At 39.9% G+C, this 115343-nt stretch carries 99 protein-coding genes, 1 tRNA gene and 1 pseudogene (2 of these 101 cut by a window edge); 42 read left to right on the top strand and 59 right to left on the bottom strand.

Annotated elements, in window-relative coordinates; genetic code table 11:
• Positions 1 to 196: the 5' portion of a PAS domain-containing protein gene (locus NMK36_RS22150; RefSeq protein WP_072718431.1), read on the bottom strand. Its footprint begins 2684 nt before the window's first position; the window shows 196 of its 2880 coding nt (coding positions 1-196); the start codon lies at positions 194 to 196; its stop codon lies beyond the left edge, outside the window.
• Between the two features lie 205 nt (positions 197 to 401).
• A complete protein-coding gene (locus NMK36_RS22145) occupies positions 402 to 1871 on the bottom strand; it encodes a leucyl aminopeptidase (protein WP_254174627.1) in 1470 nt (489 codons plus the stop codon).
• A gap of 124 nt (positions 1872 to 1995) precedes the next feature.
• Between NMK36_RS22145 and NMK36_RS22140 the strand changes: the two genes are divergently transcribed.
• The gene (locus NMK36_RS22140) at positions 1996 to 3030 is read left to right on the top strand and encodes a histone deacetylase family protein (RefSeq protein WP_254174626.1); all 1035 of its coding nucleotides are present in this window, start codon (positions 1996 to 1998) and stop codon (positions 3028 to 3030) included.
• 59 nt (positions 3031 to 3089) lie between these two features.
• On the opposite strand, the gene NMK36_RS22135 is transcribed toward NMK36_RS22140, so the two are convergent.
• Entirely contained in the window at positions 3090 to 4169 is a 1080-nt protein-coding gene (locus NMK36_RS22135) for a tocopherol cyclase family protein (RefSeq protein WP_254174625.1), read from the bottom strand.
• Between the two features lie 251 nt (positions 4170 to 4420).
• Here NMK36_RS22135 and NMK36_RS22130 point away from each other — a divergent pair, with 251 nt between their 5' ends.
• Positions 4421 to 5005, top strand: a complete 585-nt coding sequence (locus NMK36_RS22130; RefSeq protein ID WP_072718435.1) for an Npun_F5749 family FMN-dependent PPOX-type flavoprotein — start codon at positions 4421 to 4423, stop codon at positions 5003 to 5005.
• Between the two features lie 42 nt (positions 5006 to 5047).
• On the opposite strand, the gene NMK36_RS22125 is transcribed toward NMK36_RS22130, so the two are convergent.
• Positions 5048 to 5434, bottom strand: a complete 387-nt coding sequence (locus NMK36_RS22125; RefSeq protein ID WP_072718436.1) for a hypothetical protein — start codon at positions 5432 to 5434, stop codon at positions 5048 to 5050.
• Positions 5435 to 5595: 161 nt separating this feature from the next.
• Positions 5596 to 6999, bottom strand: coding sequence for a protein adenylyltransferase SelO (locus NMK36_RS22120; RefSeq protein WP_254174624.1), 1404 nt, complete (start codon positions 6997 to 6999; stop codon positions 5596 to 5598).
• 180 nt (positions 7000 to 7179) lie between these two features.
• Here NMK36_RS22120 and NMK36_RS22115 point away from each other — a divergent pair, with 180 nt between their 5' ends.
• Positions 7180 to 7656 carry an ankyrin repeat domain-containing protein gene (locus tag NMK36_RS22115; protein ID WP_254174623.1) on the top strand — a complete coding sequence of 159 codons (477 nt, stop codon included), beginning with the start codon at positions 7180 to 7182 and terminating at the stop codon, positions 7654 to 7656.
• Positions 7657 to 7712: 56 nt separating this feature from the next.
• Here the strand turns inward: NMK36_RS22115 and NMK36_RS22110 are convergent, their stop codons facing one another.
• The 5 genes from NMK36_RS22110 to rpsT all read right to left on the bottom strand — a co-directional run bounded on the left by NMK36_RS22110 (position 7713) and on the right by rpsT (position 18810).
• Entirely contained in the window at positions 7713 to 11729 is a 4017-nt protein-coding gene (locus NMK36_RS22110; protein WP_438822831.1) for a DNA-directed RNA polymerase subunit beta', read from the bottom strand.
• A 230-nt stretch (positions 11730 to 11959) separates the two neighbouring features.
• Positions 11960 to 13858: a DNA-directed RNA polymerase subunit gamma gene (locus NMK36_RS22105; RefSeq protein WP_072718440.1), complete on the bottom strand. Its 1899-nt coding sequence runs from the start codon at positions 13856 to 13858 to the stop codon at positions 11960 to 11962.
• Positions 13859 to 14035: 177 nt separating this feature from the next.
• On the bottom strand, positions 14036 to 17353 hold the full coding sequence (gene rpoB, locus NMK36_RS22100) for a DNA-directed RNA polymerase subunit beta (RefSeq protein WP_072718441.1): 3318 nt from the start codon (positions 17351 to 17353) through the stop codon (positions 14036 to 14038).
• A 207-nt stretch (positions 17354 to 17560) separates the two neighbouring features.
• Positions 17561 to 18340: a TatD family hydrolase gene (locus NMK36_RS22095; RefSeq protein ID WP_072718442.1), complete on the bottom strand. Its 780-nt coding sequence runs from the start codon at positions 18338 to 18340 to the stop codon at positions 17561 to 17563.
• Positions 18341 to 18513: 173 nt separating this feature from the next.
• A complete protein-coding gene (rpsT, locus tag NMK36_RS22090; protein ID WP_072718443.1) occupies positions 18514 to 18810 on the bottom strand; it encodes a 30S ribosomal protein S20 in 297 nt (98 codons plus the stop codon).
• A 352-nt stretch (positions 18811 to 19162) separates the two neighbouring features.
• Between rpsT and hisD the strand changes: the two genes are divergently transcribed.
• Together hisD and NMK36_RS22080 are read left to right on the top strand one after the other, a co-directional pair.
• Positions 19163 to 20458, top strand: a complete 1296-nt coding sequence (gene hisD, locus NMK36_RS22085) for a histidinol dehydrogenase (protein WP_072718732.1) — start codon at positions 19163 to 19165, stop codon at positions 20456 to 20458.
• Positions 20459 to 20579: 121 nt separating this feature from the next.
• Complete coding sequence (locus tag NMK36_RS22080; RefSeq protein WP_072718444.1) at positions 20580 to 21011, top strand: universal stress protein; 432 nt, start codon at positions 20580 to 20582, stop codon at positions 21009 to 21011.
• A gap of 85 nt (positions 21012 to 21096) precedes the next feature.
• On the opposite strand, the gene NMK36_RS22075 is transcribed toward NMK36_RS22080, so the two are convergent.
• Entirely contained in the window at positions 21097 to 23166 is a 2070-nt protein-coding gene (locus NMK36_RS22075; protein WP_072718445.1) for a thioredoxin domain-containing protein, read from the bottom strand.
• Between the two features lie 215 nt (positions 23167 to 23381).
• On the opposite strand from NMK36_RS22075, the gene NMK36_RS22070 reads away from it, so the two are divergent.
• The 3 genes from NMK36_RS22070 (at position 23382) to NMK36_RS22060 (ending at position 26058) form a co-directional block, all read left to right on the top strand.
• Positions 23382 to 24947: a PQQ-binding-like beta-propeller repeat protein gene (locus NMK36_RS22070; RefSeq protein ID WP_072718446.1), complete on the top strand. Its 1566-nt coding sequence runs from the start codon at positions 23382 to 23384 to the stop codon at positions 24945 to 24947.
• Between the two features lie 225 nt (positions 24948 to 25172).
• Positions 25173 to 25670: a 2TM domain-containing protein gene (locus tag NMK36_RS22065; protein WP_072718447.1), complete on the top strand. Its 498-nt coding sequence runs from the start codon at positions 25173 to 25175 to the stop codon at positions 25668 to 25670.
• 238 nt (positions 25671 to 25908) lie between these two features.
• Entirely contained in the window at positions 25909 to 26058 is a 150-nt protein-coding gene (locus tag NMK36_RS22060; protein ID WP_186440316.1) for a hypothetical protein, read from the top strand.
• A gap of 100 nt (positions 26059 to 26158) precedes the next feature.
• Here NMK36_RS22060 and NMK36_RS22055 read toward each other — a convergent pair whose 3' ends face one another.
• On the bottom strand, positions 26159 to 26845 hold the full coding sequence (locus NMK36_RS22055; RefSeq protein WP_072718448.1) for a diacylglycerol/polyprenol kinase family protein: 687 nt from the start codon (positions 26843 to 26845) through the stop codon (positions 26159 to 26161).
• 314 nt (positions 26846 to 27159) lie between these two features.
• Positions 27160 to 28494, bottom strand: a complete 1335-nt coding sequence (locus tag NMK36_RS22050) for an IS701 family transposase (protein WP_072718077.1) — start codon at positions 28492 to 28494, stop codon at positions 27160 to 27162.
• A gap of 172 nt (positions 28495 to 28666) precedes the next feature.
• On the opposite strand from NMK36_RS22050, the gene NMK36_RS28860 reads away from it, so the two are divergent.
• From NMK36_RS28860 to NMK36_RS22040, 3 genes are read left to right on the top strand one after another with little or no spacing between them, the layout of a single operon-like run.
• Entirely contained in the window at positions 28667 to 28789 is a 123-nt protein-coding gene (locus tag NMK36_RS28860) for a hypothetical protein (RefSeq protein WP_281250319.1), read from the top strand.
• Positions 28759 to 28974 carry a type II toxin-antitoxin system HigB family toxin gene (locus NMK36_RS22045; protein WP_245824223.1) on the top strand — a complete coding sequence of 72 codons (216 nt, stop codon included), beginning with the start codon at positions 28759 to 28761 and terminating at the stop codon, positions 28972 to 28974. Before NMK36_RS28860 ends, NMK36_RS22045 begins: the two co-directional genes overlap by 31 nt.
• Positions 28958 to 29377: a helix-turn-helix domain-containing protein gene (locus NMK36_RS22040; RefSeq protein ID WP_072718733.1), complete on the top strand. Its 420-nt coding sequence runs from the start codon at positions 28958 to 28960 to the stop codon at positions 29375 to 29377. The genes NMK36_RS22045 and NMK36_RS22040 overlap by 17 nt, the downstream gene beginning before the upstream one ends.
• Before the next feature lie 264 nt (positions 29378 to 29641).
• Here NMK36_RS22040 and NMK36_RS22035 read toward each other — a convergent pair whose 3' ends face one another.
• On the bottom strand, positions 29642 to 29785 hold the full coding sequence (locus NMK36_RS22035; protein ID WP_186440317.1) for a hypothetical protein: 144 nt from the start codon (positions 29783 to 29785) through the stop codon (positions 29642 to 29644).
• Between the two features lie 63 nt (positions 29786 to 29848).
• Between NMK36_RS22035 and NMK36_RS22030 the strand changes: the two genes are divergently transcribed.
• The 6 genes from NMK36_RS22030 to NMK36_RS22005 all read left to right on the top strand — a co-directional run bounded on the left by NMK36_RS22030 (position 29849) and on the right by NMK36_RS22005 (position 36731).
• Positions 29849 to 30232 (top strand): helix-turn-helix domain-containing protein, encoded by a 384-nt coding sequence (locus NMK36_RS22030; RefSeq protein ID WP_072718450.1) that lies wholly within the window; start codon positions 29849 to 29851, stop codon positions 30230 to 30232.
• Positions 30233 to 30237: 5 nt separating this feature from the next.
• On the top strand, positions 30238 to 30441 hold the full coding sequence (locus NMK36_RS22025) for a transposase family protein (protein WP_367997219.1): 204 nt from the start codon (positions 30238 to 30240) through the stop codon (positions 30439 to 30441).
• Between the two features lie 253 nt (positions 30442 to 30694).
• Positions 30695 to 31153, top strand: a complete 459-nt coding sequence (locus tag NMK36_RS22020; protein WP_072722819.1) for a phosphate-starvation-inducible PsiE family protein — start codon at positions 30695 to 30697, stop codon at positions 31151 to 31153.
• A gap of 218 nt (positions 31154 to 31371) precedes the next feature.
• Positions 31372 to 34983 carry a Yip1 family protein gene (locus NMK36_RS22015; RefSeq protein WP_254174622.1) on the top strand — a complete coding sequence of 1204 codons (3612 nt, stop codon included), beginning with the start codon at positions 31372 to 31374 and terminating at the stop codon, positions 34981 to 34983.
• Between the two features lie 195 nt (positions 34984 to 35178).
• Positions 35179 to 36261, top strand: a complete 1083-nt coding sequence (locus NMK36_RS22010) for a DUF3474 domain-containing protein (protein WP_072718452.1) — start codon at positions 35179 to 35181, stop codon at positions 36259 to 36261.
• A gap of 119 nt (positions 36262 to 36380) precedes the next feature.
• Positions 36381 to 36731 carry a hypothetical protein gene (locus NMK36_RS22005; RefSeq protein WP_072718453.1) on the top strand — a complete coding sequence of 117 codons (351 nt, stop codon included), beginning with the start codon at positions 36381 to 36383 and terminating at the stop codon, positions 36729 to 36731.
• Between the two features lie 190 nt (positions 36732 to 36921).
• On the opposite strand, the gene NMK36_RS22000 is transcribed toward NMK36_RS22005, so the two are convergent.
• Both NMK36_RS22000 and NMK36_RS21995 read right to left on the bottom strand, forming a co-directional pair.
• Positions 36922 to 37635 carry a hypothetical protein gene (locus NMK36_RS22000; protein ID WP_254174621.1) on the bottom strand — a complete coding sequence of 238 codons (714 nt, stop codon included), beginning with the start codon at positions 37633 to 37635 and terminating at the stop codon, positions 36922 to 36924.
• A gap of 38 nt (positions 37636 to 37673) precedes the next feature.
• Positions 37674 to 41240, bottom strand: a complete 3567-nt coding sequence (locus tag NMK36_RS21995; RefSeq protein ID WP_254174620.1) for an AAA-like domain-containing protein — start codon at positions 41238 to 41240, stop codon at positions 37674 to 37676.
• A 127-nt stretch (positions 41241 to 41367) separates the two neighbouring features.
• On the opposite strand from NMK36_RS21995, the gene NMK36_RS21990 reads away from it, so the two are divergent.
• Positions 41368 to 42231, top strand: a complete 864-nt coding sequence (locus NMK36_RS21990; RefSeq protein ID WP_254174619.1) for an amino acid ABC transporter substrate-binding protein — start codon at positions 41368 to 41370, stop codon at positions 42229 to 42231.
• 212 nt (positions 42232 to 42443) lie between these two features.
• Here NMK36_RS21990 and NMK36_RS21985 read toward each other — a convergent pair whose 3' ends face one another.
• From NMK36_RS21985 to NMK36_RS21970, 4 genes are read right to left on the bottom strand one after another with little or no spacing between them, the layout of a single operon-like run.
• A complete protein-coding gene (locus NMK36_RS21985; protein ID WP_072718456.1) occupies positions 42444 to 42779 on the bottom strand; it encodes a DUF3082 domain-containing protein in 336 nt (111 codons plus the stop codon).
• A gap of 3 nt (positions 42780 to 42782) precedes the next feature.
• The gene (gene ispE, locus NMK36_RS21980; RefSeq protein WP_072718457.1) at positions 42783 to 43730 is read right to left on the bottom strand and encodes a 4-(cytidine 5'-diphospho)-2-C-methyl-D-erythritol kinase; all 948 of its coding nucleotides are present in this window, start codon (positions 43728 to 43730) and stop codon (positions 42783 to 42785) included.
• Between the two features lie 57 nt (positions 43731 to 43787).
• Positions 43788 to 44627: a 16S rRNA (adenine(1518)-N(6)/adenine(1519)-N(6))-dimethyltransferase RsmA gene (gene rsmA, locus NMK36_RS21975; RefSeq protein WP_254175217.1), complete on the bottom strand. Its 840-nt coding sequence runs from the start codon at positions 44625 to 44627 to the stop codon at positions 43788 to 43790.
• A 7-nt stretch (positions 44628 to 44634) separates the two neighbouring features.
• The gene (locus tag NMK36_RS21970) at positions 44635 to 45018 is read right to left on the bottom strand and encodes a nuclear transport factor 2 family protein (protein ID WP_254174618.1); all 384 of its coding nucleotides are present in this window, start codon (positions 45016 to 45018) and stop codon (positions 44635 to 44637) included.
• Between the two features lie 186 nt (positions 45019 to 45204).
• On the opposite strand from NMK36_RS21970, the gene NMK36_RS21965 reads away from it, so the two are divergent.
• From NMK36_RS21965 to NMK36_RS21945, 5 genes are all read left to right on the top strand, one after another.
• The gene (locus NMK36_RS21965) at positions 45205 to 46314 is read left to right on the top strand and encodes a tetratricopeptide repeat protein (protein WP_254174617.1); all 1110 of its coding nucleotides are present in this window, start codon (positions 45205 to 45207) and stop codon (positions 46312 to 46314) included.
• Positions 46315 to 46554: 240 nt separating this feature from the next.
• Positions 46555 to 46884 carry a DUF433 domain-containing protein gene (locus NMK36_RS21960; protein WP_072718459.1) on the top strand — a complete coding sequence of 110 codons (330 nt, stop codon included), beginning with the start codon at positions 46555 to 46557 and terminating at the stop codon, positions 46882 to 46884.
• Positions 46884 to 47264 (top strand): DUF5615 family PIN-like protein, encoded by a 381-nt coding sequence (locus NMK36_RS21955; RefSeq protein WP_072718460.1) that lies wholly within the window; start codon positions 46884 to 46886, stop codon positions 47262 to 47264. The genes NMK36_RS21960 and NMK36_RS21955 overlap by 1 nt, the downstream gene beginning before the upstream one ends.
• 407 nt (positions 47265 to 47671) lie before the next feature.
• On the top strand, positions 47672 to 48289 hold the full coding sequence (locus NMK36_RS21950) for a L,D-transpeptidase (RefSeq protein WP_072718461.1): 618 nt from the start codon (positions 47672 to 47674) through the stop codon (positions 48287 to 48289).
• A gap of 149 nt (positions 48290 to 48438) precedes the next feature.
• Positions 48439 to 48987, top strand: a complete 549-nt coding sequence (locus NMK36_RS21945; protein WP_139295003.1) for a hypothetical protein — start codon at positions 48439 to 48441, stop codon at positions 48985 to 48987.
• A 62-nt stretch (positions 48988 to 49049) separates the two neighbouring features.
• Here the strand turns inward: NMK36_RS21945 and NMK36_RS21940 are convergent, their stop codons facing one another.
• The 5 genes from NMK36_RS21940 to NMK36_RS21920 all read right to left on the bottom strand — a co-directional run bounded on the left by NMK36_RS21940 (position 49050) and on the right by NMK36_RS21920 (position 54523).
• Entirely contained in the window at positions 49050 to 50168 is a 1119-nt protein-coding gene (locus NMK36_RS21940) for a site-2 protease family protein (protein WP_072718463.1), read from the bottom strand.
• A gap of 247 nt (positions 50169 to 50415) precedes the next feature.
• Complete coding sequence (locus NMK36_RS21935; protein ID WP_072718464.1) at positions 50416 to 51402, bottom strand: NAD-dependent epimerase; 987 nt, start codon at positions 51400 to 51402, stop codon at positions 50416 to 50418.
• 4 nt (positions 51403 to 51406) lie between these two features.
• Positions 51407 to 52696 (bottom strand): nucleotide sugar dehydrogenase, encoded by a 1290-nt coding sequence (locus NMK36_RS21930; RefSeq protein ID WP_254174616.1) that lies wholly within the window; start codon positions 52694 to 52696, stop codon positions 51407 to 51409.
• Positions 52697 to 52725: 29 nt separating this feature from the next.
• Positions 52726 to 53550, bottom strand: coding sequence for a polysaccharide deacetylase family protein (locus NMK36_RS21925; protein WP_254174615.1), 825 nt, complete (start codon positions 53548 to 53550; stop codon positions 52726 to 52728).
• A 52-nt stretch (positions 53551 to 53602) separates the two neighbouring features.
• Positions 53603 to 54523, bottom strand: a complete 921-nt coding sequence (locus NMK36_RS21920; RefSeq protein ID WP_254174614.1) for a glycosyltransferase family 2 protein — start codon at positions 54521 to 54523, stop codon at positions 53603 to 53605.
• Between the two features lie 97 nt (positions 54524 to 54620).
• Between NMK36_RS21920 and NMK36_RS21915 the strand changes: the two genes are divergently transcribed.
• From NMK36_RS21915 to groL, 7 genes and pseudogenes are all read left to right on the top strand, one after another.
• Positions 54621 to 56327: a hypothetical protein gene (locus NMK36_RS21915; protein WP_254174613.1), complete on the top strand. Its 1707-nt coding sequence runs from the start codon at positions 54621 to 54623 to the stop codon at positions 56325 to 56327.
• A gap of 104 nt (positions 56328 to 56431) precedes the next feature.
• The gene (locus tag NMK36_RS21910; protein ID WP_254174612.1) at positions 56432 to 58963 is read left to right on the top strand and encodes a CHAT domain-containing protein; all 2532 of its coding nucleotides are present in this window, start codon (positions 56432 to 56434) and stop codon (positions 58961 to 58963) included.
• A gap of 129 nt (positions 58964 to 59092) precedes the next feature.
• Positions 59093 to 59884, top strand: coding sequence for a DUF928 domain-containing protein (locus tag NMK36_RS21905; protein WP_072718469.1), 792 nt, complete (start codon positions 59093 to 59095; stop codon positions 59882 to 59884).
• Positions 59885 to 59915: 31 nt separating this feature from the next.
• Positions 59916 to 60257 (top strand): CHASE2 domain-containing protein, encoded by a 342-nt coding sequence (locus NMK36_RS21900; RefSeq protein WP_254174611.1) that lies wholly within the window; start codon positions 59916 to 59918, stop codon positions 60255 to 60257.
• Positions 60203 to 60451: pseudogene (locus tag NMK36_RS29035) on the top strand (CHASE2 domain-containing protein); the annotation flags it as partial. The gene NMK36_RS21900 and the pseudogene NMK36_RS29035, both read left to right, overlap by 55 nt.
• Before the next feature lie 33 nt (positions 60452 to 60484).
• The gene (locus tag NMK36_RS21890) at positions 60485 to 61402 is read left to right on the top strand and encodes an adenylate/guanylate cyclase domain-containing protein (protein ID WP_254174610.1); all 918 of its coding nucleotides are present in this window, start codon (positions 60485 to 60487) and stop codon (positions 61400 to 61402) included.
• Between the two features lie 319 nt (positions 61403 to 61721).
• Positions 61722 to 63395, top strand: a complete 1674-nt coding sequence (gene groL, locus NMK36_RS21885; protein WP_072718471.1) for a chaperonin GroEL — start codon at positions 61722 to 61724, stop codon at positions 63393 to 63395.
• 455 nt (positions 63396 to 63850) lie between these two features.
• On the opposite strand, the gene NMK36_RS21880 is transcribed toward groL, so the two are convergent.
• The 3 genes from NMK36_RS21880 to NMK36_RS21870 form a co-directional block, all read right to left on the bottom strand.
• Entirely contained in the window at positions 63851 to 65206 is a 1356-nt protein-coding gene (locus NMK36_RS21880) for a DUF3370 domain-containing protein (protein WP_072718738.1), read from the bottom strand.
• Between the two features lie 122 nt (positions 65207 to 65328).
• A tRNA-Asn gene (locus tag NMK36_RS21875) sits at positions 65329 to 65400 on the bottom strand.
• A 121-nt stretch (positions 65401 to 65521) separates the two neighbouring features.
• Complete coding sequence (locus NMK36_RS21870; RefSeq protein ID WP_254174609.1) at positions 65522 to 66070, bottom strand: NYN domain-containing protein; 549 nt, start codon at positions 66068 to 66070, stop codon at positions 65522 to 65524.
• Between the two features lie 182 nt (positions 66071 to 66252).
• Between NMK36_RS21870 and NMK36_RS21865 the strand changes: the two genes are divergently transcribed.
• Positions 66253 to 67104 (top strand): alpha/beta fold hydrolase, encoded by an 852-nt coding sequence (locus tag NMK36_RS21865; RefSeq protein ID WP_072718473.1) that lies wholly within the window; start codon positions 66253 to 66255, stop codon positions 67102 to 67104.
• A 38-nt stretch (positions 67105 to 67142) separates the two neighbouring features.
• Here the strand turns inward: NMK36_RS21865 and NMK36_RS21860 are convergent, their stop codons facing one another.
• Positions 67143 to 67631, bottom strand: a complete 489-nt coding sequence (locus tag NMK36_RS21860; protein WP_072718739.1) for a GNAT family N-acetyltransferase — start codon at positions 67629 to 67631, stop codon at positions 67143 to 67145.
• A 300-nt stretch (positions 67632 to 67931) separates the two neighbouring features.
• On the opposite strand from NMK36_RS21860, the gene pheS reads away from it, so the two are divergent.
• From pheS to NMK36_RS21845, 3 genes are all read left to right on the top strand, one after another.
• The gene (pheS, locus tag NMK36_RS21855; protein WP_072718474.1) at positions 67932 to 68933 is read left to right on the top strand and encodes a phenylalanine--tRNA ligase subunit alpha; all 1002 of its coding nucleotides are present in this window, start codon (positions 67932 to 67934) and stop codon (positions 68931 to 68933) included.
• Between the two features lie 39 nt (positions 68934 to 68972).
• Positions 68973 to 69620 (top strand): SH3 domain-containing protein, encoded by a 648-nt coding sequence (locus NMK36_RS21850; protein WP_072718475.1) that lies wholly within the window; start codon positions 68973 to 68975, stop codon positions 69618 to 69620.
• A 325-nt stretch (positions 69621 to 69945) separates the two neighbouring features.
• Positions 69946 to 70524, top strand: coding sequence for a hypothetical protein (locus tag NMK36_RS21845; protein ID WP_254174608.1), 579 nt, complete (start codon positions 69946 to 69948; stop codon positions 70522 to 70524).
• A gap of 3 nt (positions 70525 to 70527) precedes the next feature.
• Here the strand turns inward: NMK36_RS21845 and NMK36_RS21840 are convergent, their stop codons facing one another.
• Positions 70528 to 71790, bottom strand: coding sequence for a bifunctional folylpolyglutamate synthase/dihydrofolate synthase (locus NMK36_RS21840; RefSeq protein ID WP_254174607.1), 1263 nt, complete (start codon positions 71788 to 71790; stop codon positions 70528 to 70530).
• 114 nt (positions 71791 to 71904) lie between these two features.
• On the opposite strand from NMK36_RS21840, the gene NMK36_RS21835 reads away from it, so the two are divergent.
• On the top strand, positions 71905 to 74565 hold the full coding sequence (locus tag NMK36_RS21835) for a putative bifunctional diguanylate cyclase/phosphodiesterase (protein ID WP_254174606.1): 2661 nt from the start codon (positions 71905 to 71907) through the stop codon (positions 74563 to 74565).
• A gap of 63 nt (positions 74566 to 74628) precedes the next feature.
• Here NMK36_RS21835 and NMK36_RS21830 read toward each other — a convergent pair whose 3' ends face one another.
• From NMK36_RS21830 to NMK36_RS21810, 5 genes are all read right to left on the bottom strand, one after another.
• Entirely contained in the window at positions 74629 to 75051 is a 423-nt protein-coding gene (locus NMK36_RS21830; protein WP_254174605.1) for a type II toxin-antitoxin system VapC family toxin, read from the bottom strand.
• A gap of 3 nt (positions 75052 to 75054) precedes the next feature.
• Complete coding sequence (locus NMK36_RS21825; protein WP_254174604.1) at positions 75055 to 75306, bottom strand: DUF2281 domain-containing protein; 252 nt, start codon at positions 75304 to 75306, stop codon at positions 75055 to 75057.
• 781 nt (positions 75307 to 76087) lie between these two features.
• Positions 76088 to 76426 (bottom strand): type II toxin-antitoxin system HicB family antitoxin, encoded by a 339-nt coding sequence (locus NMK36_RS21820; RefSeq protein ID WP_254174603.1) that lies wholly within the window; start codon positions 76424 to 76426, stop codon positions 76088 to 76090.
• 138 nt (positions 76427 to 76564) lie between these two features.
• Positions 76565 to 76825 (bottom strand): type II toxin-antitoxin system HicA family toxin, encoded by a 261-nt coding sequence (locus NMK36_RS21815; RefSeq protein WP_254174602.1) that lies wholly within the window; start codon positions 76823 to 76825, stop codon positions 76565 to 76567.
• A gap of 143 nt (positions 76826 to 76968) precedes the next feature.
• A complete protein-coding gene (locus NMK36_RS21810) occupies positions 76969 to 77748 on the bottom strand; it encodes a hypothetical protein (protein ID WP_254174601.1) in 780 nt (259 codons plus the stop codon).
• A 203-nt stretch (positions 77749 to 77951) separates the two neighbouring features.
• Between NMK36_RS21810 and NMK36_RS21805 the strand changes: the two genes are divergently transcribed.
• Positions 77952 to 79064, top strand: a complete 1113-nt coding sequence (locus NMK36_RS21805; RefSeq protein WP_254172743.1) for an IS630 family transposase — start codon at positions 77952 to 77954, stop codon at positions 79062 to 79064.
• On the opposite strand, the gene NMK36_RS21800 is transcribed toward NMK36_RS21805, so the two are convergent.
• The 4 genes from NMK36_RS21800 to NMK36_RS21785 all read right to left on the bottom strand — a co-directional run bounded on the left by NMK36_RS21800 (position 79061) and on the right by NMK36_RS21785 (position 84113).
• Positions 79061 to 80953, bottom strand: a complete 1893-nt coding sequence (locus NMK36_RS21800) for a hypothetical protein (RefSeq protein WP_254174600.1) — start codon at positions 80951 to 80953, stop codon at positions 79061 to 79063. The two genes, NMK36_RS21805 and NMK36_RS21800, sit on opposite strands and share 4 nt — an antisense overlap.
• Before the next feature lie 321 nt (positions 80954 to 81274).
• Positions 81275 to 81973, bottom strand: coding sequence for a haloacid dehalogenase type II (locus tag NMK36_RS21795; protein ID WP_072718483.1), 699 nt, complete (start codon positions 81971 to 81973; stop codon positions 81275 to 81277).
• A 76-nt stretch (positions 81974 to 82049) separates the two neighbouring features.
• Positions 82050 to 83348 (bottom strand): TldD/PmbA family protein, encoded by a 1299-nt coding sequence (locus tag NMK36_RS21790; protein ID WP_254174599.1) that lies wholly within the window; start codon positions 83346 to 83348, stop codon positions 82050 to 82052.
• Positions 83349 to 83447: 99 nt separating this feature from the next.
• Positions 83448 to 84113, bottom strand: a complete 666-nt coding sequence (locus tag NMK36_RS21785) for a lysophospholipid acyltransferase family protein (RefSeq protein WP_254174598.1) — start codon at positions 84111 to 84113, stop codon at positions 83448 to 83450.
• 381 nt (positions 84114 to 84494) lie between these two features.
• Here NMK36_RS21785 and metG point away from each other — a divergent pair, with 381 nt between their 5' ends.
• From metG to lptC, 3 genes are all read left to right on the top strand, one after another.
• Positions 84495 to 86102, top strand: a complete 1608-nt coding sequence (gene metG, locus NMK36_RS21780; protein WP_254174597.1) for a methionine--tRNA ligase — start codon at positions 84495 to 84497, stop codon at positions 86100 to 86102.
• 107 nt (positions 86103 to 86209) lie between these two features.
• Positions 86210 to 86824 (top strand): LabA-like NYN domain-containing protein, encoded by a 615-nt coding sequence (locus tag NMK36_RS21775; protein WP_072718487.1) that lies wholly within the window; start codon positions 86210 to 86212, stop codon positions 86822 to 86824.
• Between the two features lie 169 nt (positions 86825 to 86993).
• Positions 86994 to 88121 (top strand): LPS export ABC transporter periplasmic protein LptC, encoded by a 1128-nt coding sequence (gene lptC, locus NMK36_RS21770; protein WP_072718488.1) that lies wholly within the window; start codon positions 86994 to 86996, stop codon positions 88119 to 88121.
• A 25-nt stretch (positions 88122 to 88146) separates the two neighbouring features.
• Here the strand turns inward: lptC and NMK36_RS21765 are convergent, their stop codons facing one another.
• Together NMK36_RS21765 and NMK36_RS21760 are read right to left on the bottom strand one after the other, a co-directional pair.
• Positions 88147 to 88848, bottom strand: coding sequence for a helix-hairpin-helix domain-containing protein (locus tag NMK36_RS21765; protein ID WP_072718489.1), 702 nt, complete (start codon positions 88846 to 88848; stop codon positions 88147 to 88149).
• Between the two features lie 24 nt (positions 88849 to 88872).
• On the bottom strand, positions 88873 to 89220 hold the full coding sequence (locus NMK36_RS21760) for an NINE protein (protein ID WP_072718490.1): 348 nt from the start codon (positions 89218 to 89220) through the stop codon (positions 88873 to 88875).
• A 685-nt stretch (positions 89221 to 89905) separates the two neighbouring features.
• On the opposite strand from NMK36_RS21760, the gene NMK36_RS21755 reads away from it, so the two are divergent.
• Entirely contained in the window at positions 89906 to 90103 is a 198-nt protein-coding gene (locus NMK36_RS21755) for an NblA/ycf18 family protein (protein WP_072718492.1), read from the top strand.
• 174 nt (positions 90104 to 90277) lie between these two features.
• On the opposite strand, the gene NMK36_RS21750 is transcribed toward NMK36_RS21755, so the two are convergent.
• The 15 genes from NMK36_RS21750 to NMK36_RS21680 form a co-directional block, all read right to left on the bottom strand.
• Complete coding sequence (locus NMK36_RS21750; RefSeq protein WP_186440320.1) at positions 90278 to 90730, bottom strand: hypothetical protein; 453 nt, start codon at positions 90728 to 90730, stop codon at positions 90278 to 90280.
• 106 nt (positions 90731 to 90836) lie between these two features.
• Complete coding sequence (locus NMK36_RS21745; protein WP_222425225.1) at positions 90837 to 91985, bottom strand: anhydro-N-acetylmuramic acid kinase; 1149 nt, start codon at positions 91983 to 91985, stop codon at positions 90837 to 90839.
• A gap of 13 nt (positions 91986 to 91998) precedes the next feature.
• Positions 91999 to 92739 (bottom strand): PP2C family protein-serine/threonine phosphatase, encoded by a 741-nt coding sequence (locus NMK36_RS21740; protein WP_072718495.1) that lies wholly within the window; start codon positions 92737 to 92739, stop codon positions 91999 to 92001.
• 133 nt (positions 92740 to 92872) lie between these two features.
• On the bottom strand, positions 92873 to 94585 hold the full coding sequence (locus NMK36_RS21735) for an ABC1 kinase family protein (protein ID WP_245824224.1): 1713 nt from the start codon (positions 94583 to 94585) through the stop codon (positions 92873 to 92875).
• Positions 94586 to 94686: 101 nt separating this feature from the next.
• Positions 94687 to 95016 (bottom strand): DUF6825 family protein, encoded by a 330-nt coding sequence (locus NMK36_RS21730; RefSeq protein ID WP_072718496.1) that lies wholly within the window; start codon positions 95014 to 95016, stop codon positions 94687 to 94689.
• A 99-nt stretch (positions 95017 to 95115) separates the two neighbouring features.
• A complete protein-coding gene (gene ltrA, locus NMK36_RS21725) occupies positions 95116 to 96849 on the bottom strand; it encodes a group II intron reverse transcriptase/maturase (RefSeq protein WP_254173905.1) in 1734 nt (577 codons plus the stop codon).
• Between the two features lie 921 nt (positions 96850 to 97770).
• Complete coding sequence (locus tag NMK36_RS21720) at positions 97771 to 99417, bottom strand: hypothetical protein (protein ID WP_254174596.1); 1647 nt, start codon at positions 99415 to 99417, stop codon at positions 97771 to 97773.
• Between the two features lie 674 nt (positions 99418 to 100091).
• Entirely contained in the window at positions 100092 to 100790 is a 699-nt protein-coding gene (locus NMK36_RS21715; RefSeq protein WP_254174595.1) for a Uma2 family endonuclease, read from the bottom strand.
• A gap of 138 nt (positions 100791 to 100928) precedes the next feature.
• Entirely contained in the window at positions 100929 to 101900 is a 972-nt protein-coding gene (gene rimK, locus NMK36_RS21710) for a 30S ribosomal protein S6--L-glutamate ligase (RefSeq protein WP_083579938.1), read from the bottom strand.
• Positions 101901 to 101936: 36 nt separating this feature from the next.
• On the bottom strand, positions 101937 to 102389 hold the full coding sequence (locus NMK36_RS21705) for an ATP-dependent zinc protease family protein (protein WP_072718499.1): 453 nt from the start codon (positions 102387 to 102389) through the stop codon (positions 101937 to 101939).
• 76 nt (positions 102390 to 102465) lie between these two features.
• Complete coding sequence (locus tag NMK36_RS21700) at positions 102466 to 102774, bottom strand: 2Fe-2S iron-sulfur cluster-binding protein (protein WP_072718500.1); 309 nt, start codon at positions 102772 to 102774, stop codon at positions 102466 to 102468.
• Positions 102775 to 102876: 102 nt separating this feature from the next.
• Complete coding sequence (locus tag NMK36_RS21695) at positions 102877 to 105252, bottom strand: TolC family protein (RefSeq protein ID WP_139295005.1); 2376 nt, start codon at positions 105250 to 105252, stop codon at positions 102877 to 102879.
• 120 nt (positions 105253 to 105372) lie between these two features.
• Entirely contained in the window at positions 105373 to 105798 is a 426-nt protein-coding gene (locus NMK36_RS21690; RefSeq protein ID WP_072718501.1) for a DUF4278 domain-containing protein, read from the bottom strand.
• 188 nt (positions 105799 to 105986) lie between these two features.
• Positions 105987 to 106331 carry a BON domain-containing protein gene (locus NMK36_RS21685; protein ID WP_072718502.1) on the bottom strand — a complete coding sequence of 115 codons (345 nt, stop codon included), beginning with the start codon at positions 106329 to 106331 and terminating at the stop codon, positions 105987 to 105989.
• Between the two features lie 41 nt (positions 106332 to 106372).
• Complete coding sequence (locus tag NMK36_RS21680; protein WP_072718503.1) at positions 106373 to 107824, bottom strand: serine/threonine protein kinase; 1452 nt, start codon at positions 107822 to 107824, stop codon at positions 106373 to 106375.
• Between the two features lie 206 nt (positions 107825 to 108030).
• On the opposite strand from NMK36_RS21680, the gene NMK36_RS21675 reads away from it, so the two are divergent.
• Both NMK36_RS21675 and NMK36_RS21670 read left to right on the top strand, forming a co-directional pair.
• Positions 108031 to 109368 (top strand): ABC transporter ATP-binding protein, encoded by a 1338-nt coding sequence (locus NMK36_RS21675; RefSeq protein ID WP_072718504.1) that lies wholly within the window; start codon positions 108031 to 108033, stop codon positions 109366 to 109368.
• A 5-nt stretch (positions 109369 to 109373) separates the two neighbouring features.
• Positions 109374 to 111101 carry an ABC transporter permease gene (locus NMK36_RS21670; RefSeq protein WP_072718505.1) on the top strand — a complete coding sequence of 576 codons (1728 nt, stop codon included), beginning with the start codon at positions 109374 to 109376 and terminating at the stop codon, positions 111099 to 111101.
• Positions 111102 to 111199: 98 nt separating this feature from the next.
• On the opposite strand, the gene NMK36_RS21665 is transcribed toward NMK36_RS21670, so the two are convergent.
• The 3 genes from NMK36_RS21665 to NMK36_RS21655 form a co-directional block, all read right to left on the bottom strand.
• The gene (locus NMK36_RS21665) at positions 111200 to 111460 is read right to left on the bottom strand and encodes a DUF1830 domain-containing protein (protein WP_072718506.1); all 261 of its coding nucleotides are present in this window, start codon (positions 111458 to 111460) and stop codon (positions 111200 to 111202) included.
• Between the two features lie 310 nt (positions 111461 to 111770).
• Positions 111771 to 115019 (bottom strand): efflux RND transporter permease subunit, encoded by a 3249-nt coding sequence (locus NMK36_RS21660; RefSeq protein ID WP_254174594.1) that lies wholly within the window; start codon positions 115017 to 115019, stop codon positions 111771 to 111773.
• 63 nt (positions 115020 to 115082) lie between these two features.
• Positions 115083 to 115343, bottom strand: the 3' portion of a protein-coding gene (locus NMK36_RS21655; RefSeq protein WP_254174593.1) for an efflux RND transporter periplasmic adaptor subunit. Its footprint extends 1335 nt past the window's final position; only the last 261 of its 1596 coding nucleotides appear in the window; its start codon lies beyond the right edge, outside the window; it ends in the stop codon at positions 115083 to 115085.

Raw genomic sequence — 115343 nt, 5'->3', positions numbered from 1 at the left:
TAGAGGATTGTAAGGGAATATTACTGATGGCATTGGGATAACAGAGGGGTGCAAATCCCTCTAAAATAATGGTATTTTCAAAAAAGGCTTTAAAAAATTCAAACATTCGCTTTAAATTGCCGATGATTTTAGAGAGGGCAATAGCAGAGTTAATAGACTTTTTGGAGAAAAAGCCCTGATCTTGATTGTGTACCACCCTGAATCTGCGGACTCTGTTATTCTGGCTTTATTGTAAGAAATTATTTAACGTTACTCTACAAATTAATACAAGTTGTTATACTTTTATGGAGTTATTTAAAGTTTTCTATCATTTTATCTCAATTTATCCACCTAAATCCCCCTTAAAGAGGGAGACTTAGAAGGGTGATTCCCCAAAAAAAAGGGGGGGTTCAGGAGATGATCTAATTTAAGACCCAGTTGACTAACATTCGCACGCCATAACCTGTTGCTCCGGCAGTATTATAACCGTTGTCTTTCTCCGTCCAAACCGGGCCAGCGACATCTAAATGAGCCCAGGGGGTTTTTTCCACAAATTGTTTCAGGAATAAGGCGGCTGTGATCGAACCCCCAGCCCTTGGCCCGGTATTTTTCATGTCGGCGTGCATGGCTTTTAACCCTTCAAAATATTTCTCTTCTAAGGGCATTCGCCAAAGTTTTTCGCCGGATGTTTTGGCGGCGGTTTCTAACTCTTGAGCTAACCCATCATCAGGACTCCATAACCCCGCAATATCATCCCCTAACGCAATAATACAAGCGCCTGTTAAGGTGGCTAAATCAATCATGGCATCCACCCCTAATTTGTCTGCAAAAACCAGGGCATCCGCTAAGGTTAATCGTCCTTCTGCATCGGTATTATTAACTTCAATAGTTTTACCATTAGAAGCTTTGAGAAAATCTCCAGGGTGCATGGCGTGACCACTAATCATATTTTCGGTCACGGCGCTAATAAAATGCACTTCCACATCGGGTTTTAATTGACCAATCACTTTAGCTGCGCCAAAGGTAGCTGCCGCTCCTCCCATATCCATTTTCATCATTTCAATACCACTGCCACTCACTTTCAGATTCAACCCTCCAGAATCAAAGGTTAATCCTTTACCAATAATGGCTAATTTGCGGCGGGGCGTTCCTGTAGGACGGTAGATTAAATGAATAAATTTAGGCGGTAAATCCGAAGCTTGGGCAACCCCTAAAAAAGCTCCCATTCCTAATTTTTCACAGTCTTCTTTTTCCAGAATCTTGAGTTCAAACCCGTAGGTTTCAGCGAGATTTTTTGCCATATCTGCCATTGTAATCGGGTTAATTTCGTTAGCAGGAGCAGCGACTAATTCCCGTGCTAAAATGACACCGGAACAGATATTTTGAGCGCGAGTAATGGCGGCTTCAGTTCCCGGTAAACTCAATAATTCAATTTGTTCAATTCCATGCCCTTTTTGATCGGGGTCTGATTTAAAACGGGTATCTTGATGTAAGGCTAATTCAATGCCTTCTGTTATGGCTTGGGTGCTCGCATCAGCGCTTTCACAAACGGGTAAACTCACGCCAACCGTTTTACATTTCAGGGATTTTGCCGCCTTAGCAAGGGATGCCCCCGCCCGACGCAAGGTTTCTAAGTTTAAGGTGTCTGACTTCCCTAAACCCACGATAATCACTTTGCGAATCGGGCTATTTCCACCGACGCGAGTGGAGATACTGCTATCCGGTTTACCCTTAAATTCAGTCTCCTCAATTAATTCTTTTAAAGTTCCAGCGAGTTTTTCATCTAACTGGGCTAACTCGCCTGTTAATTCGATGTTTTCTTCAAATATACCAACGGCCAGAACATCGCCTGACCAATCCAAGGGGGATGTGTTCGTTGCTATAAATTGCATTCTCGTTTTTTGTCTTGATTTGACTTGACTATAAAAAACTATAAACCTTTTTTGGCTGTCAAGGTTCAAGAACGATTCAAAAACATTAATTTTATAATCAATTTAATCTAATCAAGATCAAAGAATGAACCGACTTTTTACTTACCTATACCCTCAAGCGTTTTTCACTTCCAAGCCAATTCAGGAAATTGCTTTTGAAACGTTTTCTCTTCCTTACTACAACCAAGTTCGACATACCCTTGCACAATCCCTTCGCGACTACCCAGTTTTATCCTTGAGAAAAGCACAAGTTGTTGATTATCTCAGGGTTCATACCCATCATTATCTACGAAAGTTAGCTCTCAAAGCGCGTGATCAACCCTTAGACGAGATCAGTCTATCCTTACCTGAATTAAGTATTGAATGCCGAGGATTGGAATACGCGATACCGGGTTATCTTTATGGCTTAGGAGGAATGTTAGAAGCCATTGACCAAATGAAACGAGGAATTGTTGAGCGTGCCTATTGTTTTAGTATGGTGGGTCATCATGCTCATCCAGATTGGGGACATGGTTATTGTCTTCTTAATCCTCTGGCTGCTGCAACTCGATATGCTCAACTTCAGGGATTTGCCAAAATACTAATCATTGATTGGGATATTCATCATGGAGATGGAACTCAGGCAATTTTTAGTCATGATCCCAGTGTTTATTGTATTAGTATTCACAATGCTGTCGATCTTTATATGGCGAAAGCTTCCGATTTGAAAGTGGGAACAACGGATGCTGCTCAAGTCGTTGGACACTGTAATATTCCGATTATTCCTGCATCTTTTCCCATTGAAGTTTTACAAGAAGAAGGGATTACAGGAACGTTTTATTATGGTTATGAAAGTCTGAATGAGTTTCAAAAAGCGTTGGAAAAAATGCCTTGGCAACCGAATCTAATTGCTATTTTTTCCGGTTATGATTCCCATCAAGAAGATTGTGGTGCAAGTACGACAGGTTGGACAAATGATGACTTCTGTAAACTGACTCAAATTACGCTAGATTTTGCCAATAAACATGAATGTCCAGTTCTGTCCTGTCATGGGGGTGGCTATAATTTACCCGTCACCGTTTCAGCCGCACTTTCTCATCTCAAAACATTAGCAACTTACGTTGGACGTGCGGTTATTTAAAGTTATTAGTATTGTTTTTAGGATTTTCTAGCAAGATGGGCTTTACCCATCCTACGAGCTTATTGTTTCCAGGTTTCGTGCCAGATTTTTCCCCCCACTTCCACACCACACAGGTCGCTGGTGGCTTCCAAAATCATACGGTTTTTAGCTGTTAATTGCAAGTGAATTTTTCCGTGCATGGTATCTCGACAGCGAAAGATTAATCCTTGTTCTGTTGGTGCTCTTAATAACGTTCCAGGGTGATCCGTTGTTGCGATTAATGACACTTCATACTGTTCATTTTTAGCATTCATCACCCATTTTCCCCAAGGTTCAATTTCCCAATGTACCTCGGAATTCCAAGGCACAAATTCATAAAATTTGCCTTGATAATGAATCCCGACCAAAGCAACGGATTCAGACCACCATAACACCCCCCGTTGTCCACCTCCTGCGGTTAAGGCTAAATCCGGTTCTCCATCAAAACTATTACAATTGACCCAAAACCATTGTTTCGGAAAACTACCTCCCCAATTTTTTTCGCTGTAAGCGGGAGCCTTTTCAAACTCATAAATTCTCCCATTCCAATTAATCCAACCTGTTGCTAAACCATGAGCCATTAAAATTTGCCATCCGGGTTCAAAAATTTGTAAAAAAGATAACCATCCGGCCGTTGATTGTTGGGGTTGATTAGGATTTCCCCATCCATAAATCGGTTGAATTTGATATTGCCAATGACAAAATTGATTTGTAGCGGGCTCAGATAATTTTCCTTGATGAAAGGTGGCGGTTCCTTGATAGCCTTGGTGAATATAACGCTCAAAAATTTGGGGTTCTAAATATCCGGGGGAGGCGGTTAAATCGGTTTTTCCCCAATGTCCTAATGCTAGTTGATCGGAAGTTGCCCAAAATTTTTTAACATCAGGAAAGGTTCGACATAAATATTGATCATCTGGCCCTAAAATTTGCGCGGCTCCCCCACTATGGGGTTGATTTCCTCTCGGATCTTCGATAGAATACATAAAGGCAAACGTTTGTTTTTCCGGGGGTAAGGTCACTCGATAATACCACCCTTCAAAAAAACGGCGATCGCTTCCATCCCAATGATATCCACTATGGGGCGTTTGTAAAGAATTCAATTGACGAGTCAAATTAAACATCAATAATCCTACACCAATAAACGATCAAGACCTATTAAAATTATAGAGTAGGGAACAGGGAACAGGGAACAGGGAACAGGGAAAAAATAACCGCAGTATTAGTATTTTAGGGTATTTCTATACCTAAATTAGGGCTTTGAGTGCTATCCTTAAATCATGAATAAAAATCAAAATCGTAGTGAGTCCTAAAGGACTCTCTTCCCTATCTTAAATCTTAAATTAAGAAAGCCCTGAAGGGCTTACTACAGGTTATGAATGATATTCCAGGTTGGCGTTTATCTTTAACAAGTGCATTACACCGAAATCGCCATTTAGTTTATTCCCGTTATTTCCAATTAGCCACGGTTGGTTTAGAAGGTCGTCCCGCAAATAGAACGGTTGTTTTTCGGGGGTTTTTACCGGAAACAAATCAACTGCAAATAATTACGGATAGTCGCAGTCAAAAAGTTAATCAAATTCAGAATCATTCTTGGGGAGAAGTTTGTTGGTATTTTCCAGAAACCCGTGAGCAATTTCGCCTGTTAGGTGAATTAAAATTGATTTCCGATAGTTATCCTGATTTAACGTTAACCACCGCTAGAACAACCCTTTGGCAATTTTTATCAAATGCGGCGAAACAACAATTTTACTGGCCAGATTCTCGCCAACCTCGTTCAGAATCTACCGCTTTTCACCCCCTAGCCATTATTCCCCTTGAACCTCCGTCTAATTTTATTTTATTATTACTTGAACCCCAGGAAGTTGATCATTTAGAACTCCAAGGAGAACCTCAAAATCGAACGTTTTATTATTATGATTCTGAACAAGGTTGGTTAGCAGAAATTGTTAATCCCTAAACAGGCTGTTAACAGTCAACAGTCAACAGCCAACCTTTGATCTCAATTTCCTCTGGAGGCTTTAACATTGGGTACAGCAGAGCCATAATTGACTCGACACCCCAAATTAAATAAACTGGAACTACATTCTAGGGGAACAACCTGATCTCCTAATAATGCACTACAGCTAACATAATTATCATTATTTGTATCTTTCAAAACACATTCAATGGGTTTTGCACCCGAACTATTTGTCCACATTTTCATTCCCAATTCGGCGACATAATGTTGATAAAAGAAAGCAAAAATTCCAATTCCTAACAGCACAATTGCCCCTAAGGTAATTCTGACTTTCCAACTACTCAGAATATTCCCCAAAAACCCTTTGATACTGTCCATGATTGATGCAGTCATCGGGGTTGCTGTATCTACAGGTTGATTCTCTGTCATAGTATCGTTCCTCTAAAATAAGGGCTGCTGAGGTTAAATCCGGTTTAAGTTTAACGCTCAGGGTCTTACTTTCGTATTTTAACTGACTTTATCGAAGTTCAGACTGGATTTACACCAATAGGTATAGGGATTTTTAGGGACATCCCATTAATATACCAATACTATTCGGCTTTAATTTTATCTAATAATTGATAAAAAGGTTGCCAATTATCCTCAACGGTAATCGGTTCCCAAATTGCCTCAATTTCAGGACGAACAATCACCACTTGAGGATTATAGTCTTTTAACCGTTGTTTGATTTCATCTAGTTCAGGATAGGATAAAGTTTGTAAATGATGATAATACAGTTGTCGCCAACGATCTAAATGCTGCATGGGTTCAGCCTCTTTTAAAATATTTTGAGGTTCGTCTTGCCACTGATCACAAAACTGTTCTCGCAGTTGAATAAAAAAGTCATGATAATGAATGAGATTATCTTTGAGTAAATTAATCGTAATTTGCAAAAGTTCTTCCGCTTCCGGTGTAGGAATTTGAGAAAATCCTAAACGATTAATCATCCGTTGACGATAGAAATCTCGATAATAGGATTGAAATGGCTCTAACCCGGCTTGAAGTGCTTCTGAAGGAATCACTAAAGATAACGGTTTTTGTAATAGCTCTAAGTTTCCTTCACAAACAAAGGGTTGATTTCCATAACAATATAATCCCCCATAATCAAAATAGGCGGCGGTAAATCGGAGGTTATAGTGAGGCATAAAGGCGTAGGGGCCATAATCAAAACTTTCCCCCGTAATGGACAGATTATCGGTATTTAAAACCCCATGACAGAACCCAGAAGCCATCCATTGTGCGGCTAATTCTGCGACTCGTTTCACTAATTCGGCGTAAAATAAACCATAGCGATCGCGTTCTGATTTTAAATTAGAATAATAATAGCTAATGACATGATCTAACAATTTTTCGATTAGATCTGGGCGTTTAAAATAGTGTAGTCGTTCAAAGGTTCCGAAGCGAATATGAGAGCGACTAAACCTCACCATCACGGATGATCGAGTCGGGGAAGGTTCATCTCCTCGCCACAGTTGTTCCCCGGTTTCAATTAAACTTAAACATCGAGAAGTTCTTACCTTCATGCGATGTAACATTTCAGCCGCTAAAACTTCCCGCACTCCCCCTTTTAAGGTTAGTCTTCCGTCGGCATTTCTGGAGTAGGGCGTTCTTCCCGATCCCTTTGTTCCAAAATCATATAATTCCCCATCAATTCCCCGCACTTGACCATATAAAAACCCCCGCCCATCTCCCAAATAGGGGTTATATTCTCCAAATTGATAACCGTGATAGCGCATGGCTAATAACGGTTGCACGGTTTCAAATTTGCCAAAGGCTTCGATACAATGCTCGTCTGTAACGGTTTCCGGGTTAAGTCCTAACTGGGTTAAAACTGCATCATTACGGAACCGCAGGATATGGAGCGGAAACTCACTCGCTGCTACAACATCGGAATAGTCACCGCCTAACGCCTCAAATGCGGGTTCATAGTCGAGGTGCAGGAACGGATTAGACATAGAATCGCCAATGATAACTTATTGACAATATTAGCCTAATTTTCAAACCCTGTCAATTTCTTATGTTTAAAAATCTTAAATTCCCTATCAGATATCCAGGGATAAATGCTATTATTTTTCAGGAATCATTAACCCTATCTCAATATTTTTAAATAGAGTAATAAAACAGGAGTAAAGCTCATGAGTGAATTAATGAAGGCAATTCAAACAGGAGAAATTGAGAAAGTTCAAGCTTGTTTAAATCAAACCCTTGATCTAAATGCTCAGGATGAAAACGGAAATACGGCATTAATTACCGCCATTAATTTAGGACAAAAAGAGATAGTAAAACTATTATTAGAAGTCGGAGCCAATGTCAACAGTAGCGATAATGATGGTTGGACTCCCTTAATGGAAGCCTCAGCGAGTGGGAACTTAGAAATCGTGCAGTTATTATTAGATTCTGGTGCAGAGATTAACGCTAAAACCAATTTTGATTTAACCGTATTAATGGCAGCCGCAGGAAGCGGACATCAACCGATTGTCGAATTCTTATTAAATCGAGGAGCAGATTTAACCGCTAAAGATCAGAATAGTTGGACAGCTTTAATTTGGGCTGCTTCTGAGAAACATACCGAGGTTGTAGAATACATTAAACAATTTCGAGATCATCATTAAAATAGGGAAGGTGAAGCGGGCAGGGATACCCGCTTACAATCCACTATCTAACCGTCTTATTCGTCCTCATCATCCTCATCATCTTCGTATTCATCATCAATCAACTCATCATCGAGAATAGAGGACAATAAAGGATCATCTTCACTATCTTCATAGAACGCTTTACTGGTTTTACCCGGTTTCGCAGGAGGAGTTTCCCGTTCAAAACTGCTATAAACCCGTGCGGTTTGGTCATCCAAGACCACATCTCGCAGTTCGTCTTCGTCCTCTTCATCCAAATACAAACTGCCATTATCAAAGCCATAGTCGGCATTCCCCGCTTCCTCATAGGCATTGAAACCAGTTCCGGCTGGAATCAGACGTCCGATAATCACGTTCTCCTTCAGACCCCGTAACCAGTCGGATTTTCCTTCGATAGCGGCTTCCGTCAACACCCGTGTAGTTTCTTGGAAACTGGCGGCGGAAATAAAGCTATCGGTATTTAAGGAGGCTTTGGTAATCCCCAATAATACAGGCGTATATTTCGCCGGGGCACTTCCGGTAATGGACATGGCATCATTCACCTGTTCCACCTGGCGCAATTCCACCAGTTCACCAGGTAACATCGTCGTATCTCCCCCATCGTCAATCCGAACTTTCGAGGTCATCTGACGGACAATCACCTCAATATGCTTATCGGAAATATCAATTCCCTGGGACTGATACACCGACTGCACCTCGTTCACCAAGAACGTCTGACACTTTTGGAAACTGCCCAAGGCCGCATCATACATTCCTTCAGCTTGTTCGAGATAATGATCATAGAACACTTCCAAAATCTCGTGGGGGTTAGAAGGGCCATCGGTCAGGGGTTGCCCCGCATCTACTTTTTGACCATCAGACACTAACGGGGTTTGACCAGAGGTTAAGGGATAATCCGTAACAGTGCCATCGCTTTCAACTACCCGCAATTCGGGAACATCTTCATCCATCGATACTTGGGCGGTTCCTGGGCGACGGGCTAAAATACAAGCTTCCTTGGGTTTACGAGCTTCTAACAATTCTTCAATTCGAGGCAACCCTTGAATAATATCCCCGGTTTTCGCTCGTTCAAACACCAGTAACACCAGGTTATCCCCCCGTTGTACCAAATCTCCATCTTTAACATGGAGAATTGCACCCGGAGACACCCGGTAAGGACGACCTCGACGCATGGTAATTTGATTTCCCGTTACAGGGGTTGTTCCTGCACCGACAATTTTGTCGCCCAACGCAATGACTTGGCCCGACTCCGGCAAAATCATCCCTGGAGCAATTTCAGCCCCTTCAACCAACAGTTGACCGAGTTTCACATCCGGTTTCACACCTTCTGGAAAATCAATAGTGGTTTGGTCAATATCCCGTACCACTAAACAACGGCGCAGAATTTCCGTCCCCGACCGAATCCCCTGAATAATGCCATATTCCTTACACAGAATCTCGGTGCGGGTGACAACAGCCCCTTTCTCAATTTCCAGTCCGTCGTGAACCAGTAACCGTGTCCGGGTACTTCCCTGGGTGGCATCAGCCGTTACGTCCCGACGAATCACCAAAGATTCTAAAATCACTAACTGTAACCGCATGACATCGGGGCTACTTTCATCGGGAAGTAACTCAATATCCGCCGCTAACTGCGGAGCTTCCGTGCCAATACTAATCACCAACTGGGTTCGCAGGAGTTCCACCCCTTCCACAGACCGCACCCGTTCCCCATCTTTGTAGGCTAACCGTTGTACCGCCCGCAGAGCAATAGACTCATTTAAAGACTCCTGAGATGGAACCGGGGGAGTTTCAGGAACGCTAAACTCCACAACGGGACGCAACAGCAAGGCGGGGCCTTCGGGGGTTTCTACATATTCCACATAATGCAACTCTGGAGAGATAATCCCTGGAATCACCTCTTGACCGGGATTGACAATCTGACCATCAATCGCCATCACCATTTCCGGGTCATCCACTAAATGCAGTTCGCCCGGTTTGATCACGATTTCCCGCAGAATATCATTTTTCTGAGTTACTTCTATGACCCCATTGGTTTGACAGAAGATGTCTTTAACCACTTCGGTTCCAGCTTCTACATACTGCCCATCCTCAGTTAACAGTAAGGAAATATCCTTATTCACCTCATGGCATTCTTCAGGAATCCATAACAGAGTTCCTCCCTGGGTGACTTCATAACCTTGTTTCCCCTTACCGCGTTTAGCGACTTCCACCCCAGCGTATTTGATAATCCCCCCGGTTTTTGTCCGGTAGCTGTCGTCCATGAGTTCCGCAATCACATCATGGTTTTCCACCTTGGAACCGGGACTAACTTTCAGCAGGAAGCGGTGGTTGCTATTGGTCTCAATAATGTATTGTTCCCGTCCCTGCATTTGTACCAACCGCACCAAGGCTTCATCCAGGAGCACAGAGGCGGTAATAATCTCAATTTCACGCGGTAACTCATCGGGGCTAATTTGTTCGCGAATTCGGACTAATCCCCCATGTTCAGAGACGAGTTTGGTTTGGGCGAGAACGCTTCCCGGTTCTACTGAATCTCCGTTTTTAACCGCAGGTTCAGCCCCAGGAGGTAAGTTATAAACTTCTCCGCCTAAAACCCAAATCAGACCCCCCCGTTGGGCGATGCGGGTCATATTTCCTTGACGGTCGGTTTTTTCTTCGGGAACCACATCCGCAAATTTGACTTCCCCAGCCAAATCCGTGGCTACGTCTTTTGTAGCTTTTTCCGTTGTCTTCCGGGCTGTCCGACCTCCGGCGGGAATTTCAGCTAAGATTTGGTCAGCTTTGACCCGTTGACCATCTTGAACAACAATGGTTGTCCCTTGGGAGAGGCTGTGTTTTTCTTGTTTTTTCTCTCCATTGTCCACCAGAATATGGCCATTGCTTTCCACAATGAACGCATCATCTCCGTGACGGGTACGGAAGGGACGGGCGCGTAAGGTTTTCGGGAACTTAACGACTCCATCCCCATGGGCACGAATCACCGCAGCGGCTTCGGCGGTAAAGACCCCCCCGGTGTGGAATGTCCGCATCGTTAACTGGGTTCCGGGTTCGCCAATACTTTGAGCCGCGATAATTCCAATGGCTTCCCCTAAATCAACGTTATGACCGTGGGCTAAACTCCACCCATAGCAAGTTTGACAGACAGAACGGTTCGCTTCGCAGGTCAGGGGTGAGCGTAAAAACACCTCTTGAACCCCAGCATTCTGAATAGCGACGGCTAATTCTTCACTAACAGCTTGATTTTTAACCGCCTGTTCCCCTTGATATTCAACAATTTCTCCGGTTTCCGGGTGGCGAACATCTTCCCCTAACACCCGACCCATTAATCGGTCTTTCAGGGGAATTAATACCCGGTCGCCATCGGTCATACTGCGAATGCGAATCCCCCGTGTTGTTCCACAGTCAATTTCCCGCAGAATCACATCTTGGGAAACGTCTACTAAACGACGGGTTAAATAGCCGGAGTCGGCGGTTCGTAAGGCGGTATCCACCAACCCTTTCCGTGCACCGTAGGAGGAAATAATATATTCAGTAACGGTTAAGCCTTCACGGAAGTTGGTTTTAATCGGTAAGTCGATAATTTCCCCTTGGGGGTCAGCCATCAATCCCCGCATTCCCACTAACTGACGAACTTGGGAAATATTTCCCCGTGCGCCAGAGAATGCCATCATATAAACGGAGTTTAACGGATTACTAGCCTTGAAGTTTTCCACCACATGATCTTTCAAGGTTTCGGAAGTACCATTCCAAGTATCAATTACCTTTTGGAAGCGTTCAACTTCGGTAATTTCCCCTTTCATATAACGGCGTTCCGTGTTGCGAATTTCTTCTTCCGCTTCTTCTAAGAGTGCTCGTTTGGACGGGGGAACTTGTAAGTCATCCACACTAATCGAAACCCCGGCTTTTGTGGCATAGCGGAATCCCAAATCCTTTAATTCATCAGCAATTTGGGCGGTTCTGGCTGTACCATGATTCATAAAAGCCCAGGACATTAATTTTTTTAATTGTCCTTTATCAATAACTTGATTCCGAAAGATTTTTTTGTTAGTCATGATTGAGTAAAAAGGGAACAGGGAACAGGGAACAGGGAACAGATTTTTAGGATTTAGACGTGTCAGATACCTTAATTGGCAGTGGTATATCAGTCTTTTCAGCAATCAGTGGTAGAGACGCGCCATGGCGCGTCTGTACTCAGTTTTAAGTTTTGAATTTTAATCTTTAGTCTTGAGTTAATCGTTGTTAGCTGTTAACTCAAGACTATTAATGATTAACAATTCACGCTTTACTGATTATTGATGACTGAAAACACGGTTTTATTGAAAATCACCCGTCCTGGGGTGGTACGAATATATTGAGTTAGAATATTACCCTCCTTATCTTCTCGAACTCGACGTAAGAGTTTACCCGTTTTCTTACCCACATAGGTTTTAGTAATTATCCCAGTGATGGCATCCTCCTGTTCAATATTGACCTGTTCTGCTTCATCGGATAACATTTCCCCCTCAAAGCGTACCATCACATAGGAATGTAACTCTAAAGACCCTTGTTGATAAGCAACAATGACATCCTCCAAATCGGCAAAATAACGCTCTTTTTGATCTTTAAATTTTGGATTTTCTGCGGTTAGATAGTAACATCCCAAGACCATATCCTGACTGGGGGTAACAATCGGTCGTCCCGTCGCCGGAGATAGAATATTATTGGAAGCTAACATCAACAATCGGGCTTCAGCTTGAGATTCAATGGAGAGGGGAACGTGAACGGCCATTTGGTCACCGTCAAAGTCCGCGTTAAAGGCTGGACACACTAACGGATGCAACTGAATCGCCCGACCATCGACTAAAATGGGTTCAAAGGCTTGAATCCCTAAACGGTGCAAGGTCGGGGCACGGTTTAACATCACCGGATGTCCTGAAATCACTTCTTCTAAAACATCCCAAACACTGGCATCGTTGCGTTGAATCAGTTTTTTCGCCGCTTTAATATTATTGACTAATCCTTGACGAATTAAGCGATTAATCACAAAGGGTTGGAACAATTCAATCGCCATTTCACGGGGTAAACCGCACTGGTGCATTTTTAATTTGGGCCCCACCACGATGACAGAACGACCAGAATAATCTACCCGTTTTCCTAATAAGTTTTGGCGGAATCGTCCCTGCTTCCCTTCAATAATATCTGACAAGGATTTTAAGGGTCGATTATTCGCTCCAACTACCGTCCGACCCCGACGACCGTTATCAATTAAGGCATCAACCGCCTCCTGTAACATCCGTTTTTCGTTACGGATAATAATTTCAGGAGCTAAAATTTCTTGTAATCGAGCTAATCGATTATTGCGGTTAATCACCCGACGATATAAATCGTTTAAATCCGAGGTGGCAAATCGTCCCCCATCCAACTGCACCATCGGGCGTAAATCAGGAGGAATGACGGGAATTACATTCAAAACCATCCAATCTGGTTTAGAACCCGTTGCCACAAAGTTATCAATTACCCGCAGCCGTTTAATTAGTTTGGCGCGTTTTTGTCCTTTAGCTACGGCAATTTCTTCTCGCAGTTTTTCGGCTTCTTCTTCTAAGGGGATATCCTCTAATAAACGGGCAATGGCTTCCGCCCCAATTCCCACTTCAATTCCCGTTAAAGTGGATTCTTCACTATAAATTTGGTCTTCAATTTCTAACCAAGTATCTTCTGTTAATAACTGTTTATAGGACAAGCTATCATGGTTTCCTGGATTTAACACCACATAGGCGTTAAAATAAACCACTTGCTCCACATCCCGTAATGGCATATCTAATAGAATAGCCATATAACTCGGAATCCCTTTGAGATACCAAACATGGGTAACCGGAGCCGCTAATTTGATATAACCCATGCGATGGCGACGGACACGGGATTCTGTGACTTCTACGCCACAGCGTTCGCAGACAATTCCACGATGTCTGACCCGTTTATATTTTCCACAATGGCATTCCCAATCCTTGGCAGGGCCAAAAATTCGTTCACAAAATAACCCATCCATCTCCGGTTTTAGCGTTCTGTAATTGATGGTTTCGGGTTTGGTGACTTCTCCCACCACTTGACCATTCGGCAGCGTTCTCTCTCCCCACTGACGAATTCGTTCTGGAGACGCTAATCCAATTTTAACGTAATCAAACCGTTGTTCAAGTTTAGCCATGTTTCAGTTATCAGTTATCAGTTATCAGTTATCAGTTATCAGTTATCAGTTATCAGTTATCAGTTATCAGTTATGTGGTTTTTAGCTAACATTTATAAACGACTAACTATCAACCATCAACTCTTCATTGACAACTGACAACTGGTAGAGACGCGCCATGGCGCGTCTCTACACTGATTATTCGTCTTCTTCTTCCACTGAACTACTTAAGTCATAAGTGGGTTTAGCGGGGGCAAAGTTATTGGCTGTGTAGGTCATGCGGGTGGCGGGGATATCAGCCATTAAGTCTACTTCCACATCTCGACTTCCTCCTTCGTCGGTGGTTTCCACTTTATGTACCGCAATATCCAAACACAAAGATTGCAACTCCCGCATCAACACTTTGAAGGATTCTGGTGTTCCGGGACGGGGAATGGTTTTGCCCTTAACAATAGCGTTGAGGGCTTCGTTGCGTCCTTGCATATCGTCGGATTTGACCGTTAACAACTCCTGTAAGGTATAAGCGGCCCCAAAGGCTTCCAACGCCCACACCTCCATTTCTCCAAACCGTTGACCTCCTTGTTGCGCTTTCCCTCCCAAGGGTTGTTGCGTTACCAACGAGTAAGGGCCAGTAGACCGGGCGTGAATCTTATCATCGACTAAGTGAACCAGTTTCAGCATATAGGCAATACCGACAGTCACGGGTTGGTCAAAGGGTTCTCCAGTGCGACCATCATAAACTAAGGTTTTCCCCGGATAATTTTCATCAAATAACCAATTTTTCTTGACCTTATCACGGGCTTCGCGTAATTTCGCATGAACCGTTTCCCGTGACATTTCAGACCCGTGCATTTCATCAAAGGGAACGACTTTAAACCGTTTTTTCAGGTTTTGACCCGCCCACCCTAATAAACACTCAAAGATTTGACCGACGTTCATCCGGCTGGGTACACCCAAAGGATTTAACACAATATCCACTGGGCGACCATCGGGCAAATAGGGCATATCCTCAATGGGCAAAATCCGAGACACAATTCCTTTATTTCCGTGTCGTCCGGCCATTTTATCCCCAACTTGGATTTTGCGTTTTTGGGCAACATAGACCCGCACCACCATATTGGCACCGGGGGGAAGTTCGTCTCCTTGTTCACGAGTAAACACCCGCACATCCACAACCCGACCTTTTTCACCGTTGGGAACCCGCAGGGAGTTATCGCGCACATCCCGTGCTTTTTCTCCGAAAATCGCCCGCAGGAGTTTTTCTTCCGGGGGTTGGTCAGATTCCCCTTTGGGAGTGACTTTCCCGACTAAAATATCGCCAGACTCAACCCAAGCTCCAACTCGGATAATTCCACTACCATCGAGTTGACGCAGGGAATCTTCCCCAACGTTAGGAATTTCACGGGTAATTTCTTCCGGGCCGAGTTTGGTTTGTCGAGCTTCAATTTCGTATTTTTCAACGTGGATGGAGGTGTAAATATCTTGTTGAACGAGACGCTCACTAATTAAAATCGCGTCTTCGTAGTTATACCCTTCCCAAGGCATATAGGTGACTAAGATATTGTGACCGAGGGCGAGTTCTGCCCCTTCCGTTGAGGAACCATCGGCTAACACCTGACCTGCCACAACCTGATCTCCTTCATAAACCAACGGACGCTGGTTTAAACAAGTATCTTGGTTAGAACGTTGATATTTCTGTAACTCATATTCGTATTCCTTACCGTTGTTATCGATAACTCGAATACAAGACCCGTCAATATAACTAACCTCCCCATCTGTCCGAGACACAATCACCATCCCACTGTCACGGGCTGCTTGAGCTTCTAATCCCGTTCCTACTAAGGGCCGTTCAGGACGTAACAAAGGTACAGCCTGACGCTGCATATTAGACCCCATCAAAGCTCGGTTAGCGTCGTCGTGTTCGAGGAAAGGAATTAAAGAGGTTGCTACAGACACGATTTGCACCGGAGACACGGCAGCATAGTCTACCTGGGTGGGAGTCGTTGTTGTGAATTCCTGGCGATACCGTACTGGAACAATATCTCCTAAAATTGTCCCCTCGGCATCGGTGCGGATATCCCCCGGCGCGACCCGCAAATCGTCTTCTTCGTCGGCGGTCATGTACACCGCAGGTAAATCTCGGCGGACTTTGCCATTCTCAACTTTATTGTAAGGAGTGGCAATAAATCCGTAGGGATTGACCCGTGCTAAGGTTGCCAAAGACCCAATTAATCCGGCGTTTGGCCCCTCTGGGGTTTCAATGGGACAAATCCGACCGTAGTGGCTAGGGTGAATATCTCGAACAGCAAACCCCGCCCGTTCACGGGTTAATCCTCCAGGGCCAAGGGCGGATAAACGACGTTTATGGGTCAGTTCCGCCAAGGGATTTGTCTGATCCATAAACTGCGATAATTGAGAACTACCGAAAAACTCTTTAATCGCGGCAACAAGGGGTTTGGGGTTAACCAAAGACGCAGGAGTTAAAGCATCAGCATCACTCACCGTCATCCGTTCCCGAATAATCCGTTCTAAACGGTTTAACCCAACCCGGACTTGGTTTTGCAGCAGTTCACCCACCGAACGTACCCGACGATTTCCTAAGTGGTCAATATCATCGGTTTCGCCGATATCGTATTCCAAGTTAACTAAATAATCGATAGCCGCCAGAATATCAGTAGAGGTCAAAACCCGTGTGGTATCAGGAATGGTCAACCGCAGTTTTTTATTGAGTTTATAGCGTCCCACCCGACCCAAATCATAGCGTTTGGCATCGAAGAAACGGTTATTGAGTAACTGTTCCCCTCCGGCTACCGTTGGGGGTTCCCCAGGACGGAGTTTGCGGTACAGTTCCATTAAGGCGTCGTCTTCGGTAAATTCTCCTTCCCGTTCAATGGTTTTTTCAAAGTATTCGGGATGGCGTAACGCATCAAAAATTTCGTTATTAGTAAGACCCAAAGCTTTTAATAAAACTTGGGCTGATAGTTTTCGGGTTTTATCAATTCTCACCCACACTAAATCATTTTTATCGGTTTCAAATTTTAACCAAGCCCCTCGGTTAGGAATTAAGGACGCGCTATAAGTCCGCCGTCCGTTTTTATCAATTTCAGATTTATAATAAACCCCCGGACTTCTGACAATTTGATTAACAATAACTCGTTCTGCCCCGTTGATGATAAAGGTTCCCCGTTCTGTCATCAAGGGTAAGTCCCCAATAAAGACTTCTTGTTCTTTAATCTCTCCAGTTTCTTTATTAATTAAACGAGTGGGAACATACATCTGAACGGCATAGGTACTATCCCGCCGTTTCGCTTCATCAACGTCATATTTAGGGCGTTTGAGTTTATAGTCTTTGGCTAAAAAATGCAGTTCCAATTTACCGGTATAGTCGGTAATCGGAGAGAAACTTTCTAATTCTTCAATCAGCCCCGCTTCCAAAAACCAACGAAAGCTTGACCGTTGAATTTCAATTAAGTCAGGAAGCAAAAAAGTAGGTTCGTTGTGGGTTAGATTTGCCATTTATCAGTTATCAGTTATTAGTTATCAGTTATCAGTTATTAGTTATCAGTTATCAGTTATCAGTTATCAGTTATCAGTTATCAGTTATCAATGAAGAGTTAATGGTTGATAGTTAGTCGTTTATAAATGTTAGCTAAAAACCACAAAACTCATAACTGATGACTGATGACTGATAACTGATAACTGTATTAGGCTCCCCGCACGTCTCTATACTGATAATTGAAACAGTTGACAAGCATTATGGGTGGTTTGTTGACAGAGGGTTTCTAGGGGAATGTTCCGCAGTTGAGCAACCGTTTCTGCAACATGACGCACAAAGGCAGGTTCGTTGCGTTTTCCGCGTTTAGGAACAGGGGCTAGAAAAGGACAATCCGTTTCGACTAAAATCCGATTAGATGGAACTTGACGAGCGGAGTCTTGAATGGCAATTGCTTTTTTAAACGTCACGGTTCCACTAAAGCTGATATACAACCCTAACGCCAAAAACTGCTCTTGTTCTTCCGGGGTTCCTCCCCAACAGTGCATCACTCCAGAAACTGTCCCCCGTTGTTCCCAAAATTTTTGTAAGAGATGAATCATGGTTGCGGCTGCATCCCGACAGTGAATGATCACAGGTTTATTCAATCGATAGGCAATTTCTAGCTGTTCGGTGAACACCTGGATTTGTTGCTCTCGGTTATCGGCTTTATAAAAATCAAGCCCCATTTCGCCAATGGCAACGACTCTATCATCGGATTGGGCGAGTTGGGTAATGGTTTCCGCCGAGGTAGAATTCCAGAGTTGGCTATCCAACGGATGCAACCCAACAGCAAAGCTGAGTTCGGGGACTTGATTAGCAATATCCTGTATCTCCTGAAATTCTCCAGGGTGAACACAAGAATGCACTAAACGAACGACTCCCGCTTCTTGCCATCTTTGTCGAATTGCCTCTAAGTCGGATGCCAATTCTTTAAAATTAATATGAACGTGGGTATCAATCAGTTGCATAGTCTGTATAGTCACAGTAATCAGTTATTAGTTATCAGTAATCAGTAATCCGTTGTGTTCCGCTTTCTTGCGGGTTCACAATTGACAACTGTTGACGCTTCACTGTTGACTCTTCACGATTGACTGTTGACTCTTCACTGTTTACTGATAACTGTTTACTGATAACTGATGGGTTAGGCAGCAACGGTTTGGTGACGCTTTAAGGCTCTTGCCAAGCGAGATTTTTTGCGTGCACCATTGTTAGGATGCAGAACCCCTTTTTTGACAGCTTTGTCAATTTTACTAAAGGCAGCCGACATTTGTTGATTGACGGCGGCGAGATTATCGGTTGTAGGGTCAGCCCCGTATTTATCAACTGAGGTCAGACATTTTTTCATTAAGGTTTTAACGGCTGACTTGTACGATTTGTTACGCAACCGATTGCGCTCTGCAATTTCGACTCGTTTGACAGCAGATTTAATATTGGCCATAGGTTCTGGTTGAAGAAGACGCAGGTATTCCGATTAGAGATACTAAGTTACAGACCTACTACTATAACATTTATTTTGTCAAATTCAACCCCACTTCCTATGGACTCACAGGAAGCCAAAAAATTCTCGACTCTGGCATTCTAGCAAAAAAAATGGGTTTCAAGCCCCATCCTAGAAGGACAGCTTTTTATGCTATACTCAATGGGGTATGTATCCCCTGAGTATTGGCAAGGAAGCAAGGGGGATAAGTTCTGAAACTGTGGTCAGTTTGGCCCAGCCCTTAGAAAGTGAATCCTTGTTGTCTGTTTCCTATCTCGGCCCTAGTTTCTTAAGGTTGGCACTCCGAATCACCATGCTGCGAATTATTACTCAGTGGGTTGAAGCACAAGCTGAATTGCGACGGATCTCTGACCGTACCCATGATGACACGATGATCCATAAAGAGGCAACGGTGCGGGAGGTGCTGCAAACAGTTCGGCGTCAAGGAGATAAAGCACTTCTCCACTACACGGAAGAATTTGATCAACAGACCTTAACATTAGACGAATTGCGGGTGAGTGGTTCAGAGTTAGACGCAGCTTACCAACAAGTGTCTAAAGAATTACTCGATGCGATCCAGTTAGCCCGCAAACAAATTGAAGCCTTTCACCGCCAACGGATTCCCAAGTCTTGGGTTCAGTTTGAAGATGACGAGGTGGTTCTCGGAAAACGATATACTCCCGTTGATCGGGCTGGACTTTATGTACCGGGGGGTAAAGCTTCGTACCCCAGTACCGTGTTGATGAATGCGGTTCCGGCTCAAGTGGCCAAGGTTCCTCGGATTGTCATGGTGACACCCCCAGGGCCAGAGCATAAAATGAATCCGGCGGTTTTAGTCGCGGCTCAGGAAGCTGGGGTTCATGAAATTTATCGGGTTGGGGGGGCACAGGCTGTTGCCGCTTTGGCCTATGGTACGGAAACCATCCCGAAGGTGGATGTGATTACCGGCCCTGGCAATATTTATGTGACGTTGGCCAAAAAATTAGTTTATGGAACCGTGGGCATTGATTCCCTGGCGGGGCCATCGGAAGTTTTAGTGATTGCGGATAGTGTGGCGAACCCGATTCATGTGGCGGCGGATTTATTAGCCCAAGCCGAACACGATACCTTAGCGGCTGCAATTTTATTAACAACGGATTCAGCTTTAGCCCGACAAGTAGTGGCTGAAGTGGAACGACAGTTAGTGAACCATCCCCGACGCACCTTAACCGAAAAAGCGATTGCCCATTATGGTTTAGTGGTCGTCGTCGAATCCTTAGAGGCGGCGGCTCAATTGTCCAATGAGTTTGCCCCCGAACACTTGGAATTAGAAGTGGCTGAACCTTGGGATTTACTCGAAAGTATTCGCCATGCCGGGGCTATCTTTTTAGGGTGTTCAACACCGGAAGCTGTTGGGGATTATTTAGCTGGCCCTAACCATACTTTACCGACATCCGGCGCTGCCCGTTATGCCTCAGCGTTAGGGGTGGAAACCTTTATGAAACATTCGAGTTTAATTCAGTATTCTCCAACGGCTTTACAGAAGGTGGCTGGGGCTATTCAAGTTTTGACCACCGCCGAAGGTTTACCGTCTCATGGGGACTCGGTACGGCTGAGAACGGAACCTTAGAATCAGCAACTTTCTCTCAACATTCATGGGGATGTGTAACGTCTTGCCTTTAGAATAGGAGTTTGAGTCCTGCTAGATTTCAAATTCCAGATTTTTCAATTGTTTTAGAGGAGACGTTGCTGTGCTGAATACGATTTTGGTTGCTGTGGATGATTCACCGACTGCGAAGTTTGTGATTGAGGCACTAAGCCAACTACAATTGCAACCCACAACAAACGTGATCTTCTCTCATGTTGTGCCAACGGTGGCATCGGATTTTGATCTGGTGGCTGATAGACCTCATCTGGGTAGTGATGAGTTTCCTTATCGTCATATTGAAAAGCAACTTCGAGGTTATCAGGATCAGTTAGATTGTGAAAGTGAAATTGAAATTGTGGCGGGTGACCCAGCAGAGGAAATTATTCGGTTAGCCAATATTTATCAAGCGGATTTGATTATCATTGGGAGTCGGGGACTAACGGGGGTCAAACGAATTTTACAAGGGTCGGTGAGTTCTCAGGTGGTTTCGGAAGCCAATTGTTCGGTTTGGGTGGTTAAGGAAGTTGAGGATTAGTTGAACGTTGCGATCGGTACATATCTCCCCCCGTATTAAGGAACGTTGGGGGGATCATCTGTCGCGTTGATAATTGTATTTCTGATTAGGAACGAGATTGACTGGCTTGCAATTGTTGTAACATTTCCTCAGAACTTTGGGCAGGTTTGTTACATTTTAATCCCTGACAAACTAACCCGATAATATCATTAGGAAGGGTATGATCTGCTTTAAAAATAGTAGCGGGGAAATATTGAACACTCAATGCTGAAATTTGTTCGAGAGAAGTTCTAACTAAAGTATTATTCCGATACCAATCTAATGCTGTAAATAAACTGGGACAGGCTTGGGGGGATTTTTGCATCACGGAACTAAAGGCAGTTAACCCTGGTTCAGCTAAATCTAAAAGTTCCAGATTTTCTGTTAATAGAAACAGACGGACTAAATTAGAAATTGCTACCCCATTGGCGGCTGGAGTGGCATTATCAATATAGCTGCGTTCGCGAATTAATAAATCTTCTCCCATGTCTTTAGCGGTATTAAAATATCCTCCCAATTCCACACTCCAGAGTAAATTATTAAATTCTTCTTGAACTTTTTTTGCCTGTTCTAACCAATAATCTGACTGTACAAAATCAGTTGTTACCGTTAAACTCGCTTGATATAAATCAATCAACGCTTTAATGAATAACGCATAATCTTCAGATTGAGCAACAACGTCCGGTTGTCCTTCATAATTCACACGATGTAAGCGTCCGTCTATCCACTGGTTTTTAAGAATAAATTGAGTGGCTTTTGTAGCTAATTCTAAATATTCAACGTCTCCCAAAACTCTCGCGGCTGTGGCTAAACCAGAAATCATTAAACTATTCCACGCTACGATCATTTTAGTATCTGTAACGGGGGGAATTCTTCCTAACCAATGATGGGTTTTTGCTTCTTGATTATTTCGAGCAGGAGCAAAGGTTTTTACTGTTTCTGGTAATTCTCCATAGCGAACTTTAAAAAGTTTGGCTAAAGCAGATTCAATAATATTACTTAACTCATCTGAATTTGTTCTTTGTAAAACATTTTTTCCTTCAAAATTTCCGGCTTTTGTAATAGTAAATTGTTCTTGCAAGACGGCATATTCTTCGGGAGTCAAAAATTGTTCTAGTTCGCTATTATGCCAAACATAAAAGGCTCCTTCTTCTGGTTCTGATTCGTTAGAAGAGGTAAAATTATCGGCATCTTGAGACGCATAAAAATACCCTTCTGGAGCCGTCATTTCCCGTTTTAACCAAGCTACAGTTCCTTGAATTGACCGTTTAAAAGCCGGTTTTTGAATTCCCGCACTCCATAAATTCGCTAAATATTCAACAATTTGTCCATTATCATAAAGCATTTTTTCAAAGTGGGGAACTGTCCAAGTCGGGTCAACGGTATAGCGATGAAATCCTCCGGCTACATGATCATAAATTCCCCCTAATGCTAAGTCTAAACCCCGTTGGGTACAAGCTTGTTTGGCATCATATTGATCCTCAATATTAAACCGAATTCTTCGCAATGCCATGTCAGCATAAGGAATCATGGGAAACCTTGGCCCCCCATATTCATTACGGCTAACAACCCCGGTATTAGCTTCTAATCCTTTTTGTAATAAATCTTCCGTTAATTCAGAAATCGGTAAGAGTGTAGCTTGTTGCAAATGCGTCATGATTTCATCTTTAAACGCTTGCAATTTAGTTTTTTCTAAGTCATAAAATCGACGAATTGCTTGTAAAACTTCTAAAAATCCAGGTCTACCATAACGAGGTTCTAAAGGAAAATAAGTTCCACCATAAAAGGGAATTCGTTCATCAGGGGTTAGGAAAATATTTAACGGCCATCCTCCTTGACCCGTCATCATTTGTAAAGCTTGCATATAAATACTATCAATTTCGGGTCGTTCTTCTCGATCTACTTTAATGGGGAGGAAATTTTGATTCATATATTGGGCAATTCCTGGGTCAGAAAATGCCTCTCCTTCCATCACGGTGCACCAATGACAACTCGAATAACCAATAGATAGAAAAATCGGTTTATTGGCTAACCGTGCTGTTTCTAAAGCCTCGTCACACCAAGGCCACCAATCAATTGGATTTTCTGCGTGTTTCCGAAGATAGAGGCTTTTGGATTCAGAAAGGCGATTAACCATGAGAAATACCTAAAAATTTATTAAGATTCAATCAATTTCTTTAGTTTAACATTTTGATTTGCTGATTGGTGGGTATTAATTGAGGTTGAGTTAGGTATTAGGAATTTATGGTTTAATATTAAGTCTGGGTAGAGACGCGCCAAAAGCCTTACGGCATGGCTCCGCCAAGGCACGTCTCTACGGAGATTATTTATTATATTTAGGGTTTTAAAATTATGGTTTCTCGCCGACAGTTTAATCAACTCGCTGCTTATTTTTCTCTAGGCTCATTAATTCCTCCATCTATTTCTAAACTTTTTAATTTTAACACAACAGAAGCCGAAATTCAACAGGAATTAAAGACATTATTATCAATTTTAGATCCAGAAATTGAACTTTTAGTCCCCACCTATTTAGGAAATGATCAACGGCGTTTTTATGGTCAAGGTGTGCCGGAAAATATTAAACAAATTCATAAATTTCCCTTGGGAACAGGGGTTACTTATGTCGGACGAACTCGTAAAGTTTGGAGTGGGGCAGGATGGACAGGACAACCCACAATTACAAGAGATCGAGGAAAAACCTATTTAATTATAGGGGCTTTTGACCATTATTTAAGAAAAATAGAATTAGAGACACAGCAGGAAATTTGGAGGTATAAATTTGATGATGTGATTAAAGGAACATCCAGTATTTATATTGATGAAACTGCAACGGATGAGAATCGTATTGTTGTTTTACAAGGCAGCCGTAGTAGTTTATCTAAAGGCGGATTAGCCACCAGTTTTCGGGCAATTTCCTTTAGGACTGGGAAAGAACTCTGGAAATTAGATTTACGTCCCACCCCAAGTTATAGTCGAGATAACGATAGTTCTCCTTTATATTTAGGAGATGGTGTCATTTTTAATGCTGGGGAAAATGCGATTGGTTATTTTCTCAATAGTTCGGTTAAAACGGCGGAAAAAAAATCAGGATTTTTACAACCTCAAATTTTATCGGAAGTAAAACTCTATGGAGATGGAGACAGTAGCCGACATGGTGGAAATTTAGTCAGTGAATCTTCTCCCTCGCGGTTAGGAAATCGAATTTTTATGGCATCGGGTTCTGGACATATTTATGGAATTGATTTAAAAACACGAAAAATTATTTGGGATTTTTATACAGGTTCCGATATTGATGGTTCGGCGGTTATTTCTCAAGATGGAAAGTTATTTTGTGCTATTGAAAAACAATATATTCCGGGAAATGGAGGGGTTTTGAAACTAAATCCTAACCGAGAACCGAAAGATAGTGTGGACTGGTTTTTACCGACTAAAAATCAAAGTTTTAATACCTGGAATGGCGGTGTTATTGGTTCTGTGGCGTTGAATGATGAATACAATCCCGATGGATTTCCGGCTATTTTTGCCACCAATGCCATTGATGGATATTTATATATTGGCTCTCAAACCATTACGACTGGAAAAACCGTGAATGGGCCGTTAGGAACCGGACAATATAAAACTCCTATCATTTTAGCACAAAAGAAAATAGGAGCTTCAATTTCAACACCTATTTTTACCGATGGTTATAAATTAATTACGGCTGGATATGATGGAGTTTATTTATTTAATTTATATTGGGAAGAAGCGAGAGCCAATCAAAGCAATGTAATTCCTAACCAACGGGGGGAATATTATCGCTTAAGAGTCGAACAAACGGGACGATTTAAACCGGGGGTTTCTTTCGAGTCAACTCCTGTAGTTTGGCAGGGTCAGGTTATGATTTGTGGACGGGATGGGGGATTATATACTTTGGGTTAAATGACTAAACGTAGTTTCGCCTTAATGATCTAGTTTTGGGTGTGAACCTCTGCAAAATTTTCTAAGTCTAGTTACTATAAAAGTAGGTGAGTAGATTCATTCCAAGAGGTCATTCTGAGTCAAGGCGTTGGAGTCCTCGATAAACGAAACTCAGACCCCTTCAGAATCACTTCTAAATAGACCTTGATGTCTACAACTTCTAATAAGGAGATTAGGATAATTGCTATGACAAACTCAGATACTCAAATCACCCGTACTTATTTACAGGAAGATATACAAGAAATTCTCTATATTGCCATTTGTCGCAAACAAGATAATGAGGAAATGACCCGTCAAGATTTGTTAGAAATTGCTAAAGATTTAGGAATTTCTTACCAGGATTTAGAACTGGCTGAACAGCAATGGCAGTTACAGAAACAAGAAGCCGATGAAAAGTTAGTCTTTAATGCCTATCGTCGAAATCGACTGAAACAAAATTTAATTCAGTTTGCCATTGTTAATGGTTTCTTGATTTTAATTAATCTGGTGATTGCTCATAGTATTGGATTTGCAGCGTTTGTCTTTCTATTTTGGGGATTATTTTTAACCCTCAGAGCCTGGAAAACTTATCAAACGGAAGGAGAGGATTATGAAACGGCTTTCAAAGCATGGCGATTGAAAAAAACCGTTGGGAAATCTATTAATGCTTTTGCTGATAAAGTTTTAAAAGGATTGCAGTCTTAACGGATAAAATAGAAGAACTCGCCAAGAAACTGATGTAGAGATCAGTAAATTTACCTCTTTACATCCGTTTCTCCCTTTCAGGCTTAAGTATTTCTAACAATTAAAATATATTGCATAAGTTAAACAAATGTAAACTTGAACTGAGTGCAAATAAATGTTGCAAACTGACACACTTTCTAATTTTTCCCCTAAAATAATAAGTATAGAAGACTGACTGATTCTTATGAGGTGAGGCAGTATGAACATCTTAAAATCTGTTAAAGAAATGATGACCTATCTGACGGAAGCCGCAGGACGGATGTTTGTCGTCAGTGATGATATGTACCCCGCAGTCGGTACCCAACCCTTTGAAGGAACTCCCAACAAAGATCCGCGTTGGAAACACTAAAGATAACAACACAATTGAATGTGTGATTACCCCTTGTTTTTTCTCCCGCTTTCAAGATCACTTTAAATCCCTCGTAATGCTTTACGGGGGATTAATCTTTTTAGAGGATTTGATTGAGAAAAAAAGCTAAGGACGCACTTCCAAATGGAACAGTAAGATTATCAATCCCATATTTTGAAAAGCTTTCTAACGTCGTTGCTACAAGGGCTACAACTATTGAAATTATCCAAGTTGGTTGATCATTGCCCTGAATAACTAATAAAATGGTAAGGGAAATAATAAAACTAACGAATAGCATGGTTAGGGAACCTTCCCAACTTTTGGAACTTCCTAAAAAACAATATTGATGTTTACCCCATTGTTGACCAATCACGGCGGCTAAACCATCCCCCCAAGCCATGATTAAAATCCCTAAAGCAGCATATTGAGGTTGTTGAATTGTCCAAAACCAACCGATTAAAACCCCAATACTAATGGCATAGAAAAACGTTCCTAAACTGTTGCGTCCCACACTATTAATACTGGGAAGAATTGGAGTTTGATAGGAAATAATAGCAATGATCCCTGAAATTACACTGGCTGCAATTCCCACCCATGCGGGAATATTTAACCACCAAGCTAATAATATCACATTTCCAGTTCCGATATGCACAATTTTTCGGGAGACTTCAGCATTTACTGAAAAAACGCGGTTGAGTCCTTCTGCTATTACTAAGATTAAACCTAACCAAACCGCAACTAACGTGATTTGGAATCCTAAAGAAGGAATTTCAGTTAAACTCGGCATGGAATTAATCGGGTGTAAATTAACCTAAACTATTAGTATACGCTGATTGTTGTATTTTCAGAATTCCTCTAACCTTTATTCTTTTTAAGTATGTAAAGATAAATAAACAAGATCGCATTTTTTAACCTCTAATCAATTTTATGGTTTGAATACGGGTTAATAGTAAAAATGCGATCGCTTCTAAGAGAAGGGATGGTTTAGCAAGATTGTTTAAGTTTATAAACATTAGCAGAAAATTTATTTATCAAATAAGTTTATGATATAATATCCCTCTTCTGTCACTCTCCGAAATCAACAAGTAATAAAAAGTAGAGTTATCCATTGGGAAAATAAGATTGAAATTGATTAATATTCTCAATTAATTTATGAAAACCCACTAATAAATGGCGGTCGGGAAAAATATCTAGCCACGGGACAATCAACCACAATATAATAGTAGGCTGAATTATTAAACGCAGATTATTTAAAACATTTTTCCATCCCTCTTTGTGATTCCATTGTTGATGAGTTGAGCAATCGGTGGTGTTTTTTTTGCTCTCAGATTCTCGGGGACTGCCTTGACTTAAAGACCGGAAAACTTCGGAGTTGAAACTAATCATTAAATACACACAGAAAATGATTTCCCACCATTTTTCTATATCGGGAAAATCCGTCAACCGATAATCAGTCCAACCCAGTTCTTGTTTACATTGTCGAAATCCATATTCCACCCATGTTCTTAACCCGTATAAATTACCTAATGTCTTTTTCATCTGGCTTCTCTTCTCTGTTAAATTTGTCATGACAAACGAAGTTGATGTTTCTGGCATCGTTTCTGGATCTGTGGTAATTTCCCAATAGGTTCTTGTACTTCTTTTCCCAAATATGATTTCTCTAATATATCTGGTTTCTGATTCTTGATTGCTAAAAATCCTCTCAAATTTACACCATTTGTTGGCTCTAACTTTCTGCTCGCTTGACATCCAGACTCCATGATTACTTCTTATTGCTAGTACCCAAGGAATTTGAAATTGATCTAATGTACTGATAAACGAACTACTTTCACCATAAAGGCTATCTGCTAATACCAATTCAATCTGAAATCCCCAATCAACCAATTCTGTTAGAATTTCTGATGCGATTTCAATCTTAGTTTTGTAGACATCTCCTTCTTTTAATGTTCCTTTGGGTTTAAATACTCTAAACACTAAAGGAAAGGTTATATTTTTATAAACACCGTAAGCATTAACTGATACTATTCCCCGATCTGTTTTGCCCACACTTCCCAAGTATTGTCTAGCTATATAGTCGGTTTTTTTTCCCTTTCTCCTATCTCCTGTCTCATCAATTATTACTATAATCTTCTCTCCTTTCAATGCTTTTAGAGTTCGGGCTAATCTTCTTTCCTTTAATTCCCTTGCTGACCAAGGCGAATTGGCTAAGAAATGATGCAGTGATTGTGGCGACCTAATTCCTACTATTTTAGCAATTTCCGGTAAAGATTTTCTCGGAATTGGTGAGATAATTCCTAGATGTAAGTATTTAAAACATTCGTAACTTCTCACTTCTGGGAATAGGTCTTTATAACCTTGACAATATTCATCAATCACTGAAACTGTTGGTTGTGCATCTCGGGCTAAATGTTTGATCATCTGTAATTCTACATCCATTACCCTATCCCCCTTCTAGCTACCCATCTGGTTTATTTTCTAATTTTACTCCTCGGAGACTGACAGAAGAGGGATATGTCGTTATGGCTATGATATTGCGATCGCACTTATAAATGTTTATAATATGACAAATGCGTAAGTTCAGAACAAAATCTGGTTTAGTTTAGAAAAAATGGCGAAATGCGTGTTATCAGCCGAAAAATCCTGCGAGATTTCTGTGAAAGCCATGCGGATTCCTGTGATGCACTTTATGACTGGTACAGAGTGTCAAGTAAAGCTGAATGGCAGAACCTAATTGATGTTCAGCAGACTTATCCAAAAGCTGAAGCAGTTGGAAGTTTTACAGTATTTAATATTAAGGGAAATCGATATCGGCTGATAGTTGATTTGGTTTACGATTCTCAAAGGATCTACATCAAATATGTTTTGACTCACGCTGAGTATGATAAGGATGAGTGGAAAAATGATCCGTACTTTTGATGCAAAATCTTATACAGATTTACTTGTTCGATATCAACCAAAACCGATCGCAACTGAAGCAGAAAACGATGCAGCGATCGCTCTGGCTTGCGAACTAGAACACAGCCCCGATAGAACGCCGGAAGAAGATATATTTCTGGAGCTTTTGATAACGTTAATTGAAAAATTTGAATCTGAAAATTATTCCATTCCCCCAGAAAATTCTGCCTCAATGTTGCGACACTTAATGGATGCGAGAAATTTAGATAAATCTGACTTAATTCCAGTTTTGGGAACCGAAAAAAAGGTTGAGGAAATTATGGGTAATCGCCGGGTGTTTGAAATAGATGAAGCCAGAAAAATTGCCGACTTTTTCCAAGTCGATATTAGTTTATTTCTCGAATCGCGATCGCAGTCTATCTAACAGCAAAAGTGATCGCCTGTCCGATTTAGAAAGGAGATCGCTCTTTTTTACCACAGATAAATATAGAGGGAAGAAGGGCGATCACTCTTTTTTTTGCAAAGGCGATCGCATTTTTTAACCTCTAATCAATTTTATTGTTTGAATACGGGTTAATAGTAAAAATGCGATCGCTTTTAAGAAGGGCGGGTTTAGTAATATTATTACTGAGAATTGAATATTATTTCAGAACCCGCCCCTACGCTCTTATGGATATTTAAGTTAAATTTATACACTCACAAAAACATCGACAGTTAAGTTATCAGGAATAATGCCAGCTACAATTCCTAAATAATTATCACCCACTTTCAAGGCAGTAGCCATAATGGGTTCTGCACTATTCAAACTTAAGCTAATGGGTTCAAAAGACATCTCCGAAATAGAAAAAAGGAGGGGTAACAAGATGATAAAATTAAATTTTACCCCGGATTAGAGATGAGTAAATTAAGAGAGTATCTGGACAAGAACCCCCAGCAAGCAAAAAGGCTATTAGGGATGGAATATGAACAGCTAATAGAACTCATTCAAGCTGCGGAGTTATTAGAAGAAGAAAAACGACAGGAACAAGAAAAAACTAAAATCAGGTTGATTAAAGCAGGTGGGGGTCGTCGGCAGAAATTATCTGTGGAGGAACAAATCTTACTGACTCTAATTTATCTGCATCAAATGCCCACATTTCAAATGTTAGGGTTACAGTTTGAAGTGAGTGAATCAACAGCGAATGATATTTTCCATAACTGGATAAAAATCTTGAGAGAATTACTACCAGCAAGTTTACTTGAGCAAGTAAAAAAAACGAGAGTGATTGGGAGTGGGTAGAAAAAATTCTGCTGGAATTTGAGTTAGTAGTAGATAGCTATGAACAGCCCAGGGAAAGACCAACAGACAATGAAGAGCAGAAAAAATATTATTTAGGAAAGAAAAAAGCACATACCTTTAAAAATCAAGTCATTGTCATGCCAAATGGAAAAGAAATAGTTAGCGCAACAAGAATAACCCAGATTAATTGTATAGCGTTTGATCCTTAACCCAATGTGCCAACATCGAGAACACGTCCGCAGAAAACGGGTTTCTTAGGTTGTCTATGTTAGTCGTGATAGATTAATTTCAATAGATATTATTGTTGATTTTCGCAATGGAGCAGATTTAGAAACCTGGTTTGGAGGTTCGATGGATAAATTTTTAACAATAGTATTGCATTAACGGACTCTAACTTATATATTGAGACTAATTTGCTTTATTCTCTAGCTTTATCTGTTCAACTGCAATTCACCTTTCACTATGTCCCGCAAAAAAACATTTTTTGAATCCCTTACTCATTGGTTTAGCGACGAACATTTTTTAATGCTATTAGAAGAAGTCCAAGTGGCGATCGCTAAAACCTTATCCATTGCCATGGTCGTAATTATTATAGTTTGTTGTGGTCAATTAATTTTATATTTAACTCAAAAATTATTAACGGATTCCACCCTAATCTTTAAAAATTCTTTATTTGAAATTTTTGGATTATTCTTAAATGTTTTAATTGCTTTAGAAATATTAGAAAATATATCATCTTATTTGAAGAAACACGTTATACAAGTTGAATTAGTCATTATTACTTCTTTAATTGCAGTAGGTAGAAAAATCATTATTTTTGATTTAGACAAAAAATCAGGTGAAGATTTAATTGGACTAGCACTGGCTGTTTTAGCCTTGTCAATCAGCTATTTAATTGTGCGATTAAATAAAGGAAAATAACAATTTTTAATCCTTTCTAAAAAGCTTAAAATGTTTTACCTCTGAGGTAAAAAGCCCTAAACAGGATAATAATATGTATAAAAACATACAAATTTTTGTCCCTTAAATCCCCTTTTAAAAACATAAGTTCACAAATTGTATCATCCTATCAAGCCAAGATCAACTAAACTAAGAACCAACCAGAAACTCAGAATTCAGTCTAGTGAACGCTTAATTTTATGGAAACCCTATTAAACCAATTTTGGCATTTTGTTTCAGGAGCATTTACCCTTAACCCAGACGCCTTTAAAGAAATTAGCACCCTACCCAATAGGTTAACGATCGCATTAATGATTGTTCTATTGGCGGGTTTATCTCAATCCATTGGACAATGTATTGTTTTATTCGCCAATAAAGTTAAACCTGTTCGGTTTGTATTAAGTTTAGGAATTTCTGCGATTGTTTTTACGCTCAGTTATGGATTATGGGCAACAAGTATTTGGATTACCAGTAGTTTGGTTTTCAAGATTCCACTCAGTTTTAGTTTGATTTTTACAATTGTAGGGCTGAGTTACGCCCCCCAAATGTTAGGGTTTTTAATTGGTTTACCTTATTTAGGAATTGCCATTGGGGTATTGCTTTCAATTTGGAGTTTACTCGCTCAATTTGTAGGATTAGAAACCATTGCCATTTTTGATGATTGGTCAGCTTTTATTTGTACTTTAATCGGGTGGGTTGTCTTACAAATTCTGCAACGAACCATTGGTCGTCCGATTTTAGCATTTAGCCGCTGGTTATCAAATTGGGCGGCGGGTACTTCATTAATTACAGACCCAAAACAATTAGAACAAATGCTCATGGATGGCAGTGATCCGCAACTGGTTACTGTTGGTAAAGAACTTTGGTTAGAAGCAGAACAGCAAGAAGAAACACCCCAACGAAAACCCTCATCTTGGATTAAATTTATTGCTATAGCTGCCTTAGCTTTATTATTAGTTTTAATCTTGACCCCCACTGATAAAAATCCTTTTTACATCTGGTTTGGATTATTAAATGATTCTTTCCGATTAGGTTTAAAATTAATTCAATATAGTTTAATCGCCCTGTTAATTTCTATTATTTTAACGCCCCTAGAATCCTTAAGCTGGTGGGCAGGATGGTATGGATCTCAACCGTTACAAAATCCTGGGCAATTAGTAGAAGAAGCTTGCCCAGATACTCCCATCAATCATTATGTTGTGTATTTAGATGGCATCAATCAAGGTTCCTATCAATATTTACCCGAAGTTGAACGCTTTTTAGATGATTTAGCAACAGCAACTCCTGATAATATTGCCATTGTTAAAGGGATTATGCCCTATTCTGTCACCAATAAGCCCTTAACTAAAAATCGACCCTTCGCCTTTTTGTGGCGCATTGTAGATTCAATGGCGGTTAACAATCCTGCTAATCCCATTGGGTTTATTATTAATGCTCGAAATGTTGTTGCAGTGGCTGTTTCAGCCGATCCTCGTTATGGCCCGATTCAAAATCAAGGTTTAGCACAGGTTTTGTATAATAGTTTACTCAATTATGGTTATCCCCTCGGTAGTTCGATTCCGGTGACGTTAATTGGCTATAGCGGTGGGGGTCAGATGTCGATGGGGGCTGCAACCTTCCTCAAACGCACCCTTAATGCTCCGATTACGGTGATTTCTATTGCAGGGGTCATCAGTGGAAATACGGGGGCAATGGTGACAGAACATCTCTATCATCTTGTTGGTGAAAAAGATAGTGTTGAAAAAGTGGGTGCAATTATTTTCCCTGGACGCTGGCCAATTGCGTTATTATCTAATTGGAATTGTGCCAAACGCCGAGGAAAAATTAGTTTTATTTCTTTAGGGCCCGTCGGACACAATATGATGGGTGGCCCGATGGGAGATGAGAAGCTCCCGAATGGTAAAACATTTCTCGAACAAACCGTTGATATTGTCACCGGAATTTTATTAGAAAATTGGGAACTGACCGGGTTACCACCGGAGACGTTTAAAAAACCCAGTAACTATGAACGCTACAAACAAGCTCCTTTTAATCAAATTAATTATTATCCGATTCAACAAACCCTTAATTCTCAATATTATCAACCCGTAGGAACGTGGATAGGTCGCTTAATTTTACCCGAAGAATCAGAACGTCAGCGCGTCAAAGGCGTGTTGTTTGAAATTTATCATGCGGATGATAAAAATCAACATCGAATCGGGCAAATTGTCAATTTGAGATGGGATTTTGACAACCCTGCTGTTAAATTAAGAGTGCAATTAGTTACCCAAGATTTAAACTTTATTGATCAGGTCAGAGTAAGTGAATCCCAGGGAAATATTCACCCGGAACGGATTAATGGTTGGTCAAAAGTTGACCCCTTAGAATCCATCGCAGGAGCTAGACCCCAGGATGATGTGATTGTTTTGTTAAAAGAGCCTGTGCTTTTAAAAGATACCGGAGCAGAACCTCCAAGTCTCTATATTCAGCATGATCCTGTAGAAATTACAGGTCGATTTTATGGATTAGTTACGTTTGTTAAAAATTTAGGAAAAGACATCTTTTTAGTTCGTCATTATCAACCCCAATCTCAAGGATTTGACGGCTCTGAAGAAAAAGTCTATTTGCCTTCTGTGATAGCTAATCGAGATGAGATTTTGTCTTCGGTTAATCAAGATTTAGAACACTCTCCGATTAATCCTTCAGGATGGTATATTTTTGGGCAAAAAAATATTGATGGTCAATTTGTTGTCCAAGCACTCGCCCCTCGTCGATTATTTTCCCTCAATCCAGATGTTGTGATTTCTGGACAACAACAAACCCTAGATTATATTAATCATGAATACTGGAAAAATAAAGTTACCCCCAAAGGGGAAATTAAGACGATTTTACTCAATCCTAATCAGGAGAATTCGATTTATTCTGTCCATCCTGAATCCCTTTGGCAAGAAGGTGATCGCGCTTTATTAATGCACGTTTATGGAGGCATTGGAGGGCCGAATGGAGATCATACTCCCTTTGGGATTTACTTCGGACATTTTGCCTATGGCATAGCTACGGTTGTGCGCGATCGCATCACCCAAGAGTTACGCTTTAATATTGAGTATCGCCAAATTTATACCCATAATTGTGATGGGATTATTTCAGCAAATTTAGACTGGACACGGTACGCAGGAGATCGTCAATTTGGATGGTTAGGATGTCGTCCTTTTACCGATATTCTGATTAAATTTCCTCCCCTAACTCAAGATTATGATTTTGATGGGTTCAAATTTTCTCCCTTGGATGTGGTGATTAATGAACTTGATATTATGACGGCTCGATATCGCATTGGAGATGGTACCGGAACCACCTTTGTCAGTGCGATTAATTCCTGTTCTCAAGATTCCAGTCAAGCCTTGTACTTATCTCTCAGACGAATGCTGGCTCAATTTGAATTAAATCCCTTATTAATGAAATGGTTGCGAGAAAATCCTGACCATGAACAAACCGAACGATTCTTCCAATTAAATACCTTAGTGAGAAGTTTAGAAAAGATCTTAACGCCGATGGGAAAAGTCAGGAAAGATTGGCAATACAGTGCCCCAACTTTAGGTCGTTTTCCAGAAGAAACCCCTTTAAAAACCTTATCTCGATTAGCGGATAGTTGGCGATCTTTATTACCTCGATTAATTAACGATCAAATCGCCATGATCTTTCTACAATTAGGAGCTTATGTCTGGATTCTCCGCACGAATCAAGTCGGCGGTAACGATTCCTCCATTGAACCCCTAATTCCTACAGATTTTTGGTTTGGCGTTCCTAAACTGGAACACTTTAAATATGATTCATGATCCCCAAATTTCCTGAAATTGGCCCAACTCTGAACCCAATTTAAGATTTATTGCAAAAATGAACGTCTAATAACGGTAAAATAAATTCCGTTCAGAACCCGCAGTTTAGGTTGGCATCCCAAATCCTGATGTTTGCGATTCAATTCGGGATGACCACAAAACTGGGGATTGTTCACAAGGTCAAATCAAAATTTCGTGCAATTATCCAATCGTTCTAACCAGTCAACCCTAAACCCCTTACCGAGTACAACCTCAGAGTTACCCTTTACTCTTCAAGATGTGAAAGCTGCGATTCCCGCCTACTGCTTTGAACCCTCGGTGTGGAAATCTCTGAGTTACTTCTTTATTGATATTTCCATCATTGCAGCCCTTTATTTCATCGCCTATAAACTCGATTCTTGGCTATTTTTCCCCATTTTCTGGGTGATGCAAGGAACGATGTTTTGGGCCTTATTCGTTGTCGGCCATGATTGCGGTCATGGGTCTTTCTCAAAAATCAAATGGCTAAATAACTTAATTGGCCATCTCTCCCATATCCCCATTCTTGTCCCCTATCACGGTTGGCGAATTAGCCACAGAACCCATCACGGAAATACCGGAAATATTGACACGGATGAAAGTTGGTATCCGGTGACGGAAACTAAGTTTAATATCATGCCTTGGTATGAAAAGCTATTTCGCTTTTATATCCCGTTACTGGCTTATCCGATTTATCTATTTCGGCGCTCTCCCAATCGTCAAGGGTCTCATTTTCTTCCCAGTAGCCCCCTATTTAAACCGTCGGAAAAATGGGATATTATTACCAGTACATCCCTGATGATTGTCATGGTAGGGTTTTTAGGATTCCTAACTTATCAGTTTGGATGGCTATTTTTTGTCAAATACTATTTCATGCCCTATTTAGTATTTGTCATGTGGCTGGATTTGGTCACTTACTTACATCATACCGAAGCCGATATTCCCTGGTATCGGGGGGATGATTGGAATTTCCTTAAAGGAGCATTATCGACCATTGACCGAGATTATGGGTTTATTAACCCGATTCATCATGATATTGGGACTCACGTTGCTCACCACATTTTCTTGAGTATTCCCCACTATCATTTAAGAACAGCCACAGAAGCGATTAAACCCCTTTTAGGTGACTATTATCGTTACTCAACTGAACCGATTTGGAAGAGTTTTATTCAATCCTATTGGTCTTGTCATTTTGTTCCTGATAACGGTTCAAAAGTCTATTATCAATCCGGTTGGAATTCTGACAAAACCGTTGATTAAAAACTGATCAATTCAGAAGCGGGGTTTCAGATTAGAAATCCCGTTTTTTTTTCTAAAAGTTGAAAAATTAACTCTGAATTTGATATGAACAATTTTATATGGGGTGAGAATATCTGTTTATGTCTTTTTACCAGCAAAACCTAGAAGCCTTTCTGCAACTGTTACAGCAACAACCTCAATTATTTACCGAGTCAAAACGTCAAGAATTACTTGCTGTAATTGAACCGCTACCGGATGAGATTGAAACGTTATCCGTTGCGATCGCCAGTTGGTATGAAACAGATGATGAAATTGTTGATGCTCAGTTAGATATCCTCAATAATTCTATTTTAATGGCTAATAATTCGTCTAGCGATGCGATCGCCCCATTAGCACTAGCTCGTTTTTCTAAAAATAACGTTGATGATGTCCCTAAATTGAATCAACCGTTAAATAAAGAAACCTTAAAAAAGGCTATTCAAACATTATAACTAAAAATCTGGCTTAACCCCTCCCTACAAACTGATAACTGATAACTGATAACTGGTACAGACGCGCCATGGCACGTCTCTACTGATAACTGGTACAGACGCGCCATGGCACGTCTCTACTGATAACTGGTACAGACGCGCCATGGCACGTCTCTACTGATAACTGATAACTGATAACTGATAACTGTAATTATTGAATTTTAACGTTTAATTGATAGGTTGCATTTCCACGAGTTCCCCCAACAATAATTTCATACGTTCCCGTTGCGGGTAACTTTAAACTAGATTGGGTGGCTTCTGTTTTTAAAACCTGTCCATTGGGAGCGATAACATCAAAAACAGCGTTATTTTCTAACGAGGTCATTTTAAGATCCATTCTCTGGCCTTGATTCGCTTTTAATAAATAAATATCTCGACTTCCCCGAACAACAGATTGGGACACAGTAGCTGAATTTTTCCCCGGTGCGAAACGAATTTGAGAAACTAAACACGGTTGTTTTTGATAAACCACTCGTCCCGTATTCAGAGAATCAGATGTTAACGTCCAGGTTTCTTTAGTTTTTTGAGTATCTAACTCAATTTTTGTGGTAATATTTAAGGATAATTTATTGCCATTTTTTGTTCCTTGTAACGTTTGAATATAGGACGTATAATAAGATTCTTTTTGATTATGAATTGTAGCTTCCACTCGACCCGTAACTTTATTTCCCTGAATATAAATCCGGGCGATGGAGTCCATATTATCATTCGCAACTGAAAAACAATAGCCTTGAATAGAAGAGGAACTCGAATTTTGAGCAATTTGTATTGGAGGATTAACAGGAATGGAGGCTACACCATTAATCTGGGGTGTAACATTCAGAAAAGTTCCTGCAACGGCGACAAATCCTAATACTTTCATCATTATTTTTACCCGGTTAACGATTAAATATGTACTGATTTTTAGGGTTTTGGGTTCCCTGATTTAAGCATTTTCTGACATAAGTTTCTATCTTCAGGACTAACCATTAAATTTGTTTTTAAATAATCTTCTACCCAATGGCAAGCATAAGCAAAATCATTCAAACTTAAAACCTGATGTAAATCCCATAATATAACAGTCTTATCAGCACTCGCTGAAATCAGGGTTTTGCTATCGGGACTAAACTTAACATCATCAACTTCATTATCATGAGCATTCAAAGTTTTAACTAAACTACCATCCATTTTCCAGAGTTTAATTGTTTTATCTTGACTAGCAGAAGCAATAAAATGCTGGTCAGGACTAAAAGCCACCGCCATAACAGTTCCAGTATGTCCCGTTAAGGTATGTTCATCAACAAAAGATTTCAGTGATGGATTCCACCGCCATAATTTTACCGTTTGATCTCGACTCGCTGAAGCTAAAACCTGTCCATCAGGACTAAACACGACATCCCAAACCCCATCTTGATGACCCGTTAAAGTTTGTAACAGTTGACCTTGAAAATTCCAGATTTTAACGGTATTATCGTCAGAACTAGAGGCAATCCATTGATGTTCAGGTTGAATTGAGATTCCCCAAACTTGACCATGATGACCCTCCAAGTTGGAGCGAAGTTTGCCATCCAGTCCCCAGATTTTAATGGTTTTATCCCAACTTCCTGAAATCATAGATTGACTATCAGGACTAAATTTTACATCCCAAACTCCCCATTTATGTCCCTCTAGGGTTTTATAGGGTTGGGTGTTTAATAATCCTGTCTGAGTTCTTTGCCAAAGTTTAATAGTTGCATCATCAGAGGTTGAAGCCAACCAGCGACCATCAGGACTAAATTCTACCCGATTCACCCGCCACTGATGTCCAGTTTTCAAGGTTTGTAATAATCGACCCTTATTTGTCCAAAGTTTAATAGTTTTATCTAAGGAAGAGGAAGCAATAATTTGACCATCCGGGCTGAAATTAACCCCCCAAACGGTATCTTGATGTCCAATCAAGGGCATGACTAAAGCATAGCCAATTTTCGAGAGTTTAATACTTTTATCCCAACTTGCAGAAGCAATGGTTTGACTATCGGGACTAAACGCAACAGCACTAACTTCTCCCTGATGTTGCCATAATGTTTTATAGAGGTTATACAAGGAAGTCGTCGAATCTTTTCGCCAAAGTTGGATTTGTTGATTCCGAATCGCCCCGGCTAAGAATTTGCCATTAGGACTAAACGCCACACCCCAAACTTCATCTTCAAAGGGGCCGAAGGTCTGGAGTAACAGCCCCTCCCGACTCCAGAGTTTAATGGTTTTATCCCGGCTGGCGGAAGCCAACTGTTGACTATCAGCACTCCAAGCCACCGACATCACTTCAGCTTGATGTCCAGTGAGGGTTTTTAACAATGTGCCATCGGATTTCCAAATTTTAACCGTTTTATCTTCACTTCCAGAGGCGAATCTTTGACCATCGGGACTAAAGGAAACGGTTTTAATTTTTTTTGTATGGGCGGCTATGGTTTTTAACAGTTTCCCGTCTATTGTCCATAATTTAAGGGTTTGATCAAAACTCGCAGAAATGAGTGTATCTTCTGTGGGACTAAAACTCACAGCCATCACTGGGTCTTCATGTCCATTCAGGGTTCTTAGGTATGCCCCGTCCGTTTTCCAGAGTTTAATCGTTTTATCGTTACTGGTGGAAGCCAGAAGCGGTTGACGGGGACTAAAAGCAACACTAAAAATAGCATCTTGATGGCCGATTAAAGTCTTAACCAATGAACCATCGGGTTTCCAAAGTTTAACTGTTTTATCTAAACCCCCAGACGCAATTAAATCTCCTTTGGGACTAAACCCTACGGAATGGATAAGGCTAGTATGTCCCAAGAGTTGATTATATTCTTGAATTCCATAAACGGATTTTTGTAAAGTTAACTGCACACTTTCACGGGTTTTAGAATCAACATTGGGTAAGGTTTGTAATTGTTTATAAGCTTTCATCGATTGAATTAAAGCTTCAAATCGTTGATTTAGGGCAAATAAAGCTTCAGAAGATTGGCGTAAGGCTTTCATTTCATTGGTTTTTGCTTGTTGTTCATTCACCCTCGCTTGATGATATTGAAACCAACTAATTCCACTTAATCCCATCGCAATAATTAAAGCACCACTCACCGATAACAGTAAAAATCGTTGCAGTTTTGCGGTTTGTTTTTCTTGAATAAGACGGGCTTCTACTTCCTGCATTCGGGCGGCTTCTAAAGCTTGCTGCATTTCCCGACGGTCTAATTCTTCACTTTTAGCTAAAAATTGATAATCTAAATCACTAATACTGCGACCACTGGACCAATTTTGAGCTTCTTTTAAAGCTTGTCCCCGTAAGAGTCGGGAAGAATCTTGTTGATTTGATTGTAACCAGGCATCAAAAGCTTGAGAATAGGGACGCAGGCTACTGAGTTGTTGGGTCACCCAATCAGAATCAAATACTTTTTGATAAATTCGATTTTTGACCCGGAGAATGCCACCAGTTTTGATGACTAAACCGGATAAAATTAGTTCTGATTGTTCGTTACTATCATCAGTAACAACTTCTATCCCCTGGAGAATATTTTGATAGATACCAAGGATTCTTCCTAAACGATACTGATTATATTCGATGCGGTTACGGATGGTTTTTAAGTGTTCCGGTTCATCTTGAGATTCCCATTTATAAATTATATGCGATCGCACTAAGGATTCTACCCAAAATCCCTCTGTCCCAGGGGGAATTGTTAAAACGTCATTGAGGGTATCCTGAGCAGAATTAAGTACCAATTGGCAGATTTTTTGAGTTAAAAAGGGTTGTCCTCCTGTCCAATTAATAATTTCCCGCATCACAGCCTGAGCATTGGCGATTTTTTTCTCTAAACCTGGAATTAAAGGTTTAACTTCATTGAGGGTAAAACCTTCTAATTCAATGGCTGTCCCAATATTAAAGGGGGTACGACTGCGATCAGAAATTAAATCGGACGGTGTAGCAACCCCAAATAAGGCAAAGCTAACCCGGTTATATTCAGGATTAATTGCTCTTTGGTTATAACAAAATCGAATAAAGGCAAAAAAATCATCAACTTTAAAATTTAAGCTTAAAATACTATCAATTTCATCTACAAAAATAATTAAGTTTTTATCGGGAAATTGCGTTAATAAAATATCCTCTATAAAATTGCTTAACCGTTGAACCACTGAAATATCTTCTTCTTCTTTCCACCAATTCTTTAAATTAAATTTCCCTAAAAGGTTAAATCCGCGCCATAATTCGCTAACAATTCCTTTATACCATTGTTGCGCTGTTACCATTTCGCTGCCAATGCGCGTCATGTCTAAAGTTGTACACTGAAAGCCTTCCTGTTGTAAACGATAACGAGTTTTAACCAGCAAAGAGGATTTCCCCATTTGTCGAGAATTTAAAACATAACAAAAATTCCCTTGTTTTAATTGAGAATATAAATCTGAATCCGCTTTGCGGACAACATAAGTCGAAGCATCTTGGGCTAAACTTCCCCCAATTTGATAGTTAGAATAAATCATGAGATCTAGGGAACACCGAACAGCTTAATGGGTAGCCCTATATTATTTTTTGAGCCTCTTGCCTTAAGATACTCATTAATGGTATAGGATGACAGAACATTTTAATCTGCCTAAAAATCTAACACAGATGAACAAAAAACTGGCTGTTTCTCTCTTGACTCTTCTGTTTACCGTTAATTTTCCCTTATTAGGTTGGGCCGAAACCGTGTTAGAAAAAGTAAACCGGACAGGGGTGCTGACCGCAGGGGTGAGGACGGATGCGGTTCCCTTTGGTTATACGGACAAAAATAACGCCTTACAAGGGTATTCTGTTGATTTAATTAAATTGATTCAACAGCGTTTAGAAAAACAATTGAATAAACCGATTAAATTAGACTTAAAAACCGTCACCTTAAAAAATCGATTTACTCAAATAGAAACAGGTCAATTAGATATTGTCTGTGAAGCCACCAGTATTACACCAGAACGAGAAGAAACCGTTGATTTTTCCATTCCCTATTTTACCAGTGGAATTCAACTGTTAGTCCGAGAACCGGATGCAGAACGTTTAGATCCCACAAAAGCCTCAGAAACTCAATTAGAAACTATCCAAGAAAATAATATCACCGTTGGATTCTTACTGGGAACCACAACAGATGATGAATTCCGTCCGATTTATCCTGAAGCAAAATGGCAAGTTGTTGGTAGTCGTGCGGATGGAATTCGGCGGTTAAGATCAGAAGAAATTGATTTAATTGCGAGTGATGGAATTCTATTATTAGGTGAATTATGGGAACAAGGGGAAGACTTTAAAGCGTTTCGTTTAGTACCTGAACAACCTTTAACCTTTGAAAATTACGGCTGTATTTTACCTCAAAATAGTGCTCAATGGGGAACCTTGGTGAACCAAACTATTACCTCTCAAGAAAATACTCAACTGTGGAATCAATGGTTTGATCCTAAAACAGGGCGTTTTCCTTACCAACGTTTTCAAAGTAAAGCCAAACCTTAAAGGGGAAAGTCCTCTCCCTTTACTTTTTATTCCTCGGATCATTAGTGTCAACTTCAGCCGAAAACCTCTGATTAGATCCCCCTAAATCCCCCTTAAAAAAGGGAACTTTGAACTCTAATCCTCCCCTTTGAAAGGTAGGGGGGATCTAGGACTAGAAAACAATCAACGAACTTTCGGTAATAAGCCTATTTTTAGCCTTAAAAATATAGGTTTTAACCATTAGAGGACGGAACATTCGGTTTTATTAACCGTTGAATACTAACGTATATTGCTAATAGCATTACTCCTACCGATAGGAAACTAAATAAAACCGTTCCCATTGTGAATAAACCTACAACCAGGGTACGAACTGCTGTTGATATTTGAATCACCGTAAAATTCTCGGATTGAATGGGTTTGTTAGCGAATTTTTCAGCGATAATATGGGTTAATTTATAAAAGACTAAGGCAACTCCCCCATACATTAACCCATTCGTAATACAACGGAATAAATTAATAGTATCTGTTTGTGAGGTCGTTTGAGGTGTTTTAGAAGTAGGTTCAGTCATAGTTTATGAGTGTGCTAAACGAATACCAGTAGAAATAAATTTTGCTGTCCAAAACTCTAATTCTGGGTTAGCGATTTGGGTTTTTACAGCTTCTAAAACCCGTAAAGCTTCGGCTTCAGATTCTGTTAAGGCAAACACCGTTGGCCCGGAACCGGACATCATGGTTCCCAGAACACCTTGAGCCTCAAAAGCTTCTCGAAGTTGTAAGACTTGGGGATATTCGGGTAAGGCGACTTTCTCTAAATCATTGTGCAGTAATTTACCAATTTCTGCCCCATCTCGGTGCATAATTGCAGAAACCATCGGCCCAGAATGAACCCGTTGTTGGCGAGTTTGTAAATCCTGGGCTGCTGAAATGTAGGTATCGTTAAACTGTTGACGATAGGTTTTATAAGCCCAAACTGTCGAAATTCCCAAGTTCCGATATTTAGCTAAAACCACATACAAATGATCTAAATTTGTGAGGGGAGAAAGGGCTTCACCTCGTCCCGTTGCTAAAGCAGTTCCGCCTTGAATACAAAAGGGAACATCGGAACCAATTTGAGCCGCTAATTCTTCTAATTCACTTTGAGTTAAACCTAATTGCCACATTAAATCTAAACCGACTAAAACTGCCGCTGCATCTGTTGAACCTCCGGCTAAACCTGCGGCTATAGGAATATTTTTTTTGATATTAATTTCCACTCCCCCAAATTGTGCCATAGCATCGGGGAATTGTTGGGCTAATAATGCCGCCGCCCGATAAGCTAAATTGGTTTGATCATTGGGAACTTCTGCATGAGCACAGCGCACACTAATGGTATCAATTCCAATCGATTGAATGTCAATTTGATCGGCTAAACTAATACTTTGGAGTACCATCGCCAATTCATGATATCCATCGGGGCGATCGCCTATAATTTCTAAGTAGAGGTTAATTTTTGCCGGAGCAATTAAAGAATAGGAACGCATTTGTATTCAGGAGTCAGGAGACAGGAGATAGGCAACAGGAAACAAGAAATACACAGACTATATATCTGTTACTAATTCCGTTGTTTCCAGAAGATTAGCCAAATTTACCCATTGTTCCACACTGAGGTCTTCGGCGCGAACTTGGGGGTTAATCTCTAATTGTTCCAGTAATTGGGTTAATTGATCTCGACTCACCACACTTTGTAAATTATTTCTTAACATTTTGCGTTTACTGGAAAATCCTAATTTGAGTAAAGTTTCCAAATATTGGGGGTTAGAGGCGGGATGTGGGATGGGACGGGGACGCAAACGAATCACCGCAGAATCTACTTTTGGCGGGGGATAAAAGGCTTTTGCGGGGACATCACAGATATAGTCGCAGTCGGCGAGATATTGGACTCGAACCGACAACGCCCCAAAGGTTTTAGACCCTGCATGGGCGGTTATACGTTGGGCGACTTCTTTTTGAACTAACAGAACAATTAATTGAAATGGGTTAGGGTTCGGTTCCGCAATGGTTCCTAATAATTGTTCAACAATTGGCCCGGTAATATTATAGGGAATATTAGCAACAACTTTATTAAGATTTTGGAAATTGGGAAAATCCTGTAATTGGGTGGCAATATCTAAGGTTAAAATATCTCCTTGTAGCAATAAAAAATTATCCCGCTCCCCAAATCTTTTAACCAGATTTTTGCATAAATCCGTATCAATTTCAACCGCAACAACAGATTGAGCCACCGATAGCAATTGAGTGGTTAAAATTCCGGTTCCGGGGCCAATTTCTAATAACCGATCAGAGGGAGATAAGGACGCAGATTTAACAATTTTACTTAACGCTTTTTCACTGCGTAACCAATGTTGAGCAAATTGTTTTCGAGGTTGGGGCGATCGCATAGATGAATTAAATAATGGGACTACCATGATGATGAATTAAATACCATTGATTCGCCATCCGAGTATAAATATTCGTTGCCATTGATGTTGCTTGCAGGCGACGGCGACCGACAATTTGCATCACATTTTCTGTTAAAATAACATAAGCAATATCTCCATTAATTTCTGTTGAGATAACCTCAGTTTCAATTTCCAAATATTGAGTGGCTTTAAAAATTTGCTCCCAGGAAGCTCGAATTGCTTCCCATCCTTTCACCGCTTTCCGTCCAGGGTGAATGCAAACCGAAGCAGTTCCCTTCGACCAAAGGGTACTCATTGCTTCTAAATCCTGTTTTTCAAAAGCTCGATAAAACGCTTTATTGATCGTTAATACAAGTTGTTCATCCGTCATAACGCTGAAGTAGGGTGAGGGGGTGAGGGAAGCCAGAATAAGCGGATCTCTTCACAAGTGGCCCGAATTATGTCAGTATCATTTCCAGCATCAGGTGTTAGGGATTGGTTAACGGTTAACCGTTGGCTATCAACCGTCAACATCAAAATGTGACAGACTCGCTCAACTTCTCACCCAAAATAGGCCGTGTCAAATCGAACTCAATTGTTAGTTAGTCGTGTTTTAGTGGCTGTGATTGCCATGACCACACCACAAATTGCTCAAGCTACGGAAATTGTAGCTCAAGCCAACCCCCAAGCCAACAAACAGCTTAATGATTTGTTAGAACAGGGCCGAAAGTTGGTGGATGCTGGAGATCTGGAAAATGCCATTAGCATCTATACCCAAGCGGTTTCTTTAGATCCTAGAAACGCTAAAATTTATTCCGGGATTGCCTATTTAGAAGCGTTACGCGGTAACTTCCAAGTTGCGGCTCAATATTATCAAAATGCCTTAATCCTAGAACCGAATAATGCAGATTTTCAGTATGGTTTAGGGTTTAGTTTAGCCAATTTACAACAATATGATGCGGCGGCGGATGCCTATCGTCGGGCGACTATGCTCAAACGCGATAATATTCAAGCCCATCAAGGGTTAGCCGCAACATTATTCCGTAAAGGAGACTATACAGGGGCGATTCGAGCTTATCAAACAATTATTAGTCTGGATGCTCGTAATTGGCAAGCTTATTCTTCGATGGGAATGGCATTTCTCAAGCAAGAAAACGTGATGAAAGCCTTAGAAGTGCTGCAACAAGCCGCAATGATAGCTCCCAATGAAGCGAGTATTCAAATTAAATTAGGGGCTGCTTTATTAAAATATGGCGATCGCAATGGGGGTGTTGCCGCCTTTGAACGTGCCGCCCAACTCGCTCCCCGTGATGGCGATGTGCAATTCCAAATTGGTGAAATTTTTAAAGCTGAGGAAAACTGGGAAGCCGCCAGCCAAGCTTATCAACGGGCTTTAGCGTTAAAACCAACTTTGATGGAAGCGAATGCAGCCCTCGGAGAATTGCAACTCGCACAACAAGATTATGTCGGGGCAATTATTAGTTATCGTCGGGTGATTGAAAATAATCCCAATGATGCCTCTGCCCATTTTAATATGGGATTGGCACTGAAAGGACGAGGCAGTCGGGAGCAACAAGCGATCGCTTCTTTCCAAAAAGCCTTAGAACTTTATCAGCAACAAGGCAATCCCGAAGGCGTCAAGAAAACCCAAGCTGCTTTACAGCAATTACAACCGAAGAAAAAGTAAATTGATGTTATTAGCGATCGCATTTCCCTGAAAAACTAAGTTTTTGATCAGCTGTTTTTAGGAAGGTGCGATCGCACAAAGTCATATCAAAAACCTGTGTCATCATCTGTAGCAAACATTTAAAGATGGAATAAGTACCCAAACATAATTATTGACACATTTCTAATTCTCTATTCCCTGCGAAGCACTGAGCTTGTCGAAGTGTTCCCTGTTCCCTCTTGAAAATAGGAGTATTCACCGATGCAACTGGAAGATTATTTTGACTTTCAACGACCTGATGATATTCGAGTCAAAGGAACGCGAATCGGAATTGAAACCATCCTATATGATTTCATTCATCGTGCTCGTACTCCCGAACAAATTGCTCAAACTTATCCATCTCTTAACTTAGAACAAGTTTATGCGACTATCCTTTATTATCTACACAATAAAGAAGCCGTTAGTAACTACATTGCAGATTGGTTGGAGTGGAGCCACCAGCAACTAAAAGCACAACAACTTAATCCATCCCCTTCTGCTATTCGCTTGAGAAAACTAAGAGCCGAAAGAGAGGCTATCGAGAAAGGATAATGCCTTTAAAATATTTGCTGGATGAAAATGTAGATCCGATCTACAAAATAGGATTAAGTAAAATTGAGTCAGATTTAATCGTTTGGGCTGTGGGTGAACCTTACTCTCCCCCTAGAGGTACTTTAGATCCAGAAATTTTACTTTGGTGCGAGGAGTATAATTTTATATTGGTGACGAATAACCGTAAATCTATGCCTGTCCACTTGCTCGATCACATCAACGAAGGTCGTCATATACCAGGCATTTTTATTCTCAATGTTAAGTTAACTGTGGGGCAAAATATTAATGAGTTGATTTTCTTAGCACAGGTATCTTTTGAAGGTGAATATCAAGACCAAATTATTCATTTGCCCCATAGTTATGTTTTAGGAGTGCAATAATCGCCCCTAACAAATTATCCTGACTAGGGGAAACCTGTGCAAGGGTACTTCCAAGGTTTCATCAATTATCCAGAGTTAGTCTATTAAATGCTGTTAATACCAGGTCATGATTTACCTATAGGGGAATTTCAGCCGGATTTTTGACCTCAGTTTAAGGAATAAAATTAAAAGGGGAGGTTGAGAAACCCAGTTTTTTGATTGTTGTGAAATTTTTGGAACTGTTTCAGATTTGCTTAGTCCTATTTTTTAGGGTACATTATAACAATTGCCAAAACTTAGGATATAGACACTTGACGGGTACGAGTGGGGGGAACCTTGCCCCTACGACTGTTAACTGTCTGTTCTCCACACCTTTCTTTTTCTCCTGTTTCCTACTATCAATATTATTTCTGAGTGAGGAGTCCAATATGACCGCCAGAGTCAACACTCAATTTTTATCTCAATCTTTTATCGCTACTGGTATTAGCCTAGCCACTTTATTCTTATTAGGACAACCTATAAAAGCGCAAACTTCGGTTTCACCGGAAACGGTCAGTTCTTCATCTTCTACGGTTGTTCCTATCCTTCCCGCTCAAAACCTCAACCCGGATGTTCCCCCCTTAGATGACCCCGGTTTATTTTTACCATCCTTAGAGCAGCCAAGACGTCTGGTTCTACGGTTGGGTCAACGTCGGGTTTATCTCTATCAAGGAGAACAAGTTGTTGTTAGTTATCCCGTTGCTGTGGGTAAAGAAGGATGGGAAACGCCGACGGGGAATTTTAAAGTGATGCAAAAAATTGAAAATCCCGTTTGGCAAGACCCCTGGACGGGAGAAGTTCGTTCTCCAGGCCCTAATAGTGCGTTAGGATTACGTTGGATTGGGTTCTGGACAGATGGAAAAGATGTGATTGGGTTTCATGGAACCCCTACAATCAATTCAATTGGACAAGCCGCCTCCCATGGCTGTGTCAGGATGCGGAATGAGGATGTTGTAGCTTTATTTGAACAGGTGGAAGTCGGAACTCCGGTTATTGTTGAACCTTAAATATTTGATGTTCTATAGAGATTTTCAGGAATCACATCGAGTTCAAACTCATCTGATTCCTTTTTTGATTGTCTCAAAAGACATCAAAGATCTGATAAGCTAAGGCGTATTAAGGTTATTTGAAAATTAATGCTCACCCAAGGGGAGGAATGATGGCGCGGAAACGTCTTTCCGATATGGTACGGCAGGAAACTGAAAAAAGTGCAACGGCTGAAGTGGAAGTTGTCGTCGATGAAAGTGGGGTTGGAGTTCAATCGACTGCCTCACCTACAGAATTTGAGGCTCAACCCGACTTATTAGAGAAAATTGTTGAGTTGAAAACACATTTAGAAACGGCTCAAAAACAAGAACATTCCCTTCAAGAAAAAGTTTTAAAATTACAAGCTGAATTAGATGATAAAAATCAATTTATTGACCGCATGAAAACCGAAATTCAAGAGGCAGATTTAAAAGGAAAATTACAAAAAGCGCAAGAGGCTGCGTTACAATTATCCGAGGCAAATTCTAAATTAATTGATGAATTGAAAAACCTAAAGGAAGAAAATGAATCGTTGAAAAATGCCTTACAACTTAAAGCGCAACCACCACAATCTAAAGCCATTGTCAAACCCAAGGCTACATTAATCCCTCGTCCCTATTCTTCCCCCTCTCAACCTGTTTCTAATGATGATTTTTCCAGTAGCACTTGGTTGCTGTAGAGACTAATATAAAAGAAAAGGGCGAGAAAACCTCGCCCCTACATGGATTAATCGGTTAATCTCTAAGCGGGATTAGCTTGCAAACGCTGCTCTAATAAGCGACGAATCGATGCTTTTTCAATAAATCCCACTAACACCCCATTGCGAACAACGGGTAATTCATTTAATTGTTGTTGTTCTAAGACAGTTACCACGTCTAATAGTGGTTGTTGAGCATCAACAGTTGTTGAAAATTCCACAGGTTGCATCACTTCTTGAACTTGAATTAACGGCCATTGAGAGGTCGGAATTGTTTTCAGGTCATCCCCACTAATTTGACCGACTAATTCCCCGGCTTCATTGGTAACTAAAAATTGACGAGTTGCGGTTTTTCCAATAATATAATCGTTGACAAAGGTTCGTAAAGAAAGGGTTTGAGGAACAATCGGATTTTCATCAACTAGGGCATCCTCTGCGGTAAATTGAGATAATTGATTGCGGAGGGTGGCATCTTTGGCTAAAATTCCGGCATTACTTAACAGGAACCAACCGATTAAAATTGTCCAGAAATTAATCGAACCTCCGGCAAATAGAGGTAAAAATCCTAATAAAATTGCTAACCAACCAAATCCTTGACCGACGCGACTGGCAAATACAATGCCTTTAAATTGATTACCTGTAATTTTCCAGATGAGTGCTTTGAGAATATTGCCACCATCGAGGGGTAAACCGGGAATTAAATTAAAGACCGCTAAAGCTAAATTGACATAAGCTAAGAGATTAATTAAGGCTGTTAATGGGGCTGCGATGGTTAAAGAAGAACCCATCAAAGTTAACCCAACAAACAGGAATAAACTCACTAATGGCCCAGCAATGGCAATCCAAAAAGCCCCAGCAGGTGTTTTTGCTTCTTGGTCTAAACTGGCTAATCCACCAAACAAAAATAAGCTAATTGATTTAACGTTAATTCCTTGTTTGATGGCGACAAAACTATGACCTAATTCATGGGCTAAAACAGAAGCAAATAACAGTAACGCAGCAATTAATCCTAATAGGAATGGCAGTCCTAAACCCAATTGGGGAAATTGGGCTGCTAAACTTCCGCCATAACTTAAGGTCATTAATGCCAGAACAATAAACCAGGAAACATTAATATAAAAAGGGATTCCGAATAAATTACCGACGCGAATAGAGCCATTCATGTTGGCTACCTCTCAACTCATCCAAAAGCCAATTCAACTTCTGGTTGTTCATAACCCTATCGTAACGAATTGTAAAAAAACTGAGCAATCCGCCCCAGGTTGTAAATACTAGACGATTGAGTACGGTTTTCCGCTTTGACAATCAAGAAATACTCAGGCATTGTTCTTATGAAATTGGGTTTCTCAACGTCCAATCTCGATTTTATCCCCTTAATTAGAACCAGAAACCCGGTTTCTGGGGTGAACTCTAAACTTGATAATAAGAACGATACCACTCTACAAATCGTTGGACTCCCACTTCAATTGAAGTATTGGGTTGAAAGTTTACATCTTGAATTAAAGCATCAACATCAGCATAGGTCATGGGCACATCTCCGGGTTGAATGGGCATAAAGTTTTTAATGGCAGGTTTACCTAATGTTGCTTCTAATACTTCAATTAAATGCAACAATTCAACGGGTTGATTATTACCAATATTATACACTTTATAGGGGGCTGTTGTATGTTGATTTTCACCCGGTTGAGGAATTCTATCTAAGGTACGAATTACGCCTTCGACAATATCATCAATATAGGTAAAATCTCGTTGCATTTTTCCATAATTAAACACATCAATGGGTTTATCTTCGAGAATGGCTTTGGTAAAAATAAACATTGCCATATCGGGACGACCCCAAGGGCCATAAACAGTAAAAAATCGTAATCCCGTTGAGGGAATATTGTATAAATGGCTATAACTATGGGCGATTAATTCATTAGCTTTTTTAGTTGCTGCATATAAGCTGACGGGATAGTCTACATTATCTTCAACGGAAAAGGGAATTTTCTTATTTTCCCCATAAACGGAACTGGAAGAGGCATATACTAAATGTTGAATTTGAGAATGGCGACAGCCTTCTAAAATATTCAAAAATCCGACTAAATTACTATCAAGATAAGCATAGGGATTTTTTAAAGAATATCGTACTCCTGCTTGGGCGGCAAGATGAGCCACTCGTTCAAAATTTCCCTCAGTAAATAACTGATTCATTCCCTCTCGGTCAGCTAAATCTAGTTTTTTAAAAGTAAATCCTTCCCGATTTTTTAATTGGTCTAAACGGGCGTGTTTCAGAGACACATCATAATAATCATTAATATTATCAATTCCGATAACAGTATCTCCTCGGTCTAATAACCGTTGACACAAATGAAATCCAATAAATCCAGCCGCACCAGTGACTAATAAATTTGCCATTTTTTTATAAACTCCAGTAGTGAATATGAGAGGGAATTAAATTAGGGTTAAGAACAGACTTGACATCCATCACGACACCTTTATTTCCTAAACACCCTAATAGTTTTTCTACAGGAAGGTCGAGGTAAGTTTGATGGGGAACCGCAAGAATCATCGCATCTAGGTTCAATAAATCTGACCACTTTACTAATGTCATAGCATATTCTTGTTGAGTGGCAACAGGGTCAGCTAAGGGGTCATGAATTAACGGTTGAATTCTAAATTGATGAAGTTCCGCCACAATATCAGGAACGCGACTATTGCGTAAATCAGGTACATTTTCTTTAAAGGTTAATCCTAAAATTCCAACTTTTGCACTAGGAATGGAACAATTGGCTTGAATTAACAGTTTAACTAAACGTTGAGCTAAATAAGTTCCCATGCTATCATTAATCCGTCTTCCCGCTAAAATAACTTGGGGATGATAGCCTAATTCTTCGGCTTTTGCCGTTAAATAATACGGGTCAACACCAATACAATGACCGCCAACTAATCCAGGGGTAAAAGGTAAAAAGTTCCATTTGGTTCTAGCTGCATTTAATACATCTTGAGTGCGGATATTTAAGTGATCAAAAATAATAGCTAATTCATTCATTAAAGCAATATTTAAGTCTCGTTGAATATTTTCTATCACTTTCGCTGCTTCTGCAACTTTAATCGAAGGTGCACGATAAACCCCGGCTTGAATAATGCAGCTATAAACTTCAGTAATACTATTTAAGGTGGGTTCATCTTCTCCTGAAACCACTTTCACAATTTTTTCTAAGGTATGGGATTTATCCCCCGGATTAATTCGTTCTGGAGAATAGCCTAATTTAAAATCAATTCCTTGTTTTAAACCAGAAATTTGGGCTAATATTTTACCACAGATTTCTTCTGTTACCCCTGGATAAACCGTTGATTCATAAACAATAATATCTCCGGGTTTTATTACTTTTCCTAAGAGTTCAGAAGCTTTAATTAAGGGGGTTAAGTTGGGTTGATTATTTTTATCAACAGGCGTGGGAACTGCTACAATATAAAAGTTACAGTCTTTTAAATCTTGAAGAGATGCGGTAAATTTTAAAGATGAATTTTTTAACCTTTTATTGTCAATTTCTCCGGTAAGATCAATCCCTTGTTTTAAAGCTTCAACTCGTTCTAGTTTAATATCAAATCCAATGGTTTCGGGGAAAACTTCAGCAAAGGCAATGGCAACAGGTAAACCTACATATCCTAAACCAAGAACAGCAATGCGATGGGGATGAGAAGACATTATGATTTTAAAGATAAAAGATAAGGGGATTATGACATCGAATAAGAATTAATCACGTCACCCGCCGTTCTAAAAGTATACCCTAATTGTTGTAACCAATATAGTAAACGATTTAGGGTTTTTAAGGCTGAACCTTGTTGACGAGTGTACCATAATTTTGCTCCCCAGGGAATTGATAAATCCTCGACAGAATAGGCGGGAATAAAATCAAAGGGGTGCATATAAACTTGAACAATAGGCGGAAGGGGAGAAACTGAGGATAACAGTTGAATTAAGGATAATTGAAATAAATCAATCCATAATAACCCCATCGGTAAGGGAATCAAGGGTAAACTATTAACGGGAATTTCCCAAATATTATCTTGTAAATAGGGTTCAATCGGGACATTTTGATTATTAAACCGAGAGGGCATTTTTCCGGCAAAAACTGAAGAGTCATATTCATAGTTAGTTTGTTTTAAATAGTGATATAATCCTTCAGGAATTCGAGCTTGTGGCGCACGAAACCCTCTAATTTTTTGACCTGTAAAATCTTCTAAAATTGCTTTTGATTTTGCTAATTCTTCGATAATTTCACCTGTTGATAATGCAGGCATTTTTCGATGGGTGAAACCATGAGAGCCGATTTCAAATTTTTTTTGAATTGAAATATTGATCTCTTCTTTAATATAAGGAACAATTTCTCCATTAATAAATAAAGTAGTAGGACATTGATATTGATTTAGAATCTCAAAAATCTTCGGTAAACCCACTTTAACCCCTCGAATTGTTTCTTTAGAAGCAGGAAGTCTACCTCCCCAGTCCGTTTCGACATCAATGGAAATAATTGCTGTTTTAGATAATTTTTGATTCACGATTTTATTCTCCTAACTCTGTAAGGGCTGGAGAACCCCGCCCCTACATGATTTATTGTTTCATTTCTCGGCGAATTGCTGATAATTGATCAGCTAATATTCCATAGAAAAAGATGATAATTCCTGATAATAAAATTATCACATCTCGATCTGCTAGGTTGTCTTCTAATATTATGCCTGAAATCGAACTAATTAAACCTGCAACAATTAAAAATAAACTAACGGGTAAAAATACTCTTAAAGGGGCAAATAACACCACAATTCTAATAATTAACAAAAGGGTATTTAATCCATCTCTGACAATTTTAACTGAACTCGGACGACCGACCCGTTGATTAATAATAATCGGAACCCACTGAATTAACCAACCATTATTAATTAAGGCAATGGTTGTGGTGGTACTAAAGGAAAATCCATCGGGGGCAAGGTGCATACAATCAAAAATGGCTTCTCGTCTCATCACCCGTAACCCTGAATTTAAGTCAGGAATCTTCCATCCTGTTACCCAATTTGCCACCCATTTTAAGATTAATTTTCCAGGTTTTCTTAAAATGGGAACCGGAGAATTATAACGAGTTCCTATCGCAACATCTGCATCGCCTAACGCCATTAATAAACTCGCTAATTGTTCAGCATCGTGTTGACCATCGGCATCGGCAATGGCAATTAATCCATATTTTGCTTTACGAATTCCTGTTTTTAAAGCCGCACCATAACCGCGATTTCGACCCTGACGAATCACTTTTGCTCCCGCTTGTTTTGCTTTTTCTGCTGTTGAATCCGTTGAACAATCATCAACGACTAAAACCTCAAACTCTCCCCCAGTTGGTTTCAAGAGGTTAATCATTCCCGTCACAACCGTTGCAATTGCGGCTTCTTCATTAAAGGCAGGAATGACTAAGGACAGCCCTTTTCCTTCCGTTAAGGTTGTTTGAATTGCCGTTGTTAACTCTCCATCCACCACTTGATACATATCGTTTATCTGCTGAATTTCTCAACCTATTGTATTATCTGAAAGAATCAGACCCAGATTGCGGGTCAATTATATCTGATTTTGGATCAATTTTTAGATGCTAGTATCCCGTCTCCAGAAGTTTTTAACCGCCCCAGAAGATCACCGATTTAGCCCTCGAATGATCTTTTGGCTGACCTTGAGTCTGGTTTTCTCCATTAGTTTTGCCATTCCGCCTCTACAAAAAGCCTTCAGTGGAGAATATTTAATCATGGATGATGCCCGACAACATCTATTTTGGATGCAACGGTTTGTTGATCCTGATTTATTTCCTAATGATTTAATTGCGGATTTTTATCAATCCATTACGCCTTCGGGTGTGAGTGGTTTCTATCATTTAATGGCAAATTTAGGGATTAATCCTCTACTTTTAAATAAGATTTTACCTTTATTTTTAGGATTATTAACCACTATTTTTTGTTTTGGGATTTGTATTGAACTTTTACCTGTCCCAACTGTTGGGTTTATTGGGTCTTTACTGTTGAATCAAAATCTTTGGTTACATGGGGAATTAACAACGGCTGTTAGTAGCGGTTTTGCTTATCCCGCGTTTCTATCTTTTCTCTATTTCTTGTTACGTCGATCTCCTCTGGGCGTGGGAATTTGTATGGCAATTATGGGGAATATTTATAGCCCCTTAATGTTAGTTGCTTCTGGGGTTTTAATTTTGCGGTTAATTCAGTGGGAAAAAGGGAAACTGCAATTTTCTAATAATCGTCAGGATTATATCATTTCGGCTGTTGGTTTAGGGGTTGCAACCTTAGTGATTATCCCTTATTTTTTCTCTACTTCTGAATATGGCCCGACCATTTCAGCCCAAGAAGCTAAAACGATGCCGGAATTTTTAGATAAGGGAAGAACAGCATTTTTCTATAGCAATAGGGGGTTAAATTTTTGGTTTAAAAATAGTCGCAGTGGCCTTAAAATTTCCCTGAATCCGCCTTTAGTTATATTAGGATTTTTCTTACCAATTTTGTTCCGATTTCCCCGTCAGTTTCCGTTGGTGGAAAAAATCAGTTCTAAAATTAATATTCTGCTGTATTTAATCCTAACATCTATAGGGTTATTTGCGATCGCCCATCTCTTATTGTTTAAGTTATTTCTTCCCAGTCGCTACACCAGTCATAGTTTCCGCATCATTTTAGCGATTTCAACAGCAATTTTTTTAATTGTTGTCTTAGATGGGATTTTTCAAGCTACTCTTAAACAAATTATTGCTTTAGCATCAACGGTTGTATTTAGTTTTGTGCTAATTTTTTATCCGTTTTTTATTTGGGGAAAAGCTTTTCCACGAACTGCTTATACCATTGGAACAGATCCAGCAGTTTATCAGTTTTTACAACAACAACCGAAAGATACTTTAACGGCTTCTTTATCCTTAGAAGCAGATAATTTACCCATTTTTTCTCAACGTCCGGTTTTAGTTTCCTGGGAACACGCTTTACCGTATCAAAAGGGATATTATCGTCAAATTAAACCTAGGGTTTTAGATTTAATTTTTGCCCAATATAGCCCCAATTTAGACACAGTGAAACAGTTTATTCAGAAGTATGGCGTTGATTATTTTCTGATTGATCAAAAAGCTTTCAGTCCTGAATATATGACCGAGAATGTTTGGTTTAAACAATGGCCAGATCAAGGAAAACAAGCCTTAAGTCAACTTCAAGGAAAACAACAACCGATCCTGTTACAATCGTGGAATCGTTGTACTATCTATCAAAATCAACTCTATCGTCTGGTAAAAGCAGATTGTCTCATCAAATAACCCGCAGGGTGCGTAAGCGCAGCGCACACACTACCTGACATTTTATTATCGCAGTTTTTGACACACTCACCAGCTAACCATAGGCTCATTTAGGGAGGTCAATCATGTTAAAAAAAAGTTTAATTAATCTCGGAATTTTACCAATTTTTTTATTTAGTAATTTTACCTTAATTTCTCTCAAAAATCAACCTCCGACCTCGGTTGAAAGTTATAAACCTGATCCAGCAACATTATTTAACCAAGGAAAACAATATTATCAACAAGGACAATATACTCAAGCTGCTGATATTTTACAACAGTCTATTTTAGGGTTCTCTCAACAAGGAGATGTTGTTAATCAAGCGATCGCTTTAAGTAATCTATCATTAGTTTTACAACAATTAGGACAATGGGAACAAGCCGAAAAAGTTCTACAGGAAAGTTTGGCTTTAATTCAAGATTTATCCTTTCCTAAAAAGCCTTTAATTCTAGCTCAAATTTTAGAGATTCAAGGTCAATTAGAGCTCACAAAAGGACAACCTGAACAAGCTATTAAAACTTGGAAACAAGCGTTTAAACTTTATGCTGAAGCGGGAAATTTGTTAGGAGAAATTACTAACCAAATAAACCAAGCAACGGCTTTACAAACCTTGGGACTCTATCGACAATCTTTAAAAATGTTAACAGAAGTTAATGAAACCCTGAAATCTCAACCGAATTCTTTAATTAAAGTAACGGCTTTATTAAGTTTAGGAAATGCCTTAAAAAAAGTGGGCGATTTAAAAACGGCTCAAGCTGTTTTGCAACAAAGTTTAGAGTTAGCTAAAACTGCTAATTATTCTCAAATTTTAAGCCGGATTTATTTAAGTTTAGCCAATCTTAATCGCGCTCAAAATAATTCCGATCTCGCTTTAGAAAATTATCAAAATGCAGTAAAAACAGCCTCAAATGGTTTAGAAAAACTGCAAGGTTTGATTAATCAATATAGTTTACTGATTGATTTAAAACAATACAAAGAAGCAGAAACTCTATTCCAGGAAATTCAAGATTCTATTTCTAAAGTTCCGGTGAGTCGGAGTTTGGTTTATGCTATGGTTAATTTTACGAATTCTTTAATGAAGTTAAATTCAGCTTCTAATCATTCTAAAATTATTGATTTATTAAATACTGCAATTCAATCTTCTAAAATTTTAAAAGATCTCCGTTCAGAATCCTACTCATTAGGAATTTTAGGGAAATTTTATGAACAAAATCAACAACCCTTAGAAGCTCAAAAATTAACCGAACAAGCTTTATTAATTGCTCAATCTATTAATGCTTCTGATATTGCTTATCAATGGCAATGGCAACTAGGAAGACTTCTAAAACAACAAAATCAGAAAGACCAAGCGATCGCTGCTTATACTGAAGCGGTTAATACTTTAAAATTTCTCAGAAAAGACTTAGTTGCGATTAACCAAGATGTGCAATTCTCCTTTCGAGAAAGTGTAGAACCTGTTTATCGAGAATTAGTCGATTTAATTTTACAATCTCCGACTCCCGATAACCTAAAAACGGCCCGTGAATTGATAGAATCTTTACAACTTGCTGAACTCGATAACTTTTTCCAAGAAGCGTGTTTAGATCAAGAAATTAAACCTCAAGAAATTGATCAAATTGATCCCAATGCAGCCATCATTTATCCGATTATTTTAGCCAATCGTTTAGAAGTTATTCTCTCAATTCCGGGTCAACCTTTACGCCACTATTCTACCGAAATTTCTCAACAACAGGTTGAAACTACAATTCGTCAATTACGACTATCTTTTCAACCGATATTTTCGACAAAAGAACGATTAGAATTATCGCAAACCGTGTATAATTGGCTCATTCGTCCGGCTGAAGCTGATCTCAAAAATAGCTCAATTAAAACCTTAGTCTTTGTCTTAGATGGTTCTCTGCGAAATGTGCCGATGGCTGCTCTTTATGATAGCAAAAATTATCTAGTTCAAAATTATAATTTAGCTCTAACTCCGGGTTTGCAACTCCTGGCTTCTCAATCTTTAAAACGAAATCAACTTAAAGCTTTAACCGTTGGGTTAAGTGAAGCTCGTCAAGGGTTTTCTGCCTTACCTGCCGTTGCGTCTGAACTTGAAAAAATTGAGGCAGAAGTTCCGACAAAAGTTTTATTAAATCAACAATTTACCCGTGAGGCTGTTCAACAACAAATTCAAGAAACCCCCTTTCCCATTGTTCATTTAGCCACCCATGGACAATTTAGTTCTAAAGCGGAAGATACTTTTTTATTAACCTGGGATAGTCGAATTAATGTTAAGGATTTAGATGATTTTCTCAGCCGTCGCCAACGGGGAGAACAAAATCCGGTAGAATTATTAGTCTTAAGTGCTTGCGAAACCGCAACAGGAGATCAACGGGCTGCTTTAGGATTAGCGGGTGTAGCGGTGCGTTCTGGGGCACGGAGTACCCTAGCGACGTTATGGCAAGTTAACGATACCTCTACCGCCTCCTTGATGGCAGAATTTTATCAAGAATTAACTCAGCAACAAATCAGTAAAGCCGAAGCTCTGCGTCAAGCGCAGTTAAAGCTGTTACAACAGCCAAAATATCAAGATCCCTATTATTGGGCTCCCTTTGTTTTGGTGGGAAATTGGCAATAGATTTGTAACTCTGAAGATAGGTTAATAAAATTAAAGTATTAGTGCATCATCCAAGACCCGTGATCTAACAGGAGTCCTCTTGACTCTAGTTCAATTCTTTCTGAGTATTCTTTGGAGACTCATACTTTTATGTTTCACAACCGTTTGCACCAGCACTGGATTAGCCTATCTCTCCTGACCCTTGTGGGGGGAGCTTTTGTTCCGCAACTGTCCGTTATGGCTCAACCAACCCGTTCAGAGGGAATCCAAATTAGCATGGCTTTTGAACCCCCACCAGGGGAAGGAATGCCCAGCCGCACTGCCGGAGGAGGGTCTCGCGGTCAAACTCTGGCTGCGATTCAAACCGCACCCCCCTTAATGGCCTTAGTTCCGGCATTTTATTCTCAAACCAATCGCCAAGAAACGGATATTAAAGGATTGACGGTTGCGGCTACCCCGACATTCTTTTTCTATGTTCCTGCAATTCCGGCAAAAGAAGCCGCTTTTAGCTTAAAAGATGAAAATAACAACGATATTTACCAAACTCGTTTAACGCTTCCCAATCAACCCGGTATCCTCAGTATTGCTCTACCAAAAGATACTCCTCCGTTAAAAATTGGTCAAACCTATCGTTGGTCATTTGGGGTGATTTACAACGATGAAAACGCGCAGGAACCTAAAGTTGTGTTTGTAAGCGGGGAAGTCACCAGAACAGAACCCGATGCCACGTTAACAGCTAAACTACAACAAGCTAAACCCCTAGAACAAGCTAAAATTTATGCTGAAAATGGAATTTGGTTTGAAAGTTTAGCCACTTTAGCCCAACTGCGTCAAAATCAACCGATGGATGAAACATTAACCAAGCAATGGAATGAACTGTTACAATCCGTTGGTTTAGAATCCATTGCGAATCAACCGTTTGTGAATGCGCTTGAGAACTAATTAAGGTTAAACTCGAATGAAGTATGGAGTTATGAAACAAAAACAAACGGTCTTCAGACTTCATACTTTCAGATGGAAATCTTCTGGGCAATGGCTGAAGTTATTTCGTTATTTATGGTTAAGTCCTGTGATAACGGCTTCAGTTATTGCCCTGCAAAGTACAGGTTTTTTACAACTTTTAGATTGGGCAACCTTTGATCAATTTGTGCGGTGGCGCCCCCTAGAACCTCCTGATTCCCGGATTGTCATTGTTACTATCGATGAACCGGATTTGAAAAAGCTAGGGCAATGGCCGATTCCTGATGCTATTTTAGCACAATTAATAGAAAAAATAAAGCTTCAAAAACCGATTGCGATTGGATTAGATATTTAAATGAGATTCCACCGGATTTTTTTCATGATAAAATTGTATTCATTGGCCCCTTTGCTCAAAGTTTAAATGATCTATTTTTTACTCCTTATACCAGTAATTTATTTAGTATTAATGATCGTACACCAGGGGTAATTATTCATGCTAATATTGCCAGCCAACTGATTAGTAGTGCTATCGATGGACGCACCTTAATTCATGTTTGGTCAGATCGGACAGAATGGTTTTGGGTGTTTCTTTGGTCAACGGTTGGTAGCAGTTTAGGATGGATTTATGGGGGAACCCGTTGGACAGTTTATTGGTTGATTTTAGCCAGTGGAGGTTTAATTATTATTTCTTATAGTGCTTTTATTAGTGGTTGGTGGCTTCCCTTAGTTTCTCCCTTATTAGCATTAGTCAGTTCTGGGATGGTGGTTACGGCTTATATTGCTAATGTTGAACGTCAAGATCGAAAAATGGTGATGACGTTATTTCAACGGTATGTTACCCCCAAAATTGCGGAAACAATATGGCAAAATCGAGAGGATTTATTACAAAAAGGTCAAATTTTAGGGCAGAAAATGATAGCAACTGTCCTGTTTACGGATATTAAAGGTTTTAGTACCATTGCTGAACGCATGGAACCCGCAATGTTAATGACTTGGTTAAATGAATATATGAATGCCATGGCGAATATTGTGTTTGAACATGATGGGGTTGTTGATAAATTTATGGGGGATGCTATTATGGCAGTATTTGGAGTTCCTATTCCTCGAAATAGTACCCAAGAAATTGCTCAAGATGCAACTTCTGCGGTATCCTGTGCCTTAGCGATGGGAGAAAAATTGCGAGTGCTTAATCAACATTGGCAACAACAAAATCAACCCCTAATTTCTATGAGAATTGGAATTGCTACCGGAGTTGTCGTTACTGGAAGTTTAGGCAGTTCTCAACGGATGGAATATACAACTTTAGGCGATAGTGTTAATATTGCTGCCCGCTTAGAAAGTTATGACAAATCCTTTTATAGTGAGGGAACCTGCCGGATTTTAATGAATGAAGAAACCCATCAACAAATTAATGGCAAGTTTCCCACTCGTTACGTCGGTCGTGTGCAATTATATGGACGTCAACAGTTAATTAATATTTATCAAGCTATCAACGATTAAAAGGGAACAGGGAACAGGGAACAGGGATAATACTTCTAGCTATTTCATATCACTTTTAAATTATTACAACCTATTTGGGATTGCTATATGATTTTTAATATTAGTATTTCTGCTTTCGCCCCCTATTCACCATTCCCCAATCGTAATTCGTAATTCGTAATTCGTAATTCGTAATTGCCTATTGCCTATTGCCTATAGCAAGATTGCCTATTGCCTGTTCCCTGTTCCCTCTTAAAACTTAAGTAGGACGGATTTCCGAACTAGCACTCGGAACAGTTGAGTGCTAAAGTAACCTATTGGTGATTAACAATATTGTAAGATGGCTAAAATTGTTTCGTTTAGTGAAGAATCTCGTAAAGCCTTAGAAAAAGGCGTAAATGCCTTAGCCGATGCGGTGCGCGTCACCCTTGGCCCCAAAGGTCGCAATGTCTTATTAGAGAAGAAATTTGGTGCTCCTGAAATCGTTAATGATGGCATCACGGTTGCTAAAGAAATTCAACTTGCTGACCCCCTCGAAAATACAGGCGCTCGGCTGATGCAGGAAGTCGCCTCCAAAACCAATGAAGTGGCTGGAGATGGAACAACAACCGCCGCTATTTTAGCCCAAGCCATGATTCATGAAGGGCTAAAAAACGTCGCAGCCGGGGCTAATCCGGTCGCCTTGAGACGGGGAATGGAAAAAATTGCTCAGATTTTAGTCCAAGAAATTCAAGCCGTTGCTAAACCCGTTGAAGGAGATGCGATCGCCCAAGTCGCTACAATTTCCGCCGGAAACGATGAAGAAATCGGTCAAATGATCTCCCAAGCGATGGAAAAAGTTACCAAAGATGGGGTGATTACCGTTGAAGAATCTAAATCCATCACCACCGAATTAGATGTGGTGGAAGGAATGCAACTGGATCGGGGATATATTTCTCCCTATTTTATTACCGATAATGAACGGATGGTGGTGGAATTTTCTAACGCCAGAATCTTGATTACGGATAAAAAAATTAGTTCTATTCAGGACTTAGTTTCTGTTTTGGAAAAAATTGCCCGTTCGGGTCAACCGTTGTTAATTATTGCTGAAGATATTGATGGGGAAGCTTTAGCAACCTTGGTGGTTAATAAAGCCAGAGGCGTGTTGAATGTTGCGGCGATTAAAGCTCCGAGTTTCGGTGAACGTCGCAAAGCTTTGTTACAGGATATTGCCGTTCTCACAGGGGGACAATTAATTTCTGAAGAAGTCGGATTAAGCTTAGATACGGTTTCTTTAGAGATGTTAGGAACCGCCAGCAAAATCACCATTGAAAAAGACAATACCATTATTGTAGCTGATAGCAAAACTCAAGCCGATGTGAAAAAACGGGTTGAGCAGATTCGCCGTCAATTGGAAGAAACCGACTCTGAATATGATGCCGAAAAACTCCAAGAACGGATTGCTAAATTAGCTGGTGGTGTGGCAGTGATTAAAGTCGGTGCTGCTACGGAAACGGAAATGAAATCTCGGAAACTGCGAATTGAAGATGCGTTGAATGCAACAAAAGCCGCCGTTGAAGAAGGAATTGTTCCGGGTGGTGGAACAACGTTAATTCATCTGGCTAAAAAAGTCGATGAAATTAAATCCCAACTCGATGATGAAGAAAAAATTGCAGCCGGAATTATTTCTAAAGCTTTAGAAGCTCCGTTATATTATATTGCCAGTAATGCTGGGGCTGAAGGTGCTGTCGTGGTAGAAAATGTCCGTGACACTGAATTTAGCATGGGTTATAATGCCTTAACGGGAATATACGAAGATTTAATTGCTTCTGGAATTATTGACCCGGCAAAAGTGGTACGTTCTGCACTGCAAAATGCCACATCTATTGCGGGATTAGTGTTAACAACTGAAGCCTTAGTGGTCGAAAAGCCTGAGAAGAAAGCCGCAATGCCCGATATGGATGCCATGGGCGGTATGGGCGGTATGGGCGGTATGGGTGGCATGGGTGGCATGGGTGGCATGGGCATGATGTAGAATGCCGTGATCTCACATCCCTGCTGATCTCTAGCTAGGGCTTGCTGAAGCAACGGATCTACTCTGGTCATTGAGAAATATCCGTTGCTTTAATAACTTGTTTTAATTAATCAGGCAAAATAATTTTGTTTTTTAAAAGATTGTTAGGAATTTTTGATATTTTATTGAGAATAACTTTCAAATAGTTGACGAGATTATCGGGGTTCTGGTATCATTGAAAAAACAGCACCAAAGGGCTTATTGTGTCTAATTGTAAAAATGAAGGCTAAAACCCCGATTGTGTCGTTCAATCTGTTGGTTTTATAACTAAATTTCGGCGTATCGATGCACGAATTTTGGGAAAGGAATGTTAAGCAACAGATAGAGGTATTGACAAAATGAACAATTTATGGTGTAGTCCTTAAAAGCTGGGTTGGTAACAAGCTTTAATTCGTGAAATTCAACTGAAACTAGATTTATTTTAACGGTAATGTTTGCACCGTCAAAACTTGAGGAGCAGACGCATCTGGAGGATAAAGAAAATCAACTTTAACAGGTCTGGTTTCTTTGGGTTTTAAGGTTAATTTGACTAACGGTTCTCCGGGTTGACCCCGTTTTTGTACTAAATGAACATAGCGAGTTTGGGATTTTCCTTGCTCATCTTTATAACTAAATCGAACTGTTCCTCGGAAAAACACTTGGGGTGCGGGGGGGTCAAAAAACCTTAAGCCGGGTTGGGATAATTTTTCTTCTTTGATGGGAGTTTGTAACGTTAAAATAACCGTTTGGAGTTGATTGGTAGGGTTATGTAAGGGTAAATTTAAGTTATATTCTATGCCATAATTTCCATGAGCTTGATAAGCAGTATCAGGATATCGAACGACTAAGGGAGCACTTTGAATTTGATTAGTTCCTAACTGTCCTCTTGGTAATGTTGCAAGAGGATAAGAAAAAGCTTCTCCCGGTTTAGGAATCGTTAAAATAGAATTATTAGTATCAACAATATTGCCATTCCAACGGGAACCTAATGCAACTCCAGCGACTCTTCCATAAATGATTTGTTGAGGATTTGTATTCGGTGGTGTCGGAGTGCGATCGCGCGGTGTTACTAATGTTCCTAACTTTAATAATTGTTCCCATTCTGTTAATGTGGGTGCAATTTCGGTTCTATTTTGTTGCACCGTTGCATATTTCGCTAAACTGGCAATATAAACTTCTCCATTACTTTCTAAACGCATTAAGGTTGACCGACCATTTAAAGGCGGTTCTAAATTTTTAACCGGAATGGGTGCATTTAATAATAGACGACTGCTTTGGGGCGGAATCACAATTTTTTCAACAAATTCAGGTTGTCGTTTTCCCCTTAAAATATCACTCATGACCCGACTTCCTGGCCCTGCATAAATATTCCCATTAATATTATCTAAAACAGCATCCAGAGGAATAAATGGAGCATCGGGTTGACTTAAATAACTCGCGGCTTGTAAAATATGAATTGTAATAGGTTTATTGCCTGGATTATAAGCTAATATTCCTAAATAAAGCGTTCTTAAATCGTTTTCTTGGGCAGGTTTAGCGACGTGGTGGGCAAAAATATCAAATTTACCTTTAAAAGGAAAATTTAAGTGGGCTTCTGGTTGTTTTTTATCGGTTTGGGGAAAGGTTGAAAGTAAAATTCCTTCGTTTAAAATTAGTTCAGGACTATTACTATTAAAAACAGGGATTTGATCTAATTGTCCGGGTAACGGTCGCACTTCTTGAGGTTGTACAATTTCCCGCGCAGGAGGGGCAGCTTGGGCTAATAAAGTTAAACTGAGAAATAAGGGTAAAATCATCCTTGTTATTAAAATAGACAGAACAATATCCTACGTTTCTCAACAGAAATGCAGGATACTGATTGAAATACCAGATCAGGTTATGGTCTGATTTAATATTCAAATATTATTGGGGTGAACTCCTCGGGTGGGATTCGAACCTACGACCAATCGGTTAACAGCCGACCGCTCTACCGCTGAGCTACCGAGGAACGTTGTGTCTCTCTTTTAGCCACAGTTAATTATAGTAGCGCCAAACCCTAGAATTTTGCAAGCCTTTTTGAAAAAATTTTTTGAAGTTTGATTTTAAATCCTGAAAAGCCTTTATAGAGGCTATTTTAAGCCCATTCTCAACTGAGCGAGGCGGGTTTGAGCCTCTGCATCTAGGGAACTCGCCAAGAAACGACTAGACGATTGCTTCCGGGGTTGATGACGGCGTTGGCGACGGCTGGTTGTAGCTTCCACCGCTTCGGCTAATTGTTCGGCGGACAGCCATTCAGCCCCATAACCCGTGACCGTCAACTGTTGAGCGCGGTCTGAAGTGGCGACAATTAATCGACGTCGGGACAACCGCAATTGACGACCCAAAGAAGCACAGAGTTTTTCAATATAAGTATCTGCGGTTTGTCCAAAACCTGTATAATGAATCGACACATTGCGGGTAATGGCTTCGCTAAAACTGGGAGTATTTTGATAGTGGGCATCAAACACAATGCGAGCATCTAACCCTTCAAAGGCACTATAGTCCACTAACGTTTCAATCAAGTGTCTACGGGCTTCTTCCATCCCGTCACCATCCCGTTTCTGTCGCAATAGCGGCCATATTCCAATAATGTTATAGCCGTCTACGAATAAGACAGCTTTAGCGAGAGAGCTACTCATGGTTCAGTTGTTAAATAAGCTTGCAAGGGTTGGACGATTAATAAAAATACGCCCAAGGTTAATTTTTTCTTTACATATTATCACAGAACTATACAGTTGATGGTTGACCGTTAACTGTATAGTGTTCCCGGTGAAGCGGATTACTCATTTCTGAAAAGTACATTTCAGGATACGATAGGATTATGGCTACTATCGATATCCAGGGAGTTAAACACACTTACGAATTGACGTCGCCCACCTCATCGGGTGACGTACTGGTTTTTATTCACGGTTGGTTATTGAGTCGTCATTACTGGCAACCCGTCATCGACCTATTAGCCCCACAATATCAATGTTTATCTTATGATTTACGAGGATTTGGAGATTCTCAACTGTTGGCGGGAAACCCCTCACGACTCGCCGTTTATACCCCCATTTCCTACGCTGAAGATTTAGCCATTCTGTTGGACACCCTAAACCTCAACAATGCTTGGTTAGTGGGTCATTCTCTAGGGGGAACCATTGCCCTTTTAGGAGCGGATAAACTGCCAGAACAGGTGAAAGGCGTTATTTGTGTGAATGCGGGTGGGGGAATTTACTTAAAAGAGGAATTTGAGAAATTTCGTTCCGTTGGTGAACAAATTGTTAAATTTCGCCCCCGATGGTTGTGTTATTTACCGTTATTGGATTTAATCTTTACCCGCGCTCAAGTCGCCTGTCCCCTCAAACAACGGTGGGGACGACAACGGTTAATCGATTTTGTCATTGCCCATCCTGAAGCCGCATTAGGGGCATTATTAGATTCTACAACCGAAGCGGAAGTCCATCGTTTACCCCAGGTGGTGTCTCGACTGCAACAACCCGTTTATTTTATAGCGGGACTGCAAGATGGAATTATGGAACCTCAATATGTTCGCCATTTAGCCAGTTTTCATTGGCTATTTCGTCAAGGGGATAACAATGTGATTGAGATCCCCAACTGTGGGCATTTAGCCATGGTGGAACAAACCCATACCGTTGTTGAGCACATCAAAACGATTATAAATCAGTATTAAATCAAGGTTAAGGGATCATTAAACTGTTCCCCATCCCCCTATACATGACGCCCCATAATCACTAAATCTCGTTCAATGCCATCTAAATTAGCAACTTTGGGTAAATAACCCCATTGTTTAAACTCAAAAGTTTCAAATAATTTTAAACTCGGTTGATTGTGAGCAAAAATTAACGCCACTAAAGCTTTTAATCCTAACTTAGGACTGTGATTTAGGGCTTGGGTTAATAGTCTTTTACCAATTCCTTGACCTTGATACTCAGGATGAATATAAATACTGAGTTCTGCGGTACTCTGATAAGCTGGACGACCATAGAACGCCTGAAAACTTAACCAGCCTACAATTTGGTGATCTAACTCGACGACCCACACCGGACGAGTTTGGGCTTTGTGTTCCTGATACCAAGAAATTCGGCTTTCGACGGATATTGGTTCTAAATCAGCCGTTGCTGTGCGTCCCGGAACCGCCGCGTTATAAATCTCTACAATTGTTGGTAAGTCCGTCTCCACTGCGTCCCGAATCTGCATACCCATCCTAACCCCTGTTTGCCCCATAATTCCCCCTACACCCATCATCTTAAAAAACCTAGTGTAGTCGAGTCAGAATCAAGTTCTCAAGATGGGTTCGGCACAAAAAATATGTCCATTTTTTGCTAATCAGGGGAATCTTCACTCTTAATCCGTCTAACCTCTGAATTGGTTGTGATCTTGATTTTTTTAGCCCAAAGACTCATCCCAGAAGGAGGGCAAATTAAGTTAAACTCAGCAAAGGCAGGACAAATTCAATCCCCCTACCCCCCTTAAGCGCTCTATTCTTGATCCTAATATATGGCAACTCAACTTAGTGAATTAGAAACTCAACTGGAAGACTTACGCGCCGAGGGAATAACAGCGATCGCAGCTTGTCAAACCTTGGATGAATTAGAACAATTACGAATTAACTATTTAGGCAAAAAAGGTAAAGTTTCTGTAGTTTTAGGGGCTATGGGAAAACTTGACCCCAGTGAACGACCTCGCATTGGAGCGTTAGCCAATGAGGTTAAAAAAGCCTTAGAAACGGGTTTAGAGGAAACACGCACCGCTTTACAGCGTGCCCAACTCGAAGCCCAACTTCAGTCGGAAACCCTGGATGTGACGATGCCAGGAGTTTATCATTCCCAAGGTCGAATTCATCCCCTCAATGGCATTATTGATCGCGCTTTAGACATTTTTGTGGGGTTGGGGTATACCGTTGCTTCTGGCCCGGAAATGGAAACGGACTATTATAATTTTGAAGCCTTAAATACCCCCCCGGATCACCCTGCACGGGATATGCAGGATACGTTTTATTTACCCGATGGCAATTTATTAAGAACCCATACCTCATCGGTACAAATTCGCTACATGGAACAACATCAACCCCCCATCCGCATTGTCGCACCGGGTCGGGTTTATCGTCGGGATACTGTTGATGCGACCCATGCGGCGGTGTTCCATCAAATTGAACTCTTAGCCATTGAAGAAGGGTTGCGGTTTACAGATTTAAAAGGAACCATTAAAGAGTTTCTCCGACAAATGTTTGGGGATTTACCCGTGCGCTTCCGGGCGAGTTATTTCCCCTTTACCGAACCTTCGGCGGAAGTCGATTTACAATGGCAAGGAAAATGGCTAGAAGTGTTAGGATGTGGCATGGTTGATCCTAATGTTTTAAAAGCTGCCGGGTATGACCCCGAAAAATACACGGGATTTGCAGCAGGTTTTGGTGTAGAACGGTTTGCGATGGTTCTCCATCAAATTGATGATATTCGGCGGGTTTATGCCAGCGATTTACGCTTTTTACGTCAGTTCTAATAAAAAAAAATGTGTGGGATTTAATGAGGAGTGAAATTCATGAATAATTTTCGATTAAGGAGTCAGTCCTTTCGAGTTTTGGCATTCGTTGTATTAGCCGTAATGGGAAGTCAATTACCCACCTTAGCTAATATTCAAACCAAACCCCAAACCCCGAATTCGGACACCCAAATCGCTCAAAGTCGTTCCAGTTTGTGCCGTCGCATTGGCGAACCTCAAGGGTTAGCGGTTCATGCGCGACCGACTCCAAATTCCCCTGTTGTTGGTGGAGTGGGTTTTAAAACGGAAGTTACCTTAGCCGATAATTCTCAAGGAACTCGTGGCCCCGATGGTCGGACTTGGATTGAAATTACTGCCCCTGTAAAAGGTTATATTTCTAATGGTTTTCCTGATGCAACGGGTAATTTATTAGACTGTGGAAATCAAGCGGAAAATCCTAAGCCAACACCCGTGAGTCTGTGTCGTCAAATTGATTTATATGCCGCACCGAAAGGGGTTGTTGTACGGGAAAAACCCTCTCGATTTTCTGAACGAGTTGGGGGTGTTGCTTCAGGAGCACGGGTAAGATTAGTTGAGAATTATAAATTAATTCCTGATACTAATGGTGAAAAACGGGATTGGGTTGAAATTAGTGAGCCTCTGGAGGGATATATCTCGGCTAATACGTTAATTATGTGTCGAAGATAGGAAACATAGAAACCAGGGGGAGTTATCTTGAGTCATCTATAAGGGCGAGAGTACCCAAAGTCCGTCAACTTAACCCACGTTAGCCCTGAACTCAAGTTCGGGTGTAGAGGGGGTTACATGGCGCGTCTCTACGTCATCTAAAGATGACTCAGATCATTCTTCATTAACCCGTTTTAACGGGTTTGAGCGTAGAAGGGGTTACATGGCGCGTCTCTCTACTGAAATTGATTTCAAGGCTTTTAAACTTAAGTTGACACTAATGGAGAGTACCTCGCCCCTACACCGGAAATTCATTGAAAGAATTTGGGATTTAATAGGATTAAAAATGAGAAAATACTTGATTTTAGGTTCAGGAATTTTACAACCTATTGTAACAACTATTTGCTTAATTTTTCCCCTATCTATTAATACCTTAGCTGAATCCCTAGGAAATCTTAATAATACTCAAATACAGTCCTTAGAAAATTTAGGTATTCCAGTAGCCCTCCCGAACTATATTCCACCGGGGTTTAGTGTTTCTAAATTCACAACTCAAGGCTCCCCAACTTCGGGACGATCCAGTTATGAAATTCTTTATCGAAATTCCGATAATCACTGTTTCTATATTTCTGGATTTATGGGGGGTACGGGTGGCCCAGAAGCGGGATTTTTATTCACAATTGAAACGTCCTTATTTGGAAAAACAACAATTAATATTGGAGCCGTTTTTGATGGAAGTTCCTATAACAAAATCCCCTCACCCGAACAGTTAAATTCTCCTCAATCTGAAATCTGGAGTTTTTCAGTTAAAGATTCAGTAATTTACGGAATTGGAACTGAGGAAAAACGGGAGGGCTGCACAATTAATCAAACGATTACCCCCCTAGAAATTAAAAAAATTATGCAATCCATGACTTGGTTATAGGGTTTAATTTTTCTCAAGAAGTTGTAAAAAATAACCCAATAAATACAATGATCCACAGAGAACAGGTAAGGTATTTTCCTCGGTAATAGCCACTTCTAAAGCAGGAATTAAATCTGGATAAACTTGACAATGTTTTAAATCAGGACACAACGTTTTAGCAAGAGTAGCTAACTGTTCTGGCTCTGCATAGGGATGATCGGGAATGGGAACTAAATATAATCGATCACCGGGTCTTAATACGGCTTTAAAAATATTAGTATGATCTTTAGTTGATAACATTCCCATCACCCAAGTGACTGAGGAAATCTGCAAATTGTCTACATATTGACGTAAAGCTTCTGCGGCTGCTGGATTATGAGCTCCATCAATCAGTAACCGATGATTTTGCCAGGTTATCCATTGTAATCGTCCTGGCCATTGAGCCTTTTCTATCCCTTTAGCGATCGCCTCCTCTGAAATATTCCATCCTTGCTGACCCAGGATTTGTGCCGTTGCAATGGCGATCGCAGAATTCATTAACTGTATCTCGCCGAATAGGGGTAAAGGGTATTCTAAACCCTGATAACGGGCAATAGGGAAGGAATTGAGGCGGTTTTGCTCCCCAACCCAAACCGCAGGTTTAACCCAAGTCACCGGACAGTTAAATTCACTCGCACGGCGTTGAATCACCTTTTCAGCTTCTGATGGTAAAACACCGACGACAACCGGACATCCAGGTTTAAGAATTCCCGCTTTTTCAAAGGCGATCTCTGCAAGTGTTGAACCCAAATATTCTTGATGATCTAAACTAATGGAAGTAATCACACTGACCAAAGGATGATCACAAACATTTGTGGCATCTAAACGTCCCCCTAATCCCACTTCAATGACAGCAATATCTACCTTTTTTTGGGCAAAATATAGCCAAGCTGCCAATGTCACAACTTCAAACAGAGTTGGAGGAGGTTCATCGGGTAAAATTGCGTCTTCGACTTGTTGTAAAACTTGTAAAAAATCGAGTTTTGAAATCGGTTGCTCATTAATACATAAGCGTTCTGTCCAATCTATTAAATGAGGAGAAATGTAGCGCCCGACACGATAACCAGCCTGTGTCAAAATAGAAGACAGGTAAGAACATACAGAACCCTTGCCATTTGTGCCTGCGATATGGATGATAGGAACATCAAAGTGAGGATTTCCTAAACGTTCCAGGAGTTGTTGAATGCGTTCTAAACCCAAATGAATGCCAAACTGTTGATATCGTTGTAGAAATGTTTCCATATTCACCCTATTGAATTACAACTTTTACTGCCCTTTAAGAATACTGTTGAACAGGTTACTATTAAATACTATGCAATGATATTCTATCTCTAAAATCAGTAGTAAAACCGGGAGATTAGCGTGAAATTGAGATTAATTCGATATGGTATCCATAAAATTTTATATGAAACTTCATTCTGGATAGGTGGATTTGTGGGAATTTTGATTGTAAGTGCCATCGAAGTTTCTAAAAATATGGGTTTCTGGGTTCCTATCCCCTTTGTAATAATGGGTTTTTCCGTAATATTATGCGCGAATTTAGGAGGATTAAAAACCGGATTAGCCTGCACCAGCGTTATTTCTATTTATATTATCTATATCGCTTGGATAAAATGGGTTCCTAGTGTTTTCACCCCAGAACCCATTCGGATTAGTTTAGTGATTTTATTGATTTTGATAACGGCTATTTTATTGGGAAGAACAACCGATAAAAAAAATTTAGTAATTCAAACTTTAAAAACAACTCAAAATGAGCTAAAAAAACGAGTATTAGAATTAGCCGAAACCAATGCTTTATTAGATCGGGAAAATCAAGAACGTCAACAAGCAGAGGCGGTTTTACAAAGCTTAATCTTAGAGACTGCATCCGTAACAGGGGTTGAATTTTTTCCCGCCTTAGCCCAACATTTAGGGTTAACTTTAGGGTTTCGCTATGTTATTGTCACAGAAGTTATACAAGAAATACCCGGACGAGTACGAACCTTGGCTTTTTGGGGAGGCGATCACTTTTTAGAAAATACAGAACTTGATCTGGATCAAACCTTGTGTAATGAGATTAATAAAACTCGATCCTTAACCTATTTTTCTGACCGGGTTCAAGAACTTTTTCCTCATCTTTCATCCTTAGTAGAATTGCAAGTTGTCTCCTCTATTGGAGTTCCGATTATTAGTCATTCTGAACAAATTATTGGTTATTTATGTTTACTCCATGATCAACCAATCAAAAATGAAGATCGAATACAATCTTTGATTCATATTTTTGCGGGACGAATTGTGGCGGAATTAGAACGAAAACAAGCAGAAGAAGCGCAACAAAAAGCAGAAGCTAAATATAGAAGTATCTTTGAAAATGCTATTGAAGGAATTTTTCAATCTACACCTGATGGTTATTATCTTAGTGCTAATCCAGCCTTAGCTCGCATCTATGGTTACGATTCTCCCGAAGATTTAATCCAGAATCTTAGGAATATCTCAGAGCAATTATATGTTAATCCTAAAGAACGACAAGAATTTACCCAAATTATGCTAGAACAGGGTCAAATTTCGGGATTTGAATATCAAGTTTATCGCCAAGATAGACAAGTGATTTGGATTTCGGAAAATAGTCGTTCTGTTTATGATAATCAAGGCAATATTTTATATTATGAAGGAACGGTAGAAGATATTACCCAACGGAAACTGGCTGAAGAAAAGCTACTTTATAATGCTTTTTATGATGAACTTACAAGCTTACCTAATCGAGCTTTGTTTATTGATCGGGTACAACAATCTTTAGCCCATTCTCAACGCCGTTCTGATAGTTTATTTGCTGTTTTATATGTAGATTTAGATCGGTTTAAAGTCATTAATGATAGTTTGGGACACGCCGTAGGAAATCAACTATTAATCGATTTAAGTCAACGATTGATCAATACAGTTCGAGAAGGGGATACTGTTGCCCGTTTAAATGGAGATGAATTTGCCGTTTTAGTAGAAGATATTCAAGAGATTGAAGACGCTACTCAAATTGCAGAACGCATTTCCCTAACCTTATCCCAACCTTTTCAACTCGAACAACAAGAAGTATTTACGAGTGCTAGTATTGGAATTACCTTTAATTTTCAAAGTAGCGGACATCTGTATGAATCCGCAGAAGAATTACTGCAAGATGCCGATACAGCCATGCGTCATGCTAAATATTTAGGACAGGGATCTCCTCAACTTTTTGATCAAAGAATGCAGAAAAATTTCCGCAGTCGGTTACAGTTAGAAACGGATTTAAGACGGGCAATTGAACGGGATGAATTGTTATTAAATTATCAATTAATTGTATCATTGTTAACAGGAGAAATTGCCGGATTTGAAGCCTTAGTGCGTTGGAATCATCCGAAACGGGGTTTAGTTTCCCCTGTACAATTTATTCCTTTAGCTGAAGAAACCGGGTTAATTGTTCCTATAGGAGAATGGGTGTTAAGAACCGCTTGTAAACAAATGCGTCAATGGCAAATTGAACAATTAGTGAATCATAATGTGACAATGAGTGTGAATGTTGCGGGACGGCAATTTGCTCAACTTAAACTTGTTAATATGATTCAAGATATTTTGCAAGAAACAGGTTTAGATGCTAAACTTTTACGGTTAGAAATTACAGAAGGGGTGATTATGGAGCATTTTGAATCTGCTACCACCCAATTACAACAACTGCGAGATTTAGGAATTCAATTGTCAATTGATGATTTCGGGACAGGATATTCTTCTTTAAGTCGGTTACAACAATTTCCCATTGATATTTTAAAAATTGATCGATCTTTTGTTAGTCCATTAGGAAGTAAAGCGGAAAATCGAGAAATTGTAGAAACGATTATTAATTTAGCGGTTAATTTAAAAATGAGTGTTGTTGCTGAAGGGGTAGAAACCTTGGAGCAAATCTTAGAATTAAAACAATTAGGCTGCCATTATGGACAGGGATATTTCTTTTCTCGTCCCTTGGATAGTGAGGGAATTAAACAGTTAATTCTTAATCATCAATTTAAGTATTTATAGCCTGGTTTGGAAAAATGCGATTACCGTTAGCTGTATTAAAAAAAATCAACAAAATAATTAAATTTAGATTTCAGCAGGAATTATTAAATTAATCATTTCATGCTGATTTTTGCGATAAATTCTAAAATCACTATCTAAGGTTAATATAGAGCTCCCTGGAATTAATTCACTCATTCTTACTAAACAAGCATCGGCTAAGGACATCGGTACATTCTGATAACGCTGCATTAAATTTCCAATGACTTCAATTTCTTCTGTTAAATGAAAGGGAATTTTAATTACTCCCGATTTCAATAAAGCAATGACAGCTTTCTCTCCTCCATAAGTCCTATGCAGCAAAAAACACGCTTCAGAAATAACCGCTTCACAAGTAAATAATGGAAATTGACTTTTTCCCCATTCACTCACTACCCAACTATGATATTGATCTTGGCGTTTGAGATAAGATACTAATGGCCCTGTATCCAATAAGATCTTATTTCTCATTTTTTACCAATTACCCTGCAAATACTTTTTATTGGTAGAAAGGTCAGAAGGGCCACCTTCTAAGCAACCCGCAAACTCTTGAGCAGCTTCATAGGCTGAAATCTTTTGTTGTTCTTCTTTTGGAGGTAGAATTTCTTGTTTTTGGGCTTTAAAATGTAAAAATTCAATAAAACTAATTACTTCCTCCTGTTGTTGAAGCGGTAAGGTTTTAATCATCTCGACAATAGCTTCTGCTTGAGTGATTGTTTGAGTCATCGTATTTTCCTATTGTTTTTAATAATATAAATTCTAAATTAGAATCCTTCTGTAATGTGATCTTCCTACTAAGAAAGGTGCGTCAAACGCACCCTACAGATTAATGATTTTTAGGTATGGGGGCGGTGGGACTTGAACCCACACGACCGGGTAAGGGTCAACGGATTTTCATTCTCCCGCAGCTTTCGCTACTGCCCATTGGCGTTGAGAATTGGACTCTCTCTTTACCCTCGGCTTAACGTTAGGGTAGCTCCCGTCGAGTCTCTGCACCTTCCAAAGTTTTGATTTTAGATTGGGGAATTTCCCTCATTTCTAAATTCTTTGGCTTGGCTCAGGATTGCCTTGTCTGACGTATCAGATTTAGGTTTCCCTGAATTTGAGAGCTTACACTTGAGGAATTTCTCACCTCAAGGCTCAATTTACCTTAAGTCCGTAGCGTCTACCATTCCGCCACGCCCCCGTATTTGGGTGATGTGTTTATTGATTTTTTATAACCACATTTTTATATTTAAGCATTTTATTTTGATTTAGGCAAGTGTTTTTTCAAAATTTTTTCGGAAACCGCTCAATCCCTTTCTAGTCAAAGTTTTGGGCTGACATCGCCACGCCTAAACCTCCCTCATTTCCCTAACTAAGGTTTAGATCTGGCCATTGCCAATGATGGCTTTGTGGTTAACGACGATTCACCCAAACCGTTGTTAATCCTAAACTATTGGCTGTAACAATATCATGAAAAATACTCTGGGCAACGTGCAAAGGTTTCGGACAACTTTAAAACGGCTTAAGTCTGAATCGTTTGATTAGCTTCCCGAATCAATGTTTCATCCATCCAAGCATTAATACTTTTTCCTGCTTTTTTGGCGGCTAAGAAAATTTTGCGATGGTTTTCTGGGGTAGTCCGAAAGGGCAGTTTTCCTGAAAAGGGTTTATCAGGTTCCTGCCCTAATTCTTGGCAAAATTCTAAATAATCATCAATAGAGTTCTTAAATTCTTGCCTAATTTCTTCAACCGTTTTTCCTTTAAAGGTAATCACATCGTTAATATCTAGCACTTGACCAAAAAGAATTCCAGCCTCTACATCAACTTCAATTTGAGCCGTATAACCTTTGTAATTGAGCATAATTAATATCTGAGTTTGGAGGTAAATTAAGGATGATATTTTGAGATATTTTTGATAAATGGGGTTGAGTCTGATTACACTTTTTGATTTTTTACCAGTGGGATAAACTTCAAAAAATCTGTTATCTATTCTCGATTTTCAAGGTTTAACGCCTGCCTTTATTAGAAACTCTCTAACTGATTTGACCGCTCCTCTATCTGTTTCCTTCTGAGGATGGGGTTGATGAAAAATAGCTCTAACATTGTTGAGTAAAACCCGAATTCTTGAACCTCTACCTTGCATAATAGTTGCTCCTAACGCTTGGAATAAATTTTCAATATCTTGCCAATTAATCGTTGTCGGAATAGGATCAGTAAAAATTAATTCTAACGTTCGACGCTGTTTATTGTTAAGGCTCATAATTTGTTTTAATTAGCGTTATCATAGTTTATCCACTTACGATATCAATATATGATATCATCTTAACATAAGCCTAGTTGGTTTTGGCAAGGTGGCAATACTTCTAAAATTTTGATCGATTGGGACTCAGACAAATGATAAACTTATTCTTGAGTTTGTTGTTGAGCATAATTCAGATTTTTTTGATATTCTATAACCTTTTTTTGAGCAATTTCATAATTAGGGTCAGATGAAGGAGTTGATTTCATCATATCAATAGCACTTTCCCATTCATTGACAACTAAATTCCACTCTTCTTTAGATTTTGCAGATTGAGCTAAAGTAGCTGCACGGGTAGCTTTATTAACAGCTTCTCGAAAATAATTAACTGGAATTGATGATTTTTCAGGTGAAGGAGAAGCTATAATAGGACTAGACTCTTGTGGAGAATGTAAAGTGTTAGAATAATTTCTCGGTAAAAATAAAATAGAATAAATGCTTAATATTAAGGCAATAAACCCGATTAAACAAGAACCTATCGCTAAATTTTGGTTCAACTGAACATTATTTTTAAATGTAGCTAAAAAAACGTTAGTTTCCTCTAACCTTTTTTCTAAATTTTCTAACTGAGTTTTGTTGTGTTCAATTTCAGATTCAGTCTGATTTCCAGTTTCGCTAATTTTAGTCAAAATATCTTGATCCTTTTTAATTAAAACATTAAAATTTTCATTCCAATATTTCTTATATTCTTGATAATCATTCGATAGAGACTTAATCTGTTGTTGAATCTGATCTAAGTTAATAGAGTTTTTGAATAATTGGTCTTGATACTTTATTGATAATTGATCCAATTCTTGCTTAATTTTAGCTAAATCATCAATAACTTTAGCTGCTTCTTGAAAGCGTTTTTGTAGTTTAGCTAGTTCATTTTCAACTGAATTCATGGTTTAATTTCCTTATGATTTTAAAAGATGATTCAGGTTTTCAACCCCTGGTTTAAGAGAAATACAAGCTTCACAGATTTGAGTCATTGTCTGAATTTCTTGAATTAATTCATCATCTAAATTAACGAAGTTGTTTGTTGTAAGCTGTTAAGCATCTAAATAGGGTATAATGAAAAACCAAGTTTAGAAAAATCAATCAAAAGATGCCTGCTAAAAATCATTTAAATGAAAAGCAAGTAGAGAAACTACAGAAAAGATTGAAAGAGGAAGAAAATGGACAAATCCGAGAAAGAATCTTGATTTTATTATTGCTAAATGATGGTAAAAAGCAAAGTGAAATTGCCAAGTTTTTGGGCTGCTCATTAAACAAAGTATGTTATTGGTGTGTACATGGAGACCCTGACAAATTAGAAAGCCTAAAAGATGAAAGAATGAAAGGAAATTATAGAAAAGCCACAGACAAATATATAGAGATATTATTAGAAACAGTAGAAAAAGAACCGGAAGAATTAGGATATGAATTTGGGAGATGGACAGGAGAAAGATTGGCAACTTATTTAGAACAAATCACAGGAATCAAATTAAGTAGTTCACAAGTGAGAAAGATATTAAAGGAAAAAAAGTATGTTTATTTGTGGGCAAAGTATAGCTTAGAAGAGAAAAGAGATCCAGAAAAAAGAAAATTATTTAAAGATAAAATAGAAGAATATTTGAAAATAGCAAAAGAAAGTCCAGAACAATTACAGGTATGGTTTTGGGATGAAAGTGGATTTAATTTAAGAGTGATAAAAAGAAAGAATTGGTGTAAAAAAGGGAAGAGGAAACAGATTAGAGGAGACAGGAGGAAAGGAAGAGTTAATGTGATGGGAGGATTGAGGTACTCGGATAAAAAAAGATTTGTAGAATTTCTGGATAAAGGAAATGCAGATAATTTTTATCAAGTGTTAAAAAGTTTTTATCAAGAGCTAATTTATGAATGGGTATTAGCGGGAAATCAAGCAGAAGAATTTGTAGAAAAAGGAGCTAAGATCCTGATTATTCTTGACAATGCAAGTTTTCACAAAAAAGAAGAGTACCTAGAAAAAATTAAAGCAGAAATGCCGAATGTCTATTTAGAATTTCTTCCAGCATATAGTCCAGATTATAATTTAATTGAATTAGTCTGGCATTCAGCTAAAGAATATATAGCTCATCGACTCTTTAAATCAGTTGATGAGCTAGAGTGTTTATTACATCAGCTTTTAAATGAAGGACAGTTATCTATTAAATGGGGACGTAAACTTAAAAACAAAGGTAATGCTATAATCACAGTTTAAATACACAACAGCTTATTATTTTCTAAAACTTCTATTGTATTCAATTGATAGATTTGTTTTAACTCAGGCAACAAACTGTGCAAAATAGAATCTAATTTATCATTAGAAAACTTAGGAAACTTAGAAGCAACATCTCGAACATCAGAATATTTTAATGATTTTGGCTTTTCCCATAATTCTTGGTAAATCAATCGACTTTCAGTAAAAACCAAACCCATTTTTCCTGAACCGAACATACTTTGATCTACAAATGCTAACACTCTTTCCCCAGGTTCAAGATTAGCATATTTATAAAGTGCGTTTGCCAGTTTATCCAGAGGAATATTAGGAGCTAAAAAATATTCATCGCTGGGTTCTGAGAAATAATAGTTAAAAACGTTTAAGAGCTCATGAGTTTGATGTTCTAATAATGTATAAAGCCTAGCTTCTATTTCTTTAAGTACCTGTTTCGGATTATTTTTTTGATTTTTCAGTAATTTATAAATTCCAAAACCTGCAACCCCAGCAATTAAAGCAACCCCTCCTGTCATAACACCCACACCACCCAAAGCCGACATAATCGCACTATAAGCGGCCGCCCCCGATAAGGTGCTAATGGCTGTTCCTGTACCCGCGACACCAAAAGCCCCCACCGCAGCCCAAGCCGTTGCAAGAGTCGCCGCGCTGGTTAATGTTCCTGCAACCGCAGCGATACCTAAATTCACTCGATCTTGTGTGTCCATTTGAGAAACAGATACAATTGACACTAAAGCGGCGGCTCCAATTAATGCTGCCCCTCCTGTGACAACGGCTAATCCCCCTAACATTCCTAAACCTCCTGCGGCAACAGAGCCTCCTCCTAAAGCCGCGAGTGTTGCGTTGGTTGCGGCTCCACCTGCTAAACCTCCAATTGCAACTTTGGTTCCGGCTTGTACTCCTAAATTCCCCAAAACAGCATGAGCATTGGGAACAATTTGAGCCGCTGTTCTAACAGACTTAGTAACTGTTTTTACCTTATCTATAATATCTTCTGGGTTTTCCTGATTCTTTTGCTCAAACAGTCCATCTGAGGCTAACTTATAAATAATTTTGCATTCTTCTGGAATATCTGAGCCTAGAACTAATTTCTCTAATTTAAGTAATTGCTGAAGGTCAGTAATTTTTTGATTATCTCGAACTTGAATATAAACTGATAAATATTTTTCTTGGTCGTCTTCCAATAAAAAATTTCGTTCAATTAAATCAATAATAAATAATTCGGTTGTTAGTGCTTTGGATTTTATACTAGCATTCAAGTATCTCTGTTTAACCTCTATGGGAAGATTAGAATTAGTAAGAATTGAATCCAGATCGTTAAGATAATTTAGCTCACTAATAGCTTCACCTGCTCTAACAGATTGATAAATTCCTCTTAAGGCTTGTTTTTGATCGTCAGAAATATGAGCAGATTCTAACGCTTTTTCTAAACATTGCTCTATCCAGAGTAAGCGATAATTTTCGCTGGCTAATTGATATTTTTGAAAAAATTCAGGATCTAAAATTTTCTGATTGCTGGTAACGATAAAATCTAATAAATCAATAGCTGCTATATCATCATTTAACTGCTCCGATGTTATGCTTTCATAAGCTTTTATACATCTAATTTTGCTATCCTGCTTAATCTCACAATCGGTAACTAAATTGTTAATAATTTTGGAATAATGATTATTTTTATCGTATAAAGTATGGAGAATTAGCAGAACATCATTTTGAGCTAAACCCGTCTTTTTTAATCTGAGTTTATATCCTTCTTGAAGTTGCTCAGGAATATTAACATTATAGGATTTTCCTGAACGTAGAGTTACTTTTCGGTTTCCACCCTGATTGGCAATCTGATTAGAAATAAAAATGTGATAAATTTCTTCTAACATAAATGGCTTCACTATTCCCTTGAAGAGATATAATAACTTGAGATTGATTAATTGTCATCAGTAAATTTACGGAAAAAAGCATCCCGTTATTCCTAAAGTTATACTGGGGAGAGTAACAGATAAATAAAATAGACAACCGAAGACATCCTAGAAGAATTACTTGCTGATGAATCCTAAACTCATTAAAACTTTCTAACTGTTGATTAGTTCCCATTCATAACGATGCGCTCTTTTGGTGCGGAAACACGCGATCGCTATTGTTATAATCTATAGCAATCTGTGTAGAAGTTGTAATTATTTATTGTGAAATATCTAAACTTTCTAATTTTCAAAAATCAAGTTAACTAAACTTTTTAAATCCGGCACTTCTAAATCCGGTTGAGCAGTGGCGGGTTTGGTTGCACCTCCTCCAGGTTTTCCTTGACGACGATTGACCCAAACCGTTGTTAAGCCTAAACTTTTGGCTGTAGCAATATCATGAAAAATACTCTGGGCAATGTGCAGTAATTGATGAGAAGAAAGCCCTGTTTTATTTAAAGCAAATTCAAAATTATGAGGAGACGGTTTATAGGATTGAGCTTGTTGGGCGGTAATAATGTGATCAAATTCTATTTGCAGATGTTTATTAGTTTGGGCAAATAAATCATCATCAATATTAGAAATAATAACCAATTTATACTTTTGTTTTAAGGCTTTAAGAGCTTCTACCGTATCCGAAAAAGGTTGCCAATCTTGAATTGAATTCGCTAAACTCTCTAATTCCGGGGGAGTCGGAGAAAACCCTAAACGTTCTCCGAACTTTTGTACCACTTCTCGGAGAATTTCTCGATAGGTTTTATAGTCTCCGCTTTGAGCTTCTGGTTCTAAGATGGCAAATAATTCCAGTAACTCTTGATTACTCATTTTAATCCCATGAGCCTTGACTAATTGTTGTAAAACGGGAGTAATCCCGCTTTCCCAATCAATTAAAGTCCCGTAACAGTCAAAGCTCAAGGCTGTAAATTGATTAAATTGAATCATGATAATTTTAGGGAAATTTTAAGGGGGAACCTGATATCGCCTTCTCAATTCTGGAGAATTGTTAAAATCTAGCGGATTAACCTTTACCAATGACTGATAACCCTTCAACAATAATCGAAGGAGTATAACAAGACCCATTCCAAGAGGCATCACCCCCTAATTCTACAACTTGTTTGAGGGCTGTATAAACATTCCCCGCCACCATTGTATTTTTCACCCGTCCGACAATTTCACCCTTTTCAATGCGATATCCTAAATCAACATTAATGGAAAAATCCCCACTCATTCCCGCACTTCCTCCTAACATTTGATCGACGATTAACCCCCGATCTAAACTTTGGATTAATTCATTTAAAGACCTTTTTCCGGGTTTTACTAACAAATTAAATAACCCCGGCGTGGGATAACTGCCTAAATGGGTACGAAATCCGTTTCCGGTTGTCCCACTTCCCAGGGTGCGACCTGTAGTTAAGTCGGTATAAAACAGTTGTAAAACCCCCTTTTCAATAAAGGTAATGGGACGGGTGGGAATTCCTTCGTCATCAAAGGGACAACTATAGGGGCCTGTGTCGGGTTCCTGAGATAAGGTTAAGAGGGGAGACATCACCGGGGTTGTTAAGCGATCGCTCCAAGGAGAAGCGCCTTCCAAGACCTGTTTGCCATTCAAGGCGGCGGAAATGGTTCCCCAAAGCATATCGGCGGCTTTAGCGGTGAATAACACCGGAATCCGGGACATAGGAGAAGGGACATTATTTTTAGCCCAATTTAACCGCATTAAAATTCGTTCAGCCAGGAGGGTGGGTTCCAGAAAATCCCGTTGGGTCTGGCCATCAGAAACCGCTAAAAAATCATCCCCCCGAACCCATTCCGTTTCCACATAACCACTGAGGGTGGTGTCTGTGTGGCGACAGTCCAGTCCCCGTGAGTTAATCAAGCGAATCGATTCCACTTCACAATCCCATTCCGCCATACATAAGACATCGGGATAGGAAGAGCGAATTAATTCAATCGCCTGTTTTCCCCAACTAACCAATTGTTCAACGGGTACAACTTCCCCAATATCAGGATAGTGGGATGGAGTCGTTGATTCGGTCAGTTCAATGGTTTCGGGTTCATTGAGGGTACTCAAGGAAATCGCCCGTTCAACTAATTTTTTCGGTTCCACTGGGCCATAAGCAACCGCTAAACCCGGACGGCCATCTCGCCAAAGTCGCAAGGTTGTCCCTTCCGATTGGCTACTTTCGAGTTGTTTCAGTCGATTGGCTTCAAAAAATATCGGCTTGGATAGGGATTGAGATTGGAACACTTCCGCAGCCTCAGCGCCCGATGCGGCAGCTAACTCTAATAGCTGTTCGGCGGATTGGTCGTAGGTCATGGATGGTAGTCATGGCATAGCGTCATCGTCCATCCTACCGTGATCGGTGATTCCTATTCCCTATTTCTATGGAGACGACTTACGGCGGTGGAGGACATTCTAAACGCTACCTTGACGGAGTAAATCGGTAATTTCCCGGTGACAATACTGGGTCAACTCTTCTACGGCTTTTCGGGCTTGTTTCCCTTGATATTGACGTTGTACTCGCGGGGTAATCCAATAGGGACGGCCAATTAAGATTTGGATTCTTCGATAGAGAATCATGGGATGCCAACCCGGTTGATCAAATAAGGGTTCAGTTGGATCAAATACACGCAATAACCTGAGGGGAATTGCTGACGGTAGGGTTTGTTCTTCTAATGTTGCGATCGCCACAGGTAAAACCGCTAGGTTGCAAACCCCTGAACGTAACGCTAAATGAGCAAATCCCCGTTGAAAGGTTCCCACAACATTCGGTTGGGTTTGTTGTAACATTGGGGTTGCTCCTTCGGGAAAGATCCCCACCATTTGTCGTTGGTTTAACAGTTGGGTTGCTTGTTTGAAAAACTGTTGAGGTCGATGTTCAGGTTCATCAAAGGGGAAGGCTCCAAATGTCGTGACAAGTTCACGCAAAAGCGGTACTTGACCCATATAATGATGGGATGCAAAACGAAGGGTACGGCCGACACCTGCGGTTAAGACAATCGGATCAATAACGCTGCGATGGTTACTTACCACAATCGCAGGGCCTGTTTCAGGAATTCGATCTTCATAGGAAATGAACATCTGTATTCCCAATACGCTCACCAGCCACCGACAACTCAATCCCGTTTGATCAAAGAACATGAATCACCAACACACTGCTTGAATCGGGTTACATTGACGCTAAAAACTTAAGACTTGTTTGAGAATTTTGAGAAACTTTAAAGAAAATATTATAATCTATAAGTTTCGGTGTCATGTACTGTGAAATTTTTGTTCAGGTACTAGACAGAAACACCCTAAAAAGCGCGAATTTCTACACCTGTAGAGTGAGCGTGGACATCAATAAAAAGTGCTCTTAACATCACCGGAGAAATCCGTGAAGGAGAAATCCTCCAACCCAATTAAACGCCCTACTGAGGCGGGTCTAACAAGAACAATATCGGTAGCCTCCATTTGTTTAATATGAAATTGACACAGACCCATTTCAATACCTTTACCCTGACAACACCTCTCTATTATGTCAATGATGTTCCTCACATTGGTAGTGCTTACACCACAATGGCTGCCGATGCCATTGCTCGGTTCCAGCGACTTCAAGGAAAATCTGTCCTATTAATTACTGGAACCGATGAACATGGTCAAAAAATTCAACGTACCGCCGAGGAGTTAGGGCGTTCTCCCCAAGCTCACTGCGATCAAATTGCCGATGGTTTTGCTTCCTTGTGGCAACACTTGAATATTCAGTATGATCGCTTTAGTCGCACGACAGCACCTCGCCATGAAGCCATCGTCAATGAGTTTTTTCAACGGGTTTGGAATCAAGGAGATATCTATCTCAGCCAACAACAAGGCTGGTATTGTGTCGCCTGTGAAGAATACAAAGAAGAACGAGAATTAGAACAGAAAAAATACTGCCCCATCCATACCAATAAAGCCCTAGAATGGCGAGATGAGCAGAACTATTTTTTTCGGCTGTCTCAATACCAAAAACAGCTAGAAACTTTATATCAAGAGCATCCTGGCTTTATTCAGCCGGAAAGTCGGCGCAACGAAGTCATCAATTTTGTTAAGCAAGGATTACAAGATTTTTCGATTTCTCGCGTTAATATTGACTGGGGATTTCCCGTTCCCTGTGATCCAAGCCATACCATTTATGTTTGGTTTGATGCGTTGTTAGGCTATATAACGGCGTTGCTTGACCCAGAGGATGAACCCACCTTAGAAAATGCTTTATCGAAACGGTGGCCGATTAATTTACACCTAATTGGTAAAGATATTTTAAGATTTCATGCCATTTACTGGCCCGCTATGTTGATGTCGGCTGGCTTATCTCTTCCCGGTCGTATCTTTGGACACGGTTTTTTGACCAAAGATGGGAAGAAGATGGGCAAAAGCTTGGGAAATACCCTTGATCCCGTTGCTTTAGTCAATCAATATGGTGCTGATGCGATTCGCTTTTATTTCTTGAAAGAGATAGAATTTGGACAGGATGGTGATTATAGTCAAACTCGGTTTATTCATACCGTTAATGCTAACTTAGCCAATGACTTAGGAAACTTACTCAACCGCACGCTGAAAATGGCGTTTAAATACTTTAACGGTTGTGTTCCTGATGTTAACGGTGAGGATATCCCCAAGGATGATGCCCTGAAATCCCTCGGTCTGACCTTGGCAGATACTGTCACTCAAGCCTATGATGCTCTGGCGTTTAGCGAAGTTTGTACGGCTATTTTCACCTTAGTTCAAGCCGGAAATAAATACATTGATGAAAAAGCACCTTGGAGTTTGTACAAGCAAGGAAAACAGGAAGCGGTTTCCCAAGTCTTGTACTCCGTTTTAGAATCCGTTCGACTGGCAGCTTATCTTTTGTCCCCCATCATTCCCAATATTAGCACTCGGATTTATCAACAATTGGGATACACCCTCGATTTCAATGATCAGACTATACTAGCGACAGCACTGTCCTTTGACATCCATGCTGTTTGGGGCGCGTTACCTGCTAATCAACCCTTGCAGGAAGCGCAACCTGTCTTTAGACGCTTGGAAGATGCAGAGGGAGCATCATCCTAATTCAAAACCGTTTAAGTGATAGTCTAGTTTAACATAAAACATCCTTTTCAATTGGTTTACTTTACCCATACTCCGATCATTTTTTTCATAAAAAAAGAGGTATAAGAATGTTGAATAATATCAATCATGGAGAACTTTTTACTCCTGAACAAGTTCTTGAAAACAGGGGCCGAGTTGCCATTTTTATCGATGGTTCTAATCTATTTTATGCCGCTTTACAATTGGGAATCGAAATAGATTACACCAAATTATTATGTCGTTTAACGGCTGGTTCTCGGTTGTTACGCTCCTTTTTCTATACAGGAGTAGATCGCACCAATGAGAAGCAACAAGGCTTTTTATTATGGATGCGACGCAATGGTTATCGTGTCATTGCTAAAGATTTAGTTCAACTTCCTGATGGCTCCAAAAAAGCTAATTTAGATGTAGAAATAGCCGTTGATATGATGGCTTTAGTGGGTTCTTATGATACCGCCGTTTTGGTGAGTGGAGATGGAGATTTAGCGTATGCGGTGGACTCCGTAAGTTATCGTGGGGTGCGGGTGGAAGTCGTGAGTTTGCGATCAATGACCAGTGACAGTTTAATTAATGTCGCGGATCGCTATATTGATTTAGAAATGATCAAAGAAGATATCCAAAAAACACCCCGCAGTCCCAACTACACCTACCGTCCCCTATCAGGAATTAGTTTAATAGATGGGCAAATTATAGAAGATTCTTAGAAGAATCACAGGAGTAAAAACTTACCTAGTTCCTAGTTTTTACTCCTCAATTTCTAAACTTTTGAACTCCTAAATTGTTATAACACTCGCAGCAATTGTTAGGACATAGATTGGTTCACTTTCTATCTATTCCCTGTTCCCTGTTCCCTGTTCCCTGTTATAAAATTAGATGCGGTTGTTACTCCTTTGGGTGATAATTTTAGTCGGAATTTCTGCCTGCGCCCCAAAAAACGTCGAACCAACTTCAACGGACGCTAAATCGAAGACTTCTAAAGAATTTGAACGGACATTAACCTTAGATGATGTTACGTTAGAACAAGCTGATGAACAAGGAAAATTACTCTGGAACATTAAAGCCAAACAAGTTAGTTATAGTAAAGACCAGAAAATGGCAACCGTGAAAAATCCGGTTGGAGAACTATATGATCAAGGGAAACTTCTATATAAAATTAAGGCAGATCAAGGAGAATTTGAACAGAATAGCAAACGAATTTTTCTACGCAATAATATTGTAGCAACTGATCCCAATACAGGCTTAGTTTTGAAGGGAAAAGAGTTAGAATGGATTGTCCAACAAAATATTATTGCGGTGCGGAATGGCGTTACAGGAGATCATGCTCAACTTCAAGCCATTGCTAAAGAAGTTCAGGTTTTTTATCGTCAAAAACGGGTAGAATTTTGGGATAAAGCCACGGTTAGTTCTAAAAATCCTGTTGTCAAGTTACAAAGTGATCATATTGTTTGGTTATGGGAACAACAACTATTAACCAGTAATTTAAAAACCCAAATTGAACGATATCAAAATCAAACCATTACAGACCGAGGGGTTGCAGAAACCGCCGAAATGAATTTAAAAACCCAAATTGCTACCCTCAGAAAAAATGCCCAAATTGCTTTATCTCAACCTCCGTTACAAATTTCCAGTAATGAATTACAATGGAATTATCAGAAACGTACCATTAGTTCCCCTCAATTTATTACCATTATTGAACGAGAACAACAAGTTACTGTGACCGCTAATCAAGGTTGGGGAGATTTAAAAGATAATATCTTTTATTTAACCGGAAATGTTGTTGGTATTGGCGCAAAACGTCAAGCACAACTCAATTCTAATTTACTGACTTGGTATGTTCCTCAACAGTCTTTTTCCGCCGAAGGAAATGTGGTCTATCGTCAAATTGATCCCCCGTTTAATTTAATGGGGGAAAAAGCCGTTGGTAAATTTGAGAATGATACCGTTGTTGTCAGTGGCGGGAATACAGGAACCCCTGTCGTTACGGAAATTGTACCGGAATAGCTAAATAGTTCTCATTGTCATTTGTTTATAAAATATGGCGATAGATATGTAACGGTAATTTTGTCCGTTTTTTAAAATCTAGAAAAGACTTATAACCCCCACGCTGTTGACGTTCTAAAACAATGATTTTAGCAGCATTGATGTTTAGTCCTAATTCAACTAATTCATCAATTGACAACACATTTAACCGTCGCCAGGAATGATGGATTTCTTTATTAATATCAAAACTGAATAAAATTAACGGTGCGATTCGTTGTAGCGTTGATTGAGGAATGCCAATTAATTCTGAAAGTTCTTCTAAACTCGTAAAATTGTAACCTTCCCGTTTCATTTCTTCTATTTGATTGGCATAAACAATCGGTAAATCTAATCCATGTACTAAATCATGTTTGGAGCAATTATTAATATCAATTTTATCTCGATGTTTAGCAATTAATTGGATGAGATGAGATTCGTTTGAACTCGATAAAGGATTATGAAAAGTTTTAGCTAAAAATTCTTTTCTCAGAGCGATCGCTGTTATAATTTGACCGATCCAAACTATGCCAGCAAAGGACGTATTTGATAAAATAAAAGCCGCAGCGACAAACCCTAACCCTGTATAAATCCAAGATTGAGTTTTGGTTTTATTTCCCGCATAGACAATGGCTAACCCACCTAATACAGGAAATAAAGACCAGTATAACCACTGCGGAACTTTCTGAAACCATCGAGATAGATTGGACACGTTTAATGTCACTCCTGTTGCTATTTACAGTTCATTTAATAATTTCCGGCGTTTTTCTTCATATTCTTCGGCGGTAATGGCATCTTGATCATAAAGTTTTTTCAGTTGAGAGAGTGCTACAGTAATATCCTGTGCAGAACGACTTCCATCTAAAACTGAGTAAGGAATACCTGGATTAAATTTAGCATTGAACGCTTGATCCGACATTAACAATAAACCTAGAAAATCAAAAAAGGCTAGAAATCCGGGAATAAAAGTCCAAGAAAACAATAAATAAAGAATTCCGCCTAAATTTTCCCCTAAATAAAACTTATGAACTCCAAATATCCCTAAAAAGAAAGCCAGTAACGCGGCTACGATTTTATTTTTCATTGAGTGATCTCCTGAAGGTCAAGGGTTAAAATTGTTAATGAGATTAAAATGAGTCGCAACTAAAGATCTTTATTCAGGTTCTGGCTTTTGGAAAGCCGACCCATGAGAAAATATAACAAAATGATAGCAGTTTGTAGTTCAAGGATTGTCAAATAGCCCTTAACAAAAAAGTTAACATCCCAAGTAGAATTGCAATAAAAAATTAGAATACCTAGCACAGTGTAGGGAAGAAAACGAAATCGACTCCAGAAGGGTCTGGGTTGATCGGTCTTAGCAGGAGTCATGTTAAATTTTCCATCCTCATGAGTCAGAACTCAAACCTTAATAAGATTCGTCAATACTCTATATAAGTTTAACACATCAAACTTGAACGATTCCTGATGATTGAGCCTGCAATTTTTCCTCAGTCTAACAATATATAGACCAGTCCTGTCTGGGGTATTAGGACATAGACTGATGCTAAAACCGCGCACAGAAAACTCTTTTCCAGCCTATTCCCTGTTCTCTGTTTCCTGTTCCCTATTCCCTGCTATACCTTTTTTTGTAAAAACTCGTATCCTGTGCTACACCATCTCTCAAAAGATTTGCTATCTTCATAGTAGGCATCTCCCTAGAGGAGAATGGACAATTTGTCAAACAGTTGTTACAGTTATTAATAATACTAGAGAACTGATAGGAGTCAACCATGAATCAACCCGCAGAACTATCTCTTGAGCAACAATTTAGCCTGACTTCCTTTAAGCTGCAAGTCGGTCAAATGAGCCGAGAACAGGCGCAGGAATTTTTAATCAATCTCTATGAACACATGATGGTGCGGGAAAATATGTATCAGCATTTTCTCAAACACCATTGGGGTCTGGAGCCTAATTTTGTACAAGAATAAAACCAGAAGGTGTCGCAGTCGGCGACCTCTATCTCTCACTTTTTTTCAAGGCGTGGGAACAAGTTAGGGGTAATGGGGCGTCAACCTGCTTCTTCAAGGTCAAGCTCTTGACTCAAGTTAGGTTAACTCACCCGTGAATGAGATTGAAATGGGAAACTAATCCTAAACGATGATTTATGATTTCCGTTCTAAAGTTGCTTCCATAACACTAATTAAATTCAGAGTATGTCCTGCCATGATTCCACTAGAATAATAATAATGGTTGAGATCAACTTGTCTGAGGGTTTCAAACCCATTGCGACGTTGGCGGTCATCTCCTAACACTCGATAACGTTGCACAATCGATTCAGGGCCAACTAAACCTTCCCCTTCAATTTTGCCCAATTGACTGTGCTGTAAAACAAACGTATATTCTCTTTCGTTACTGTCTAATCTTCCCCGATACTGTAAAACAATATCTTCTCGATCTTGGCTGGGAAATACTAATTTTGTCACCATACTGAACCAGTCGCTTTGAGGCCAAGCAACAACTGTTTTTCCGCGAACGGCTATCGGCATTTCATTGCGATCAAGCCAATTTCCTTCTAATAACCATTGACCAGATTCCATTAAAAATGTGTGAGCCACAGTCCCACCCTTATTCTTCGCAGCTAGACTGAAAATTTTTAACCGATAGAAAACACAGAACTTCTAGTTTGCGAGATTATATGTTATCTATTGAAGTTCTTTACTTTCATGGTATCACGTTGGGAGTAAAGACAGTATGAATTTCTCCCAGTAACACCTCAGAAACTGCCCCTGTTACTGAAGGTAAATTTCCAGGGATTCCTAACCAGCGCCAATAGGCTAAAACGGCAAACGTGATCGCTTCTTTAAAATCAGCATTTAAGCCTAGTTCAGAAGTGGAAAAAACAGGAATCGGATTAAACAAAGTCTGTAACCGATATTTCAAATAGCGGTTATGGCTTCCCCCCCCACACAATAAAATTTCATCGGGTAACTGGGGCAAAAATTGACAATAACTGTGATAAATTGAAGCAGCGGTTAATTCAGTTAATGTCGCTAAAACATCGGCTGCACTTAACTTATAGGGTTCTAGTTCCGTTAAACAGCGTTGCCAATAGTCCCAACCAAATAATTCTCGTCCCGTCGATTTTGGGGGCGGTTGTTGAAAAAAATCTTGCTGTAACCATTGTTCTACCAAAGGCAGACAAGGCGTTCCCGTCGCTGCCCAGGCTCCATCTTTGTCATAACTTTGAGTGCCTTGGGAAAAATATTGTACCGCTAAATCCAGTAACGTATTTCCCGGCCCGGTATCCCAACCTAAGATCGGGGTAGAGTTCAGTTTCGGTAAATAAGTAACATTGCCAATTCCCCCGATATTTTGAATACAGCGATGATATTGGGGATGACGCAGCAGATAAGCATCCAGAATGGGAACCAGAGGTGCTCCATGACCTCCGGCGGCAATATCCCCCACCCTAAAGTTACTCACCGTTGTGATCCCTGTTAAATGGGCAATGAGTTCCCCCCGTCCCAGTTGCAGACTGTAACCGAGTTGGGTGCTTTGGGGAGGACGATGAAACACCGTTTGTCCGTGGGAACCAATGAGATCGGCTGGTTGAGAAGACTGTTGTAAGGTCATGACAGCCTGAGCAAAGGTTCGGGCGATCGCATCATCCAATTGAGCTAATTCTGCCAGGGAGAGGGGGGTTCCACTGCACACCTGCAAAATTTGCGATCGCAACTCCGAAGGATAGGGATAAGTTGCTCCTGTCACGAATTCCACCGTCAGATCCCGTTGGCAACCCGTAATCTCAACTAGAGCGACATCAATCCCATCAACGGAGGTTCCACTGATCAAACCCATTACACGCATTATCAATTACCGGGGATTAACTCTCTACCGATCCAACCGCGACCACAATAACGGTAATATTGTCCCGCCCTTCCCGGTCTTTTGCTTCTTTGACTAAAGCCTTCGCTGCGGCTTCACAAGCTCGAATGGATTTGAGGTTAGCCGTGATGATTGTATCTGAAAGTTCTTCCGTCAACCCATCACTACACAACAACAAACGATCTCCCGGTTGTACATCCATCTGATCAATACTAATTTCCGAAAGATCTTCGCGTCCCAAACATTGAGACAGAACATGACGCCAAGGATGAGAACGAGCCTCATCAGCAGTTAAGGCATTACGTTTCACCGCTTGAGCCACCCAAGTTTGATCTTCTGTAATTTGTTGTAACTGATGTCCGCGCAAACGATATAAACGAGAATCTCCGACATTGGCAAACCAAGGGTTCTCCTGATCTTCTCGGAATAAGGCGACAACCGCCGTTGTTCCCATGTCGGAGCGTTCAGGATGTTTTTGTTGATCCTTTAAAATAGCGTTGTTGGCGGCGACAAACGCATTTTTGAGGAGAATTGGGGATTGATCAGAACTCTCCCAATGCTCAAGGATGTATTCTTTAATGGTTTGGGAGGCAATCAAACTCGCCTCCTGACCTCCGGCGTGTCCGCCCATGCCATCAGCAACAATGAAAAAACGGCCATCAGGATCAATATAGTAAGCATCTTGGTTGACGTTCCGAACATTGCCTGTATCCGTCATCCCAGCGAAATAACGTTTCATACACAAATATTGGTTGATATCTAAAACTCCCAAGCGGGTTTTATCCTAAAATTTTCCAATATCTGCTGATCAGGATGCGTTTAAAGAGGGCTAGGATCAATCAAAATCTCGGAGTCTAAACGGAATCGTTGATTTACATCATCCGATCCAAACGATCAATCCGTCGCAACAACCTTAAGAAAGCAATTCCTAGACCAACAGCTAAGAATAATACAACGAGAGCTAATCCCACCTTATCACTAATCAATAACAGTGTAGCTGATAGAGTGAAGGCACTGATCAGTACCGCGTAATTTGTCCCCATTTGGACATTACTCACCCGTCTTAATACCCGGTCGGTTTCCGCAAGACGAACCCGCATTCGGATATCTCCTTGTTCGAGTTTTTCCAAGGTATCTTCAATGCGTCCGGGTAAGCCTAACGCAGAAGAACTCACTTGAACCGCTTGGCGGCTGAGTTCATTAAAAATACTATTCGCGGTATTGGGAAGATTTCCATTAGACATAAGCTGCATGGCAAACGGCTGTGCCACCTCCATAAAGTTAAATTCCGGGTCGAGTCCTTTTCCGACGCCTTCTAAGGTCGAGAAAGCCCGCATTACAAAGGTAAAGGTTGCGGGAAATCGAAAGGGTTGGTCATAAGCAATTTCATAAAGATCATCACTAATGGAAGCAATAGATTGATTTTCAAAGGGTTGATCCATAAAGTGATCTAACATATATTGAATCGACCGACGCACCGGCCCCATATCCCCTGTGGGTGCGAGTGCTCCGACCGCAATCAAAGATTTCATCACCCGATCCCCATCTTTTTGAGTAATCCCAAATAGGGTTTCCATGAGTTTTTCTCGCAGATTGGACGTAATTTGTCCCATCATGCCAAAATCATAAAAAATCAGTTCGCCACCGGGACTGACCGCAATATTTCCGGGGTGGGGATCGGCATGGAAAAAGCCATGATTTAGGAGTTGTTGTAAATAAGCTTTAGCTCCCATTTGGGCAAGTTCTTTGCGATCAAGTCCTGATGCTTCCAAGGCTTCATAATTGCTAATTTTAATCCCTGGAATATATTCTAAGGTCAGAACTCTAGGGGAGGTATATTGCCAAGAAACTCGGGGTACTTTTACCCAATCACAATCGCGGAAATTACGGCGGAATGTATCGGCATTTCGGCCTTCATTGAGGTAATCAATTTCTAACCATAAAATCCGGCAACATTCATCATAAATACCGACCCAATCTCGACCTTTTCCCCAACGAGGATGATTTTGGAAGTAGCGAGCAATTCCTCGCAGAATCGCTAAATCAATTTCAAATAATTTTTTCAGTCCAGGGCGCTGAACTTTAACAACAACGTCTGCACCGGAATGCAGTTGGGCTTTGTGAACTTGACCCAAACTCGCTGCTGCTAAGGGAATCGGATCAAAATTTTGGAATAAATCTTGAACGGTTTTACCGAGATCTTCTAGGATAATTTCTTCGGCTTGTTCATAGCTGAAGGCGGGAACTTTATCTTGGAGTTTTGAGAGTTCTTCTACATATTCGATGGGAAATAAATCGGCACGGGTAGAAAAGAGTTGTCCAACTTTAATAAATGTTGGCCCTAAATCTAAAAAGGTTTCCCTCACCCATATCGCTTGTGCTCGACGACGAGCATTTTTTTTCTCTTCGGTAAAACCGCCCCGGTAACTCCATTTTTTAGCATCGATCCACAACCAAGTTAACCACGTCAATACAAACGTCCAAATATCAATAAAACGTCGTTGACGAGAATAATTTTTGCGGTTCCAACGATAAGCTTTTCCTCCATAATTCTGACGGAGGGGAGTTACAGAAGGCGGATTAATCCGTTGTTCCGCATCGGAACCCCGAATTGAGTGATTAACAGACACGACCGTTTCCAAAATGAAGTTGACCCAATAAGTGCGTGTTTTTACTACAACAGAGTTTACACGGTACGATTGCGATAGCGTTGGAGTTCAGATCGTAATTCCGCCACTTCCGCCCGTAGTTCGTCAATGGTGGCTTGCAAATCTACAGGTTCACCGTTGGAGGATGGGGAGTTAAAGGGGGAGGAACTATCACTGACAACAGTTCCGGCTTCTTGGGAGGCGCGTTCCATCACCTGTTGGGTAAATTGTCGCAGATTTTCTTTCTGCTCGGCGTCAAATTTCCCCAGTTCACTCAGGAAGTTTGCCAGACCATTTCCCAGTTGTTCGTACAGTCCTTCAGCTAAGGCGCGGCCGACAAAAAACGAATTCACGGCGGGTTTACTCATAAAACTTATAGTTTTGCTAACTATTAGGGGTCGAGGGGGGCTTTACAACCCCCAACTCCCATTCAGAACCGTGCTTGCGACTTTCATCGCACACGGCTCCTAGTCTAATTGTCTGTTATCATCAGAACATCCGGTTTCTTTTGGGTTGTACGACCCATCGGTTGCCGTTTTAGTATCGTGACAATGGCGATGTAATAATTGCAGATTTTTATATTCATCTTTACCGCCTAGTGACGTGGGGATGATATGGTCGATCTCTGCAATATCTTCTGGGGTAAAATATTGTCCACAGAAATTGCATTTGCCTTTTTGCTTTTTGAGCAAAATTGCTACTCGTTTTGGGACATCATAAGATGTTCCTTTTCTTGTACTCCAATACATCCAGTTTCCGTCATACGGTGATGCTTCAGGTCTTACAGTTACATGACGAGTAATAGGTGTTTCTGCATGGGTAAGTAATCTGTAACCTTTTTGGGTTTCAAAATTCCATGTTCTATTACCGTTCTTTTTGAAATAATGTTTCAGATTTTTGTAACCTGCTTTACCACATCGGCTAACTGTCCATGCTCTTAATCTCAGCCATGTATTATGGTCTAAAAAGGAAAATGTTTCTTTGGAAACAGCTTTGGAATGGTAGTTACACCATCCTCTTATGACTGGATTTAGGCGTTTGATTAATGCGTATTGAGGTGCAGTTTTGTGGGTTTTAATCACTTCTTTCACTTTATCCGCGTGAGCTTTAATTGCCTTTTTACTAGGTTTAATTAGGGTTTTAAATCCTAATTGTTTGGTGTTTCCTCCTGTTGTACCACAATGGTGTTTACCAACTGGATATTGTCGGAAATTCCAACCTAGAAAATCGAATCCTGGTTGTACCTTTTCGTCTTTTACTTCGATTTCTCTCAGTGTGTGACAGATTCGGGTTTTAGTTGGTTTCAGTTCTAACCCGATGGGTTTTAACCATTCTTCGATAGCAATTTGGCACTGTTGTATGATTTCTAATTGTGGACTTATCACCACGAAATCATCGGCATATCTGATGACTTGAGCTTGAACGCGGTTATTCTTTTTAGGGAATTTGTGTTTAATTAACTCAATCATTCCATCCAGTGCGATGTTAGCAAGTAAAGGACTGATGACCCCCCCCTGCGGAGTGCCTGCCTCTGTTGCTTCAAATATGCCATTGTCCATTACTCCAGCTTTTAACCATTGTCTGATTTGAGCTTTTATTATTGATGGACAATCAATTTTGGACAGTAGGTAATCATGATTAATCTGGTCAAAACACTTTGAGATGTCAGCATCTAAGATGTAATATTCACCTTTGTTGATGCTTTGGAAGATTCGTGACATTGCGTCATGGGCTGAACGTCCGGGTCTAAACCCGTAACTTTCACCCTCGAATCTGGCTTCCCATTGAGGTTCTAATGCAGATTTCACCAAGGCTTGCCTGACTCTATCTTGTAGAGTTGGGATTCCTAAAGGACGTTTTTCTCCGTTAGGTTTGGGTATCCATTTTCTTCGGAGTGGTTTCGCCTTTTGGTATTTACTCAGGTTTTGAGCAAGTTCTAGTCGTTGCTTGGGTGTGATGGATTTAATGCCATCAACCCCGGCTGTTTTCTTGCCCTGATTATCTTGAGTAACCCTTCTGATTGCTAAGAGTTTGGCGTAATATGACTTAACTAGAAGTTTTTGGAGCTTTCGAGCTTTCGCATTTTGTCCCGATAATGATGCTTGGTAAATTCTCTTTTGCAGCTTAAATACTACCCGTTGGACTTTCGCCCAATTGATAGAATTCCATGCTTCCGTAGTCTTGGTTATACTCGTTTTCACCGTTTTTACTGCTAATTGAAACCTTACCTAACAACTAAACCGGAATCTATCAGCGTATCCTAAATATTACATCTAGGCTTTAGCTTCTGACTCCATCTCTCACCCTCACAACATCCGCCATAGATTTGTGGCTACCTAACAGTATTCGACCACTGTAGGAGTATATGAGGGGTTTTAACGTTCCTTGAAAATGGGTTTATTGCCTTTAGAATCATCCTATCTGCCGGGGTACTTTTGGGAGTCTAAGTAAGTGTTATACGGAATTAACCTTACCTTTTATAGAGGGTTTGTTGAGCCCCCTACCTTTTCCCCTTGTTCTTTTGAACGCAGCGTAATCAAGTCAATTTCGCTACTTAATTTTTACGACAGTTCAAGCCGGATGTTTACTTTCGTTATTCTTGGGCAATTGGCTAGAGAAATTCTTAGATTTTGACTTAAATCCGTTTTCCCGTTACTCCCAGCTTCAGTGTTTTGATAATCAGTCTGACACTGTGGGAATTGCCGAATCTCTTTGGAATAGGCTACCGTACTTTATTATTCGGAAAGCCGCACCATTGACTCCGAGATTGACCTTCCTTTAAGGTCACATTTTCAAAGTTAAGATAGATTTAATTGGATTTACTATTGATTTAGCATCAATTACCAATTGTCTGAACCTATCTCCCTGCTTACGTTTCGGTGTTTAAACCTAAACTTTGGCAGGAACGTCTCGCACTCCGTAACAAATTATAACCCGCCTTTCTCATCTTCGGCTTCTATCCAGGCAGAAATACTTCTGTAGAAACTTTGTATGTAGTGGAGGTTTGGAGTCTGATTCCCCTGATGGCCCTCTAGGTTGTCCTTGTCTTTGTTCCCCAAGAGTTGATCCTCACCCAAAGCCCCGGAAAGGTTATGATTAACAAACTGATCCCTGATTCGGTGTTAACCCAGTAAGAAATTGTTAGCGTTAATTTGAGTCGAATTAACTCCTAATAATTGAGCCAATACTTGTTGAGTTGAAGCTAATTTGATTAAAGTATTGGTATTATCTTGACTTAAGGTTAACTGTTCAAAGCTTAATCCTCCGGTTAAGACGATCAAATCTTCTCCAGGGATAAAGTCAGTCAACACATCATTACCTGAACTGGCGGCTATATAGAACTGGTCTGCACCGACACCTCCGGTCAAGGTATCATCCCCATTATCTCCCGATAACAGGTCATTATCCGCACCACCGGACAGGTTATCATTGTCTTGACCACCATAGAGACTGTCATTCCCCTCATTGCCTTCTAGGTTGTCATTGCCTTTGTTACCAAAAATTTGATCCTGACCTAAACCCCCGGAGAGGTTATCATTGTCTTGACCGCCATAGAGGAGATCTTGATCATCACCTCCATTCAGTTGATCATCATTTTGATTGCCGAATAGGGTATCATTGCCTTGCTCCCCATTAATCCCATCATTACCGCCATTCCCAAAGACTATATCATCCCCGATTCCGACGCTAATCGGATCATTCCCAGCCGTTCCATAAATTGTATCATTATTTGTATTTGGAGTTGGGGTTGGGGTTGGGGTTGGGGTGATACTGGAAGAAAGGGTCGCCTTATAAATTTCATCATCATTCCCATCCCGACCATGCCAAGCTATATTATTCCCTGATATTTTGGGAAACTCATCAACCTCAGTATTATTAGTTAATTGAATGGTATTAGTCCCATCGTAAGCGTAAATTTCATAATCATTCCCATCCCAACTATTCCAAACGGCATTATTCCCTGATATAAAGGGATAATCATCAGCCTCAGTATTATTGGTTAATGGAACGGTATTAATCCCATTGTAAAGATAAATTTCCCAATCATTCCCATCCCAACCTTGCCAAACGACATTATTCCCTGATATTTGGGGATGCCCATCATCATTACTATTATTGGTCAACTGAATGGTATCAGTACCATTGTAAAGATAAACTTCATCATCATTCCCATCCGAAGCCTGCCAAACGACATTATTCCCTGATATTTGGGGATTTACTTCCTCAGAGTCATTATTAGTCAGTTGAATGGTATTAACCCCATTGTAAAGATAAATTTCATAATCAGTCCCATCCCAACCAGACCAAATGACATTATTACCTGATATTCTTGGATCACGTACTTCTTTATATATATTTAGTTCCTCAGAGTCATTCTTAGGCAGTTGAATGACATTAGCCCCATTGTAAAGATAAATTTCATTGCCGCTTGGCCAGACGACATTATTACCGGATATTTCAGGATTGCCGTTATAATTTGTGTTATACGGATTATCACTCAATTCAATTGTGGTGCTGCCATTATATAAGTAAATACTTGAAACCCCAGATAATCCCCCTTCTCTCCAGACGATATTATCACCTGAAATTTTTACATATTTACCGCCAAAAGAACTATCCGTGAGGGGAATAATGTTAGTACCATCATGGTAGTAAACTTGATAGGTAGAGCCATCCCAATGAGACCAAGCTACCTGATTCCCTGAAATGCTTAGACCCTCATCATCAGCGTTATTATTAGTCAATTGAAGCGTTGTAAAACTAGACATCTTCTTACTCCTTCATTCATTGTTAGCACTGGTTGATTTTTGGTACGACAGGCAAACAATAAAAACCAAATTGATATCATCCACAGGATGATCTCGTAGGACAAATTTATTGGGCAAGTTGTCCCCTATGATTAACAGGAGAAAACAGTAAAAGAGATCAGATGTGGAGATAGGATTACCTGTTATTAGTTAATAATAACATTAAAGTAATAACACAAGTTGCTAGTTACAAATCTTATGATTTTGAACCCTCCTAAGCTAATAACAAGCAACTTATATTCCATCTTTAAATGTTTGCTACACATCCGTATTGTGTAGAGACGCGCCATGGCGCGTCTCTACCGATGGCGCGTCTCTACCGATGGCGCGTCTCTACCGATGGCGCGTCTCTACCGATGGCGCGTCTCTACCGATGGCGCGTCTCTACCGATGGCGCGTCTCTACCGATGGCGCGTCTCTACCGATGGCGCGTCTCTACCGATGGCGCGTCTCTACCGATGGCGCGTCTCTACCGATGGCGCGTCTCTACCGATGCAACGTCTCTACCGATGCAACGTCTCTAGGGGTTTAGGGAGCATAAGTAGCACCGATTTCAGGATTTCATATTAGATTAATAAAGAATCAGGAATTAATCAGAATTTTGGAGATTTTGAGATCACCATAGTCCAACCCACTTAGTCGGGATTAATTCCTAATGCTCTGAGTTGTTCGGCTAAACGTTCGGCCCGTTGACGTTCGGTTTCAGCCCGTTGACGTTCGGTTTCCGCTAAGGTTTGAGCTTGGAGTGCAGCTTCTTCTGGAGTGGGAATTAATTCACCTTCTGGACTAAAATAACGCAATTGATTGTTATAAATTCCCAAATATAACCCTAATACATGACTCCATAATAACCCTGATTCATTCATTAAAATCGGTTGATATTCTTCACCGCTTAAGCGAAATCCTGCTAACTCTAAATCTTCTGGAGAAAACCAGAAATATTCTGGGGTTCTAAACCGATTTTGATATAGGTTTTTCTTTTCTTGTCGATCAACTTTAGCGGTAGAATCTGACAGTAATTCGATAATAATATCAGGATATTTCCCATCTTCTTGCCAAACGACCCAAGACCGACGAGGACGTTTAACCGTATTTTTAGCTACAAAAAAATCCGGCCCTCTGAATTCTCGATTTTTGAGTTGTTGTTGACTATAATAGATGGTTAAATTAGCTCCAATAAAATAATCCTCTCGATCTCGCCAGAGCCAATCTAAACCAGCGACTAACAAGGCTAATTGTAAATAATGTAAAGAACTTTCCATCTCCGGTTCATCACTTTCTAGTTGACTGGTATCTGGCATTAAATCTGCGATTTGTTGAGCGGTTAGTGCCATTAGGTTTATCTCCATTAAAGAGGGAACAGGGAATTACGAATTACGAATTACGAATTACGAATTACGAATGGGCAATCTTGCTATAGGGTTAATACTTTTGACTATTTTATATCAAGTTTAAATGATTATATTATATAACTAATGCTCAAACCCTGGGGGTGTGTTCTTCTTTTTTTTTCTGTTCCCGATTTCCTGGGAAGCACTGAGCTTGTCGAAGTGTTCCCGATTCCCTCCTATCATTACATTTTTTTCCAGAAATTCAATAATTTTATCCGATACATCAATTCCAGTAATCATCTCAATGCCTTCAAGTCCGGGGGATGAATTAACTTCTAAAACCAAAGGGCCTTTATCAGATCGAATCATATCGACTCCTGCTACTTTTAATCCCATCACTTTTGCTGATTTAATAGCCATATTGCGTTCTTCGGTCGTTAATTTAACATTTTCTGCTTTCCCACCTCGATGCAAATTAGCCCGAAATTCTCCAGGGTTACTCAAGCGTTTCATGGCTGCAATCACTTTATCTCCAATCACAAAACAGCGCAAATCAGAACCCTCTGCCTCATGAATAAATTCCTGAACTAAAATATCAATATTTAATCCTTGGAACGCTTCAATAATTGATTTAGCAGATTGATAAGTATCCGCTAAAATTACTCCCATTCCTTGAGTTCCTTCTAACAATTTAATAATTAAAGGTGCTCCTCCAACCAGGTTAATTAAACTATCAATATCTTTTAAAGACGTTGCAAATCCGGTTTTCGGTAATTTAACTCCTTCCTGGGCTAATGCTTGCAACGCATTCAATTTATCACGGGAACGAGTAATACCTTGGGATTGATTTAAGGTAAACATTCCCATTAGTTCAAATTGACGGACAATTACGGTTCCATAAAAGGTTTTTGATGCCCCAATTCGAGGAATAACTGCATCAAATTTTCCTAAAGGTTTTCCTTCGTAAATAATTGCAGGATTTTTAGAATTAAGCGAAATATGACATCTTAAATAATCAATAATCTGTATCTCATGACCCCGTTGTTCCCCAGCTTGTCTAAGTCTTCTAGTCGAATACAGGGAACTATCTTGGGATAAGATCGCAATTTTCATAACAAAAAATTAGTCTTGGCTGCTGCGTTTTTTATGTTATTGAGAATCACTTAAAAAGGATTGATGACAAGCAATTAAAAACCGTCCTTTAAGGGCTTGCCTTCCTAATAACATCCGAAATCCCATAGCATCTCGATTTGTTAAAGTTAATTCCATTAACCATCGTTTTCCCATCAGTTCAATATCCGTTAAAATCACAGGGCGTAATTCCGTCTGTCCGCCCGAATTACGGACGGGACGGTATTCCAGTAAGTCCACTTCAGCACTCACCGTATTGATGGTATCCCGTTGGATGGGATGTACCTTAAACCGAACCCGTCGTTTACCCGGAGAAGGTTCGCCAGGGGTCTCTACAATCTGAATATCAAAAGCGTGCAAACTCGATGAACGTGCACCTGTATCAATTTTGGCTTTAATTTTTCCAATCCCCAAATCTGGCAACGCCACCCATTCCCGCCATCCAATTATTAGTAATTTGGTTTTAGTCATCGTTAGCTGTTGACTGTTGAACACTCCTTTTTTCTGATTAACTTTCCCATTCCCTGATTTCCTATCCCCCTATGATTTACTTTCGCTTTTGCGGTTTTGTTTTCACGCTAATGGGGCCATTAACAATCGCTTGACAAGCTAATCGATAGGTATCCGGTTTTTTCCTAAGAATGCGTTCTTCTGCGTCTGTGCGCGGAGAAACATTGTCCATCCCTTCTACAATTTCCACAATACAAGTGCCACACTGACCATAACCCCCACAGTTCATCATTTTGCCAGTGAAGGTATATAAGTCTATGCGGTTTTCTAGGGCTTTAAGTCTTAAGTTAGCCCCATCGGCTGCGATCACGTCCTGATTTTCATTCACGAATTTGATATTAGCCATTTCAATTGCAATGTCCTAGCTTAATGAACATAACCTCTCTCTAAATTATTACAGAATGTTAACAAATGGGTTGTCAGTTATCCGTTAACCGTTAACGAATAACTAAAGCGGATAATCTGACAGAATATTACCCGGAAGGTTGCTGACGGCTCGTTGTAAGGAGGACAGAGCACGGTTATAGCCAATAATGGCGTTGAGGAGTCGGTTTTGAGCGCGGGTTAAGTCCGTTTCCTGGTTAATCACTTCTAACTGAGTTCCCACCCCAGCTTGAAAGCGTAAACGAGCTAAACGTAAAGCTTCCGTTGCTTCTTCCACCCCTAAACTAGCGGTTTGAATATTATCAAAGTTGGCTTGTAGGTCATAGTAAGCTCGTTCCACATCTAAACGAATTTGATTGAGTAATTGATCAAAACGTTCGTCAGCGATGCCAATATCTAACTCCCTCTGTCTAGCCTGAGCTTTGGCTGCACCCCCATCAAAGAAATTCCAAGAAAACTGAACTTGAGCTTCATAACCGTCGGCCCAACCTTGGTTAGCGGTATAACTCGGATCATCATTAATAAATCCCAAAACGTTATAACTCGCGGCTAGGGTAACATTAGGCCGGGTAGCAGCTAAGGCGGCTCGTCGTAACTGTTGAGCGCGATCGCGTTCCGCTAACTGTTCTTCTAATTCAGCCCGATTATTGTAGGCTTGAACAATGGTATCTTCTAGGGTTAAATCCCAAGCTCCCGCCAAAGCAATCGGATCAGCGGCTAATAAATTTGAATTTTCATCAATATTCAAAATCGCTGCTAATTCTCGCCGACTTTGCAGTTGATTTCGCCGTGAATTGGTCAGATCCTGTTGGGCATTTGCCAGGGTAACACGAGCTTGCAACACTTCAAAACGGGTTCCCACACCCGCCCGTTCCAAGGCTTCTGCATCCTCTAAACTCTTCTGGGAGTTCCGTACCGCAGCCGCTTGAATTTCAACAGCAGCATCGGCTTCTTGTAGATTGTAATAGGCACGAGCCACATCAAATCGAACTTCTTCTATGGCTGTTTCTAACCTTAACTCAAAAATGCGTAACTGTTCTTCTGAAGCCCGAATTCTGGAACCTCTTAATCCATTTATCCCTAAGTCATACTGCAATTGCAGGGAATTATCAAAGGAATAGGTTCCATAAAAAGTCTGAAACGGCAATTGATCAGCCTGTTCAGGATTATTAAAACGCTGAACTCGGATAGCGCGGTTCCTAGCTCGAACTTGTAAGTCTTGCAGTGCAGAAACAGTCCGACCAAAACTGGAACGAAAGATCAAACTTGGATATAAATCGGCTTGATTTTCCCTCAAAGCTGCCAAGTTTTGTTCGACTTGTAGTTGGGCAATGCTGACATTTTCATTATTGCGAATTGCTAAATCAATCGCTTGTTGTAACGTCACCGGAACGGTTTCCTCAATATTAACTTGATCGGGTAAGGTAGGCCTATACAAGGGATTGGGACTCGGAAACAGAATGGCCGGGGGATTGGTTTGTAACGTTCCGTTGGGCGTCGGTGGCGGAAAGGGTGTTGTCGGGGGGGTAAGGTCAGGAACTGTCAAGGCAGGGGTACTGACTTGAGCCAGTTGAGTGGGTTGAGATTGTCTTTCTCTATCACTTGAAGGTAATAAAGGAGAAGTCAGGGTTGCAGCCTGGGTAGAGGGATTGGGTAATGCGGTTTCCACCTGTAACGGCAGGTTACTTTCTGCTGATAAGGAATTATTTCTTAAGGGATGGGGTAAGTTAAAATTAGGGGTTTGACTAGGGGTTTGGGTCTGTACACTGTCTCCTGATCCGGTTGTGTTGGACGTCAAGGTTGTACTCGGTTGCGTCACAGAAGGTTGTTCTGAAGTTGCATGAGCAACAGTCGATACCGTCGAGGGTGAAACAGGCTGTTGAGGGGTTTTTGTAGGATTTTGTTTAAAAACTGGGGCGGGTGATTCGGATCCCCCAGAGGATTTCGGTGTCGCGAAATTCTCGATCAAGCGATGGCTTGAAGCAGCTACAGGTTGAGATTTTGTCGGATTTTGCTTAAATGTTGAGGTTAGGATTTCTAAAGGTAAAGACCCCTGATCAGCAACCCTTGATTCCATAGATGGGGAAACGCTTGTTCGGTGGTGGTTTTGATAGGGAAGTTCAGATGTAGAGACAGAAATCTGTTGTCCCTTTTGAGGGTTTTTGTCTAAATTGAGATCTAACGGTACAGCATCAGAAGTCTTCTCCGGGGAATCAGTCGCCTTTGGAGATAAGGACTCAAGGTTGGCTTCTGGTTCTATAGGAGCCGTAGGATAAGAGTCTTGAGGATTTTGTTTAAACTCTTGGGATTGAGTTGTGTTTGAGTTGGACGAATTATCTTGAGATTCAATGGGGGAAGGAACAGCCGTTCCTGGCCCCACATTGATTAATGTAATTGCTCCACTCACTCCCACAGCCATCAAATTACGAAGAACGGACATAAGGCTTCTTTTCTGTCTACAAGTCCAGAAACAATTTTAGAGCAAGCGAGCAATATTCCTAAGTTTTTTGGGACTAGCTGGTTTATGAGAACCTTTAGGCACGACTAGATCTTGATTTCCTTAGCAGGCAATTTCTTTTGCTTCTAAGTCTAACAGGCGCAAGAGATTCAGATCGCCCCGTTCAGCCGCCGCTTGACGTCGCCGCTCTAATAAACGGCATAGATGATCGGAGTGAACTTTGGCTAAGTTTTCGTCGAGAGCTTTCTCAAACGTCACTAACCGCAGTGTTGTACCTTGTCGTGCTTCTACAGGCTTAATTTCGGTGGGGGTTAAAGGGGTAACTTCCTTGAAGGGATGTTCTGGTTCTGTTTTGCTGTAGGAAACACCCCGATATTTTAGGGGCTGAGGGGTTTGAGGCACAGGAATATGGCGAGGATAGCTAAACTGTACACCTTGACCCCGATATTTACCTGTTAGTTCGCTTTCCACCACATCAACCGGGGGAAAAGAGGCATCATACTGATTGCCACGATAGGTGAGTTTCATATCTGTTTCTCCTGACCTTAGTTTTAAAGAGGGATGAGATCTCAAAGACAAATTTTAAACGATTTTTTTATTTCTGTATTCATTGTTACACTTTTTCAGGTCAGATGAGCAAACTTAACAAAAATTTATGAAAGTTTCAGGATAAATTAGGAGGGCGGAGGAGCAGGGGAAGTCAACGGTTAATATTCCTAGCCAATGGTGACTTGAGAGGTATCGACGCTAAGGGCTCCGGGTTGGAATTGGGCAATATTGACGGCTTTTTCCAGAAAACCTGGGCTGGGAACTTTTCCTTTGAGAATAACGGTTCCCCCTTTTTGAGCGACCCACAAGGAACCAATATCATCGAGTTCAGGATCTTCGTCAAAGGCTAAGACAACCCGTTTCGCCAGACCGCTTTCGTCATATTCTCCCGCAATTCCAATACGTTCTGGAGGAAGGGAAGTATTGGCTGCGGCTTGTTGTACCGTATCGTTAGACGGTTTACTGGGAACTTCACCGGTAAGGGTGCCAAAAATACGTTCAAACCATCCCATAAAATTAAATATCCTACATTGCTTAATAAGATGAATTCAGTCTAGTGGAGATTGGATTGAGAAGCAAGCCATTTTTGCAATTCTTGTTTTAACCAGTTTAATTCTTCTTCGGGTAATTGATGTCCAAAACGATAGGTTTTGCGACGGGATAAAAAGAAAATATTCGGTTCCTGAGTAACGATTTCCAAACTCGGATAATAATTACCTTTATCATCGGTTGTTCTAATTAAATTAATTTGTTGGATTTGGGAAATATCTCCTTGCTTATGAATGGGGAAATAGGAATACCAAAAGATATTAAATTTTTTGTTTTTAAAATTAAGTTGAACTTTTTCAAAAGGTTTATAATCCAAAAAAGCTTTATAAATTAATAATCCTAGAGTTACAGGAATTCCCAATAATGTTAAATAAAATAGAATGATTAAACTTGAATTAATTTCTGTAAAGATAGAGGGTTCTATAACTCTATACAGGGGGGAAGTGATTAAAGCAGCGATCGCGCTTAAACCTAATATTTTAATAGGCATAGCTCCCGGAATGAATTGTAACCCTCTTTTAATGCCCTGAATCGGATTGCCTAAAATTTTCTGAAGGGGAGAAATATATTGTAAGGAAAACTGAGAGGGAATATTAACGTTAAATTCGTTGGAAGATTGAGATAACTGGATAGAAGGTTCAGAGTTAGTTTTTGAAGGAAATTTAGGTTTATAATTTAAAGCATATAAAGCCACTTGAGTTGAGGAAAACCGAGAGGTTACTGCGGGTTCTATTAAGGTTTCTAACCACTTTTGAAAGGCGGGATCTAGGATGTCCCCGTTAAACTTCATTTTAAAGTTTTCTTGGGGTAATTCGGCTGGAGGAATTCCGGTTAACAGATGAATTAATGTGGCTCCTAGCGCATATAAATCGGAAGCAGGAACCGCTAAACCTCCAAATTGTTCAATGGGAGTATAACCAAAGGTTCCAACAACAGTAAAGGTTGACCCTGGAGTTCTAGGTTGAAGTTGAACTGCGCCTAAATCAATTAAATAAATATGATGATCTTCTCCCCAAATTAAATTACTCGGTTTAAGATCTCGATGCAATACCGGCGGATGAAGTTGATGTAAATAATTTAAAATTTCTAAGACTTCAAAAGCTATCCAGTAGAGTTGTTGTTGGGTAAAGCGATGATTTCCTTCTAATTTCTCTTTTAAGGAGGAACCGGGAATATATGCGGTCACTAAAGCAAACCAGACATTCTGATCATCCAGGGAAAAATAATCTCGATATTTAACTAAGCGAGGATGATTTAATTGTTTTAAAATTTGGGCTTCACGTTCTAATAATTTTAAATCTTCCCATTGCATTGAACCTCCCAACGCCAATAATTTGACAACGGCTTTATCCTTCAGCATTAAGTCATCTGCTAACCAAGTTTGGCGAACAGGATTCTCATTGAGTTGGCGTTTGAGTCGAAACCGACGGTTAAGTAGAGTTCCCGCAGTCAGCATTATCCCCAAAAAATACAAGTTTATATGATATTGTAGCTAAAAATTCCTGTTGAGTGAAGGTCTTATTATAAAAAAATTGAGTTTTTATTATTTAAACTTGATTTAAACTTGAAAAATATTTTAAAGGATTATAATTTCTGTTAAGATGACTCTCAGGTCAACAAAAATGGCACAATAGAAGCAAATTGAACAGGAATTCTTGAAATATGAGTGATTCCAAAATAGCACCTTTGATGATTCTCAAAGACGTTGGTAAATCCTATCAACAGCCCAATGGACAGCAAATTCCAATTCTTAATAACATTAACTTAGAATTGCGCCGAGGTGAAATCATCGCTTTATTAGGGCCTTCGGGTTCAGGAAAATCAACATTAATGCGAATGATTGCTGGCTTAATTTCTCCCACCCAGGGACAAGTTATTTGTCATGGAAAACCTTTAATGGGTATTAATCCAGGGGTAGCAATTGTATTTCAAAGCTTTGCCCTTTACCCTTGGTTAACGGTTTTAGAAAATGTTGAATTAGGATTAAAAGCCAGGGGATTTCCGCTAGATTGGCGACGACAAAAAGCCCTAAAAATGATAGATATTATTGGGTTAGATGGATTTGAAAATGCTTATCCAAAGGAACTATCCGGGGGAATGCGGCAACGAGTTGGGTTTGCTAGAGCTTTAGCGGTTGAACCGGAGTTATTGTGTATGGATGAACCGTTCTCGGCTTTAGATGTTTTAACCGCAGAAAACTTGCGAATTGAACTTTTAGATTTATGGTTAGAAAAACGCATTCCGACCGAGGCTATTTTAATTGTAACGCACGGGATTGAAGAAGCGATTACCTTAGCAGATCGTGTTATTGTTTTAGGTCGAAATCCAGGGCGAATTCGGGCGAATTTACCGATTAAATTAAATCATTATCGAGATCGTAAAAGTGCCAGTTTTCAAGCCTTAGTTGATCAGGTTTATAAAATTCTAACTAATCCCGATTTAGAAACCTTAGAATCTCAAATAAGCCTCACCACAGCCCCTAATAATACTCCGAATAAATATCAATCTTTACCCTATGTGCGTATTGGTTCTATTGCGGGTTTATTAGAACTTTTAGAAGACCGACAAAATCCTGATTTATATCGTTTAGGGCAAGAACTACAACTGGAAGTTGATGATTTACTCCCCATTGTAGAAGCAGCAAAATTTATGGATTTAATCGCAATTCGAGAAGGAGATTTGAACCTGAAACCCATTGCCCTAGAGTTTATTCAGGGAAATATTGACCAGCGCAAACAAATTATTCGTCAACAATTACTTCAACATATTCGGCTCGTTCAACAAATTTACAACCTATGTCACTCGAAACAAAATCATCGGATTCCTGAAGATTTAGTGTTAGATATTTTGAATAATCATTTTAGCCCTAAAGAAGCTCAAAGACAGTTAAATACAGCGATTGACTGGGGACGTTATGCAGAACTTTATGCCTATGATGAACCCAGTGGGGAAATCTTTTTAGAAACATCTGATTTTAGTTCAATAACACCGGAGGGATAAACAATATGACGAGATCTCTTACTCCTAAAAATCAAACCTTAGATCGTTCTCGCTTGACCTGGCAAGATGGTTTATTAATTCTAGTAGTTATTACCATCTTATTAGTCATTGTTCGCACCGCTTCCCAATTTGTAGGAGATTATAAACCGGATGTCAGAATCTCCACCCATTTAGAGCAACTTCCCAGTTATACTGCTCAAACCTTATTAAGAATGGGATGTGCTTATTTTTTATCCTTAATTTTTAGTTTAGTTTATGCCTATTCTGCTTATCGTTCTTCCTTGGCTGCTAAAATCTTAATTCCCCTTTTAGATATTTTACAATCGATTCCCGTTTTATCTTTTTTACCGGGGGTTGTACTCGCTTTAATTTCCTTATTCCCAGGTCAAAGAATCGGAGTTGAATTAGCTGCTATTCTGTTAATTTTTACGGGGATGACTTGGAATTTAGTTTTTAGTTTTTATCAATCTTTGTCGAGTATTCCTAAAGAATTATTAGAAGTTGCTACGGTCTATCATCTCAATGCTTGGCAACGGTTTTGGTCAGTAGAATTACCTTCGGGAATCTTAGGATTAGTTTGGAATAGTGTGATGTCCGTTGCTGGGGGATGGTTTTTTTTGATGGCAATTGAATCCTTTACATTAGGGACTCACAGTTTCCGCCTTCCGGGTTTAGGATCATTTTTAGCTCAAGCTTCTGATCAAGGTGATTTCATCTCTATTGCTTGGGGATTAGGGGTTTTAATTGGAATTATTATTATTCTGGATTTTTTGGTCTGGAAGCCATTAATTGCTTGGGCAGAAAAATTTAAGTTAGAAATGGTTGAATCCCAAAATGTTCCTCAATCCATTGTATTAGATTTCCTGCGACGTTCCCCAACTTGGAGAATTTTAACTGAACGCTTTAGTCAGCTTTGGTCAGAAAAAATGAGTCAGACTATCGGAAAAACTGATCTTCATCTTACCGCCGTTTTACCCTCAAAATCCTATCCAAATTGGGGGACTGATCTATTCTTAACCGGGTTTGGATTTATGATTTTATGGGGAACTTGGGAAGGAGTTATTTTATTACAAAAATTAGAGTTTCAAGACTGGAAGCAAGTGATTACAGGTGCTATTTTAACCGCTTTACGGGTTGTGATTGCCTTATGTTTATCTTTATTATGGACTGTACCTGTGGGAGTTGCCATTGGTCGAAATCCTCGACTAGCCCAAAGTTTACAACCCTTAGTTCAAATTGCGGCATCTGTTCCAGCAACGGCATTATTTCCGGTCTTATTACTATTTTTAGCTCGTTTAGGAGGAGGATTACAAATTGGTTCAGTAGCACTGATGATGTTAGGAACAATGTGGTATATCTTATTTAATGTGATTGCAGGGGCGCAGGCTATTCCCTCAGAATTATTTGAAGCCGCTAATATTTATAAACTTTCGTTAATATACCGATGGAAAACAGTAATTTTACCCGGAATTTTTCCCTATTTAATTACAGGAATGATTACGGCTGTTGGTGGGGCATGGAATGCTAGTATTGTCAGTGAATATGTTCAGTTTCAAAATCAAACCTTAACCACTCCCGGATTAGGATCTCTGATTTCTAAAGCCACAGAAACAGGGAACTATCCTTTATTATTTGCTTCTACGGGTGTGATGTCGTTATTAGTCGTCTTAACAAACCGTTTGATCTGGCGGAAATTATATCAATTTGCTCGCTCAAAATACCAACTATTGTAATTATTAACCCTTTTTCCTTCGTAGTGAGGTGTTCACGCCTCATCTTTATCTTTAAGTAAGATATTGAGGCGTAAACGCCTCACTAAGAAGGAAAAACGTTATTCAGTTTCTTCAACTTTTAAGGAATTACAAGGGATTTTTTCAAGTTCAATTCGGGTCGGATCTCCACTGGAATAAACTTCTAAATCTGTGTGAGATTCGCCCACAAATATGCAATATTCTCCAGGAAAAACAACCCGTTCAAAATAACCCCGAATTGTACTTTGCAAACGAAGAATTTGCACCTGTCTAGTGGGGTTTTTATAACTACATAAAATTTCAGTCTTAAGGGAATCTACAGGCAAGTGTACTGTTTGCATGGTGTTTTATTAAAGTGAGGTTTTAAAGGACTGTTTTCAAATTTCTTAACTTTTCAGTTAAGGGTAAGGGAGAAGGAGAGGGAAAGGGAAAGAGTCCCAAGCCCAATTAGAAATCAGAAACGTCATCTATGACTTTAGATAGATTTGTCCTGATGGTTCTCTACAACCTTGATGGCAATGATTAATCTTGTGATGTTATCAAATCATCATAACTTAACAATTTATGAATTAAGTTATGTTAACTATATTATACACTTATTAACTCAGTTGCAACAAGGGAAAAGTTGTCAGAATCATCAACACAATTTCTTTATAAATTTCGGGTTTTATCCGAACTGTGTGAAGATTTTGTTGAGTGATCCCCAGAATAGATAACAGACTGAACCTTACCGTTTCCATTGCTACTCCCATTTCCATTAGAATAAGATCCCCTGTCTGTATTCAAGGTGACATTTTCCCAATCTTGGGGTTGAGAATTATGTCCCATCAAGCGGGATTGCAGACTTGTGGCAATGACATAAAAAACCGGAATAATATATAAACTCAGAAACGTTGAGACAAACATTCCCCCCATCACAGCCATTCCAATTGCTACTCGGCTCCCCGCCCCTGCCCCTGTCGCAAACGCCAAAGGTAAAACCCCTAAAATGGTCGATAAAGCTGTCATCATAATCGGTCGAAATCGTAACCGACAAGCTTCTAAGGCTGCTTTTTGAATGGATAACCCCTGTTCTCGGAGTTGGTTGGCAAATTCTACAATTAAAATTGAGTTTTTAGTGGCTAATCCAATTAACATAATTAACCCAATCCGACTATAAGCATTTAAGTCTAATTGTGCAATCCATAAAGCTCCAAATGCGCCTAATAACGACAAAGGGACGGCTAATAAAATAATAATGGGGTCAATATAACTTTCAAATTGGGCAGCTAAGGTGAGGAAAATAAAGATTAAGGCGAGAGCAAAAATAAAGTTAGTGGCTTGACCCGCTTCTCGAAATTCTAAAGATTCTCCAGAGTAAGCCGTTTGCATTCCCGGAGGTAAAATTTCTTTCGCTAAATTTTCTAATGCCTTTAACGCTGCTCCTAAACTCACTCCTGGTGCAGGACTGCCTTCTAAAGTTGCTGAGCGAAAGCGATTAAAGTGGCTGATTTGAGGCGGTGTTGTGGCCGTTGAAATCGTGACTAAATTACTTAAAGCAATCATTTCTCCCTGTTGGGAACGCACATATAATTCCTTTAAATCTTCGGGATTCGCTCGATACTTTTCATCGGATCGAACCACAACTTCATAACGTTGATTTCCCTGATTAAAATTCGTAATTTCTTGACCTCCGACTAAAATTTGTAAGGTTCGAGCTATATCCTGTACCGAAACCCCTAAATTTCCGGCTTGGGAACGATCAACCGTTAAGGTTAATTCCGGTTTATTGAGTTTTAAATTGGTGTCAATATTGACTAATTCAGGTAAATCTCGCGCCCGAATTACAAAGTCTTGGGACACTTGGGCTAATTGTTCTAAATCATTGCCTTGTAAAACAAATTGTATCGGTTGACCTTGACCTCCTCCGGGTAATCCCCCTGGATTAGTGGGGAAGACTAAAGCATCAGTAATTGTTGAAAATTTACCTAATAATTGCTTAACCAGAGATTGTTGAGATTGTTCTGGTTTTGTCCGTTCAGACCAAGGAATTAAACGGGCAAAAGAAAATCCTGTATTGGCTTGGGCTGCCCCTCGGCTAGAACCAGCAATGGCAAAATAACTTTCAACTTCGGGCACTTGGCTGAAGATTTTTTCAACCTGCTGTACTACGCGATTTGTATAGTTTAAACTAACCCCTTCTGGAGCCGTAATCGGAGTAAAAATTCGACCTCGATCTTCAGTGGGTAAAAACCCTTGAGGTAATTGTAAGAATAACCAAACTGTTAATCCTAAAGACGCAATAAATCCTAAAATTAGAATCGGTTTCAATCCCATTAATACTCGGAGAGTCCAAGCATAAATGCTAGTAATTTTATTCAAAACCCATTCAAATAAATCCAAGGGTAAAGCTAGGAGTTTCATCAATCCCCTACGCTGGGTTTCATGACGTAATAAACGGGCAGAAAGGGGAGGGGCTAAGGTTAAGGCAACAATACTTGAAAAAACAACAGAAGCTGCTAAAGTTAAAGCAAATTCATTAAATAATCGTCCACTGGTTCCACCCGCAAAGGCAACGGGGACAAATACCGCAACTAAAACAACTGTGGTTGCAATCACCGCAAACACCACTTCTCCGACGGCTGCAAAGGTCGCAGGAAAAGGTTCGAGCCGTTTTTCTTCCATATAACGGATGATATTTTCTAAGACCACAATCGTATCATCTACGACTAAACCCGTTGCTAAGGTTAAGGCAAATAGCGTCAAGGTATTAATGGAAAATCCCAGGAAAAACATGACACTAAATGCCCCAATTAAAGAAATGGGAATGGTAACAGCAGGTATGAAGGTAGCTCTCCAATTTCGCAGGAATAAAAAGATGATTAAAACCACCAGTCCAATCGAAATTAGCAGACTAATCCACACTTCTTCAATCGCCAGTTCTACAAACTCGGAATAATCCACAGCAATTTGATAACTAACTCCTTCGGGAAAACTTTTTTCTAATTCGGCTAATTTTGCTTTAATCCCATGCGCCACGTCTATCAAATTCGCATCAGAAAGTTTACTAATTCCTAATGAAACAGCAGGAGTTCCCTTAAAACGGGCAATAACTCGATCATCTTCTGCCCCAATTTCTGCCCGTCCGATGTCTCGAATTCTAATTTGCGCTCCATTCTCATTTCGTTTAATAATTAAGTCTTCATAATCTTGGGGAGTTTGTAAACGACCTAAAGTTCTCACTGGATATTCCGTTTCTTTTCCTTCAATTCGGCCACTGGGAATTTCAACGTTTTGTCTTCTTAAGGCTTGTTCAACGTCTAAAGCGGTAATTTGACGGGCTGCCATTTGTACCGGATCTAACCATAATCGCATGGCATAGCGACGTTCTCCTGAAATCGAAATACTGTTAACTCCATCAACAGTTTCTAAAGCATTTTTAATATAAAGATCTGCGTAATTACTTAACTCTAAAGGAGATAAAGTTTTAGCAAAAAAGGCAATCCATAAAATTCTTTCATCATCTCCTGATCGCTTTTCTACTACAGGTTCATCGACTTCATCGGGTAAGTTTCTGGCCCCTCTGGCTACCCGACTTCTCACTTCTTGGGCGGCGACTTCTAAATCTCGATTTAATTCAAATTGAACCGAAATAGAACTACTTCCTTCTCGACTACTGGAGGTTAATGTTTTAATGCCAGCAATCCCGTTAATTTGTGCTTCTAAAATTTCCGTAACTTCCGTTTCCACTACCTGTGGACTCGCCCCTGGATAGCTCGTTGTCACGGTAACAATGGGCGGATCAATTTTAGGATATTCCTGCACGGGAAGGCGAGTATAACCCACGATTCCTAAAATAATAATCAGCAACGAACAAACCGAAGCAAAAACAGGCCTTTTAATAAAAAAATTAGTAAACATAATATCAGTTATCAGTTATCAGTTATCAGTTATCAGTTATCAGTTATCGGTGATTACTACTTTTTAATGTTGACCTGTGGCATTGGGTGCAGAATTAGGAGATAAAATATTAATTGCAGCCCCATCAGATAATTTTTGTGTACCGGAAACAATAAGTTTTTGTCCCGATTGAAGTCCTTCTAAAATTTCAGCCCGATCGCCTTGAATTAAACCTAATTTAACAGGTTGTCGTTTTGCGGTTAATTTTTCCTGTCCTTCCGCTAAAAAGACAAAGCGTTGATTACCTTGAAATTTAACGGCTGTCATCGGTACAACCACTGCATT

It is taken from the genome of Planktothrix pseudagardhii (assembly GCF_904830925.1).
Lineage (GTDB): Bacteria > Cyanobacteriota > Cyanobacteriia > Cyanobacteriales > Microcoleaceae > Planktothrix > Planktothrix tepida.
This window is presented reverse-complemented; position numbering and strand designations above follow the sequence as displayed.

Bases quoted from the DNA above. Each gene is read 5' to 3' on its own strand.
- NMK36_RS22055 (WP_072718448.1), bottom strand. From the start codon at position 26,845: ATGCCGAGTTTAACTGAAATTCCTTCTTTAGGATTCCAAATCACGTTA.
- NMK36_RS22145 (WP_254174627.1), bottom strand. From the start codon at position 1,871: ATGCAATTTATAGCAACGAACACATCCCCCTTGGATTGGTCAGGCGAT.
- NMK36_RS21905 (WP_072718469.1), top strand. From the start codon at position 59,093: ATGTTTCACAACCGTTTGCACCAGCACTGGATTAGCCTATCTCTCCTG.
- NMK36_RS21660 (WP_254174594.1), bottom strand. From the start codon at position 115,019: ATGTTTACTAATTTTTTTATTAAAAGGCCTGTTTTTGCTTCGGTTTGT.
- NMK36_RS21700 (WP_072718500.1), bottom strand. From the start codon at position 102,774: ATGGCTAATATCAAATTCGTGAATGAAAATCAGGACGTGATCGCAGCC.
- NMK36_RS28860 (WP_281250319.1), top strand. From the start codon at position 28,667: ATGGCGAAATGCGTGTTATCAGCCGAAAAATCCTGCGAGATTTCTGTG.
- NMK36_RS21935 (WP_072718464.1), bottom strand. From the start codon at position 51,402: ATGGCAAATTTATTAGTCACTGGTGCGGCTGGATTTATTGGATTTCAT.
- NMK36_RS21985 (WP_072718456.1), bottom strand. From the start codon at position 42,779: ATGACTGAACCTACTTCTAAAACACCTCAAACGACCTCACAAACAGAT.
- NMK36_RS21955 (WP_072718460.1), top strand. From the start codon at position 46,884: ATGCCTTTAAAATATTTGCTGGATGAAAATGTAGATCCGATCTACAAA.
- NMK36_RS22020 (WP_072722819.1), top strand. From the start codon at position 30,695: ATGTCCCGCAAAAAAACATTTTTTGAATCCCTTACTCATTGGTTTAGC.
- NMK36_RS21930 (WP_254174616.1), bottom strand. From the start codon at position 52,696: ATGTCTTCTCATCCCCATCGCATTGCTGTTCTTGGTTTAGGATATGTA.
- NMK36_RS21685 (WP_072718502.1), bottom strand. From the start codon at position 106,331: ATGGGATGGTTTGAACGTATTTTTGGCACCCTTACCGGTGAAGTTCCC.
- NMK36_RS22075 (WP_072718445.1), bottom strand. From the start codon at position 23,166: ATGGTTAATCGCCTTTCTGAATCCAAAAGCCTCTATCTTCGGAAACAC.
- NMK36_RS21740 (WP_072718495.1), bottom strand. From the start codon at position 92,739: ATGAAACGTTATTTCGCTGGGATGACGGATACAGGCAATGTTCGGAAC.
- NMK36_RS21695 (WP_139295005.1), bottom strand. From the start codon at position 105,252: ATGTCCGTTCTTCGTAATTTGATGGCTGTGGGAGTGAGTGGAGCAATT.
- NMK36_RS21760 (WP_072718490.1), bottom strand. From the start codon at position 89,220: ATGAAAAATAAAATCGTAGCCGCGTTACTGGCTTTCTTTTTAGGGATA.
- NMK36_RS21940 (WP_072718463.1), bottom strand. From the start codon at position 50,168: ATGAATGGCTCTATTCGCGTCGGTAATTTATTCGGAATCCCTTTTTAT.
- NMK36_RS22040 (WP_072718733.1), top strand. From the start codon at position 28,958: ATGATCCGTACTTTTGATGCAAAATCTTATACAGATTTACTTGTTCGA.
- NMK36_RS21680 (WP_072718503.1), bottom strand. From the start codon at position 107,824: ATGCTGACTGCGGGAACTCTACTTAACCGTCGGTTTCGACTCAAACGC.
- NMK36_RS21755 (WP_072718492.1), top strand. From the start codon at position 89,906: ATGAATCAACCCGCAGAACTATCTCTTGAGCAACAATTTAGCCTGACT.
- NMK36_RS22050 (WP_072718077.1), bottom strand. From the start codon at position 28,494: ATGGATGTAGAATTACAGATGATCAAACATTTAGCCCGAGATGCACAA.
- NMK36_RS21820 (WP_254174603.1), bottom strand. From the start codon at position 76,426: ATGCTCAATTACAAAGGTTATACGGCTCAAATTGAAGTTGATGTAGAG.
- NMK36_RS22105 (WP_072718440.1), bottom strand. From the start codon at position 13,858: ATGGCTAAACTTGAACAACGGTTTGATTACGTTAAAATTGGATTAGCG.
- NMK36_RS21845 (WP_254174608.1), top strand. From the start codon at position 69,946: ATGAGAAAATACTTGATTTTAGGTTCAGGAATTTTACAACCTATTGTA.
- NMK36_RS21825 (WP_254174604.1), bottom strand. From the start codon at position 75,306: ATGACTCAAACAATCACTCAAGCAGAAGCTATTGTCGAGATGATTAAA.
- NMK36_RS21795 (WP_072718483.1), bottom strand. From the start codon at position 81,973: ATGATTCAATTTAATCAATTTACAGCCTTGAGCTTTGACTGTTACGGG.
- NMK36_RS21800 (WP_254174600.1), bottom strand. From the start codon at position 80,953: ATGTTAGAAGAAATTTATCACATTTTTATTTCTAATCAGATTGCCAAT.
- NMK36_RS21815 (WP_254174602.1), bottom strand. From the start codon at position 76,825: ATGAGCCTTAACAATAAACAGCGTCGAACGTTAGAATTAATTTTTACT.
- rsmA (WP_254175217.1), bottom strand. From the start codon at position 44,627: ATGCGATCGCCCCAACCTCGAAAACAATTTGCTCAACATTGGTTACGC.
- NMK36_RS22120 (WP_254174624.1), bottom strand. From the start codon at position 6,999: ATGTCTAATCCGTTCCTGCACCTCGACTATGAACCCGCATTTGAGGCG.
- NMK36_RS22015 (WP_254174622.1), top strand. From the start codon at position 31,372: ATGGAAACCCTATTAAACCAATTTTGGCATTTTGTTTCAGGAGCATTT.
- NMK36_RS21850 (WP_072718475.1), top strand. From the start codon at position 68,973: ATGAATAATTTTCGATTAAGGAGTCAGTCCTTTCGAGTTTTGGCATTC.
- NMK36_RS21995 (WP_254174620.1), bottom strand. From the start codon at position 41,240: ATGATTTATTCTAACTATCAAATTGGGGGAAGTTTAGCCCAAGATGCT.
- NMK36_RS21810 (WP_254174601.1), bottom strand. From the start codon at position 77,748: ATGAATTCAGTTGAAAATGAACTAGCTAAACTACAAAAACGCTTTCAA.
- NMK36_RS21920 (WP_254174614.1), bottom strand. From the start codon at position 54,523: ATGTATCAAGTGGTGGATGGAGAGTTAACAACGGCAATTCAAACAACC.
- NMK36_RS21865 (WP_072718473.1), top strand. From the start codon at position 66,253: ATGGCTACTATCGATATCCAGGGAGTTAAACACACTTACGAATTGACG.
- NMK36_RS21970 (WP_254174618.1), bottom strand. From the start codon at position 45,018: ATGACGGATGAACAACTTGTATTAACGATCAATAAAGCGTTTTATCGA.
- NMK36_RS21670 (WP_072718505.1), top strand. From the start codon at position 109,374: ATGACGAGATCTCTTACTCCTAAAAATCAAACCTTAGATCGTTCTCGC.
- NMK36_RS22115 (WP_254174623.1), top strand. From the start codon at position 7,180: ATGAGTGAATTAATGAAGGCAATTCAAACAGGAGAAATTGAGAAAGTT.
- NMK36_RS21915 (WP_254174613.1), top strand. From the start codon at position 54,621: ATGCTAGTATCCCGTCTCCAGAAGTTTTTAACCGCCCCAGAAGATCAC.
- rpoB (WP_072718441.1), bottom strand. From the start codon at position 17,353: ATGGCAAATCTAACCCACAACGAACCTACTTTTTTGCTTCCTGACTTA.
- NMK36_RS22125 (WP_072718436.1), bottom strand. From the start codon at position 5,434: ATGACAGAGAATCAACCTGTAGATACAGCAACCCCGATGACTGCATCA.
- NMK36_RS22030 (WP_072718450.1), top strand. From the start codon at position 29,849: ATGAGTAAATTAAGAGAGTATCTGGACAAGAACCCCCAGCAAGCAAAA.
- NMK36_RS21690 (WP_072718501.1), bottom strand. From the start codon at position 105,798: ATGAAACTCACCTATCGTGGCAATCAGTATGATGCCTCTTTTCCCCCG.
- NMK36_RS22060 (WP_186440316.1), top strand. From the start codon at position 25,909: ATGAACATCTTAAAATCTGTTAAAGAAATGATGACCTATCTGACGGAA.
- NMK36_RS21715 (WP_254174595.1), bottom strand. From the start codon at position 100,790: ATGGCACTAACCGCTCAACAAATCGCAGATTTAATGCCAGATACCAGT.
- NMK36_RS22000 (WP_254174621.1), bottom strand. From the start codon at position 37,635: ATGATGAAAGTATTAGGATTTGTCGCCGTTGCAGGAACTTTTCTGAAT.
- NMK36_RS21860 (WP_072718739.1), bottom strand. From the start codon at position 67,631: ATGCAGATTCGGGACGCAGTGGAGACGGACTTACCAACAATTGTAGAG.
- NMK36_RS21870 (WP_254174609.1), bottom strand. From the start codon at position 66,070: ATGAGTAGCTCTCTCGCTAAAGCTGTCTTATTCGTAGACGGCTATAAC.
- NMK36_RS21945 (WP_139295003.1), top strand. From the start codon at position 48,439: ATGATGGCGCGGAAACGTCTTTCCGATATGGTACGGCAGGAAACTGAA.
- NMK36_RS21910 (WP_254174612.1), top strand. From the start codon at position 56,432: ATGTTAAAAAAAAGTTTAATTAATCTCGGAATTTTACCAATTTTTTTA.
- NMK36_RS21960 (WP_072718459.1), top strand. From the start codon at position 46,555: ATGCAACTGGAAGATTATTTTGACTTTCAACGACCTGATGATATTCGA.
- NMK36_RS21675 (WP_072718504.1), top strand. From the start codon at position 108,031: ATGAGTGATTCCAAAATAGCACCTTTGATGATTCTCAAAGACGTTGGT.
- NMK36_RS22065 (WP_072718447.1), top strand. From the start codon at position 25,173: ATGACAAACTCAGATACTCAAATCACCCGTACTTATTTACAGGAAGAT.
- NMK36_RS21830 (WP_254174605.1), bottom strand. From the start codon at position 75,051: ATGAGAAATAAGATCTTATTGGATACAGGGCCATTAGTATCTTATCTC.
- groL (WP_072718471.1), top strand. From the start codon at position 61,722: ATGGCTAAAATTGTTTCGTTTAGTGAAGAATCTCGTAAAGCCTTAGAA.
- NMK36_RS21805 (WP_254172743.1), top strand. From the start codon at position 77,952: ATGCCTGCTAAAAATCATTTAAATGAAAAGCAAGTAGAGAAACTACAG.
- NMK36_RS22130 (WP_072718435.1), top strand. From the start codon at position 4,421: ATGAATGATATTCCAGGTTGGCGTTTATCTTTAACAAGTGCATTACAC.
- NMK36_RS21775 (WP_072718487.1), top strand. From the start codon at position 86,210: ATGTTGAATAATATCAATCATGGAGAACTTTTTACTCCTGAACAAGTT.
- NMK36_RS22140 (WP_254174626.1), top strand. From the start codon at position 1,996: ATGAACCGACTTTTTACTTACCTATACCCTCAAGCGTTTTTCACTTCC.
- metG (WP_254174597.1), top strand. From the start codon at position 84,495: ATGAAATTGACACAGACCCATTTCAATACCTTTACCCTGACAACACCT.
- NMK36_RS21720 (WP_254174596.1), bottom strand. From the start codon at position 99,417: ATGTCTAGTTTTACAACGCTTCAATTGACTAATAATAACGCTGATGAT.
- ispE (WP_072718457.1), bottom strand. From the start codon at position 43,730: ATGCGTTCCTATTCTTTAATTGCTCCGGCAAAAATTAACCTCTACTTA.
- NMK36_RS22035 (WP_186440317.1), bottom strand. From the start codon at position 29,785: ATGTCTTTTGAACCCATTAGCTTAAGTTTGAATAGTGCAGAACCCATT.
- NMK36_RS21730 (WP_072718496.1), bottom strand. From the start codon at position 95,016: ATGAGTAAACCCGCCGTGAATTCGTTTTTTGTCGGCCGCGCCTTAGCT.
- NMK36_RS21665 (WP_072718506.1), bottom strand. From the start codon at position 111,460: ATGCAAACAGTACACTTGCCTGTAGATTCCCTTAAGACTGAAATTTTA.
- NMK36_RS21705 (WP_072718499.1), bottom strand. From the start codon at position 102,389: ATGACTAAAACCAAATTACTAATAATTGGATGGCGGGAATGGGTGGCG.
- rimK (WP_083579938.1), bottom strand. From the start codon at position 101,900: ATGAAAATTGCGATCTTATCCCAAGATAGTTCCCTGTATTCGACTAGA.
- NMK36_RS22135 (WP_254174625.1), bottom strand. From the start codon at position 4,169: ATGTTTAATTTGACTCGTCAATTGAATTCTTTACAAACGCCCCATAGT.
- NMK36_RS21790 (WP_254174599.1), bottom strand. From the start codon at position 83,348: ATGACCTACGACCAATCCGCCGAACAGCTATTAGAGTTAGCTGCCGCA.
- lptC (WP_072718488.1), top strand. From the start codon at position 86,994: ATGCGGTTGTTACTCCTTTGGGTGATAATTTTAGTCGGAATTTCTGCC.
- NMK36_RS22095 (WP_072718442.1), bottom strand. From the start codon at position 18,340: ATGCAACTGATTGATACCCACGTTCATATTAATTTTAAAGAATTGGCA.
- NMK36_RS21900 (WP_254174611.1), top strand. From the start codon at position 59,916: ATGAAACAAAAACAAACGGTCTTCAGACTTCATACTTTCAGATGGAAA.
- NMK36_RS22070 (WP_072718446.1), top strand. From the start codon at position 23,382: ATGGTTTCTCGCCGACAGTTTAATCAACTCGCTGCTTATTTTTCTCTA.
- NMK36_RS21950 (WP_072718461.1), top strand. From the start codon at position 47,672: ATGACCGCCAGAGTCAACACTCAATTTTTATCTCAATCTTTTATCGCT.
- NMK36_RS22005 (WP_072718453.1), top strand. From the start codon at position 36,381: ATGTCTTTTTACCAGCAAAACCTAGAAGCCTTTCTGCAACTGTTACAG.
- pheS (WP_072718474.1), top strand. From the start codon at position 67,932: ATGGCAACTCAACTTAGTGAATTAGAAACTCAACTGGAAGACTTACGC.
- hisD (WP_072718732.1), top strand. From the start codon at position 19,163: ATGCTGCGAATTATTACTCAGTGGGTTGAAGCACAAGCTGAATTGCGA.
- NMK36_RS22110 (WP_438822831.1), bottom strand. From the start codon at position 11,729: ATGACTAACAAAAAAATCTTTCGGAATCAAGTTATTGATAAAGGACAA.
- NMK36_RS21785 (WP_254174598.1), bottom strand. From the start codon at position 84,113: ATGTTCATTTCCTATGAAGATCGAATTCCTGAAACAGGCCCTGCGATT.
- NMK36_RS21990 (WP_254174619.1), top strand. From the start codon at position 41,368: ATGAACAAAAAACTGGCTGTTTCTCTCTTGACTCTTCTGTTTACCGTT.
- rpsT (WP_072718443.1), bottom strand. From the start codon at position 18,810: ATGGCCAATATTAAATCTGCTGTCAAACGAGTCGAAATTGCAGAGCGC.